The 109,557-nt window shown below is 63.4% G+C and carries 107 protein-coding genes and 1 pseudogene; 61 read left to right on the top strand and 47 right to left on the bottom strand.

Annotated features, from left to right (window positions below; all coding sequences use genetic code 11):
- Positions 1-45 precede the first annotated feature (45 nt).
- From AB7F49_RS06800 to AB7F49_RS06750, 11 genes are all read left to right on the top strand, one after another.
- Positions 46-1,185 (top strand): ABC transporter permease, encoded by a 1,140-nt coding sequence (locus AB7F49_RS06800; RefSeq protein WP_428521071.1) that lies wholly within the window; start codon positions 46-48, stop codon positions 1,183-1,185.
- Between the two features lie 9 nt (positions 1,186-1,194).
- Positions 1,195-2,028 (top strand): ABC transporter ATP-binding protein, encoded by an 834-nt coding sequence (locus AB7F49_RS06795; protein WP_428521070.1) that lies wholly within the window; start codon positions 1,195-1,197, stop codon positions 2,026-2,028.
- 23 nt (positions 2,029-2,051) lie between these two features.
- Positions 2,052-2,906 carry an MlaD family protein gene (locus AB7F49_RS06790; protein WP_428521069.1) on the top strand — a complete coding sequence of 285 codons (855 nt, stop codon included), beginning with the start codon at positions 2,052-2,054 and terminating at the stop codon, positions 2,904-2,906.
- A gap of 390 nt (positions 2,907-3,296) precedes the next feature.
- Positions 3,297-6,341 carry a hypothetical protein gene (locus tag AB7F49_RS06785; RefSeq protein WP_428521068.1) on the top strand — a complete coding sequence of 1,015 codons (3,045 nt, stop codon included), beginning with the start codon at positions 3,297-3,299 and terminating at the stop codon, positions 6,339-6,341.
- Between the two features lie 67 nt (positions 6,342-6,408).
- Complete coding sequence (gene gmd / locus AB7F49_RS06780) at positions 6,409-7,479, top strand: GDP-mannose 4,6-dehydratase (RefSeq protein WP_428521067.1); 1,071 nt, start codon at positions 6,409-6,411, stop codon at positions 7,477-7,479.
- Positions 7,472-8,455, top strand: a complete 984-nt coding sequence (gene fcl, locus AB7F49_RS06775; protein ID WP_428521066.1) for a GDP-L-fucose synthase — start codon at positions 7,472-7,474, stop codon at positions 8,453-8,455. Before gmd ends, fcl begins: the two co-directional genes overlap by 8 nt.
- 161 nt (positions 8,456-8,616) lie before the next feature.
- Positions 8,617-10,551, top strand: a complete 1,935-nt coding sequence (locus AB7F49_RS06770) for a glycosyltransferase (RefSeq protein WP_428521065.1) — start codon at positions 8,617-8,619, stop codon at positions 10,549-10,551.
- Complete coding sequence (locus AB7F49_RS06765; protein ID WP_428521064.1) at positions 10,548-11,243, top strand: hypothetical protein; 696 nt, start codon at positions 10,548-10,550, stop codon at positions 11,241-11,243. Before AB7F49_RS06770 ends, AB7F49_RS06765 begins: the two co-directional genes overlap by 4 nt.
- Before the next feature lie 10 nt (positions 11,244-11,253).
- The gene (locus AB7F49_RS06760) at positions 11,254-12,330 is read left to right on the top strand and encodes an exostosin domain-containing protein (RefSeq protein WP_428521063.1); all 1,077 of its coding nucleotides are present in this window, start codon (positions 11,254-11,256) and stop codon (positions 12,328-12,330) included.
- Positions 12,327-13,118 carry a hypothetical protein gene (locus AB7F49_RS06755; protein ID WP_428521062.1) on the top strand — a complete coding sequence of 264 codons (792 nt, stop codon included), beginning with the start codon at positions 12,327-12,329 and terminating at the stop codon, positions 13,116-13,118. The genes AB7F49_RS06760 and AB7F49_RS06755 overlap by 4 nt, the downstream gene beginning before the upstream one ends.
- Before the next feature lie 113 nt (positions 13,119-13,231).
- Positions 13,232-13,933 carry an FkbM family methyltransferase gene (locus AB7F49_RS06750; protein WP_428521061.1) on the top strand — a complete coding sequence of 234 codons (702 nt, stop codon included), beginning with the start codon at positions 13,232-13,234 and terminating at the stop codon, positions 13,931-13,933.
- A 266-nt stretch (positions 13,934-14,199) separates the two neighbouring features.
- Here the strand turns inward: AB7F49_RS06750 and AB7F49_RS06745 are convergent, their stop codons facing one another.
- Complete coding sequence (locus AB7F49_RS06745; RefSeq protein ID WP_428521060.1) at positions 14,200-20,097, bottom strand: hypothetical protein; 5,898 nt, start codon at positions 20,095-20,097, stop codon at positions 14,200-14,202.
- Between the two features lie 365 nt (positions 20,098-20,462).
- On the opposite strand from AB7F49_RS06745, the gene AB7F49_RS06740 reads away from it, so the two are divergent.
- From AB7F49_RS06740 to AB7F49_RS06710, 7 genes are all read left to right on the top strand, one after another.
- A complete protein-coding gene (locus AB7F49_RS06740) occupies positions 20,463-20,852 on the top strand; it encodes an Hpt domain-containing protein (RefSeq protein WP_428521059.1) in 390 nt (129 codons plus the stop codon).
- Between the two features lie 162 nt (positions 20,853-21,014).
- A complete protein-coding gene (locus AB7F49_RS06735) occupies positions 21,015-21,335 on the top strand; it encodes a 2Fe-2S iron-sulfur cluster-binding protein (RefSeq protein ID WP_428521058.1) in 321 nt (106 codons plus the stop codon).
- 167 nt (positions 21,336-21,502) lie between these two features.
- A complete protein-coding gene (locus AB7F49_RS06730) occupies positions 21,503-21,826 on the top strand; it encodes a 2Fe-2S iron-sulfur cluster-binding protein (protein WP_428521057.1) in 324 nt (107 codons plus the stop codon).
- Between the two features lie 3 nt (positions 21,827-21,829).
- Positions 21,830-22,867 carry an NAD(P)/FAD-dependent oxidoreductase gene (locus AB7F49_RS06725; RefSeq protein WP_428521056.1) on the top strand — a complete coding sequence of 346 codons (1,038 nt, stop codon included), beginning with the start codon at positions 21,830-21,832 and terminating at the stop codon, positions 22,865-22,867.
- Between the two features lie 57 nt (positions 22,868-22,924).
- A complete protein-coding gene (locus AB7F49_RS06720) occupies positions 22,925-23,539 on the top strand; it encodes a class I SAM-dependent methyltransferase (RefSeq protein WP_428521055.1) in 615 nt (204 codons plus the stop codon).
- A gap of 82 nt (positions 23,540-23,621) precedes the next feature.
- Positions 23,622-23,810, top strand: a complete 189-nt coding sequence (locus AB7F49_RS06715) for a hypothetical protein (protein WP_428521054.1) — start codon at positions 23,622-23,624, stop codon at positions 23,808-23,810.
- Between the two features lie 168 nt (positions 23,811-23,978).
- Entirely contained in the window at positions 23,979-26,246 is a 2,268-nt protein-coding gene (locus AB7F49_RS06710) for a hypothetical protein (RefSeq protein ID WP_428521053.1), read from the top strand.
- A gap of 21 nt (positions 26,247-26,267) precedes the next feature.
- Here the strand turns inward: AB7F49_RS06710 and AB7F49_RS06705 are convergent, their stop codons facing one another.
- Positions 26,268-28,262, bottom strand: a complete 1,995-nt coding sequence (locus AB7F49_RS06705; protein WP_428521052.1) for a hypothetical protein — start codon at positions 28,260-28,262, stop codon at positions 26,268-26,270.
- A gap of 63 nt (positions 28,263-28,325) precedes the next feature.
- Positions 28,326-29,387 (bottom strand): UPF0104 family protein, encoded by a 1,062-nt coding sequence (locus AB7F49_RS06700; RefSeq protein ID WP_428521051.1) that lies wholly within the window; start codon positions 29,385-29,387, stop codon positions 28,326-28,328.
- 175 nt (positions 29,388-29,562) lie between these two features.
- Between AB7F49_RS06700 and AB7F49_RS06695 the strand changes: the two genes are divergently transcribed.
- Positions 29,563-30,399: a UDP-2,3-diacylglucosamine diphosphatase gene (locus tag AB7F49_RS06695; protein ID WP_428521050.1), complete on the top strand. Its 837-nt coding sequence runs from the start codon at positions 29,563-29,565 to the stop codon at positions 30,397-30,399.
- Entirely contained in the window at positions 30,399-31,478 is a 1,080-nt protein-coding gene (locus tag AB7F49_RS06690; RefSeq protein ID WP_428521049.1) for a glycosyltransferase family 4 protein, read from the top strand. The genes AB7F49_RS06695 and AB7F49_RS06690 overlap by 1 nt, the downstream gene beginning before the upstream one ends.
- A gap of 13 nt (positions 31,479-31,491) precedes the next feature.
- On the opposite strand, the gene AB7F49_RS06685 is transcribed toward AB7F49_RS06690, so the two are convergent.
- On the bottom strand, positions 31,492-32,127 hold the full coding sequence (locus AB7F49_RS06685; RefSeq protein WP_428521048.1) for a PilZ domain-containing protein: 636 nt from the start codon (positions 32,125-32,127) through the stop codon (positions 31,492-31,494).
- Between the two features lie 193 nt (positions 32,128-32,320).
- Between AB7F49_RS06685 and AB7F49_RS06680 the strand changes: the two genes are divergently transcribed.
- The gene (locus AB7F49_RS06680; protein ID WP_428521047.1) at positions 32,321-33,493 is read left to right on the top strand and encodes a vWA domain-containing protein; all 1,173 of its coding nucleotides are present in this window, start codon (positions 32,321-32,323) and stop codon (positions 33,491-33,493) included.
- A gap of 88 nt (positions 33,494-33,581) precedes the next feature.
- Positions 33,582-34,397 carry a hypothetical protein gene (locus tag AB7F49_RS06675; protein ID WP_428521046.1) on the top strand — a complete coding sequence of 272 codons (816 nt, stop codon included), beginning with the start codon at positions 33,582-33,584 and terminating at the stop codon, positions 34,395-34,397.
- An 85-nt stretch (positions 34,398-34,482) separates the two neighbouring features.
- Here the strand turns inward: AB7F49_RS06675 and AB7F49_RS06670 are convergent, their stop codons facing one another.
- From AB7F49_RS06670 to AB7F49_RS06660, 3 genes are all read right to left on the bottom strand, one after another.
- A complete protein-coding gene (locus AB7F49_RS06670; RefSeq protein WP_428521045.1) occupies positions 34,483-35,481 on the bottom strand; it encodes a PDR/VanB family oxidoreductase in 999 nt (332 codons plus the stop codon).
- Positions 35,482-35,494: 13 nt separating this feature from the next.
- Positions 35,495-36,562: a Rieske 2Fe-2S domain-containing protein gene (locus tag AB7F49_RS06665; RefSeq protein WP_428521044.1), complete on the bottom strand. Its 1,068-nt coding sequence runs from the start codon at positions 36,560-36,562 to the stop codon at positions 35,495-35,497.
- A gap of 124 nt (positions 36,563-36,686) precedes the next feature.
- Entirely contained in the window at positions 36,687-37,769 is a 1,083-nt protein-coding gene (locus AB7F49_RS06660; RefSeq protein ID WP_428521043.1) for an acyltransferase family protein, read from the bottom strand.
- 252 nt (positions 37,770-38,021) lie between these two features.
- Here AB7F49_RS06660 and AB7F49_RS06655 point away from each other — a divergent pair, with 252 nt between their 5' ends.
- Together AB7F49_RS06655 and AB7F49_RS06650 are read left to right on the top strand one after the other, a co-directional pair.
- Positions 38,022-38,522 (top strand): YaiI/YqxD family protein, encoded by a 501-nt coding sequence (locus AB7F49_RS06655; protein ID WP_428521076.1) that lies wholly within the window; start codon positions 38,022-38,024, stop codon positions 38,520-38,522.
- Positions 38,523-38,629: 107 nt separating this feature from the next.
- On the top strand, positions 38,630-39,208 hold the full coding sequence (locus tag AB7F49_RS06650; RefSeq protein WP_428521042.1) for a hypothetical protein: 579 nt from the start codon (positions 38,630-38,632) through the stop codon (positions 39,206-39,208).
- 116 nt (positions 39,209-39,324) lie between these two features.
- On the opposite strand, the gene AB7F49_RS06645 is transcribed toward AB7F49_RS06650, so the two are convergent.
- The 4 genes from AB7F49_RS06645 to AB7F49_RS06630 form a co-directional block, all read right to left on the bottom strand.
- Complete coding sequence (locus AB7F49_RS06645) at positions 39,325-39,633, bottom strand: hypothetical protein (RefSeq protein WP_428521041.1); 309 nt, start codon at positions 39,631-39,633, stop codon at positions 39,325-39,327.
- The gene (locus AB7F49_RS06640) at positions 39,618-39,968 is read right to left on the bottom strand and encodes a hypothetical protein (RefSeq protein ID WP_428521040.1); all 351 of its coding nucleotides are present in this window, start codon (positions 39,966-39,968) and stop codon (positions 39,618-39,620) included. Before AB7F49_RS06640 ends, AB7F49_RS06645 begins: the two co-directional genes overlap by 16 nt.
- 105 nt (positions 39,969-40,073) lie before the next feature.
- On the bottom strand, positions 40,074-40,406 hold the full coding sequence (locus tag AB7F49_RS06635) for a hypothetical protein (RefSeq protein WP_428521039.1): 333 nt from the start codon (positions 40,404-40,406) through the stop codon (positions 40,074-40,076).
- 68 nt (positions 40,407-40,474) lie between these two features.
- Positions 40,475-40,645, bottom strand: coding sequence for a hypothetical protein (locus AB7F49_RS06630; RefSeq protein ID WP_428521038.1), 171 nt, complete (start codon positions 40,643-40,645; stop codon positions 40,475-40,477).
- A 214-nt stretch (positions 40,646-40,859) separates the two neighbouring features.
- Here AB7F49_RS06630 and AB7F49_RS06625 point away from each other — a divergent pair, with 214 nt between their 5' ends.
- On the top strand, positions 40,860-41,366 hold the full coding sequence (locus AB7F49_RS06625; RefSeq protein ID WP_428521037.1) for a ferritin-like domain-containing protein: 507 nt from the start codon (positions 40,860-40,862) through the stop codon (positions 41,364-41,366).
- A 65-nt stretch (positions 41,367-41,431) separates the two neighbouring features.
- Here the strand turns inward: AB7F49_RS06625 and AB7F49_RS06620 are convergent, their stop codons facing one another.
- The gene (locus AB7F49_RS06620; RefSeq protein WP_428521036.1) at positions 41,432-41,785 is read right to left on the bottom strand and encodes a hypothetical protein; all 354 of its coding nucleotides are present in this window, start codon (positions 41,783-41,785) and stop codon (positions 41,432-41,434) included.
- A gap of 127 nt (positions 41,786-41,912) precedes the next feature.
- Between AB7F49_RS06620 and AB7F49_RS06615 the strand changes: the two genes are divergently transcribed.
- Positions 41,913-42,536, top strand: coding sequence for a hypothetical protein (locus tag AB7F49_RS06615; protein ID WP_428521035.1), 624 nt, complete (start codon positions 41,913-41,915; stop codon positions 42,534-42,536).
- Here AB7F49_RS06615 and AB7F49_RS06610 read toward each other — a convergent pair.
- Positions 42,533-42,958 carry a universal stress protein gene (locus tag AB7F49_RS06610; protein WP_428521034.1) on the bottom strand — a complete coding sequence of 142 codons (426 nt, stop codon included), beginning with the start codon at positions 42,956-42,958 and terminating at the stop codon, positions 42,533-42,535. The two genes, AB7F49_RS06615 and AB7F49_RS06610, sit on opposite strands and share 4 nt — an antisense overlap.
- A 30-nt stretch (positions 42,959-42,988) precedes the next feature.
- Positions 42,989-43,546: a SixA phosphatase family protein gene (locus tag AB7F49_RS06605; protein ID WP_428521033.1), complete on the bottom strand. Its 558-nt coding sequence runs from the start codon at positions 43,544-43,546 to the stop codon at positions 42,989-42,991.
- A 46-nt stretch (positions 43,547-43,592) separates the two neighbouring features.
- Here AB7F49_RS06605 and AB7F49_RS06600 point away from each other — a divergent pair, with 46 nt between their 5' ends.
- Positions 43,593-45,545, top strand: a complete 1,953-nt coding sequence (locus tag AB7F49_RS06600) for an FAD-dependent oxidoreductase (protein WP_428521032.1) — start codon at positions 43,593-43,595, stop codon at positions 45,543-45,545.
- A gap of 32 nt (positions 45,546-45,577) precedes the next feature.
- Here the strand turns inward: AB7F49_RS06600 and AB7F49_RS06595 are convergent, their stop codons facing one another.
- Positions 45,578-46,423, bottom strand: a complete 846-nt coding sequence (locus AB7F49_RS06595; protein ID WP_428521031.1) for an AAA family ATPase — start codon at positions 46,421-46,423, stop codon at positions 45,578-45,580.
- 148 nt (positions 46,424-46,571) lie between these two features.
- Here AB7F49_RS06595 and msrB point away from each other — a divergent pair, with 148 nt between their 5' ends.
- Positions 46,572-47,072: a peptide-methionine (R)-S-oxide reductase MsrB gene (gene msrB, locus AB7F49_RS06590; RefSeq protein ID WP_428521030.1), complete on the top strand. Its 501-nt coding sequence runs from the start codon at positions 46,572-46,574 to the stop codon at positions 47,070-47,072.
- 32 nt (positions 47,073-47,104) lie between these two features.
- On the opposite strand, the gene AB7F49_RS06585 is transcribed toward msrB, so the two are convergent.
- Entirely contained in the window at positions 47,105-47,485 is a 381-nt protein-coding gene (locus tag AB7F49_RS06585) for a nuclear transport factor 2 family protein (RefSeq protein WP_428521029.1), read from the bottom strand.
- A 405-nt stretch (positions 47,486-47,890) separates the two neighbouring features.
- Between AB7F49_RS06585 and AB7F49_RS06580 the strand changes: the two genes are divergently transcribed.
- Genes AB7F49_RS06580 through AB7F49_RS06570 form a run of 3 tightly spaced genes read left to right on the top strand, consistent with a single transcriptional unit; the run spans position 47,891 to position 53,272 of the window.
- Positions 47,891-49,885 carry a flagellar hook-basal body complex protein gene (locus AB7F49_RS06580; protein WP_428521028.1) on the top strand — a complete coding sequence of 665 codons (1,995 nt, stop codon included), beginning with the start codon at positions 47,891-47,893 and terminating at the stop codon, positions 49,883-49,885.
- 29 nt (positions 49,886-49,914) lie between these two features.
- Positions 49,915-51,774, top strand: coding sequence for a flagellar hook-associated protein FlgK (gene flgK, locus AB7F49_RS06575; RefSeq protein ID WP_428521027.1), 1,860 nt, complete (start codon positions 49,915-49,917; stop codon positions 51,772-51,774).
- Positions 51,775-51,781: 7 nt separating this feature from the next.
- Positions 51,782-53,272, top strand: coding sequence for a flagellar biosynthesis protein FlgL (locus AB7F49_RS06570; protein ID WP_428521026.1), 1,491 nt, complete (start codon positions 51,782-51,784; stop codon positions 53,270-53,272).
- Between the two features lie 142 nt (positions 53,273-53,414).
- Here AB7F49_RS06570 and flaF read toward each other — a convergent pair whose 3' ends face one another.
- The 8 genes from flaF to AB7F49_RS06530 all read right to left on the bottom strand — a co-directional run bounded on the left by flaF (position 53,415) and on the right by AB7F49_RS06530 (position 59,373).
- Positions 53,415-53,780 (bottom strand): flagellar biosynthesis regulator FlaF, encoded by a 366-nt coding sequence (gene flaF / locus AB7F49_RS06565; protein ID WP_428521025.1) that lies wholly within the window; start codon positions 53,778-53,780, stop codon positions 53,415-53,417.
- Positions 53,722-54,156, bottom strand: coding sequence for a flagellar biosynthesis repressor FlbT (flbT, locus tag AB7F49_RS06560; RefSeq protein ID WP_428521024.1), 435 nt, complete (start codon positions 54,154-54,156; stop codon positions 53,722-53,724). The genes flaF and flbT overlap by 59 nt, the downstream gene beginning before the upstream one ends.
- A gap of 113 nt (positions 54,157-54,269) precedes the next feature.
- Positions 54,270-55,409, bottom strand: a complete 1,140-nt coding sequence (locus AB7F49_RS06555) for a flagellin (protein ID WP_428521023.1) — start codon at positions 55,407-55,409, stop codon at positions 54,270-54,272.
- Between the two features lie 202 nt (positions 55,410-55,611).
- Entirely contained in the window at positions 55,612-56,751 is a 1,140-nt protein-coding gene (locus AB7F49_RS06550; protein WP_428521022.1) for a flagellin, read from the bottom strand.
- Between the two features lie 246 nt (positions 56,752-56,997).
- Positions 56,998-57,330 (bottom strand): hypothetical protein, encoded by a 333-nt coding sequence (locus tag AB7F49_RS06545; protein ID WP_428521021.1) that lies wholly within the window; start codon positions 57,328-57,330, stop codon positions 56,998-57,000.
- 125 nt (positions 57,331-57,455) lie between these two features.
- The gene (locus AB7F49_RS06540) at positions 57,456-57,899 is read right to left on the bottom strand and encodes a hypothetical protein (RefSeq protein ID WP_428521020.1); all 444 of its coding nucleotides are present in this window, start codon (positions 57,897-57,899) and stop codon (positions 57,456-57,458) included.
- Positions 57,896-58,258, bottom strand: coding sequence for a flagellar assembly peptidoglycan hydrolase FlgJ (gene flgJ / locus AB7F49_RS06535; RefSeq protein ID WP_428521019.1), 363 nt, complete (start codon positions 58,256-58,258; stop codon positions 57,896-57,898). Before flgJ ends, AB7F49_RS06540 begins: the two co-directional genes overlap by 4 nt.
- Positions 58,258-59,373, bottom strand: a complete 1,116-nt coding sequence (locus AB7F49_RS06530) for a flagellar basal body P-ring protein FlgI (RefSeq protein WP_428521018.1) — start codon at positions 59,371-59,373, stop codon at positions 58,258-58,260. The genes flgJ and AB7F49_RS06530 overlap by 1 nt, the downstream gene beginning before the upstream one ends.
- 207 nt (positions 59,374-59,580) lie before the next feature.
- Here AB7F49_RS06530 and AB7F49_RS06525 point away from each other — a divergent pair, with 207 nt between their 5' ends.
- From AB7F49_RS06525 to AB7F49_RS06515, 3 genes are all read left to right on the top strand, one after another.
- Entirely contained in the window at positions 59,581-59,991 is a 411-nt protein-coding gene (locus AB7F49_RS06525) for a flagellar assembly protein FliX (protein WP_428521017.1), read from the top strand.
- Positions 59,992-60,155: 164 nt separating this feature from the next.
- The gene (gene dksA / locus AB7F49_RS06520; RefSeq protein WP_428521016.1) at positions 60,156-60,569 is read left to right on the top strand and encodes an RNA polymerase-binding protein DksA; all 414 of its coding nucleotides are present in this window, start codon (positions 60,156-60,158) and stop codon (positions 60,567-60,569) included.
- A 123-nt stretch (positions 60,570-60,692) separates the two neighbouring features.
- Positions 60,693-62,501: a monovalent cation:proton antiporter-2 (CPA2) family protein gene (locus tag AB7F49_RS06515; protein ID WP_428521015.1), complete on the top strand. Its 1,809-nt coding sequence runs from the start codon at positions 60,693-60,695 to the stop codon at positions 62,499-62,501.
- Between the two features lie 22 nt (positions 62,502-62,523).
- Here AB7F49_RS06515 and AB7F49_RS06510 read toward each other — a convergent pair whose 3' ends face one another.
- The 5 genes from AB7F49_RS06510 to flgF form a co-directional block, all read right to left on the bottom strand.
- Positions 62,524-62,772, bottom strand: coding sequence for a hypothetical protein (locus tag AB7F49_RS06510; RefSeq protein WP_428521014.1), 249 nt, complete (start codon positions 62,770-62,772; stop codon positions 62,524-62,526).
- 180 nt (positions 62,773-62,952) lie between these two features.
- Positions 62,953-63,702, bottom strand: coding sequence for a flagellar basal body L-ring protein FlgH (gene flgH, locus AB7F49_RS06505; protein ID WP_428521013.1), 750 nt, complete (start codon positions 63,700-63,702; stop codon positions 62,953-62,955).
- Positions 63,703-63,704: 2 nt separating this feature from the next.
- Complete coding sequence (gene flgA / locus AB7F49_RS06500) at positions 63,705-64,706, bottom strand: flagellar basal body P-ring formation chaperone FlgA (RefSeq protein ID WP_428521012.1); 1,002 nt, start codon at positions 64,704-64,706, stop codon at positions 63,705-63,707.
- Positions 64,707-64,718: 12 nt separating this feature from the next.
- Positions 64,719-65,507: a flagellar basal-body rod protein FlgG gene (gene flgG, locus AB7F49_RS06495; protein ID WP_428521011.1), complete on the bottom strand. Its 789-nt coding sequence runs from the start codon at positions 65,505-65,507 to the stop codon at positions 64,719-64,721.
- Positions 65,508-65,522: 15 nt separating this feature from the next.
- The gene (flgF, locus tag AB7F49_RS06490; RefSeq protein WP_428521010.1) at positions 65,523-66,269 is read right to left on the bottom strand and encodes a flagellar basal-body rod protein FlgF; all 747 of its coding nucleotides are present in this window, start codon (positions 66,267-66,269) and stop codon (positions 65,523-65,525) included.
- A 307-nt stretch (positions 66,270-66,576) separates the two neighbouring features.
- Between flgF and fliL the strand changes: the two genes are divergently transcribed.
- The 5 genes from fliL to AB7F49_RS06465 all read left to right on the top strand — a co-directional run bounded on the left by fliL (position 66,577) and on the right by AB7F49_RS06465 (position 73,332).
- A complete protein-coding gene (fliL, locus tag AB7F49_RS06485; protein ID WP_428521009.1) occupies positions 66,577-67,092 on the top strand; it encodes a flagellar basal body-associated protein FliL in 516 nt (171 codons plus the stop codon).
- 80 nt (positions 67,093-67,172) lie between these two features.
- Positions 67,173-68,294, top strand: coding sequence for a flagellar motor switch protein FliM (gene fliM, locus AB7F49_RS06480; RefSeq protein ID WP_428521075.1), 1,122 nt, complete (start codon positions 67,173-67,175; stop codon positions 68,292-68,294).
- The gene (locus AB7F49_RS06475) at positions 68,291-68,752 is read left to right on the top strand and encodes a DUF6468 domain-containing protein (RefSeq protein ID WP_428521008.1); all 462 of its coding nucleotides are present in this window, start codon (positions 68,291-68,293) and stop codon (positions 68,750-68,752) included. Before fliM ends, AB7F49_RS06475 begins: the two co-directional genes overlap by 4 nt.
- Positions 68,749-69,597, top strand: a complete 849-nt coding sequence (locus AB7F49_RS06470) for a MotE family protein (RefSeq protein ID WP_428521007.1) — start codon at positions 68,749-68,751, stop codon at positions 69,595-69,597. The genes AB7F49_RS06475 and AB7F49_RS06470 overlap by 4 nt, the downstream gene beginning before the upstream one ends.
- Before the next feature lie 78 nt (positions 69,598-69,675).
- Entirely contained in the window at positions 69,676-73,332 is a 3,657-nt protein-coding gene (locus AB7F49_RS06465; RefSeq protein WP_428521006.1) for a tetratricopeptide repeat protein, read from the top strand.
- Positions 73,333-73,429: 97 nt separating this feature from the next.
- Here AB7F49_RS06465 and AB7F49_RS06460 read toward each other — a convergent pair whose 3' ends face one another.
- Complete coding sequence (locus tag AB7F49_RS06460) at positions 73,430-75,001, bottom strand: arylsulfatase (protein WP_428521005.1); 1,572 nt, start codon at positions 74,999-75,001, stop codon at positions 73,430-73,432.
- A gap of 356 nt (positions 75,002-75,357) precedes the next feature.
- Between AB7F49_RS06460 and AB7F49_RS06455 the strand changes: the two genes are divergently transcribed.
- Positions 75,358-76,305 (top strand): helix-turn-helix domain-containing protein, encoded by a 948-nt coding sequence (locus tag AB7F49_RS06455; protein WP_428521004.1) that lies wholly within the window; start codon positions 75,358-75,360, stop codon positions 76,303-76,305.
- Here AB7F49_RS06455 and AB7F49_RS06450 read toward each other — a convergent pair whose 3' ends face one another.
- From AB7F49_RS06450 to AB7F49_RS06430, 5 genes and pseudogenes are all read right to left on the bottom strand, one after another.
- Positions 76,306-77,169 carry a bile acid:sodium symporter family protein gene (locus AB7F49_RS06450; protein ID WP_428521003.1) on the bottom strand — a complete coding sequence of 288 codons (864 nt, stop codon included), beginning with the start codon at positions 77,167-77,169 and terminating at the stop codon, positions 76,306-76,308.
- A gap of 51 nt (positions 77,170-77,220) precedes the next feature.
- Positions 77,221-77,346: pseudogene (locus AB7F49_RS06445) on the bottom strand (flagellar type III secretion system pore protein FliP); the annotation flags it as partial.
- 96 nt (positions 77,347-77,442) lie between these two features.
- Positions 77,443-78,426: a Bug family tripartite tricarboxylate transporter substrate binding protein gene (locus AB7F49_RS06440; RefSeq protein ID WP_428521002.1), complete on the bottom strand. Its 984-nt coding sequence runs from the start codon at positions 78,424-78,426 to the stop codon at positions 77,443-77,445.
- A gap of 63 nt (positions 78,427-78,489) precedes the next feature.
- The gene (locus tag AB7F49_RS06435) at positions 78,490-79,692 is read right to left on the bottom strand and encodes an acyl-CoA dehydrogenase family protein (protein WP_428521001.1); all 1,203 of its coding nucleotides are present in this window, start codon (positions 79,690-79,692) and stop codon (positions 78,490-78,492) included.
- A gap of 63 nt (positions 79,693-79,755) precedes the next feature.
- A complete protein-coding gene (locus AB7F49_RS06430) occupies positions 79,756-80,727 on the bottom strand; it encodes a dihydrodipicolinate synthase family protein (protein WP_428521000.1) in 972 nt (323 codons plus the stop codon).
- Positions 80,728-80,886: 159 nt separating this feature from the next.
- Between AB7F49_RS06430 and AB7F49_RS06425 the strand changes: the two genes are divergently transcribed.
- Positions 80,887-81,636 (top strand): IclR family transcriptional regulator, encoded by a 750-nt coding sequence (locus AB7F49_RS06425; RefSeq protein ID WP_428520999.1) that lies wholly within the window; start codon positions 80,887-80,889, stop codon positions 81,634-81,636.
- A gap of 42 nt (positions 81,637-81,678) precedes the next feature.
- Here AB7F49_RS06425 and fliP read toward each other — a convergent pair whose 3' ends face one another.
- Positions 81,679-82,404: a flagellar type III secretion system pore protein FliP gene (gene fliP, locus AB7F49_RS06420; RefSeq protein ID WP_428521074.1), complete on the bottom strand. Its 726-nt coding sequence runs from the start codon at positions 82,402-82,404 to the stop codon at positions 81,679-81,681.
- 26 nt (positions 82,405-82,430) lie between these two features.
- Positions 82,431-83,525 (bottom strand): flagellar biosynthetic protein FliO, encoded by a 1,095-nt coding sequence (locus tag AB7F49_RS06415; RefSeq protein WP_428520998.1) that lies wholly within the window; start codon positions 83,523-83,525, stop codon positions 82,431-82,433.
- A gap of 270 nt (positions 83,526-83,795) precedes the next feature.
- Here AB7F49_RS06415 and flgB point away from each other — a divergent pair, with 270 nt between their 5' ends.
- The 7 genes from flgB to cckA all read left to right on the top strand — a co-directional run bounded on the left by flgB (position 83,796) and on the right by cckA (position 89,952).
- On the top strand, positions 83,796-84,197 hold the full coding sequence (flgB, locus tag AB7F49_RS06410; protein WP_428521073.1) for a flagellar basal body rod protein FlgB: 402 nt from the start codon (positions 83,796-83,798) through the stop codon (positions 84,195-84,197).
- Between the two features lie 11 nt (positions 84,198-84,208).
- Positions 84,209-84,619, top strand: coding sequence for a flagellar basal body rod protein FlgC (gene flgC / locus AB7F49_RS06405; protein WP_428520997.1), 411 nt, complete (start codon positions 84,209-84,211; stop codon positions 84,617-84,619).
- A gap of 12 nt (positions 84,620-84,631) precedes the next feature.
- Positions 84,632-84,946 (top strand): flagellar hook-basal body complex protein FliE, encoded by a 315-nt coding sequence (gene fliE, locus AB7F49_RS06400; protein ID WP_428520996.1) that lies wholly within the window; start codon positions 84,632-84,634, stop codon positions 84,944-84,946.
- Between the two features lie 140 nt (positions 84,947-85,086).
- Positions 85,087-85,353, top strand: coding sequence for a flagellar biosynthesis protein FliQ (fliQ, locus tag AB7F49_RS06395; protein WP_428520995.1), 267 nt, complete (start codon positions 85,087-85,089; stop codon positions 85,351-85,353).
- Between the two features lie 49 nt (positions 85,354-85,402).
- On the top strand, positions 85,403-86,173 hold the full coding sequence (gene fliR / locus AB7F49_RS06390; protein WP_428520994.1) for a flagellar biosynthetic protein FliR: 771 nt from the start codon (positions 85,403-85,405) through the stop codon (positions 86,171-86,173).
- A 14-nt stretch (positions 86,174-86,187) separates the two neighbouring features.
- Positions 86,188-87,258 (top strand): flagellar biosynthesis protein FlhB, encoded by a 1,071-nt coding sequence (flhB, locus tag AB7F49_RS06385; protein WP_428520993.1) that lies wholly within the window; start codon positions 86,188-86,190, stop codon positions 87,256-87,258.
- Between the two features lie 162 nt (positions 87,259-87,420).
- Positions 87,421-89,952: a cell cycle histidine kinase CckA gene (gene cckA, locus AB7F49_RS06380; protein ID WP_428520992.1), complete on the top strand. Its 2,532-nt coding sequence runs from the start codon at positions 87,421-87,423 to the stop codon at positions 89,950-89,952.
- 42 nt (positions 89,953-89,994) lie between these two features.
- On the opposite strand, the gene AB7F49_RS06375 is transcribed toward cckA, so the two are convergent.
- A complete protein-coding gene (locus AB7F49_RS06375) occupies positions 89,995-90,279 on the bottom strand; it encodes a hypothetical protein (protein ID WP_428520991.1) in 285 nt (94 codons plus the stop codon).
- A gap of 170 nt (positions 90,280-90,449) precedes the next feature.
- On the opposite strand from AB7F49_RS06375, the gene AB7F49_RS06370 reads away from it, so the two are divergent.
- On the top strand, positions 90,450-91,427 hold the full coding sequence (locus AB7F49_RS06370; RefSeq protein ID WP_428520990.1) for a Tim44 domain-containing protein: 978 nt from the start codon (positions 90,450-90,452) through the stop codon (positions 91,425-91,427).
- 79 nt (positions 91,428-91,506) lie between these two features.
- Here AB7F49_RS06370 and AB7F49_RS06365 read toward each other — a convergent pair whose 3' ends face one another.
- The gene (locus AB7F49_RS06365; protein ID WP_428520989.1) at positions 91,507-91,776 is read right to left on the bottom strand and encodes a transglycosylase; all 270 of its coding nucleotides are present in this window, start codon (positions 91,774-91,776) and stop codon (positions 91,507-91,509) included.
- A 218-nt stretch (positions 91,777-91,994) separates the two neighbouring features.
- On the opposite strand from AB7F49_RS06365, the gene AB7F49_RS06360 reads away from it, so the two are divergent.
- Together AB7F49_RS06360 and AB7F49_RS06355 are read left to right on the top strand one after the other, a co-directional pair.
- Positions 91,995-93,047 carry a hypothetical protein gene (locus AB7F49_RS06360; RefSeq protein ID WP_428520988.1) on the top strand — a complete coding sequence of 351 codons (1,053 nt, stop codon included), beginning with the start codon at positions 91,995-91,997 and terminating at the stop codon, positions 93,045-93,047.
- A 110-nt stretch (positions 93,048-93,157) separates the two neighbouring features.
- Positions 93,158-94,009 (top strand): transglutaminase family protein, encoded by an 852-nt coding sequence (locus tag AB7F49_RS06355; protein WP_428520987.1) that lies wholly within the window; start codon positions 93,158-93,160, stop codon positions 94,007-94,009.
- Between the two features lie 32 nt (positions 94,010-94,041).
- On the opposite strand, the gene AB7F49_RS06350 is transcribed toward AB7F49_RS06355, so the two are convergent.
- Both AB7F49_RS06350 and AB7F49_RS06345 read right to left on the bottom strand, forming a co-directional pair.
- Entirely contained in the window at positions 94,042-95,304 is a 1,263-nt protein-coding gene (locus AB7F49_RS06350) for an FAD-dependent monooxygenase (RefSeq protein WP_428520986.1), read from the bottom strand.
- 246 nt (positions 95,305-95,550) lie between these two features.
- A complete protein-coding gene (locus AB7F49_RS06345) occupies positions 95,551-97,089 on the bottom strand; it encodes a hypothetical protein (protein ID WP_428520985.1) in 1,539 nt (512 codons plus the stop codon).
- A gap of 165 nt (positions 97,090-97,254) precedes the next feature.
- Here AB7F49_RS06345 and AB7F49_RS06340 point away from each other — a divergent pair, with 165 nt between their 5' ends.
- From AB7F49_RS06340 to AB7F49_RS06330, 3 genes are all read left to right on the top strand, one after another.
- On the top strand, positions 97,255-97,965 hold the full coding sequence (locus AB7F49_RS06340; protein WP_428521072.1) for a glutathione S-transferase: 711 nt from the start codon (positions 97,255-97,257) through the stop codon (positions 97,963-97,965).
- A 117-nt stretch (positions 97,966-98,082) separates the two neighbouring features.
- Positions 98,083-99,075, top strand: a complete 993-nt coding sequence (locus tag AB7F49_RS06335) for a fumarylacetoacetate hydrolase family protein (RefSeq protein WP_428520984.1) — start codon at positions 98,083-98,085, stop codon at positions 99,073-99,075.
- A gap of 54 nt (positions 99,076-99,129) precedes the next feature.
- Positions 99,130-99,933, top strand: a complete 804-nt coding sequence (locus AB7F49_RS06330; RefSeq protein ID WP_428520983.1) for a hypothetical protein — start codon at positions 99,130-99,132, stop codon at positions 99,931-99,933.
- 36 nt (positions 99,934-99,969) lie between these two features.
- On the opposite strand, the gene AB7F49_RS06325 is transcribed toward AB7F49_RS06330, so the two are convergent.
- From AB7F49_RS06325 to AB7F49_RS06310, 4 genes are all read right to left on the bottom strand, one after another.
- Positions 99,970-100,380 carry a hypothetical protein gene (locus AB7F49_RS06325; protein ID WP_428520982.1) on the bottom strand — a complete coding sequence of 137 codons (411 nt, stop codon included), beginning with the start codon at positions 100,378-100,380 and terminating at the stop codon, positions 99,970-99,972.
- A 222-nt stretch (positions 100,381-100,602) separates the two neighbouring features.
- Complete coding sequence (locus AB7F49_RS06320) at positions 100,603-100,959, bottom strand: sulfur globule protein precursor (RefSeq protein WP_428520981.1); 357 nt, start codon at positions 100,957-100,959, stop codon at positions 100,603-100,605.
- A 176-nt stretch (positions 100,960-101,135) separates the two neighbouring features.
- The gene (locus tag AB7F49_RS06315; RefSeq protein WP_428520980.1) at positions 101,136-101,681 is read right to left on the bottom strand and encodes a hypothetical protein; all 546 of its coding nucleotides are present in this window, start codon (positions 101,679-101,681) and stop codon (positions 101,136-101,138) included.
- A 15-nt stretch (positions 101,682-101,696) separates the two neighbouring features.
- Positions 101,697-101,873: a hypothetical protein gene (locus tag AB7F49_RS06310; RefSeq protein WP_428520979.1), complete on the bottom strand. Its 177-nt coding sequence runs from the start codon at positions 101,871-101,873 to the stop codon at positions 101,697-101,699.
- A gap of 177 nt (positions 101,874-102,050) precedes the next feature.
- Between AB7F49_RS06310 and AB7F49_RS06305 the strand changes: the two genes are divergently transcribed.
- From AB7F49_RS06305 to AB7F49_RS06285, 5 genes are all read left to right on the top strand, one after another.
- On the top strand, positions 102,051-102,500 hold the full coding sequence (locus tag AB7F49_RS06305; protein ID WP_428520978.1) for an ester cyclase: 450 nt from the start codon (positions 102,051-102,053) through the stop codon (positions 102,498-102,500).
- A 144-nt stretch (positions 102,501-102,644) separates the two neighbouring features.
- On the top strand, positions 102,645-103,094 hold the full coding sequence (locus AB7F49_RS06300) for a hypothetical protein (protein WP_428520977.1): 450 nt from the start codon (positions 102,645-102,647) through the stop codon (positions 103,092-103,094).
- 885 nt (positions 103,095-103,979) lie between these two features.
- Positions 103,980-104,123, top strand: a complete 144-nt coding sequence (locus AB7F49_RS06295) for a type II toxin-antitoxin system HicB family antitoxin (RefSeq protein ID WP_428520976.1) — start codon at positions 103,980-103,982, stop codon at positions 104,121-104,123.
- A gap of 82 nt (positions 104,124-104,205) precedes the next feature.
- Complete coding sequence (locus AB7F49_RS06290; protein ID WP_428520975.1) at positions 104,206-104,511, top strand: type II toxin-antitoxin system RelE/ParE family toxin; 306 nt, start codon at positions 104,206-104,208, stop codon at positions 104,509-104,511.
- Positions 104,508-104,813, top strand: coding sequence for a helix-turn-helix domain-containing protein (locus tag AB7F49_RS06285; protein WP_428520974.1), 306 nt, complete (start codon positions 104,508-104,510; stop codon positions 104,811-104,813). Before AB7F49_RS06290 ends, AB7F49_RS06285 begins: the two co-directional genes overlap by 4 nt.
- A gap of 60 nt (positions 104,814-104,873) precedes the next feature.
- Here the strand turns inward: AB7F49_RS06285 and AB7F49_RS06280 are convergent, their stop codons facing one another.
- Positions 104,874-106,115: a hypothetical protein gene (locus AB7F49_RS06280; protein WP_428520973.1), complete on the bottom strand. Its 1,242-nt coding sequence runs from the start codon at positions 106,113-106,115 to the stop codon at positions 104,874-104,876.
- Positions 106,116-106,195: 80 nt separating this feature from the next.
- On the opposite strand from AB7F49_RS06280, the gene AB7F49_RS06275 reads away from it, so the two are divergent.
- The gene (locus AB7F49_RS06275; protein WP_428520972.1) at positions 106,196-107,839 is read left to right on the top strand and encodes a fumarate hydratase; all 1,644 of its coding nucleotides are present in this window, start codon (positions 106,196-106,198) and stop codon (positions 107,837-107,839) included.
- 174 nt (positions 107,840-108,013) lie between these two features.
- Complete coding sequence (locus AB7F49_RS06270; protein ID WP_428520971.1) at positions 108,014-108,610, top strand: SET domain-containing protein; 597 nt, start codon at positions 108,014-108,016, stop codon at positions 108,608-108,610.
- A gap of 51 nt (positions 108,611-108,661) precedes the next feature.
- Here AB7F49_RS06270 and AB7F49_RS06265 read toward each other — a convergent pair.
- Positions 108,662-109,557: cyclic nucleotide-binding domain-containing protein (locus tag AB7F49_RS06265; RefSeq protein WP_428520970.1), on the bottom strand; the 896-nt coding region annotated here is incomplete at its 5' end.

Here is a 109,557-nt window from a genome sequence, read left to right as displayed (position 1 = left end):
GGCGCGCGCCTGGAACCGTCCGGGGCATGCGGGACGGGGAGTGGCATGAGTTCTGAAGCGTTGCTTGCCGCGACGGTAGACGGCGAGAGGCTCGAGCTTTTGGCGGCCGGCGACTGGACGGCCGATCGCGCCAATGATCTGGAGCGGCTGGTGATGGCCGTGGCGCTTCCGCCGCAGAGCCCGATCCGCGTCGTGCGGGTCGACATGGCGGGGGTCGCCAAGCTCGACACCTATGGTGCCTGGTTGCTGGAGCGGCTGCTGCGCGGCTCGCGCGAGCAGGGCGCGGCGGCCGACGTGATCAACCTGGCCGACCAGTTCCGCACCATCGTCGACACCGTCCACCAGACCACGGAGCTTCCCGACCCGGAGCGAATGCGGCGCAAGAGCGTGACCGACTGGCTTGCGACCGTTGGCGAGAATATCGCCGAAGTCGGCACCTCGGCCGCCCTTTTCGTGCAGATGCTCGGCGCCGTGACCTTCGCCTTCCTGCGCATCTTCTGGCGTCCGCGCAGCTTCCGGTTCACCTCGCTGGTGAACCAGATCGATCTGGTCGGCTGGCGCGCGGTGCCGATCATCCTTCTGATCACGTTCCTGATCGGCGCCATTCTGGCGCAGCAGGGCATCTTCCATTTCCGGCGGTTCGGCGCCGATATTTTCGTGGTCGACATGGTCGGTATTCTGGTGCTGCGCGAAGTCGGCGTGCTGATCGTCTGCATCATGGTGGCCGGCCGGTCGGGCTCTGCCTACACCGCCGAACTCGGTTCGATGAAGATGCGCGAGGAAATCGACGCGCTGCAGACCATGGGCTTCGACCCGATCAGCGTGCTGGTGCTGCCGCGCATCCTGGCGCTGGTGATCGCGGTGCCGATGCTGACCTTCCTTGGCGAGATGTCGGCTCTATACGGGGCCGGACTCGTCGCCTCGCTGTATGGCGGGATTCAGCCGGAAGTGTTCCTGCAGCGGCTGCGCGAGGTGATTTCCATCAATCATTTCATGGTCGGCATGATCAAGGCGCCCTGCATGGCGATGGTGATCGGCATCGTCGCCTGCGTCCGCGGGCTGGAGACCAAGGGTTCGGCGGAATCGCTCGGCGCCCAGACCACCGCCGCGGTCGTGCAGGCGATCTTTCTGGTGATCGTGCTGGACGGCATCTTCGCCGTGTTCTTCGCAGCGATCGACAAATAGGCGCCACGCATGTCGAACACCGATACTGGCTTCGATATCCTGTCGCTGTTTGATGACGGCCCCGAGCCGCAGCTCGACATTTCACAGGATATCGCGCTGCGGGTGCGCAACCTGCAGGTCAAGTTCCGGCGCCAGCATGTGCTCAAGGGGGTGAATTTCGACGTGAAGCGCGGCGAGGTGCTGGGCTTTGTGGGGGCGTCGGGTGCCGGCAAGTCGGTGCTGCTGCGGACCATGATCGGTCTCATTCAGCCGAGTTCGGGTACGATCGAGGTCTTCGGCCAGGAATTCTCCAGAGCCAAGGAGTTGCGCGAGCAATTGATCGAGCGGCACTGGGGGATTCTGTTCCAGCATGGCGCGCTGTTTTCGGCGCTCACCGTGCGGCAGAACGTGCAATTCCCGATGCGCGAATATCTCGATCTGTCGCCGCGCCTGCTCGACGAGGTCGCCGCCGCCAAGCTGAAAATGGTGGGGCTGCCGCCGGAGGCGCTGAACAAGATGCCCTCGGAACTGTCGGGCGGCATGATCAAGCGCGTGGCGCTGGCGCGGGCGCTGGCGCTCGATCCCGCGATCGTATTTCTCGACGAACCCACGTCCGGCCTCGATCCCATCAGCGCCGGCGAATTCGACAATCTCATCAGGACCTTGCAGCGGACTTTGGGGCTCACCGTTTTCATGGTAACGCATGACCTCGACTCCCTGCATTCCGTCTGCGACCGGATCGCTGTTCTGGCCGACGGCAAGGTGATCGCCGCAGGCCCGATGTCGACGATGCTGGCTTCGGAACATCCGTGGCTCAAGGCATATTTCCGCGGCAAGCGCGGCCGCGTCGGCGCAACGATGTGAGCGCAACAATGTGAGGTTGGCGTATGGAAACCAGGGCAAATTACATCCTGATCGGCTGCTTCACGCTGGCGGTGATTCTTGGCGCGTTCGGATTCGTGTACTGGTTCCACCATGTCGGCGGCACTGGCGAGCGCATGACCTATCGCATCCTGTTTCAGGGCCCGGTCGGCGGATTGCGCGCCGGCGCGTCGGTGAACTTCAACGGCATCCGGGTCGGTGAAGTCACCGAACTGTCGCTTGACCCGAAGGATCCAAGACACTCGATCGCCACCATTTCGGTCGACGCCACGACACCGGTACGCGCCGATACCGAGGTGAGCCTCGACTCGCAGGGGCTGACGGGAATTGCCGTGCTGGCTCTGCGCGGCGGCTCGTCGAGCGCCGGGCCGCTGACCGAAAAGAGTGGCGACATCCCGCTCCTGACCGCAGGCTCCAGTGCTTCGCAGGACATGATGGCAGCGGCCCGCGACGTGGCGCGGCGCATCGACGCGGTGCTGGTGGAGAACCAGAAGACGTTGAAGAACTCGCTGAAGAATATCGAGTCCTTCACCGAAATGCTGGCGAAGAATTCGGATTCGCTTTCGAAATCGGTGCGCAACATCGAGGCCTTTACCGATACGCTCGCGAAAAACTCCGAGAAGGTCGACCGCATCCTGGCGAGCGTCGACTCCCTGATGGGAGAGGAAAAGGGCGACGTGCCGGAAGCGATACGCGCCTACAAGACGCTCGCCGAAGGTCTCGACAAGAAGCTGGACGGCCTGATCGTGGATGGGCGCCGTACGCTCAACACCATCGACCGCGCGGTGCGCAATTTCGATGCGAATCCCTCGCGCATCATCTTCGGCGGCGGGCGTCCGGCCACCCAGCAGCGGCGGTAGCGGCGGGGTATGAGGGCTGAGGCGCGCAGGCGCCGCCGCGGGACGAACCCCGGGGACGGTGCGATTCCGATGCTGAGCGAGTGCGTGCGGCGATGGAAATGCTTTGAGCGTTCTGGCCATTCGGCGGAGCCCTAAGCAAGCTCGGCCATTTGAGGCGAGGGCCCGTGCGCCCGTTCTGGGCCGATCATCCACGGTGGCCGCAACCGGAATGGCTCACCATAGGCATGGGCGTCCGGCCGAGAGGCGCCGCATTTGCCATGATCTCAAGTAGTATTTCGTGGCCGGAGCCTGTTTCTGATATCAGGTAGCGAGGGCCGATGGTGACATTTATGGTTTTGAACCGGCGCGCTTCATTAGTCTGCATTGCTTTGCGATGGTGAGACTACGCGAATGCTAAGTGTCATCGTCTATGGCCGCAACGACAATTTTGGCTATAACTACCACAAGCGCGTCAGCCTCAGCCTGAATGCTTTCGCAGAGCACCTCGACAACGACAACGACGAACTGATTTTTGTCGACTACAATACCTCGGACGAGTTTCCGACTTTGCCCGAGGCGATCGCTGACACGCTGACGGCAAGAGTCAGGTCAAGGCTCCGCGTTCTGAGGGTTCGGGCGAACCTGCATCGCTTGCGTGCTGTCGGCGCGCATCTGGATGTGATTGAGCCGATAGCACGCAATGTCGGCCTGCGGCGATCAAATCCATCGAACCGATGGATACTCTCGACGAACGCGGACAACGTCCTCATTTCGCGCGGGGAACACAGCCTGTCGGCAATCTGTTCGTCGCTCGAGCCGGGTCATTACGGCCTGCCAAGATTCGAAATGCCGGAGGCGCTTTGGGAGCTTGCGGATCGAGCGAACCCGGAATCTGCAAGGATGAATTTCGAACGATGGGCCGCTGCCGCGCGCCTCGATGAGGTAGTTCACGCGGTAAGCGAAGTTGGTTTCGACAACCCTGGCGACTTTCAGCTCGCGCTAAGGACTGACCTGTTCGAAATTGACGGTTTTGACGAGCGGATGCAACTTGGCTGGCATGTGGATCACAATCTGGCCAGGCGTCTGGGTTTTCGGTATGGCGATCCTCGCAGCCTCGCGGGCCACTTCAAGCTTTATCATTGCTCGCACAATCGGCAGCAGACGGCCACTCATCGCGGCGACCGCACGCAGAACGATCCGGTTCGCTTCGTTCACGGGCTGGCCCATGCGGAACTGCCGCGACAGCGCGACACCTGGGGTTGTCCGGCGGATGACATCGAAGACGTGCGCCTGGATGACAAGCCGACATTCGGAACCGTTGTCGCGGATATGTTTCCAGAGCAGGATTCGGTTCCCGCCGCCGTCTTCAATTCCGCTTCCTACGGAAATTTCTACTACGCGTCCCCGCATGTGGTGCCATTCGTGCTGAGCGTTCTGAATACTCACGCGCGGACAACGACGATCGGCTATGCGGGAGTGCGGCGGGATACGTTTGATCATTTGCGCAGGGGGCTGACCGGACTTGGTTTTTCCCGCCGCATTCTGGTCCCGCAAGAGATGGCTGAACGCCTGATGGTCGTTGACGGACCAGGTGTTCAAGTCATCGACCGCGATGGCTTTGGCCGGATGCCGGATCTGCTGGTTTTTGAATTCGGCGTCATCCGCGACGAATTGGGAAAGGCGCGAGACGGTCAGGCAGCCGTGGCGCTGAGCCGGGATGAAGAAAGCGCTCTTGAGAACGTCTATGGCCTCTTTGTCTCTGCCACCGAACATGAGCGAGAAAGAATCGGCGCCCGGGATGTTTCCGCGCGTCAGTTTCTTGCCATCAACGCGGTTCACAACTGCTACCAGCCATTGATCGAAAAGGCGCTGTCGACCAGTGCTGCGCCGTTTACGACGCGCCTTCGGCACGGTTACGTCGTGCCGGGAGGAGCAAGCACCGCAGAAACATCTGTACTATCCGAAGCGTTGAGGCTTGAGCTCGATCGCGTCGATCGGGTTTCCGTGCCGGAATTGTCGAATGCCCACGAGATGGTTCTGGCCGTGATTCAGGGCGGGCAAGTTTCGGAGAAGGAGAGAGCGAGTTTCGTTGCTGCCGCGCCGCTGGTTCTCGCCTATCTGGATCAGCCGCGGGCGAGGGCGCTTTTTTCCGAAGACAAACTCAAGGCTGCCCGGGCATATTTTTCGACGTTGCTGACGGCGCAAACTCCAATCGCCGCGGGTGCCTCGATAGTCGAGGCGCGGCCGAAACCGAGCGAACGGCCCCTTAGTGGCCTGGCATGCTCGGCTGATTGGGACGACGAAGTCTGGCTAAAGGGCGCGCGTGACATTGTCGGTCACAATGATCCCGCTGCGCTAACCGCCCGGAATGGCTGGGTATGGGAACGCGCGCAAATACTGCATGCGATGGACCGTGAGGCGCTGGTCGGCCGCGAACTGCGGGCCCTTATTGTGTGCAAGCTTCCCGACCCGATCGTCGGGGCGGCCTCATTTCGTGTCGGCGCCCTTGATATCGCCGACGCGCATGGCTTTTTCGAAGCCGGGGCGGTTCCGGAACGGAACGTCGCTCACTGGGTCTCGGGATCGCGATACGATGCGGGTCGCGTGGCGGTTATTTCGCCGTCCCAATTCCGTTCCGATAGTGGACGTTACGATCTGGCCATCGTGCCGCATTCGGCTGCGTTCGACAAACGTGTCCCGGGCCTCGTACCCTTTCTCAGACGACTCACCACGAGGCTGAAGGACAATGCCACGATCATTGTCACAGGCGAGGTTGCGCTGAGGGGGCGGCTTGCCGAAATGAGGCCAACACTCCGGATGGCGGGCCATGAAGGACTGGGGCGCGTGCTCCGGGAGCACACGGGAATGCGTCTGTCGGGCGACGCCTTTGATGACTCGTTGGCAGGCGCCGATCTCAGGCTGGTTGGTGACCGGAATCAGATCGAGGCCGGGGCTCCTTGTCTCGGCTCCCTTCAATCGGGTGACGTGCTGTGGCCCGGCGTCTGGGTGATCAGGGTTGAACACCCCACCGAGGACTGGGATGCAGCGGAACTGGCCGTCAAGAAGCTTTATTTCGGAGAGCAGCTACCGATGCTGCGGATCGGACCCGCAGGCGAAGCCATCGACGGAGTGATCGCCGGCCGCGAAGGGCACGAGGGCACGGTGTTTTTTGGCCCGTATCTTGTATTGCCCAAAGGTGATTACCGGATCGAGATTTCTCTGCGTGGAATATCCGAGAACTGGCCACCCAGGAGTGCGCGGATTCGGGTCGAGGCCGCGCTCGGGTCGGCAATTCTGGCGACATCCGAAGTCCGGACCAGCCGAGCGACCGAAACGATCGCCATGAAAGTCCGTGCTGATCCGAAAGCCGACGATCAACTGTTTGAGATTCGTTGCTGGTCCGACGGACGAACCCGCGTTCTGTTTGAAAGAGTGGAATTGATGGAAATGTCTTAGGGATGTCAGGCGAACACATCGAACAACAACGGGTTCATTCGAAGCGCACAACGTCGAGCGGTGAATTATGACGAAGAAGATTGCTCTCATCACCGGTGTTACCGGACAGGACGGCTCCTATCTTGCAGAGCTTCTGCTATCCAAAGGATATGTTGTTCACGGCGTGAAGCGGCGCGCGTCGTCGTTCAACACCGAACGCGTTGACCATCTTTATCAGGATCCGCACGAAGGCGACTGCCGCTTCTTCCTTCACTATGGCGATCTGACCGATGCGACCAACCTGATCCGGTTGCTGCAGGAAGTCCAGCCGGACGAGGTCTACAATCTTGCAGCCCAGAGCCATGTCCAGGTCAGTTTCGACACGCCCGAATACACGGCGAATTCAGACGCGCTGGGAACGCTGCGCCTTTTGGAGGCCATTCGCATCCTCAAGCTGAAGGAGCGCACGCGCTTTTATCAGGCATCGACCTCCGAACTGTACGGCAAGGTTCAGGCCGTGCCGCAGAACGAGAGCACACCGTTCTATCCGCGCAGTCCTTACGCGGCCGCCAAGCTTTACGCGTACTGGATCACGGTCAACTATCGTGAGGCCTATGGCTTCTATGCGGCAAACGGAATCCTGTTCAACCACGAGAGTCCGCTGCGCGGCGAGACCTTCGTAACCCGCAAGGTAACGCGCGCGGCTGCCGCCATCGACCGCGGGTTGCAATCCGTTCTGTATCTCGGCAATCTGGACGCCAAGCGCGATTGGGGTCACGCGCGCGACTATGTTGAGGGCATGTGGCGAATTCTGCAGCAATCGGAGCCCGACGATTATGTTCTGGCAACCGGTGAAACGCATACCGTGCGCGAACTGGTCGAGGTGGCGTTCGAATGCGTCGGGCGCCGCATCGTTTGGAAGGGCGAAGGTGTCAACGAGGTTGGGCTTTGTGCTGAGAACGGAGCCGCTTTGGTTCGGGTCGATCCGCGCTACTTCCGACCGACCGAGGTCGACCTCCTGCTCGGTGACCCCTCGAAGGCACGTCAAAAGCTCGGTTGGAAGCATACCATCGGTTTTCGCGAGATGATTGTGGAGATGGTGCAGAGGGACCGTGAAAACGTGCTGCGCGAACGTGAGCGACGCGATCGCCATGGATGAGGCTGTCAAGGACAGGGCCGTTGCGCCGATAATTTACCCACTTTCGGGCAAACGGATATGGGTTTCAGGCCACCGCGGCATGGTGGGCTCTGCCGTGGTGCGGCGGCTGGCGTCGGAGGGTTGCGAGATACTCACCGTATCGCGCGCCGACACCGATCTGCGTCGGCAGGCGGAGGTCGAGGCGTGGATGGCGCGCGAGAAACCTCACGCGGTCGTGGTGGCCGCCGCCAAAGTGGGCGGAATTCTTGCCAACGACACGCAGCCGGCATCGTTTCTCTATGACAATCTGATGATCGAGGCGAATATCGTTCACGCCGCCCTGGAGACCGGAGTGGAGAAACTCTTGTTCCTCGGCTCGTCCTGCATCTATCCGAAACTTGCACCACAGCCGATGACCGAAGACGCGCTCCTTACGGGTCCGCTTGAGCCAACGAATGAGTGGTACGCAATTGCAAAGATCGCAGGCATCAAGTTGTGTCAGGCCTATCGCAAGCAGCATGGCAAGGACTTCATCTCCGCCATGCCGACAAATCTCTACGGTCCGGGCGACAATTATGATCTGCAGGGGAGTCATGTTCTGCCGGCGCTGCTGCGCAAGGCACATGAAGCGAAGCTGGCGCATCGGGATTGCGTGGATATATGGGGAAGCGGCATGCCGCGCCGCGAATTCATGCATGTCGACGATCTTGCGGACGCACTCGTTTTCTTGCTTCAACGCTATTCGGGTGCCGAGCACCTCAACGTGGGAACCGGTACCGATCTGACGATTCGCGAACTGGCCGAGTTGATCTGCGAAGTGGTCGGTTTCAAGGGCGATCTGAGGTTCGACAGTTCCAAGCCGGATGGTACGCCACGGAAGTTGTTGGACGTGTCACGGCTGGCTGCATTGGGATGGACGGCGCAGATCGGGCTGGAAGCAGGGGTGCGCGGAGTCTATGCTGGGTTTCTGGAGCGCGAATTCGTTTCCTTGTCATGATCACGGCTGTCGGGTCGCCGAGCGGATCTGGTCCACATCTTCACCCGGACGACTTAGGATTTCTGTCGGATGGTCGCACCGACGACTTGCGAATCAGGGGGCTGTCAAGACGACAGCGACGGACTTAGAGCCTATCGTGTCGGCGTGGGGTGCACTGGCCGTTGTTGCAGGGCTTTGATCTCGACGCGTCGATTGCAGCGTGCCACAATTTTCAAGGATCGCCTTTTCGGTTGCCCATGAAGCCGCCTGCCTTTTTCTCAATTGTCACCGTCGCTCGAAACGATGCCTGGTCGCTTGTGAAGACCATGCGCTCAGTTTTTGAGCAGAATTTCCGTGATTTCGAATATATCGTTATCGACGGTGCCTCAAAAGACGGCTCGCCGCATCTCCTGGAGTTCTGGCAGAGCCAGGGGCTGGTAACGCGAGGGGTGAGCGAGCCAGATTCCGGCGTCTATAACGCCATGAACAAGGGCGCTCGGATGGCCCGCGGCGAGTTCGTCTGCTTTCTCAACGCTGGCGATGTGTTTGCGTCCGGGGACGTTCTGGCTAGGGCTCATGCAGCCCTGACGAGCCGGCCTCTCGACGGGCTGCTCGGCTGGGGAGAGCTAAACGAACAGATCTGGGCCTCCTGGGCGGAGGGTGAGGCGTTCAAGATGGCCAGCCTCGGCTTCTGTCATCAGGCTTTCTATATCCGGCGCTCGCTCGTTCTCAAGGAGCCCTTTGACGAACGCCCTTTCAAGACTGACAGCGACACGCTGCAACTCGGACGGCTTTACGCCAGGGGCGCCCGTATCGCGATCCTGCCCGAGGTCCTTGCCGTGCGCGGAGGCGAGCCCGGAATATCATCCGACCTGCAACGGAGCGCTCGGTCCATCATCAATACTCTGACCGAGGAATATTCCGGCTTGAGTGCCGAGGTTGCGGAGCGGATACTCGCCTTCCGCCGCAAGTGCGCGGATCCCGAGACCATCCTGGCCTTGATGGACCTACCGGAGCCGCGTCTCGTCAGACATCTGGCCCGTATGGTCCTCGATACGCTGTTCCAGCGCCAGTCAACTGCGCTTGACGCGGGAATGTGCGAGCGTCTTGTTGACCGTTCGCTTGCCATTCTGAGTGCGGAAGAGGGTGGTGTGCGCGACGCCGAGCACCTGATCTTCGCTCAGGCGCGAAGGGCCGAACTGCTTGAGGACCGCAATGTCGCCCGGCGCGATCTCGACCGCGCCATCACGAAGTTCGAGGCCGAGGAGGAAAAGCGGATCGAGAAGGTGCAAGCCGCTGCCATGGTCAAATCCGAGACGCGCAGCTCGAATTTTATTGTCTCTCTGACCTCTTTCCCCGCCCGGCTGAAGTCCGTGAGCTTTGCCATCCGCTCGCTTTTTGAACAGTCTTGCCCACCAAGGGAAATCCATCTCTGGCTTGGTCGAGACGAAGTTCCAAACAAGAACTGGCTGCCGCGGCGTCTGCGCGTGCTGGAGGAGAGAGGCCTGCAAATTCATTTCGCGGATCGCACCTTTCACCAGTACGACAAGTTCCTCCACAACGCCGAACTGAACGCAGAATCCGCTTTCATCATCGTCGACGACGACGTTATCTACCCGCCGCGAGCGCTCGAACATCTGCTCGACGCCCACATCCGGCACCCGGGGGCCGTTGTTGCCAACCGCTGCCACAAGATCGCGATCGGCAAGGACGGGGTGATCGCGCCCTACCGTGCATGGGAGCGCGAGGTCCATTTGCCTACGCCCAGTTTCTTGCTGCTGCCGACCGGGGCAGGAGGGGTGCTTTATCCGCCAGGCTTCCTCACGGATCCGATGGTGACCAACATTGAGGATATCCTGGCTTACGCTCCGTACGCCGACGATATCTGGTTGAAGGTGTGCGCATTGGCCCGATCGGTGCCCACCGTGGCGACTCCGCTCAGCCACAAGTCGGACTGGTATCACCGCTATACGCCGACCATGCGGGCAGGAACGCTCATGGGGATCAATATCGACCGCGGACTCAACGATTTCCAGCTTGTGCGTTGCCTTGACTGGCTGGCGCGCGCCAGACCGAATTGGCGTGCCGACCTGCTCCTGGAGGAGGAGGTCGCATGACGTCCCGCCTCGTGATCCCCTTCCGCGCATTCTACCGCGCGGACGAAAAGCCGGCGGCCTTCCGAGATATTCTCCGCGGCTGTCTCGCCGGAGGAACGGCCATTTCGGCCGAGATCGGCGCGGAGACCGTCACCCTGGACCTCCAGTCCGGTGCGAATGCGTCTGCTGCGCTGCGCCTTGGGGGGCGTTGGTGCGCGCCCGATTTTCACGCGGGACCTTCGCACGAGGTGGGCATGAAGCTGATGCTGCCCCTTCTGTTTTGTGCGTCGCGCATTGTGCTGCCTTATGCTCATATTTACACGATTGGGCGTGACCATCGGTCGGTCGCTGATTTCTTTGCCAGAAATCTCTTTCTGGCGATGGGACGGAACGCGCCGGTCTCTCTGGAGGAGAGCGGTGACGGCGAGGCTTCCGCGAATGCCGTAGGCGATTTCCGTCGGCAGTATTTTTACATCGTGAAGGCGACGTTTTCGGAGAGCATCTTCCAGGAGCGCAGTGCCGCTGATATTTTTGACCTCATGCTGGCGAATAGCTATCTGCCAGTGATTCCCTTCAAGAACCCGCTTCTCCGACGTGGTGGGGAGGCTCTCAGAAATTCCGTTCGTGCTGTTGGTGCGGACCGTGATGTTGCCGCGCTGAAGCTTCGGTTGATGGACGCGCGGAAGACGATATTGGCGCATTACGGCTCTTGAGGGTGTCGACGTGGATTCGGATACAGCACCGCTGCTTCTGACGGACCACGTTGCGCGAATGGGGAGCCGCGCCCATGTCGCGGGAAGCGTGATCGGATATCCGCGTCACTGGCAGGTTCCGGCCGCCACGGAGAAATCGGCCTATGAGGCGCTCGCTCGCCGCCCGGGACTGCCGGATTTTGTGTATCTGGGCTTTCCTTGGGCCACGGTAATAGATGGTCTGCGCAACGATGCGGCGCCCACCCGTGAACTCCTGCGGGCGCTGGACGGCATTCACGGGAGCCTCGGAGCCATCCAGGCTCGCAGGCGGGTCACGGTCGCGCAACACATTCACGCGGACAAGTTCATAGAACTTTTCAGGGCCTGCGGGGTGACCGATCTGTTCTGGACGCACGCGCGGGCAGACCGCCCGGAAATCGGCGGTATTGCCGTCCACCCATTCCCGCTTTTTCCTGCCCAGACGCCGGACGGTCCGGAAAAAGGCGATCTGCATCGACCCCGCCGTTATCTGGCGAACTTCATCGGAGCCTACAATCCGAAGGTCTATCTGACAGACGTGCGCGAGCACGTCTTCCGCGACGCGGGCACGGCGCCCGATCTGCTGATCATCAGACGCGAGGCGTGGCATTTCGAACGCGCGGTCTATGCCGAACAAATGAAGGGCATCGCGCCGGACGCCGCACGGCTTGCGCTGGAAGCGCAGCACAAGGAGGAATATCTGCAGGCGATGCGGGATTCAACCTTCACGCTTTGCCCGTCGGGGTCGGGGCCCAATTCCATCCGGATCGGCGAGGCGCTGGCGCTCGGCTCGATCCCGATCATCCTGACGCGCGATCTGGCCTTGCCCGGAGACCTGGCGCTGTGGGAGGGGACCTGCCTGATCGAGGAGGATAGTGTCACGGGGTACCGGCAGGCGCTAGCACGCGCGCGAGCCATGCCTGACGCGGAAGTGAGGCAGCGCCAGCAGGCAACACTGGATCTGTTCGCCATGATCGGGCCCGGCGCCTATGGCGAACTCATTACGGCCCGAATCGCGAACACGATGGCTGCGAATTCGCGGCCTGTGATAGGAGAGCAAGGGCAGTGAGCAGCCGCGATTGTGGTGGCAGCAGCCTGTTGGGAGAAGCGATGGACCGTTCCAATTGCCAGGATTCAAGCCCGCATGCCGACCCCGGGGTGGTGTGCAAGGATTCCGAGATGTCCGCAACGATAACCTACATCAACCTGGAACATCGTATCGACCGCCGGGAGCATATGGAATCGACGCTCAGGAATTGCCCGTTTCCCTGGTCCCGCCTCAATGCGACTCGTTTCAAGTGTACCGATGTCGAGCTTGAGAAGGAACTTCAAAAGAAGGTTCCAAAAAATATTGCGGTTTCGTCGATATGGGACTCGCATCGGCGCGCGATGGAGTCGCTGTTGGCGTGTGACACCAAATATCGCATTGTACTGGAAGATGACCTTAACATACTGGAGGAGCATGTTGATATCCCTCTGGACGCGGGACAGACCAAGTCTGATTTCTGGAACGATTTCCTGAACTATCTGGAGACGCTGGATTTCGACTGGGACATGATACTTGTTTCGCCGCGATATCGTCCCAAGGATACGATCAGCAGCGGAAAGCTGGTATTCGTGCCGCCCCCGGACGGGTCCGGTCCAAACGACCTGATGCGAATACGCTCAACCCACTTGATCACTGGCGCGCATTTCTGCGTCTATCGAGGCGAAGGTGCCTTGCTGAGGGCGCTTGACGAACTCAAGAAAGCTCCGATCATCTACGACGTCGATCGCTTTCTTGTTGATCGCGTGAGAGCGTTCGGGGTTTCGGTGCACGGAGTGTTTGGGGGAGCCTTTGGATCCGATCATGTATAGAGCGTTCACGTTGATCTTTCATGTATGGTAACTTCTAGAGATTTCCCGGTCTTGGGAGCTTTCCGATTCGGCGTGATAAGTGCGCATCGAAATCAGCGTGTAGGATTGAGAAAGTGCTGAAAAAAAAGGTCCTCGGGGAAATTGTATATGCCTTTCACAAAGGAGAGGATATCCGCTTCTTTGTCACAAACAGGAATGACGTCATCCAGAGCCAGCACTCCAATGGAAATTTTTACGAGATGGAGGAGTTGGCAATAATCGCTTCTTATTTCGTCAAGGGCAGCGTCTTTGTTGATGCGGGCGCCAATGTCGGCAATCACACGTTATTTGTTTCAAAATTCCTGGGTCCATCCAGGGTTTATTGTTTCGAGCCTAATCCGCCTGTCGCCGAGCAATTGCGCATCAATGTATCCCTGAATGGCCTGAATTCGGTTGTGGACCTTTCATTCCTTTCTTTTGGTTTGAGTTCAACCTTTGGAGTTGCAGTTCCCTGGACGGGAAATCCAAACAATTCCGGCTCGACAAGGCTGATTGCCGGCGCCCAGGAGGGCGAGATGGTGCCTGTGGCGACGGGCGACAATTTTTTTCTCAACCGCAAATGCGATTTCATCAAAGTGGATGTTGAGGGAATGGAGTTGGACGTCCTGACGGGGTTCAAGGGGTGTCTGGAGAAGTGGAGGCCGCTATTGTTTGTTGAGGTCAGCGACTTGTTGAGAGACCAGGTCTCGGCGTTCCTGACCCAGGAGAAATACGAGATTAAGGACGTGTTTCGCCGGTATAGCACTAATGAGAACTGGATGTGCTGTCCTCTTTGAGCGGTCTTGTCCTGTAAGTACCGAGCGTACAGAGAGCGCGTCTGGCAGATATCCTTGATCCGCTGTTTCGAGGGCCGCCGGCAGGCCCGCCGGATCGAGACGTCCCCTTCACTGCAAACCAAATCGACCAGCTTGCGATTGCGGACACGCCTCGCATTTTTCGGCGGATGTCGTCCTGAGCATCTCCCAATCGTGCAACAGAAACGGGCGCGTCGGAAGACGCGCCCGCTCGGTGGTCTCTCCGGGGGCAGACCCGGTGCGCGGCTTCAGTCGAAGCGGCCGGCCGCATGGGCAAGCATGGTATAGACCTTGCCGGTTTCGGAAATCAGATAGGTGCGCACCATCGCCTGGCCGCCGCGCTCGTCTCGCGAGACGTCCTCGAGCAGCCGTTCGAATTCGGCGATATAGCGGTCGACTGTCGCCCTAAAATTCCGGTCGGCGCGGTAGCGGTTGCGGATGTCGTCATAGGCGCGCTGGCCGTTCATGGTGTAGAGCTGGCGCGTGAAGGCGCTGCGCTCGCCGCGATTGTAGCGGTCCCACATCTCGACCGCGGCATCATGCTCCACGAGGCGCGCGATGTCGGCGGACAAGGCGTCGAGCGAGTCGAGCGGCCGCTGCGGCGGGGGTGGGGGCGCCTGGCGCCCGTGCTGCGGCGGCTGCGGGACCTGGCCGTCATCCGCGCGTTGCAGCAGATCGGAAAGCCATCCGCTCTGGACCCCGCGCGGGGCCGGCGCGCCCTGCGGCGGGTAGGCTTCGCCGCGTGGCGGTTGTGGCGGGGATGGCGGCGCGGCCGGACGGCCGACCGGCATCTGCGGAAGATGCTCGGGATGGCGCGCCTGCGGACGTGCCGGCTCGGTGCGCCCGCCGCCGACCACCGTCAGCATCGGCTCGGCGGTTCGGCGCGGCTCCGCCGCTTCGATCGAGCGTCCGTGCCGGCTGACGATCCGGTTGAGCTCGGCCAATGCCTCGATCTGGTCGACGATGACGCGGCGCATCTGCGCGGCGTTCTCGGCGGTCTCCTGCGGCAATTCGAGAATGCCGCGCTTCAGTTCGGCACGGGTATGTTCGAGCTGCGCCTGCATTTCCGCAGCCATTTCCTTCATGCTCGCGAGTGTCTCGGCGAAGCGCTCCGACGATTGCCGGAAGATCGTGTCGGTCTCCCCGATCGATTGCTCGTAGATCGCACGCATGACGTCGCTCGTGCGCTTGCGTTCCTCTTCGGTGGTCTCGCGTACGAGTTCGAATTGCTCGGCAATCGTGCGGGTTCCGGTTGTCGCGGTGTCCGCGACAATGCGGGCGATGTCGCGCGCCCGCTCCTCGGCGCCGCCAAGCGACTGGTCGAGCAGGGCGGTGAAGCGTTGCAGCCGCTGCTCCAGATCCTCCGACTTCAGGTCGAGGGTGGCAACCAGGGTTTCCAGCGTGGCGCGGCGCTCGGCGACCGTCGCCTCGGCACGCTGATTGCTCTGATCGACCGCGTCAACCGCCTGCACAAGCGTGCGGCCATGCTGGCCGAACTGCACCGCAAGCTGCGAAAGATTTTCCAGGACGGCGACCGTGTCGGTGCGGAAGGCGTCGACATGGGCGTTGATCTGATCGCCCACCGCCCCGCTGCGGGCGGTCACGTCGTTCATCATGTTGGCGAATTCCGCGACCCTGGTCGTCAGCGAGGTTTCGATCGACGCCATGTTCTCGTGCGCGCCGGTCAGGACTTCGTGCAGGAGCACATTGGCTTCGCGCATGCGCTCGAACAATGTCGTGGATTCGCCGCGCAGGCGCGCATGCGTTTCCACGACCTGTGCGACGGAGTCGGCCGCGATCCGCTGGGATTGTTCGATCGCCTCGCGCGTGGTTTCGTGCATGCTGCGCACCGAATCCGTGGCGGTTCGCTGCGATTGCTCGATCGCGTCGCGCGTCGCCTCCTGCATGTTGCGCATGGTGTGGTTGACACGCCCCGTGGCGGATTCGCCCGCGTCGTTGATCAGACGCGCTAGTTCGTTGGAATTGTCGAGCATGGTGCGCGTGAAATCGAAGCCCTTGCTCTCGATCGCGCTCACCGCCGACTGGGTCGCGCGCTGGACCTCTCCGGTGAACTCCTGGCTCTTCGCCGACAGGGCTGCGAGCAGCGTCGAGGAGTTGGTGTCGAGAATCCGCGTCATTTCCGTGGCACGGGTCGAGACCGTCGCGGCAATTTCGTCGGCCTTGCCGACAAAGCCGCGTGCGACTTCGGCGCTGACGCCAAGCAGGGTGCGTTCGACATCGCTTGCATTCTGCTTCAGGGCATTGCCGATTCCGGCGGAGACAACCGTGAGCACGCGCTCGACCTCCGCGGCCGCGTTGCGCATGGATTCAGTCGACGTGCCGGCGAGCTGAGATAGCGATCGCTCGGCCTCTCCGGTATTCTGGCTCACCGACTGCGCCAGCAGTTCGAGCCGGGCGTTGAGTGAATCGGCAGCCGACTTGGTGCGCGATTCCACCTGGTTCGTGACGGTTTCGGAGCGGCTGACCAGCGCGTCGGTTGCCGCGTGGGTGCGGGACTCGATCTGCTGGGCGATTTTCTCGCCGCGGTCGGCCAGTGCGTCGGTGGCGACCCGGGCGCGGGTCTCGACCTGCTGCGCGACCTGCTCTGCGCGTTCTCCGATCGTCTCCGTGGCGGAGCGAGCACGGACTTCGATGTGGCTCGCGACCTGGTCCGCGCGGTCGGCCAGCACCTCGGTCGCGGTACGGGCGCGGCCTTCGATCTGGATGGCCGCCTGTTCGGCACTGGCTGTCAGGATCTCCGCCAGCGAGCGCGTGCTGCCCTCGACATGCGCCGCCGCGCTTTCGGCACGCTCGGTCAGGACATCGGCGACGGAGCGGGTGCGGCCCTCGATCTGGGCGGCGGCGCTTTCGGCACGTTCCGTGAGGACATCGGTCACGGCCCGCGTGCGGCCTTCGATCTGGGCGGCGGCGGTTTCGGCGCGTTCGATCAGAACATCGGTGACCGACCGGGCCCGGCCTTCGACCTGCGCGATGGTGCTTTCGGCGCGCTCGCTCAGCGCGTCGGTGGCGGCGCGGGCGCGGCTTTCGAACTGCGAGGCGGCCTGATCGGCGCGACCGGCCAGAATGTCGGTCGCCGATCGCGTGCGGCCTTCGATCTGGGCCGCCGCGCTCTCGGCGCGCTCGGTGAGCAATTCGGTGGCGCTGCGGGTGCGGCCTTCGACCTGAAGGGCGGCCTGCTCCGCCTTGACGGTCAGTTCCTCGGTAGCGGCACGGGTGCGCCCCTCGACCTGGAGGGCGGCCTGCTCGGCGCGCGTGGTCAGTTCGTCGGTCGCGGCGCGGGCACGGCCTTCGATCTGTGTGGCGGTCTGCTCAACGCGCTCGGCAAGCAACTCGGTCACGGCGCGTGAGCGGCCCTCGATCTGCGTGGCGGTCTGTTCGGCCCGCTCGGCCATCGTGTCGGTCGCGGCACGCGAGCGGCCTTCGATCTGCGCTGCCGCCTGCTCGGCGCGTTCGGCAACCGAGTCCGTCGCAGCACGGGAACGGCCCTCGATCTGCGCCGCCGCCTGTTCGGCACGTTCGGCAACCGAGTCCGTCGCGGCACGCGAGCGGCCTTCGATCTGTGCCGCCGCCTGTTCGGCGCGCGTCGTCAACTCGTCGGTGGCAACGCGGGTGCGAGTTTCGACCTGCGCGGAAATCTGCTCGGCGCGTTCCGCAAACGCATCGGCTGCTCCCCGGGTGCGCCCTTCGACGTGAACAACGGCCTTGTCGGTGCGCTCGATGAGCAGGTCACCTACGGTCTTGGTGCGGTTCTCAAGTTCGACGGACATTTTTTCCGTGCGGTCGGCCAGGAAGTCGGCCGCCAGCCGCGCCCGGGTCTCGACGGTCTGGACCGCGCCTTCGGAACGCTCGGCCAGCGCCTGCACCGCGCCGGAACTCCTCGTTTCGATCGACTGCACGGCCTGGGTCGCGCGCTCGGCGAGCGCGTCGGCGGCAGCACGGCCGCGCGTTTCGAGCTGTTGCGTTGCAGCTTCGGCGCGGCCGACCAGCAATTCCTCGAATGTGCCGATGCGGGTGTCGAGATTGTTGGCGATGTCCATCGCGCGGGTGCCGAGCACCGAGTCGATTTCCTGCGCCTTGGCGGCGATCACCTCGGATAGCTTGGTTCCCCGGCTGTCGATGGTGTTGGTTACCTCCGAAATGCGGGTCTCGAGGCTGGACACGACCTCCTTGCCGCCGTCGGCAAGTGTCTTTGCAATTTCCAGCACGCGGCCGCCGAGCGCGTCGTTGAGGGTCTGGGTGCGGCTGTCGAGCGCCTCCTGGAAGCGCACGAGGCGCAGGTCCAGCGCGTCGGTGATTTCGCCGGTCTTGCCCCCGATTCGCTGGTCGAAATTGTCGATGCAGGAGCGCATCGTGTCGGTGACCGATTGGGTGCGGTCTCCGAGCCGTTCAACCAGCTCGGCGCCGTGCAGCTTGACGGTACGATCGAATTCGCCGAGGTGCCGGGTGATCAGGTTGCCCAGAGTGGAGGAATCGTTGGCAATGCGCTCGGCGAGGGCGGCGCCGCCCTGCGTGAACATCTCCTCGAACGAGACCAGCCGCGCTCCCAGCATTTCCTTCAGCGCATCGCCATGCGTGCCGATGGTGCTTGCGATGCTGTCGGCGGAACCGCGGAAGGTTTCCATCACTTCGTCGCTGCGCGACAGGATGGTTTCGGTGATGGCGGAGCCGGTCTGTTCCAGCTTCTGGACGACATCGCCGCCGCGCAGACTGAGGTCGACCACGAGCGACTCGCCGGTTGCGCGCAGCGTGGAGCTGACCTCGTCGCTGCGCAACGTGATGTTTTCGGCGGCCTGCGCCGACACCTGCAACAGCCCGTCCGAGATTTCAGCCGCGCGCTCGTTCATCAGTTCGGTGATGGTGGTGGTGCGCTGGGAGAAGTCGTTGGTCACATTGGCGAGCCGCAACTGCATCATCTCGATGAGATTTTGCGCCAGCACGTCGAATTCCTCGGCGATATGCTCGGTCTTGAAGGCGAGGCTGGCATTCAGCCGCTCGGCCGCGCCGTCGATCGCGCTCGTGGTCGCAAAGCCCGAATTCTCGATCGAAGTGGACGCGGTCTGGCTGATCGCGTCGACCGCTTGCGCCGTCTCCTGCGCGGTCTGCTGCAGGCGTTCGAGGATTTCGCCGGCGCGCTCCCCGAGCTGTGCCAGCATCTCGTCGCTGATGCGGTTGAGCGTCGTCGTGATGTGGTCGCTCTTTTCCTGCAGGTCGCGGGTGATGCCTTCGGTGGCCGTCGAGACCTGCGAGGCGACCTGGTCGCTGATTCCGGTGATGTCCTGGTTCAGATCGAGATGAACGCCGGTGATGGCATTGCGGACCTGCTCGGCCTGGCCGATCAGGTTGTCGCGCTGGGTCGCAAGGTCATCGAGCAGGCTGCGGAGACGGACCTCGTTGTCATTATAGGCGCGCTCCAGCGCCGAAACCTCACCCTGTACCAGCGCCTCCAGTTCTGCGGCGCGCGCCAGCGCGCGTTCGACGCCGTCGCCCATGGCGGCGACCTCGCGGCGGATGGCCTGACCGACGGTCACGATCGACTCGCGTGCCAGCCCTTCCGGTTCCGACAGCCGCAGCGCGACCTCGGCCATCGATTGCGACAATGCGCGCATTTCGCGCGAGCGCGCGATCATGTGCGCGACCGAAAAGAAGAATCCGACCGGCGCCAGAAACGTAATCAGAAGGGCCAGCAGGGTCGGCGCGAAGTTTTCCTGCATCTGCGGCAGGAAAGGCGCGGTGAGGATCGCAGCGAAGATGATCCATGCCCCCGAGAGAACCGCGGCGGCGATGAAAAGCGGGCGCGACGACGGTATCCGCGTCGATTGCAGGATCTGTCCGACCGACTTCCAGTCGTCGTTGGCAGGCAAGCCGGGCTCGACATCGGCGGGGCTCTCTGCCGCGAATATTTCTTCGCGCGGCTGCATGGCCGGCTGCCGCGGACGGGGCTGTGGGGCCGCAGCCACGGGCTCCGGCATGCGGGTCTGCTCGGGTGCGGGCGCCGGCGGTGCAGCCGGGGGCTGAGCGGGGCGGGAAGGCGTATTCATCTCCGCGTCGCGGACCTTGAGGGCCTCCTGGATCGCTGCCATCGCAGCTTCGGTCGGATCCACAGCCTTCTTTGGGGTGTTCGACATGGTTCCCGCCTCACTAGACACAACTGACAGACAAGGCTTGGGCAGAGCCCCGAGACCTCCCGGTCCGGGGCCGGTCCCGCCGGCCGAAGCCTTGCCAAAAACAATCGCCGCAGTGCGCCATCCTACCGGCTTGGCAGTCCGAATAAAACTGTCGCCTTTAAGCCCTTCTTAATCATCGTTAATGCCGCCCCATTCACTGCTGTGTGATTTCGGCACAGGTGATGGAACCTGCGCAGACATCGCCCGTTAACGCTTCTGACGCTTGGCCGCGGAAAGGTTGTTTTTTGCGGCGCTTTTTTACCAAGCTTTGGCCCGTGGCCGGCCAAATTGTGCGGATAGGAGCCAAAGAGCTCCGGAGGCGTGCGATGATCGAATTGACCCAGACGGCGATGGACGCCGTGGCCTCCCCCCCGCTTGTCCCGGGGGACCGGCCGATCGACCTTGTTCACCTGTCACGGATGACGCTCGGCGACCGGTCGCTTGAGCGCGAGGTGCTGACACTGTTTGCGCGCCAGATGGCGCTGCTGATCGATCGGATCGAAACCGCCACGCCACCCATTGCCGCCGCGTCCGCCCACACGCTGCGGGGCTCCGCCAAGGGGATCGGGGCTTTCGCGCTCGCGAACGCTGCCGCGCGGCTGGAGGAGGCTGCGACGTCAGGGGATGCGCGGCGCCGACGCGAGAGCGTCGACGATCTGCGCGCAGCCTGTCGCGATGCCGGTGCCGAGATCGCGGAATTGCTGAGCCCGGCCTGAGCCGCTCCGTCGCTGATGGGCCGTAGCCGGCGTCCGCCGTTTCCGTGTTGCGCGCAAGCGCGCAAGGCAGCGCTGGCGCAAATCCTGCAATGCGTTATATAGCGCGTCGCTGGCCGGCCGGCCGGTGCTCCCGTTGCGGAAAGCAGAAGTTACCAGCCCCAGATGGCCAAGATCACGTTTATCGACCACGGAGGCGAGAGCCGCACCGTCGAGGCCGAGAATGGCTCCACGGTGATGGAGAACGCCATCAAGAACGGCATACCCGGTATCGAAGCGGAATGCGGCGGCGCCTGTGCCTGTGCGACCTGCCATGTCTATGTCGACGAGGCCTGGACCGAGGTGGTCGGTCCGCCGTCTCCCATGGAGGAGGACATGCTGGATTTCGGTTTCGACGTGAAGCCGAATTCGCGCCTGTCCTGCCAGATCAAGGTCTCCCCGGAGCTGGACGGCCTGATCGTGCGCACGCCCGAGCGTCAGGCCTGAACTCGCGCCTGGCGCGAGCCTCCTGCGCTGCGATTGTCACTTCGCGGGAAAGCGTGACCCGGAACCCTGCGTCCCATCGACACGGGGATGACGACGCGAAATGGTTTGGATACAAACCATTTCGTCCCAAGCCCACATTGCGTCCCAAGCCCACAACAGCCATTGCCATGCCGAAAATCACATTCATCGAACACGATGGCACCGTCCATGATGTCGAAGCCGAACCCGGCGAGACCGTCATGGAGGCCGCCATGCGCGGATCGGTAGCCGGCATTGTCGCGGAATGCGGCGGCTCGTGCACCTGCGCCACGTGCCACATCTATGTCGACGACGCCTGGATTTCGAAGACCGGGGAACGCTCGCTCGAAGAGGACGAGCAACTCGACAATGCCTATGATGTGCGGGCCAATTCGCGGCTGTCATGCCAGATCAAGATGAGCGACGAGCTCGACGGGCTCACCGTTCGAACGCCAAGCTATCAGGGCAGGTAGAACATGCTGGACACCACGAACGTGATCAAGACCGACGCGCTGATCATCGGCGCCGGCCCATGCGGGCTGTTCGCGGTGTTCGAGCTCGGTTTGCTCGATATCAAGGCGCATCTCGTCGACATTCTCGACAAACCCGGTGGGCAATGCGCCGAGCTTTATCCCGAGAAGCCGATCTACGACATTCCCGGCATTCCCATTGTCACCGGTGATGGTCTCACCAAGGCGCTGCTGGAACAGATCAAGCCGTTCGGCCCGCAATTTCATTTCTCGGAGATGGTGCAGACGATCGAGCGGATCGGCGATCCGGCGTTTCGCATCACCACCGACGCCGGCAAGGTATTCGAATGCAAGGTGGTGATCGTCGCGGCCGGTGGCGGCTCGTTCCAGCCGAAGCGCCCGCCGATTCCGGGCATCGAGGCCTACGAGGCAAAATCGGTATATTATGCGGTTCGGCAGATGGAGCAGTTTCGCGGCAAGCGCCTGCTGGTTGCCGGCGGCGGCGATTCCGCGCTCGACTGGACACTCAACCTCGCGCCTATTGCGAGTCACCTGACTCTTCTGCACCGCCGCCAGGAATTCCGTGCCGCGCCCGACAGCGTCAACAAGATGATGGCGCTGGTCGGCGAGGGAAAGATCGATTTCGTCCTAGGTCAGGTCACCTCGCTGGAAGGCGCGGATGGCCAGGTGAGCAAAGCGATCGTCAAGCGCAATGACGGGTCGAATTTCGAGATCGCCTGCGATGCGATCCTGCCGTTCTTCGGGCTGACCATGAAGCTCGGCCCGGTGGCGGACTGGGGTCTCAGGCTCGACGACGATCTGATCGATGTGAATACGGAGAATTTCGAAACGTCCGAGCCGGGCATTTTCGCCATCGGCGACATCAACACCTATCCCGGCAAGTTGAAGCTGATCCTGTGCGGCTTCCACGAGGGCGCGCTGGCGGCTCAAAAAATCCACCGCTACGTCTATCCGGATAAGAAGCTCACCTTCCAGTACACGACATCGTCGACGAGCCTGCAGAAGAAGCTCGGCGTGGCGTGAGCTTCGCCGCGGCGAACTGGCTGTGATCATGCCAGGCGGTGAAACGGGAACAAGACGATGGGTCTGTACCGCCGCTATGTCGGGCCGCGGCTCATCGCTCTTGCCTGCGCTCAGTCGCGAATCTCCGAGTTGCGCCGGTCGATCATTCCGCAGGCGCGTGGCATCGTCCTCGAAATCGGAATCGGGCCGGGATTCAACCTCGCATACTACGATCCGGACAAGGTGACCAAAGTCATCGGCGTCGATCCGGAACGGGCGTTCGTCGACCTCGCGCAAAACCAGGCGAGGGCGAGCCCGGTACCGGTCGAGATCGTCACAGCGCCGGGCGAGCGCATACCGCTGGCTGACAATACTGCGGATACGGCGGTGCTGACCTACACGTTATGTTCGGTCCAGGATCCATTGACGGTCTTGCGCGAAATCCGACGCGTCCTCAAATTCAACGGCCGCCTGCTGTTTCTGGAACACGGCCGCGCGGACGATGCGGCGGTTGCGGCCTGGCAGGATCGTCTCAATCCATTCTGGAACCTCATCTCGTGCGGCTGCCAGATCAATCGCGATACGCGTGAGCTGCTTCGCTCAGCCGGATTCGCGATCGAGGATGTCGATCATTTTTATTTGCCGGGCGCGCCGAAAATACTAGGCTTTCATTGTCGCGGTGTTGCGAGCTGAATGCGCGCACGAGGCTGCGTTGATGTCGGGCGCATGGCGCGACCGGATTGAAGATCGGGAAGATCAAACGGAGGCTGGTCCAATGCGATGGACATACATGGTGGTCATTGCGGCCGGGCTGGCATTCCTTGCCTCCGACGCAAACGCGCAAAGCAAGAAGACGAAGAGACCCGCTCAGCCGGCCTGCCTCAACGCGCTGGCCTGCGGCCCGCAACCGGTTCCGAAGATGCGCAAGCCGAAATCTGAAAGGTTCATGAAGTCGGCGAGCTAGGACGGTAAACTGCGCGCCGTGCGTCAGCGTTCGCCGTCGAAACCTTTTTTCGCGGAGATGCCGCGCTGACATCGGTCGCGCCGCATAACTCCCGTTGCGTTTGCCGCAGCCCGCAATAGTCTGCACCGCTGTTGAATCCGATCGCCTCGGGTTCCCTTCGGAGAAAACATGGCTACGAACATCCAGTGGCGGACCGGCGTTTCGGGCGACTGGTTCATCGCCGGCAACTGGGTTCCGGATACGGTACCGGTCACGGGGGACATCGCGACCATCGCCGATGGAATCGCGATCATCGATACGCCATCAAATCCGCTGGTCGGTATCGCCATCGTGCTGGCGGCAGACGATACGATCCTGAAAGCGATCGGCGCGACCTTTGAAGGAACCGTGCCCCCGCCCGGCACTGCCGAGATCAATGCGACGCTTACCGTGTCCGGCGCACTGGCGGACTCCACCGACGCCGTCTTCATCGTCGAAGGCGAAACATCCTTCGACGGTCAGATCTTCGTCGAGGCCATTGCCGGCAGCCTGACGATCCTCGTTCAAAACGACGCCAACGGTCATGCGAGTGTGTTCAAGCTGCTGAATACCGACCAGAAGGCCGCGGTGGTCGTCAGTCAGGAGAGCTTCCTCGATTTCGAGGGGCAGACGATCTTCAACCAAGGGCTGATCCAGATCGAGGGAAGTGTCGAGATTTCCGCCGGCATGACGGTTACCGGCACGGATAGCGGCGCATTCCTGCTCGAGAATGGCGGCAAACTGATCGTCGAGGGCAACGTCGGCGCCTCCCAGCAAGTGGTGTTTATAGACGGCACCGGCCTGCTCATGATGGAGAACGTCGCGGGTTTCGAGGGCGTCATTGCGTATGCGGAATTGCCGACGCCGTCCGGCCAGCCGCACCAGGGCGCCGCCGGCGGGCGGATCGATCTCGCCGGGATTGTGGCGCAGTCGCTGACCTACGTCCCGGGCAGCGGAACCGAGCCGGGCACGCTCAAGCTGTTTGCCGGCACCGATCCGGCCGGTACTCCGGTTGCAGAGCTGAGGATGCGGCTGGTCACCGACAACCTCTCGCTGACAAAAACGCAGATGACCAGCTCCGACTTCTTGCTGTCGAGCGACGGGCAAGGCGGAACCGTCGTCACCTATAATCCGGGAGGCGCGAGCTACCTGCTGGAATCGCTGCCCGCGCCCGTGATCGCGTCCGCGGGCGAAGTCGTATCGCTTGCCAGCATCCTCGAAGGCTCGTTCGGGACGTCGAAAATCCCGTTCAAGGGCATCTGGCTCTATCCGTCGCAACCGTTCGACAACACGTCAACCAATGTCGGTTACTGGGATACGCCGAACCAGACGCCGGAATGGTATATCAGTGGAAAGAAGGTCGAGACCGCCACCTTCGTGAAGGACATCGGCAAGGTCACGCTGCATGCCGGCAACCAGATCGACAGTCCCGCCAGCTTCCAGCTACGGCTGACCGAGGACAAGCGCGGTCCCGACGCCACGTTCGTCACCTACAATGTCTGGACCGTCGACCCGGCGGTGATTCAGGCCATGCAGATTGCCGGGCTCGTACCGGGCGCAGCCCCGACGCCGGAAACGATCATGAAGGCCGCCGAGGCGTTCCTGACGGTGTATGGCGATGGCGTGATCCCGAACACCAATCTGTGCAACTGGATCGCCGATAATGTCGCCGCGGCCGCGGGCGCACCGATGCCCGGGCTGAATGCGTCTCTCGATCCGTCCCTCAACCTGGAAGGCGGCTTCTGGCGCATCGTCTATGCGAGCGACATTCCGGATCCGGTCTCGGACTGGTCCGGTCTGGTCCAGCCGGGCGATATTGTTCGCATGGGCTGGTTCAAGCCCGAAGCGGGTCGAATATCGGGCCATTCGACGACCGTGCTCTCTTACGAGCAGGATGGAAAGATCGAATTCTACGATAACAACGACGGCCAGCATATCGGCCGTCACGAGGCCGCCTATTGGCTCGCCACCGATCCCGAAGACATCACGATCTACCGGCTCGATCCCAATCATCAGTATCTGATCACAGGCACCGACGCTGCGGAAACGATCCGCGGCAGCATCCATGACGATCTGATCCGCCCTGGCGGCGGCGCAGATATCATCAAGGCGAGGTTCGGCGACAACGAAATCGAGGGCACGGCGGCGCAGCTCAACGGCATCAAGGTGACGCACTTCGATCTCGGCGATTCATTTCATTTTTCCGACCTCGATCCGGAATCCACGTTCGTGGACCACCACGACGGCAAGCTGCGTGTCTTTGACGAAATCGAGAAGGTTGCCACCATCAAGGTTCCAAAGCCGGGTGGCGGACTTGAATTTGTCGTTACATCCGACATCGATGGCGGTGTGACCATCGAACTGGCGCAAGCGCCAGATCACCAGAACGGGCTTGGCCAGAGTTTTGATCTGCTCTGAGCCGCGCCCATCCCCGGGACGCTAGCGCGTCGCGGGAGGCGGCACCTGAAGCGGGGCGAGCGGCTCGGCGCGGACCTGCTGCGGCGTCGCAAGATCGAGCACCGCACGCAGGACCGGCATTGCGGCATCCGCCATCGCCGCGTGTCCCTCCGCGGTCGGATGCACCGCGCCGCCATAGACCGCGCTGGTCGCGCCCCAGGTCGCGTCGTGAAGATCGCTCGGCTGCAGCGCCGCGTTGATCCCTTCCGGGAAGGTCATGGCGGTGAAGTAGCTGTCGTTCGCGGTGCGAATCCAGCGCGCGCGGGGGCTATAGGGACGAAAGTCACGGGCCCGCAATCCGCAGCGCATCGGATCGGTCGCGGCATCGGAAGGATTGGTTTCGAAGCTGTCGCCGGTCTCGAGAAAGCATTCGCGGTCGAAAACGGGATCGCCCGGGGCGCGCGCGCAGAACCCGTGATGAGAGAATTCGGACTGGTGCTGGTCAACAAACGACATGCGTTCGGTCAGGGGATCGCGGCAGGCGCCCTTTGCCTCGCAGGTTGCAAGCGCGCGCAGGCGCGGCAGAAATTGCCTCTCCACGAAGTCGGAAGCCTCGCGAAGCCTTCCGGCATCCACGTTGAAAGCCGGATGCACGTCGAAGCCGGCGCGTCCCCCGGCGCAGACCTGGCCGCCATTGACCATGGCCGGGTTGCCATAGGTGACGAACACCACCCGTTGCAGATTGCCGCCGAGATAGGGCTTGATGGCGTTGCGCAGCTTCGCGAAATCGCGCGGGAAGTCCTCGAGATAGCCGCGCGCGTCGGAAACGTCGGCAATCAGGCCGCCGCGCCGGAACAGCGCGCGTTCGGTCGGAGCTTCGGTAATGACGTCGGCGACCAGGCCGGAGAACCAGATATCGTTCGCGCCGATCGTGAGCAGGATCGCGTCGAGCCGGCGCTCCTTGTCGGTCTTGTGCGCAAGGTCGAGTGCTTCCTTGAGCCGCACCATCTGCGCCACATTGGTGCTCGAACAGCCGCCGGTCGGCGGGCATTCACGAGCGCGCAGCGAATTGAAGAACCCGGCATCGATCGTCGAGCCGGAGCAAGCAAGCGGCAGGAAGGTGACCGCGATCTGCGGATTTTCGATCGCGAGCGCCAGTGCCGCGCGCAACTGATAGCCATAGAGCGAGCGGTGGCAGGCCGCACTCCACCAGCGTGCGTTCAGCTTCGACCAGTCCGCCGAGCTGTTGCCGCTGCTGCTCGACAGCGCGGGGTCGCACGCCTTGCTGCCCTTGAAGCCGGATCGGCCGGGGCGGAAATACTCGCTGGTGCTGCCGGCCAGGAAGCGCCGGAAGCAGAAGCCGCCATCGTCGAGCGCGATGGCACGATCCGGGTTGCCTTCGCCCGCCGCCACGGAATCTCCCATGCCGGCGATCAGCAGATCCTTCACCGTGATTTCGGCGATCACGCGCTGCGCAGTGCCGTCGGGCAATCCGACATCGACCGTCGCTATGGTGGTGCGCCCGCGTTTCACACGAATCCGGACCGGGTCGTCGCAGCGCGTGGTGGCCTGGCCCGGCTCGGACTGGCCGTCATCGAAGCTCCAGGCACAAAGCGCGTTCGGCGGCACGCCGCCTGCGGCCATCGCGGTGATCGGGTGATCGACGGGGCTGAGGTAGTTTTCCTTTTCGCCGTCGCGCTGACAGGTCTCCGGCAGCCGCCCGGTCTGGTCGACGCACAGGTTGTCGACCATGTCGCGCGCCCAGCCGCGGCCGTCGGTGGCACGCGCGAGCCGCTGTTCCGCCGCCAGAATGCCGTCCCCGCGATGGGCCGCGACATGACGGCGGAAATCCGCCTCGTTGCGGAACAGGCGAAAACGGTTGCGCACCTCCCATTCGATCCGGATCGGTCCGCCACCCGCGACCCCGCCGGGCGCATTCAACTGCAGCGGCGCAGGCGCACGAACCTGTGCCGCGGCCGGGAGGCTTACGGTGAGACCAATCAGGGCGGCAACGGCCGCAACAATCCGGGCGTACATGGAAAACCGAAAATCGAGATCAGCCCGTCGAATAGCATGAAGCTTTGGGCGGAAATATGGGTATCACGCGACCCGATCGTGTGCGGATTGCCGCTGTCTTGAGCAGGGAGCGTCGCGGGGGATCGGTGTTTTTTCCGGCAATACGGGGGCCATTCCAGCCCGGCGGGCCGCAAGGCAGATTTCCCGTGTCGCCATGACGATCAGGGCGAGCGAGAATGGCAGCATATAATAGATCGCGCGCCACACCAGCAGCGTCGCGAGCAACTCCTCCTTCGGATACTGGTACAGTGCAATCAGGATCGCGGCGTCGAACACTCCGAGGGCGCCGGGCGTGTGGCTGAGGAAGCCCAGCAGGGTCGCCAGCACGAAAATCACAACAAACGGCAGCAACTCCATGTCGGGGCTTGCCGGCAGCAATACGTACATACCGACCGCCGAGAGCCCGAGATCGGCAACCCCGATGAGGATCTGAACAAAGGTGAGGGGCGCATTCGGCAGCCGCACGGAAACGCCTTTGACGCCGACGATCCGCGCCCCGCATGCGAGCCAGAGCAGGTAGCCGCAAATCGCGGCAAGCCCCGCGATCCCGATGGCGCGATTGATCCAGGGCGGAAACTGGTCGATCGCGCTTGCCGCATGCGGCGCGATCGCCATTCCAAGACCCAGCACGAAGGCGTTACCAAGCCAGAATGTCAGTCCCGTGACAAAGGCGATCTTTGCGACGTCAATGAGAGAGAGACCGTAGGCGGAATAGATGCGAAATCGGATGGCCCCGCCGGTGAAGACGGTGGCCCCAAGATTGTGGCCGATCGAAAAGCTGGTGAACGCCGCCAGCGCCGCAATCCGGTACGGAACGTGCCGTGCACCGATCGTGCGCAGCGAGAAGAAGTCGTAGAAGGTGATGGTGAAATAGGCCGCGGCCACGAACCCGATCGAGATCGCGATATGGCTCGTCGGTATGGCTGCGATCGCGGTTAGGACGCGCTCCGGCTGGACATCGCGCAGCATCCTGTAGAGGGCGAGGCCGGCCAGGCACAGCACGATGAAGCTGGCGAGGAAGCCGAGTCTGTTCCAGCCGATCCGGTCGCGGATGAAGCCTGCAAGTCTGATCAGGGAATTCCGCATTCCGGGGTCCGGGGCGCGCGCTTCCGAAAGCGCGCAAGGGTGGGGATCGCGTCGCGGCGATCCTTCGATTCGCGATCCGCACATTCCGATTCATTCGCGACAGTTTTCTAACAAGTCCGAAATGTCCGGCGCCGCCCCGTCGTAAAACTGAGACATGCACGGCGCATCGTGGGGCATGCGATTCGACAAGGATTCTCCGGAAGCTGACGAAGTACAGGGCCGCGTGCGCCGCCATCCGGTTCGCGCACTGTTCCTGTCCGACGTTCATCTCGGCACGCGCGCAAGCAAGAGCGAGAAGCTCTACGACTTTCTGCGCCACCATGATGCGCGCACGATCTATCTGGTCGGCGACATCGTCGACGGCTGGCGCTTGCGCGCGCGCTGGCACTGGCCGCAGGCCCACAACGACGTGATCCGCGAATTGTTCGAAGCGGCGGCGCGCGGAACGAAGATCGTCTACCTGCCCGGCAACCACGACGCGTTCCTGCGTGATTATCCGGGTATTCATTTCGCCGGCGTCGAGGTGGCGGAGACCGCGACCCATGTCGCGGCCGATGGCCGTCGCTATGTGGTCGTGCATGGCGACCATTTCGATCGGGCCGCGCAGGTTCCGCACGGCATCGCAGCGATCGGCGGCCGGCTCAATGCGGCATTGTTCGCCCTCAGCGACCATTGGAATCGCCTGCGCATTCGTTTTGGATTGTCCGGCTGGTCGCTGTCGCAATGGGCGCGCCGCCGCGTCAAGGAGAGCATCGATTATCTCGGACAATTCGAGCGCGAAATCGCAGCGCTCGCGGCGGCACATCACGCCGACGGGGTGATCTGCGGACATGTCCATCATCCGGCGATGCATGACCGCCTTGGCGTTCGCTACATCAATTGCGGCGACTGGCTGGAAAGCTGCACCGCGGCGGTGGAACGCCTCGACGGCACCTTCGAAATCCGCTCATGGCCGGTCGCCGCCGGCGCGACGCAAACCCGGCCGCCGCTCGGCGGCCTGCAGGAGGCTTGATGCGCGTCCTCGTCGCAACCGACGCTTGGCATCCGCAGGTCAACGGCGTGGTGCGCACGCTGTCGACGCTCGCGACCACGGCGCCCCGGCACGGCGCCGAAATCGCATTCCTCACGCATGAGGGTTTCCGCTCGTTTCCGCTCCCGACCTATCCCGGGATCCGCTGCGCGCTCACCACTCCGTGGGCGATCACACGGCGTATCGATTCGCTTAATCCCGATGCGATCCATATCGCGACCGAGGGCACGATCGGGCATGCCGTGCGGCGCTATTGCCTCCGGCGCGGCCTCGCATTCACGACGAGCTTCCATACCCGGCTGCCGGAATATGTCGCAGCGCGGGCGCCGATTCCGGAGCGCTTCGTGTGGCGCTGGCTTCGGCGCTTCCACGGCGGCGCCGAGCGGGTGATGGTATCGACGCGATCTCTTATTACGGAATTGTCGGGACGCGGCTTCCGCAACCCGGTGCTGTGGCCGCGCGGCGTGGATGGCGAGGTCTTCGCGCCGCGAAGGCCCGCGCTCGGCCTCTTGCCGCTCGATCTGCCGCGTCCGATCTTCCTCACGGTCGGGCGTGTTGCTGTCGAGAAGAATATCGAGGCCTTCCTGTCGCTCGATCTGCCGGGCACCAAGGTCGTGGTCGGTGACGGACCGATGCGAAGCGAATTGATGCAGCGATTTCCGCAGGCGGTGTTCCTTGGCGAGCGCCAGCGCGACGAGCTTGCGGCGATATACAGCGCGGCCGACGTGTTCGTGTTTCCGAGCCGGACCGATACCTTTGGTCTTGTGATGCTCGAAGCCCTGTCCTGCGGAATCCCGGTCGCGGCCTATCCGGTTCCGGGCCCGCTCGATGTGATCGGGGACGCGCCGGTCGGCGCGCTGGACGACGATTTGCGGGCGGCCTGCCTGCGGGCGCTCGGCATCGATCGAACCGTCTGCCGGGCGTTCGCGAGCCGCATGACATGGGACCGATGCGCGCGGATGTTTCTCGACAATCTCGCAATCCTGCGACAGGGAGCGACGATCGGAGATCAAGCGCCGATGCCGTCGGCGGGCGCGCGCATGGTCGCGCATTCACGCTGAGCCCGCGGCTGCGTCACGGCCGGATCAGCCGGTGTTCCAGCAGGCCCGGGTCCTGCAACTGCATGAAGCGCAAGGCAAAGCCTTCCGGGAACAGCCGGACCACCCGGCCGATGACGCTGCCGACCGCCAGCACATCACCAAGTTGCGGGGTGATCTCGGTGGAGACCGCGGCCCCCGCCACCGACATGTCGATCACGAAACAGCCGCTGGTCGTGCCGTCCGCGAGCAGCAAGGTGGAGTGCGGCTTTTCGGGTACGATGCGCTTGTGGGTCCGGTCGTCCGGCAGGTTGTGAAATTCGTGCTTGTCGAGCCAGTCGATCTTTGCGGCAAGCCAGGCGCGTCCGGAATCGGGTAGCACCAGCCGGATCACAAATCCGGTTTCAAAGACCCGGATGATGCGGCCATCGAGTTTTCCGAGTTCCTCGAACTGCGCAATGACGCGCTCGCCGACCGGGCCGGTGACCGGCCCGATCAGCGCAACATAGTCCGCCGAGATGTCGACCGTCCGGCATGCGAATTCGCGCCGCTCGCCGCGGGCGTTCCGCCTGCCAGCGAGCGAATAGCGGCCGGCTACACTGACGCTCGTCCGCGCCGAACGACGTCGGTCTACAATTTCGATGTCCTGTGGATTTCCTGCAGGTTCTGCCATCCTGGCCCCCGCTTGATGTTCCAGCGGGTAGGATGACACCAAAATACCAAGAATATCCTGCGGGAATTGCTTAAAATGCGATCATGGATTTTTCCAATCCGTATCAGGATGCGATGCGCGGTATTAACGGCTTGCAAAGCAAGAGCGCGCGGATGCCGCTCGAAAACAGCCGAAGTGAAGGGTCTGCCGGATAATGTTGATTAGCTTTTTCGCCGAGTTGAAATCCGCCGGACTGCCGGTCACGCTGCGCGAATATCTGACGCTGATGGAGGCGATGGACGCCGACCTCGCCTCGCGGAAGGTCGAGGATTTCTACTATCTGTCGCGCGCGGTGCTGGTGAAGGACGAGCGCAATCTCGACAAGTTCGACCGCGTGTTCGGACACGTCTTCAAGGGCCTCTCGCTGATGGAGGAGGCGCTGACCGCCGACATCCCCGAGGAATGGCTGAAGTCGCTCGCGGAGAAGTATCTTACCGAGGAGGAAAAGAAGCAGATCGAGGCGATGGGCGGGCTCGACAAGCTGCTCGAGACGCTGAAGAAACGGCTGGAGGAGCAGAAGGGCCGCCACCAGGGAGGCTCAAAATGGATCGGAACGGGGGGCACCTCGCCGTTCGGCAATTCCGGCTACAATCCGGAGGGCATCCGCATCGGCGGCGAAAGCAAGCATCGCCGCGCCGTGAAGGTGTGGGACAAACGCGAGTTCAAGGATTTCGACGACGAGGTCGAGATCGGCACCCGCAACATCAAAATCGCGCTGCGGCGGCTGCGCAAGTTCGCACGCACCGGCTCGGCCGACGAACTCGATCTCGACGGCACCATCAAGGGTACCGCGCACAAGGGCTATCTCGACATCCACATGCGCCCGGAGCGGCACAATGCGGTGAAGGTGCTGCTGTTCTTCGATGTCGGCGGCTCGATGGACTGGCACATCAAGGTGACGGAGGAACTGTTTTCCGCCGCGCGCGCCGAGTTCAAGCACATGGAGCATTTCTACTTCCACAATTGCCTGTACGAGCGGGTGTGGAAGGAGAACCGGCGGCGCTTCACCGACACCACGCCGACCTTCGACGTGATGCATAAATATCCGCACGACTACAAGGTGATCTTCATAGGCGACGCGTCGATGTCGCCATACGAGATCGCGATGCCGGGCGGCTCGGTCGAGCACATGAACGAGGAGCCGGGGCAGATCTGGATGGAACGCATCACGCGCACCTATCCCGCCGCGGTGTGGCTCAATCCGGTGCCGGAAGCGGAATGGGACTATACGCAGTCGATCCGCATGATGAAGCAATTGATGGGCGGACGGATGTATCCCTTGACGCTGGAGGGGCTGGACCGGGCGATGCGGGAACTGGTGCGGTAGCGCCGGCCAGGCTGCGCGACAGCCGGATCGATCCGGCATATGCGAGGCGGGAATGCAATTCCGTCGCGTCTGGCATCAGGAGCCAAACATGGAACGTGATCTTTTCACACGATTTCAGCCGGATGCCGATGCCCTGGTAGCGCGCCTCTCTCGAAATATCGATGATGCCATGCTGGAGCATATCGCGCTGAACGATCCCGTCGGCTCATTTGTTGCTGTCTATCTGGAGGAACTTCGCGAGATTCGCGACGATGGCATCGCTCCGAAATGGCCATGGGAATCAATGGAGGCGGTGGAGTTCGCCACCTACGAAGATCCGGATAGCGTGACGGGTGCATGGCACGGCGTCCGCGGACATTGGGCGCGAGCCTTCGCGGCTGCGCTATTGCTGCGGGCTTATGGAGACGACGAGATCGCATCCACATGCACAGGTGTCTATTACCCGCGGCTCATGACCTTGCTCGAAAGCCTTCGAAGTCTTGACGCCGGGCTCGAAATCGAAGCAATGGCGTCTCTGGCGTGGCTTGTTTTGCGCATCCACGAAAGAGATAGCGAGGATAGCGAGCGGATTTACTTCGGGCTTGGCATTCTGGACCTGGCGGTGAGATGCCGGAATTTCGATTGCGATGCCTCGATCGTCGCGCTCTGCGAATGGCTGGTAACGGAAGAGAAGCGGCTCTTTCAGTACAGGCACCGATACCGAGGCGAAAGCTATCGCGAATGTTCGCAGAACTGGCTCTTGAGGGCCGATGACCCACTGAATTCGGAAAGGTGGGTTCGGCTTGGCGCGCGACTTGCCGCATCGACGCGGACCGGTCGTTCGGGCGATGCCGCCCGCTCGATCGGCCGGCTGTTGTCCGGAGAAGCCAGGCCGAATGCCGACGCAGGCTCCAACGTTGTTTGAGCAACGGGCACGAAAGCTCTCACGAATTCGGTTGTGCGATGCGCGAACCGGCACGGCGTCACGACCGCCAAACCAGAGCTTGTCTTCACGGCCGCGACGGGTCGGGCCGCAGCATGGGATCGATGGTGAGCGTGCCGATCGCCCGCGACACGCAGGCGCAGAGCTTCTTGTTCTCGTGCTTCTGGTGATCGCTGAAAAACACATCGCGGTGGTCGACCTGTCCGTCGATCGCGACGATGTTGAGCGCGCAGACGCCGCATTCGCCGCGCCGGCAATCCGAAATCACGCCGATGCCGGCGTCTTCCAGCGCGTCCAGAATCGTTTGCGTTTCCGGGACCACGATTTCCTGGCCGCTCTGCGCGATCCGCAGGCGGAACGGTTCGGTGGCGAACGTGCCGCTCGAACCGAAAGTCTCGAAGCGCAAATCCGCATGCGGCCGGCCGAGTTCCCGCCAGACGCGCCGTGCCTCGTCGAGCAGGGGCAGCGGCCCGCAGACCGCGGCGATGCCGCCCGGCCCCAGCGCCGTGAGTTCTGCTTTGACATCGAGCCGCTGGCCCTCTCTTGACACGAATGTCTGCAGCCGCTCGCCGAGCCGCGCGCGCAGATCGTCGGCAAAGGCCAGTTCATCCCTGCTGCGCGCGCAATAGGCCATGCGCAGCGACGCGCCGCTGCGCGCGGCCTCGTGCGCCAGCGCATGCGCCATTCCGACCAGTGGCGTAATGCCGATGCCGCCCGCGATCACGAGATAATCCGGACGGCCGAAGTCGATTTCGAAATGGCTGCGCGGGCTGGAGACCGTGATCTGCGCGCCCTCGCGCAGCGACCACATATAGGCCGAGCCGCCGCGGCTTTCGGGCGTGCGCTTCACGGCGATGCGATAGGCGTCGGGCAGCGCCGGGCCGATCAGCGAATAGGAGCGGGTATCGGCGCGGTCGCCGATCATCACGGTGACGTTGAGGTGCCCGCCGAGCGGAATCTGCGCCGGGCTCCCTGCGGCCGGCACCAGTTCGAACAGACGAATCGTCGGCGTGATATTGCGCGCCGCGCGCACATGCGCCGCCGTCCAGGTCTCGATCACGCGCATGACCGGCGCCTCTCTACTCGGCTGCGCGGAGTGCGGCGGTCGTTTCGTCGCGGATCATTTGCTCCTGGATGCGGCGTGCCCACATCGCACCGCCATCGATATTGAGATTGTAGAACACCGCGTCCGGGTTTTCTTCCATCGCAACCTGCTGAGCCTCCAGCACCGCCTCGTCCTCGGCGATGATTGCAGCGTTGCGCTCGCGCGTTTCGGTGGTGAGACGCTGGTCGTTGAGCTTGAAATTCCTTCGCACGACCCAGAAGAAATGGCAGCGCCGCTCGGTCTCCGGCGTGATGAAGTGACAGACGCGCAGGTTCACGCCCTGCGAGCGGTCGCCCTGCGGTGCGCCGGTGCCCGCGATCGCGACGCCGACATCGAGCACGATCGCGGCGGGCGCCTCGAAATTGATGTATTGCCAGCGATCGACCTTCACCGGGCCGGTGGCACCGAGCTGGAACGCCCAGAATGGCGGCGGATCGATATCCAGCATCCAGCGCGTCAGATGCGCGGTGCGTTCGCCATGTGTGACCTCGAATGGCGCTTCGGCCACCGCCGCATTGCCGATCGACGTGCGGTGCACGAAGGACTCGTGCGTCAGGTCCATCAGGTTGTCGCAGACCAGCCGGTAGTTGCAGGCGAGCGGCGTCAGCTTGCCTTCACCGGCCCAGGAGGGATCGTCCACCCAATGCATGTCGGGGATCGTTGCGGGATCGGCGAGTGCCGGGTTGCCCATCCATATCCAGGCGAACCGATATTTTTCGACGACCGGAAATTTCCGCACGCAGGCCGACGGATTGATCGTCTCCTGCGACGGCATGAAGGTGCAGCGCCCGTTCGGATCGAACTTCAGGCCGTGATAGCCGCACACCACCTCGTCGCCATCGAGCCAGCCCTTCGAGAGCGGCACGAGACGATGCCAGCAGGCGTCCTCCAGTGCGGCAATCTGTCCGGATGCGGTGCGGTACATCACGATCTTCCTGCCGCAGATCGTACGAGGCATCAGCGTGCGCTTTACTTCGTAGTCCCACGCGGCGACGTACCAGGCGTTGTAGGGGAACGAGCGATCGGATTGGGACATCGGCATGTTTCCTCACCCGAGCCTGAGGCGTTTTTTTTGGCGGTCCCGTCTGATGCGGCGGCTCGCAGGCTGGAATTGTAACAGCGCGAGGTCGGGACTGCCAATGGCGCGAAACGCGCGTGGCGCCGGGTTACGCTGGTCGAGCGGGATCACGCGGCACGGGAGCCGGTGCTATGGCTCTGGTCGTTGACCCTTCGAGTGATGATCGATTCCGGCCGGACAGCCCTCGCCACAATCGCTGATATGGATATTCCGCGAGCCAGGCCGCGGCAAAGACCAGCGGGATGGCCAGGGTAACGCGCAGCCAGGGGGGTGTGTGACCCCAATAGTCCGTCGTGATGATCGGAAAATGCAGGACGTAAAGTCCATAGGAAATGCTGCCGAGCACGACCACGAGTCGTCGCGTCCGTGCGCCGATTTCCCATTTGCGGTTCCAGAGCGCGCGGGCTGCGCCGAGAAACAGGAGACACGCGGCAGCATGCCGTAGCTCCAGCAGCGGATGAATCCCGGGACCATGGGTGTGGCGCTGCGCGAGCGCCGTCACCACGGGTATGGCAAAAGCCAGCGTCATCAACAGCATCGACAGGAGGACGCCGCGCGGAAATTCCTCCTCGTTGACATAGGCGCGGCCGAGTTCGGCGCCCGCCCACCAGATCGGGAAATAGGCCAGGAAGAGCAGCGGCTGGAAGAAACCGATCATGTTGTAGGCGCCGGCTGCCATCAGTCCGCCGCAGGTCACGACCGCGCATTGACGGCGGCGCGGCACCAGCGAATAGACCGGAAAGAACATCAGGTAGAACCACCATTCGTAGGACAGCGACCAGAGCGCCGCGTTGCCGGCGAAGGTGTCGAACAGGACGCCGGGCTTGCCGCCTGCGAAATCCTGCAGCATCAGCAGATTTCCGAGAGAATCCTTCCAGTCGAAATGAAATCCGGCCAGTGCGCCGCTCAGCACCAGTGCCAGCAGGAAGATCGGATAGATCCGCAGCAACCGGTGCCGAAGATAGTCGCGGAACGACAGGTCGCCGCGGCCGACCGAGAGCGCGATCACGAAGCCCGAAACGATGAAGAACACGATCACCGCTTCCTGGCCGAAGAACAGCGGGAACACGGCCGGTGATTTGATTCCCAGTCCGGCGATGACGAGATGGCTCAGAAACACGTAAATCGAGCAGGCGGCACGCAGGCCCTCGATGGCGATGACCTTCTCCATGCGCAAGGCTCGACAACCTTTGAACTGAATCCGGAATGGGATCAGGCTGGAGACGTGACACTTCGCCGGGCGGATGCAAAGAGAGCCGTCAGCACGATGGCGGTTTACCTTAACGCCGCCAGGGCGCGGCGCTTCCCGCCGGCGCACCAGAGCATCGTTCCGCGAACGGGCTTGCCCCGGCTAGTCAGGGGCGAATAGGAAGAGGATGATATCCATGCGCGTGGCGCGGTCCCGAACCGGTGAAACCCGATGATGGCGCCGGACGGGGGTGAGGCCGGCGCGCGCGGCCCGATCGTCATCCTGGTCGACGCCGATGCGTGCCCGGTGAAGGCGGAAATCTACAAGGTCGCGGAGCGACACGGGCTCCGGGTATTCGTGGTTGCGAATGCACCGATCGCAATACCTCGGGACGCATTGATCGAGCGGGTGGTGGTACCGGGCGGCATGGACAAGGCCGATGACTGGATCGCCGAGCGGGCGGGCCCCGGCACGATCGTCGTAACCGCGGACATTCCACTGGCGAGTCGCGGCATCAAGGCCGGTGCTGTCGTGATTGCCCCCGACGGCCGCACCTTCACTGACGACTCGATCGGCATGACGCTTGCCACCCGCAATCTGATGGACGAACTGCGGTCTGCAGGGGCTTCGACGCGCGGACCGGCACCGTTTTCCCGACAGGCCCGATCCGCATTCGTCTCCGCGCTCGATCTTGCGGTCGTCCGCCTGAAGCGCGCAGGTTTTGCCGCAACGTGAGCGCATCGCGGCAACTGGTTGATGCAGCGGCTTCATCCGCGTGTTCTCCCCGCAACACATGGGAAAAACGCACGATTCTGCCTCGACTTCGGCACCTCAATGCCATCATGATGCGAATCTGGCTGGCGGCGCATGTCACCGGCTTTCGGCGGCTGACCGGCAATCTCCAAAATGTCCGGCAGGCAAGGGGGTGTCCTATGCGAAAAATCGGATTTGTGCTGGCGGCATTGGCTGCCGCGCTGTTGCTTTCGGGCGGAACCGCCGAGGCGCAGCGGCGCGCCAGAGTGGTCGTGACGCCGGCGCCCTGGTATGCGCCGTGGTGGGGCTTCTGGTCGACAATGCCGTGGACCGTTCGGGATCCGAGGCTGGCGCGTTCGAATTTCTGGGTCGGCGCCGGCGCGACCGGCGCCTATTTCGCGCTACGTTCCGGCCACCGTTACGGCGACTGGTGGAAGGCCAAAGGCGGTCACGGCATCCACAGTGCGGGCGGCGCCTATGTCGCCACCAGCGCGGCCTGCGCCGCCGTCTCTCCGATCGTCGGAACCATCCTGACGCAGCGCGAACTGACGCAGCGCGAAGTGTTTGTCTCCACTGCCAATTGTTTCGTGCCGATCCTCGGCGGCATGTGGATGAATTACTGGTTCGACTATTACGGCTGGGACAGGCCGAAGGGCAAGCGCCGGTAGACAAGCGCCGGTAGGGGGCGGCGAGCCGGTATCGATCCGGAGAAAAGCCGGCCTGCGCGGCCGGCATTCCGCCTTTCGGTTGTGAAGCTTGACCGCATATTACAAGCGCCCGCTTGTCACCAGCGGGCGTTGTCGCAGGACGTCCAGCGTCCGTAACCGAGATCGATCGGGCAGGACAATCCGGGCGGTGGACGGTAGGGGCGCCCATGCTGGTCGAAGGACGGGTCCGCCGGCCGCCAGCGATAAACCGGCGGATGCACGCGCTTGACGCGGACCGGCCTGTCAGCCGACTTGTGAGCGGATTTCCGCGCAGATGATGCATCGAGGCCGGCGGTTGCCGGGGCGGGACCGGCAGTGGCTGTGAATAGCGCCGCGGACAGCGCGAGCATCGCGAAACGCCCGCGCGCGATCACCATGACGGACACGCGGCCCAGCGCCCGTAACCGAGGTCCTCGACACACTGACCGATGGATTTGCGCCAGGCATATTCGCCGGCATATCCCGGCGGTCCGATATAGCCAAAGGACGGAGCGATTCCCGGCCTGCGGTAATACGGCGAGCGCGAGTCGATAACGGCGGCCCTGCGCCGAATGATAACGACCGGTTTCCGGGCCGCGCGTTTCCGGGTCACGTTTTGTGAGAGGCGGCCGTCGGAACGCGCGACCTGCGCCTCTTTGACGGCGCCAGCGTCGGCGCTGGCGCCCAACAGCATGATCGCCCCCATGAGTGTCACGATGCCGCCGGCGCACAGGATCTTCATTGCCGCTTTGCCTTTGCCGCCCGCCTTGATGAGCAACGCATCATGGCTGATCCGCCAGATGCGAGGCGAGGTCAGGGCGATGCATGCACTTGCCCGCGCAAGCGATCAACCGGCTCGTCGCGCGGCGCTCTTGCGCTTTCGGCGGCCACCGCCGGTGCGTTTGGCCGCGCTTCGTGATGCTGCGGTGGTGTGCCGGCCGGAGGCATTTCCGTTTCCGTCAAACAGGCCGAAGGTCGGAATACTCGCGGCGATGGCACCCGGCGCTGCCGCCATCTTGCGGCCGATTCCCTTTAGGGCACCGGAGCTCTGCATAACCTGGCCCAGCATGACACCCATCTGGAAGGCGGCCGCAGCGCTGAGCTGGGGATGGCTTGCAATCGTGTCGCTGAGGCGGCCAATCAGGTCTTGCGAGCCGGTCGGTTTCGCGGTGCGCGCCATGATGATCTCCTTTGCGGGAACCTGGTGTCACAAGTCGGCGTGACCGGAATGGGTTCCAGCGGCGGCCGCTATTGGCCGTTGCCGTCCACCACCCACCAGTCCCGGTATGGCGGGTCCTCGTCGGTCGTGCGCGGAATATTGTTGAGTTCCGAGGTGTCGAATGGCGCACGCCGCTCGCTGGTCTCGTTCATTTCTCGGCGCTGCTCCTGCAGGTTATTTGGCGTGTCTGGATCCGTCATGGCATCTCATTCCCACGGTTGTGGGCGGCAACTGCTCCTAAGTTACGCGGCGAAAGAATTCGTCATTCGCGAAGAAAATCGCGGACGGCGGCTGGGGTTCCATCATCCCCGGCTCACGAGTTCGTCAGGAACATCACGGCTTCTCTCACGTTGGCCCGGCGGGATGTCCGACCCGTCCCGCAACCACACCCTCATTCAAAAAAGGATGCCGCAAATGGGCCTGTTTTCCGCTGACATCAAGACCATGAACGACCTCTACGTTCACCAGCTTCAGGATATCTACTACGCCGAGAAGCAGATTCTCAAATCCCTGCCTGACATGATCGGGAAGGCAACCGACCGTGACCTGAAAGCCGGGCTGCAGAAGCATCTGCAGGAGACCGAAAATCATGTCGCCCGGCTGGAGCAGGTATTCAAGCTCCACAACATGAAGCCGAAGGCTGTCGACTGCCCGGCGATCGACGGCATTATCGAGGAAGCCAAGGACGTCTCCGGCGAGGTTGACGACAAGGAAGTTCTTGACGCCGCGATCATCGCCTCGGCGCAGGCGGTGGAGCATTACGAGATCACGCGCTACGGGACTCTGGTCGCCTGGGCGCACCAGCTTGGCCGCGATGACTCAGCGGCAATCCTGCAGAAGACGCTTGAAGAAGAAAAGGCGGCCGACAAGAAGCTCACCACGGTTGCCGAAAGCAAGGTCAACCGCAAGGCCGCAAGCTGACGGCCTTCAGGCTACGGAAAAAAGCGCCGGCATTGACCGGCGCTTTTTTTGTGCGGCAGGCAAGTCTAACAGCCGGTGCCGGTACACGGGGAAGTGCCCGGCTGCGTAATGATGGGCGAGCCGCCGATATTGGGGACGCTCGGTCGCGACGCGGCGTTGGGATTGCCGGGACTGACTGCACCCGGAATGCCGTTTTGATTGGCCGACGGGGCGCTTCCGGTTCGGGGCACCGAAGGACCCGATCCGGTTGTTCCCGATGGCGCGGGTGTTGCCGGCGCGATGCCGGGTGCGGGCGCCCCGCCTGGCTGTGTCGGCGCGGTTCCAGTCCCCGTCGGCGAATTTCCCACCTGGGCATGGGCGGAGACCGCCAGAATACCGGCAAGTCCTGCCGCCAGCACGATCTTGGGGATGCATGTCATGATTTTCTCTCCGGCAAGGCGATGGTTGTCCCCTCGCAACGTGCAGGCGTACGGCAGTGTTCCGTCACGGCGATTGTCATTCTCCCCGGCGGCTTCGTGCTAAGAGATCGTCCGCAGGGGGATCATCATGGACGCGCCGGACGAAGGCTCATCCGACATTGCCTATGCCTACAAGCCGTCGCTGCTGGGAGCCGTGTGGATGTTCCGGCTTGCGCCCGACGCGCTCGAATGGAGCATGGGGCCGCTGTCCGGGCGGGTGCCTTACGCGGATATCCGGCGGATCAGGCTCGCCTTTCGTCCGGTCACGATGCAGTCCTATCGCTTCCTCGCGGAAATCTGGTCGGAGCGAAGTCCGAAAATTCCGATCGCCTCCGCGTCATGGAAATCGCTGATGGAACAGGAACGGCTTGACGCAGGCTATGCCCGGTTCATCAGGGCGTTGCACGAGCGCATCGAGGCATCCGGCGGAAAACCGCGCCTGCAGGCCGGCGCCATCCCGTTTCTCTACTGGCCCGGCCTTGCGATCTTCCTCGGCATTTGCGCTGCAATGGTCGGGTTGATCGTGCGTGCGATCCAGCAAGGCGAAAACGCCGCGATGCTGTTTCTGTTCGGGTTTTTCGTGCTGCTGCTGTGGCAACTCGGCCAGTTCTTCAAGCGCAACCTGCCGCGGCGTTACACGCTCGACAGCATTCCGGCGGACATTTTGCCGAAAGTGCCGGTCGCCGCGCGTCCAGGCCCCGGCGCAGCCTAATCCCGCAACACCAGCACCGAGCAATTCGCATAACGCACCACATGCCCCGCATTCGAACCGAGAAAATAGCTGCGCATATCCGGCCGATGCGAGGTCATGACGATGAGGTCGGCATTCATCGCCTTGGCCTCCTCGATGACCTCGTGGTAGATGCCGCCCTGTCGAACGATGCCGGAGGCGCGGTCGGGACCGAGCCCGCATTCCGCGGTCAGCTTCTGCATTCCCTCTTCCGCGGATTTGCGTTGCTGAGCGTCGAAATCGGGCGGCACATATTCCGCAAGCATGACCGGCGTCATCGGCAGCACATGCACGATGCGGATCGAGCCTTCGGTATTGCGCGCCATCGTGCAGGCGGTTTCGATTGCCGGACGCGCCAGGTCCGGCTCGGCCAGATCCACAGGCACCAGGATCCGTTTGAACATGATCGGTTCCTCCCCAATTTTGCGGCCAGTCTAGTCGCTTGTGCGGTCGATCGCACGCGGTGTGACGAACCGCTCGAGCCGGCCGCTCCCGCGCCCGATCGCCCGCCAGTCGTCGATATCGAGATCAATCACCGCGAGCGCCGCGGTCGGAAATTTTTCAGACAGGCATTCGCGCATCCGGCGGTCCCCCGAACCCACCAGGAGATTTGCGGTTTCGTGAAATCCGGGATTATGTCCAACGACCAGCAGCGTTTGCGCGGAGGCTGGTGCCCGCGCAATGGCGGCCAGGATTTCGCGTGGCGAGGCTTCATAGATGCGGTCTTCGAAATCGGCTGGCGGCGAGCGGGGGAACATGTCGGAGACGAGCTGCCAGGTGGCGCGGGTTCGCGCCGCCGTGGAGACGATGGCGTGATCCGGTATCATGTCGTGTTCTGCCATGTAGCGCCCCATCAGCGGAGCGGCCTTGCGGCCGCGCGAGGCCAGCGCGCGCTCGTGGTCGCTCTGTCCCGGCAGCGACCAGTCGGACTTGGCATGGCGGAGCAGCATCAGTCGGCGCATGGCATATGGATCGCGGGGCGGGGGGCTCATCTTGCAACAGCCTAACACGACCCCGGCGACAGACGAGCCGCAACCGGTGGCTGCGACAGCCGCGACACGGACGGACCCCGCTTATGGCGATAGCTGGTTTTCGGCGACCGGGGTCGCCGCCCGATCGCATCCGGCCCTGACCCATGACCTCGATGTCGATGTCTGCGTGATCGGCGGCGGCCTCGCCGGATTGACGGCAGCGCGCGAGGTGGCGCGCAGGGGCTGGTCGGTCGCGCTGCTCGAGGGGCGGCGCGTGGCCTGGAACGCCTCGAGCCGCAACACCGGTTTCGTGCTCCCGGGTTTCGCGCAGGACGCGCCGACGCTTATCGAGCGGGTCGGTGCGGACCGGGCGGGTGAATTGTGGACGCTGTCGCAGGCTGGCGCTGATTATGTCCGCGGCGCGATCAAGGACGGCCGCATGCGCGATGTGCTTCAGAGCGAGGGCTGGCTGCATGTGTCCAAGACGGACCGCGCGGCCGAGCTCGCAGGCGAAGCCGAAACACTGCGCGCGCTCGGCGCCGATATCGAGGTCTGGCCGTCGGCGCTTGTGCGCGCGAAGATCAAGTCACCCTATTACTTTCAGGCGATCCATTTTCCGACCGCCTTCAATATCCATTCGTACAATTACGCGCTTGGACTTGCGCGGATGGCCGAAGACGCGGGCGTGCGGATTTTCGAAAACACGGCCGCGATCTCCATCGATCCAGCGGGCGTGCGCAAGCGCGTCGTCACCCCGAACGGCCGTGTACGCGCAGCGCATATCGTGTTTGCCGGGAACGTGCATCTCGGCAACCTAATGTCGGAGGTGTCGCAGACGCTGATCCCGATCCATACTTTCGTGATGGTGACGAAGCCGCTCGGCGACAGGCTTGCGACCGCGATCGAATATCCCGGCGCGGTGAGCGATACGGATTTCGCCGATCATCATTATCGCATCGTCGGCGGCGACCGGCTGATGTTCGCCGGCCGTATCGCGGTTCGCGAGTCCAATCCGCAGCGTCATGCGCGCGGCTTGCGGTTTGATTTGCTGCGGCGCTTTCCACAACTCGCCCCGATCGAAATCGAGCACGCATGGGGCGGGGTGATCGGGGTCACCGTGCATCGCATGCCGCAAATCGGCGAGATTACCCCCGGCGTCTGGCTTGCGAGCGGCTTCGGCCCCCATGGCATCAATACCACCGCAATGGCAGGCAGCCTGGTTGCGGGGGCCATCGTGGAAGGCGATGACCGGTTCCGGCTGTTCGAGCCTTTCGAACTGGTATGGGCCGGCGGACGCGTCGGACGTTTTGCGGTCAAGCGATTCTACACGGCGAACAGGATTTACGAGACCTGGGCCTCGCGCCGGTCGCGCAGGACGGAATTGTGGCGGATCAGCAACGAGCCGCGCCTGAAGCGGGAAGCGGAGCAGGCCGCCGAGCGCGCCCGCCTCCGCGAGGAGCAGCAGGCGGCGGCCGAGGCGGCGCGGCTCGAGCGCGAAAAGGCCGAGGCCGAGAACGCGGAGGCGCGCCGGCTCGAGCGCGACCGGATCGCGGCCGAGAAGGCGGAGGCGAAGCGGCTTCGCGCCGAACAGCGCGCAACCGAAAAGGCGCAAGCTGCGCGGCTGAAGGAGGAGCAGCGCGCGGCCGCGCGCGCGGAACGGGAGCGGGCCGCCGCCGAGAAAGCCGAAGCGGGTCGGCTTGCGGCTGAACAGAAGGCTGCCGAGCGCGTCGAACCCGGGCCGATCGAAGCGGAACGGATCGAGCCGGAGCGTCCGGCTACCCGGCCGACGGACGCCGGGCGCTTCGAGGCTGCGCAACGGCAGGCGGAACTCGTGGGCGAGCACGCGGCGAGGCTGGCCGCGGAGGCGCAGCGGGCCGGCGGCGGCAGGTCCGAAACCCAGGCTCGGGCAGAAGCTGCTTCGATGGCGAAATCAGACGCGCCGACAAGCGAACCGGACGGGGACATGAAGCCGTCGCGCGACCCGAAGCCGCGGCGGCGTGGGATCTGGCGGCGAGGCTAGACGAGACATCGCGCTTCGCTTCAGCCCGCCCGTCAGCGGCCGTCCCGTCTCGCCATGAACGCCAGCCGCTCGAACAGATGCACGTCCTGCTCGTTCTTCAGGAGCGCGCCGTGCAGCGGCGGGATCAGCTTCTTGGGATCACGCTCGCGCAATGTCTCCGGCCCGATATCCTCGACCATCAAGAGCTTCAGCCAGTCGAGCAATTCCGAGGTTGACGGCTTCTTCTTCATGCCGGGGACCTCGCGGATTTCGTAGAACAGTTTCAGCGCTTCCGCGACCAGCCGTTGCTTGATACCGGGGAAATGCACATCGACGATCGCGCGCATCGTGTCGGCATCGGGAAAGCGGATATAGTGAAAGAAACACCGGCGCAGAAATGCGTCCGGCAGCTCCTTCTCGTTGTTGGAGGTGATGATCACGATCGGGCGCTGGTTCGCCTTCACCGTTTCGCCGGTCTCGTAGACGAAGAACTCCATCCGATCGAGTTCCTGCAGGAGGTCGTTCGGGAATTCGATATCCGCCTTGTCGATCTCGTCGATCAGCAGCACCGGACGCGCATCGCGCGCGAACGCCTCCCACAGCTTGCCACGCTTGATGTAGTTGCGGATGTCCTTGACGCGCTCGTCGCCGAGCTGGCTGTCGCGCAGGCGGGATACCGCGTCGTATTCGTACAGGCCCTGCTGCGCCTTGGTGGTGGATTTGACATGCCATTCGAGCAGATCGGCGCCGACGGCTCTTGCGATTTCCTGGGCCAGCACGGTCTTGCCGGTGCCCGGCTCGCCCTTGACCAGTAACGGGCGCTGGAGGGTGATCGCCGCATTTACCGCGACCTTGAGATCGTCGGTTGCGACGTAGCCTTTGGTGCCTTCGAAACGCATCGTATTCCTTTGAATTGCCCTTCGGATCAACACTAGACGCGGGATTTCACCGCGGCAACCTCGCGCGAATGTGAGGGCTCGTACGGATAAAGCAGGTAACACGGTGCGTTGTTCTGCCGAAAATACGGGCAGGCCAACGGAGGTGCCCATGCAGAACCGCAGGACGCTGTTCGGAGTAATCGCGGCTGGTCTTGCCGCCGTTTTCGGCTGGCGCATCTGGCACCAAAACGATGCGGAAGCGGCGCCAGCATCGTTTGCCGTCCGCAAGAGCGCCGACGAATGGAAGCGCACGCTGTCGCCGGACCAGTATCACGTTCTGCGCCGACACGGTACCGAGCGGCCAGGCTCTTCGCCGCTCAATCGGGAAAAGCGAACGGGAGTCTTCGTTTGCGCCGGCTGCGACCTGCCGTTGTTCTCGTCCGAGGCAAAGTATGAAAGCGGCACCGGCTGGCCGAGCTTCTGGAAGCCGCTTCCCGACGCGGTCGGCACGCAATCCGATTATTCGCTCCTGCTGCCGCGCACCGAGGTGCATTGCAGCCGCTGTGGTGGCCATCTCGGGCACATGTTCAAGGACGGGCCGCGCCCGACAGGACTTCGCTATTGCATGAATGGGGTGGCGATGCGGTTTGTCCCGGCCTCGGACGCGTAAGCCTGAACTTCGTCGACGGCAGGCCGTCTCGCTCAGGCCGATCGAAGGTCGAAGTGAAACACCTTGGACATGATCTGCCAGCGATCGTCGAGTTTGACCATGGTCAGGAGGTCGGTGAAATGCTTCGGGCCGATCGCGCATTCCGCTCGCACGAACGCCGTGACCGGTCCCGCGAATTCGATCGACACGATCCGGTCCGCCCGTGGTTCGCCGCGGCTGGCCGGGGAGGGGCGTGCGTCGACCAGTGGAAAGTAATGTTCCATGGTCAGATGCGTCAGCGTGCCCTCTGTGGCGCAGGCATAGATCGCCTGGGGATGAAAGATGCGGGCAAGCCGGGAGGTGTCGCTGTGATACAGCCCGTCGAAATAGTCTCCCAGCGCTGCGGTGATGTCGGCATAGGTTCTGTCCATCATTGATCCCATCGAAGAGAGGCGCCGCTCGCGGCTTCAGTTGAGGCCTTCAGCTTGGATCGCTGCCTGAACCGCCGGACGCGCGGCCACGCGATCGGAATGTGCGCGCGGGTGCGGCCATTGCTCGAGACCGATGCCGGTGAGTGCGACGCGGCCGCTTTCTTCTCGGATTCTACGGCCCTGTCGTTGAAAAGTGAAAGAGTTGTGCAACTCGGAGGACGAGAGCGAAAATATCCCGGCAAATCTTGCCGCCTGCCGGCAATTTGCCGCCGGTGGGAGCCGGAGGCTTTCGACTTAGCGCGTTGATTTCATAAGAAAAAATCCGTGGCACGCCGCTTGCGACGATGGTTGCGCAAGTTTGCGGCCGCGTGTCCTGACGGCCGCCACGCCGTCCTGGAGGATCACGTAATGGGTATCTTCGGCGCCCTGACCACTGCCGTCACCGGCATGCGCGCACAGAGCTACGCGCTCGAAAACGTGTCGGGCAATATCGCCAATTCGCAGACCACCGCCTTCAAGCGGATCGACACCAGCTTCCAGGACCTGATCCCGGACAACATCCCCTCCAAGCAGCTCGCCGGCGGCGTGATCGCGAGCGCGCGCGCGACCAATACGGTGCAGGGCGACATCCAGAGCGCCTCGGTCGGCACCTTCATGGCAATCAACGGCGACGGCTTCTTCGTCGTGCAGAAGCCGACCTCGGTCCAGGACAATGCGCCGGTATTCGGTGGCTCGGACTATTACACCCGCCGCGGCGACTTCCAGCCCGACAAGAACGGCTACCTGGTCAACGGCGCCGGCTATTATCTCATGGGCCTGCCGATCGATCCCGCGACGGGCAATACCACCGGCAGCGTTCCGCAATTGCTGCAATTCCAGAACGATTTTCTGCCCGCGCAGCAGACCACGTCGGTCGAGTATCGCGCCAACCTTGCATCGTATCCCCTGACCAACAACCACGACATCGACATTCCGCGCTCGGAATTGCTGAACCCGGCGAACTTCTCCGCCAATCCGATTTACGGGCCGCCTTCCCCCGCACGCGTGCTTGGCTCGGGCGCGACGCTGTCGCCGGACGCAGTCGCGACCGGTACCGGCAGCGTGGATATCTCCGCACTCGCCTCGGCCGGCGGCACGCTGGAAATCAACGGCACCGCGATCGCCATTACTGCCGGGGCCGACGAGGTCGCGGTCCTGGCCGCGATCAACGCGCAGACCGGCACGACAGGCGTGACCGCTTCCCTCAACGGCACCGGCCGGCTGGTACTGAACAGCGCCGATGCCGATACCAATATCTCGATCGGAGGCGCCTCGACGCTCTCGGTCCTGTCCGAGCTCGGCCTGAATGTCGGCACCACCAATGCCACCAACCTGCTGACGCAGAATGCGGTCGGGGCGGGCCAGACCATGGTGATCCAGGTCGGCGGCAATCCCGCGCTCACCGTCACGTTCGGCACCGGGCCGGGACAGGTCTCGACCCTCGCCGAACTCTCGACCGCGCTTGGCGCCGTCACCGGCGGAACCGGTACGGTCGATACGACGAACGGCAACGTCACGATCAACGCCGCCAACATGACCGACACGATCTCGATCGACGGGACCATTGCGCACACCGTCTTCGGCATGCGGACGCTCAGCGCGCAGCCCTCGAACGGCAGCGTGATCGGGAACGATCTGCCGGCCTTCATCAATTCCTCGATCGGGGGCGGAGCCGTCACGGCCTATGACGTGTCCGGATCGCCGGTGAACATTCAGTTGCGCTGGGCCAAGGTCGATTCCCAGCTCTATGGCGGGCAGGACACCTGGAACCTGTTCTATCAGGTCAATTCCAATGCGACCGGTACCCAGGCCGCCTGGCTCAATGCCGGAACCAGCTACACATTCGGTGCCAACGGACAGATGAACCCCCAGGTCCCGACGCTGCAGCTCAGCAACGTCACGATCGACGGCGTCAATCTCGGCGATATCCAGATCGCCCATGGCGCGGGCGGTATCACCCAGTTCGCCGATCCGAACGGCAATGCGCAGGTCAATCTGCTGAAGCAGAACGGTTTCCCGGCCGGCGAATTGCAGACCGTCGCGATCAGCGAAAAGGGCCGCATCGTCGGCTCCTATTCGAACGGCCGCACCATCGACCTCGCGGAAATCACGCTCGCGAATTTCAACGGCGCGAATTTCCTCAAGCGCATCGATGGCGGAGCCTTCGAAGTGACCGACGAATCCGGGACGCCAACCTATGGCGCGAGCGGGACAATCATCGGCTCGTCGCTTGAGGGATCAAACACCGACATCGCCGACGAATTCACCAAGCTCATCGTGACCCAGCAGGCCTATTCCGCCAATACCCGCGTGATCTCCACAACCAACGACATGGTGCAGGACCTCCTGAACATGATTCGGTGAGCGATGGCGGCATTCACTAGGACAATGGCATGAGCCTCTCGCAGGCCCTCAGCACCTCCACCGCCGGCTTGCGCACCGTGCAGGCCGGGCTCTCTCTGATCGCCTCCAATGTGGCGAATGCGGAAACAGCCGGCTATGTCCGCAAGAGTCTGGTTCAGACGTCGACCTCTGCGGGCGGAAACGGCGTCAGCGTGCGCGCCGCGGCGGTCAATCGCGAGCTCGACATCTACCTGCAACGGCAATTGCGCACCGAAGCGGCAGGCGGCAGCTATGCCGGTCTGCGGGCGGAATTCTATTCGCGCCTCCAGCACATCTATGGCGAACCGGGCACCGACGCGACGCTTGAGGCGGCATTCAACGACTTCACGTCCGCGGTGCAGACACTGGGAACTTCGCCGGAATCGTCCACCGCGCGCGCCGCTGTCATCAGCGCAGCGCAGGTGCTGACCCAGCAGCTCAACGGGATGACGAGGGACATCCAGGCGCTGCGGGGTGATGCCGAACTCGGGATTCATGACTCGGTCGCCCGCGCCAATCACGCGATGCAGCAGATCGCCGACGTCAATCGGCAGCTTGCGCTCAACAATGCTCCGGACGCGGCCACGGCGACGCTCCTCGATCAGCGCGACATGCATATCGACGAACTGTCGCAGCTGATGGACATTCGCGTGATCGCGACCGATCACAACCAGATCAATGTGTTTACCAATTCGGGCATCCAGCTGGTCGGCGCCGATGCCGCGCGGCTCGCCTTCGAGCCTCAGGGCACGATGGCCCCGGCCGCGCAATGGACCTCCGACCCCGCAACCCGCACGGTCGGCACCATCACCATGGTTACGCCGACCGGAGGCCGCATCGATCTTCTCGCCGCCAATGCGATTCGCTCGGGAGAGATCGCGGCCTATTTCGAGATGCGCGACTATATCCTGCCGGAGGCGCAGGTGCAGCTTGATGCGATCGCCGCGGCGATGGCTTCGAGCCTGTCCGACGTGACGATTGCGGGCAACGCGGTGACCGCGGGCGCGCAGCAGGGATATGACATCGATACCGCTGGGCTGCTGGCGGGAAACCGCATCAATGTCACCTGGTCGGACCATTCGGGACAGCAGCATCGCGTGACGATCGTGCGGGTCGACGACCCGGCCGCGCTGCCGCTGTCGAATGACGTGACCGCGGCGACCGGCGACACGGTCATCGGCATCGATTTCTCGGCAGGTCTGGCCTCCGTCGCGGCGCAGCTTAACAGCCATTTCAACGGCAGAGTCGTCTTCTCCAATCCGTCCGGCTCGACCCTGCGCATCCTTGACGATGGCGCTGCCAACAATGCGAGCATTGATGCGGCGAGCGTGACGGTCACACGTACCGGATTTGGTGGCGGCAGCACCCATCTTCCCTTCTTCACGGATGCGGCGGCAATCTATACCGGCGCCATCACCGGGGCCGGTCCGCAAGGCGCGGGACTCGCAGGGCGCATTGTGGTCAACGCACAACTCGCCGCCGATCCCTCGAAGCTTGTGGTGTTTCAGCCCGAAACCCCGGCCGGGGATTCCACGCGGCCGAGTTTCATACTCGGACAGTTGCTCGATTCTTCCGTCACGTTTTCCGCCAAGACCGGAATCGGATCGGAATCGTCACCATTCTCCGGATCGCTGTCGCGGTTTCTGCGACAGGTGATCGGTGCACAAGGCGAGAACGCTGCAAATGCGGCGAGCCTCGCGGCCGGCCAGGAGGTCGTGGTCAATGCGCTGAAGGCGCGGGTCGCCGAAGGATCGGCGGTGAATATCGACGTCGAAATGGCAAACCTTCTGTCCCTTCAAAGTGCCTATGGCGCCAATGCGCGCGTCATGTCGGTGGTGAAGGACATGATGGATCAGCTGATGAGAATCTGAGGCTTGAATGAGCATCGGCGGTATTGGAACGCGATCCCTGCTGTTGACGCAGTCGCTGGTCGACATGCGTACGCAGCTTGGCGACTTGCAGCAGCAGCTTGCCAGCGGAAAGCGCGCCGACAGCTATGCCGGCATCGGGATCCAGCGCGGCCTGACGGTCGGACTGCGATCGCATCTTTCGGCGATCGGGGCCTATGGCGACACCATCACGAGCGTCGGTGTCCGGCTCGATCTGGCGCAGTCTGCGCTGACTCGCATCGCCGATATCGGGCGCGAGACCAAGGCTGTTGCAGCGCAGATGACGTCCGGAGACGGCCCCGCTGCTGCCCAGGCGAGCGCGAATTCGGCGCTCGGAGAGATTCTCGGTCTGCTGAATACCCGCGCCGGCGACCGCTACCTGTTCTCGGGTGCATCCAGCGACCAGCCCGCGGTGCCGTCGCTGTCGCAGATCCTCGATGGCGATGCGGGCCGCGCCGGCTTCAGGCAGATTGTGACGGAGCGCTTGCAGGCCGACATGGGTTCGGCCGGGCTGGGGCGCCTTCTGGTGACGGCACCAATGCCGACCGCGGTTGCCGTGAGCGAGGAGGCAACAGCGTTCGGCTTCAAGCTTGCCGCCATGGATTCTTCGCTGGCGGGATCGATCGTCGCGGGTCCGGCCGGCGCGCCGCCGCAGGTCTCGGTCGATCTCGGCTCCGTCAATCCGAATGCCGGCGAGGTCCTGCGGCTTACACTCGATCTGCCGGATGGATCGACCGAGACGATCACACTCACTGCGACTGCCTCGGCAACGCCGGCTGCCGGCGAATTTTCCATCGGCGCGGATTCGACGGCGACCGCGGCCAATCTCCGGACCGCACTTGGTGCCGAAATCGCAAGCCTCGCCCGAACGGCACTCTCGGCAGCCTCGGCGCTGGCCGCGGCCGACGATTTTTTCAACGTCGACGCATCCCATCCACCGCGGCGGGTCGCAGGTCCTCCATTCGACGCGGCCACGGGGCTTGTTGCGGGGACCGCCGCCGACACGGTGTTCTGGTACGTCGGTGAAGCCGGCAGCCAGCCGTCCCGCTCGACCGCGACGGCGCGGATCGACCAGTCGATCACCGTGCAATACGGCCTGCGCGCGAACGAGGAGGGTCTTCGCTGGCAATTGCAGAATATCGCAGCGCTTGCGGCCATCGCGCTTCCCGGTGGCGACCCGGACGGCGAGGAGCGCTCGGCGGCAATGAGCGGGCGGCTGCGCCAGGCGCTGGACGTGCCGCCGGGCATGCAAAGTGTCGAGGCGATCCAGGCCGAGATGGCCGGTGCGCAGATATCGCTCGCGGCGGCGCGCGACCGGCACCAGCAAACCGGGGCAACCGTCAGCGACCTGCTGCAGGAGATCGAGGGCATCAGCAACGAACAGGTCGCGGCAAAAATCCTCGCGCTGCAGACAAGCCTGCAGGCCTCGCTGCAGACCACTGCCAATCTCTTCCAGATGAGTATTGTGAATTACCTGTAGCAACGGCGAGGCTGTCTTCCGGCAAATCGCTCATGCGGCGCCCTGCGTCCGCGGGCGTCGACGGCTTTTGGGTCGATGCTGGAAGAAAAAAGACGGCGGGGCGATCCCGCAGCAACAAATGAGAACGGTGGCCGTCGAAACGCTACGCCTTGCCGCCCAGTCCGGCGGCCAGCTGGCGATTGATGTTGATCAGGCTGCGCAGCCGTTCCGGTTGCGGATTGCCCATCACATTCAGCGTATGGTTGATGACGAAAATGCCGATATTGGCGATGTTCTGGCGAACCTCAGCCGGCAGCGGGTTGGTGCTGTTGGTGGCCGATGTGAGAAAAACCGTCCAGAGCTTTCGATTGAACAGCAGCGCATGGTCGAGCGTTGCGCGCTGGCTGTCCCAGTGGTCGTGGACGCTTTGCAGTCTGGACGCGGCTCGGAGCAAGAGCTGGGCTTCGAGGTTACGCGGACTTGCGGTCTGCTGGGCCACCGTTCCGTAGGCTTTGGCCGCGTGTTGCATGCGTTAGCAGCTCCTGCTCGTACTCGATCAGTTTCTTGGCGGATTTCAATGCCTTATACAGATCGCCCGTTAAGATTTGATTGTTGATATCGGCAATGTGTCGCCACGCGCTGGGCGCCGCCTGCACGATGTCCTGCATCAGCGCGAAATACACTTCGTGCTGCCTGGAAGGATCGCCGCCGATATACATCAGCTGCACCGCGAGATAGATGCGTTTGGCCGGCGTATCGGCGCGGTCCGCAGTCATGATGTCGCGCTCGCGCAGGATTGGCGCGGTGCCTTCGACCAGAAAGCGGGTGCGCTGGTCGCCGTTGGAAATCACGCTGTCGCCGATCAGGATACGTTCGCCGGGCTTCAGTTCGACCTTGAGCGCCATGACCTGGATCTCCGAAAGATTCGATCCAATGGTCGGCCGTTCATGGTTAACGGCGCGTAAACAAAAACGGCGGGGCTTTGCCCCGCCGCGGAAAATCCGGGACGTCCGGTGGATCAGCCGAACAGCCGCAGCACGGCCTGGTCGGCCTGCGCGGACAGCGACAGGGCGGTGGTGGAGAGCTGCTGGCGGGTCTGCAGCGCCAGCATGTTGGCGCCTTCCTCATTGGTATCGGCGAGCACGAGGTTGTCGGCGCCGGTCTCCAGCGTGCGGACCAGGTTCTTGGTGAAGTCCTGCCTGATCTGCACGGTGCTGAGCTTCGAGCCGAAAGCCGAAGCCTGCGCGCGCAAGGTCCGCAATGCCTGGTCGACATTCACCAGCACCGCATCGGTGGTCAGGTTGGTCTGGAATTCGTCGCCGCTCAGCGCAGTGAGGCCGAGCCCGGCGGTGTCGAAGTCGACACCGTTGATCTCGAGAGAACTGCTGCCGTCCTCGTTGAACACCACCTTCAAGCCGTCGCCGCCCAGCAGGTTCACGCCGTTATAGGAGGCATCGCGCGCCAGCGAGTCGATCTGCACCAGAATTTCGTTGAACTGGCTCTGCAGGTTCGCGCGAACGCTGTTTGGCGACGCAACGCTGGCCGTCGGCGTATGGACGCCAACCGAGGCGGCACCGACCAGGGCGGCCGCGTCGCTGCCGCCGATCGTGACGATGTCGGATGTCGTGGAGGTGATCGAGATCTGGTTGGAGCCATTGACCGTGGCGGTGACACCGGTCAGGCCGCCCAGCGCCGTTGTCAGGTCGGCGACGCTGGTGAGGCCGGTGAGATTGATGGTTTGCACCGCCCCCGATCCGACCTGCACGGTCAGGGTACCGGTGAGGCCGTTGACCAGAGGATCGGTGAGGGTGACGCTGCCGGTTACGCCCAGTGCGTAGGTCGCGTCCGGCTCCGCGGTCTGCTGCGCCTGCTTGGCGATCGACTTGGCGGACTCGACCAGTTTGGTGATCGCCGTGATTCCGTGGTCGGCGGCCTCGATGGTCTTTTGTGCCTGACCGATCGAATCCAGCAGCGAGTTCAGATCGCCCGCCCGGTAGCTCAATGCCTGCGATGTGAAGAAGTTGCTCGGATTGTCGAGTGCCGAATTGACCCGCTTTCCCGTGGCAAGACGGTTTTGGGTCGTCGCCATCAGCTCTGCCGTACTCTGCAAGGACAGCAGATTCTGCCGAACGCCGGCGGAAAGCACGATGTCGCCCATGACGAAATTCCCTTTTTCCAAATCACAGTCGCACCGCAAACGCGGGCTGCTGGGACCTGATAATGATCCGGTAACCCTAATGAGCCGTAAATAATGTTTAAACGAACGGTAAATCCGTCGAGTCTTTGGCGAAGCGAACTCACAAAAGAAAAGCGGCGGGGACCTGCCCCGCCGCTTCGGCATTCGGAATGGCTGGACGAGATCAGAACAGCCGCAGCACCGCCTGATCGGCCTGCGCGGACAGCGACAGGGCCGTGGTGGAAAGCTGCTGACGGGTCTGCAGGGCGAGAAGGTTGGCACCTTCCTCGTTGGTGTCGGCCAGCACCAGATTGTCGGCACCGGTCTGCAGGGTGTTGACCATGTTCTTGGTGAAGTCCTGGCGGATCTGCACCGTGGTCAGGTTGGAGCCGAATTGAGCAGCCTGCGAACGCAGCGAGTTGAGCGCTGCATCGAGGTCGCCGATCACCGTGTCGATATCGCCGTTGGTCTGGAACTCGTCGCCGCTCAGGTTCGCCAGAGACAGACCGGCAGCGGTGAAATCCACGCCCGAGATGCTCTGGGAGCTCGAGCCATCCTCGTTGAACACCACTTTCAGGTCGTCGCCGTTCAGAAGGTTGATGCCGTTGTAGGAAGCGTCCGCCGCCAGCGCATCGATCTGCGAGAGGATGTCGTTGTACTGATCCTGCAGGCTCTCGCGGCTCGTGCTCGGCGTTGCAATCGTCACGGTCGGGGTTTCCACGCCGACATTGGCGGCGCCGACAAGCGCTGCGGCGTCGGTGCCGCCGATGGTGACGGTGTCCGACGTGTTGGACGTGATCGAGACGTTGCCGCCGCTGAGCGTCGCAGTGACGCCGGTCAGACCTTCCAACGCGCTCTGAAATCCTGCGGCGGTGGTGAGGCCCGACAGATCGATCGACTGAACCGCGCCGGAGCCGACCTGCACGGTGAACGTGCCGGACAGGCCGTTGACCAGGGTGTCGTCCACGGTGGGCGTGCCGGTGATGGCGAGAGCGTAGGTAGCGTCCGGCGCCGCGCTCTGCTGCGCCTGCTTGGCGATCGACTTCGCCGATTCCACAAGCTTGGTGAGCGAGGTGATGCCGTTATCGGCGGCCTTCAGGGTCTGCTGGGCCTGGCCGATCGAGTCGAGGAGCGAGTTCAGGTCGCTGGCGCGATTGTTGAGGGCCTGCGAGGTGAAGAAGTTGCCCGGATTGTCGAGCGCCGAGTTCACCTTCTTGCCGGTCGCGAGCCGGTTCTGCGTCGTGCTCATCAGGTCTGCAGTGTTCTGCAGCGAGAGGAGGTTCTGACGGACCGACGCCGACAGGGTGATATTGTTGGAAGCCATCGTGACTCAACCTTTCTGGTTTGATTACCGCATGCGATCCCGTCCGGATCGCCGGCGGTGATGCCACGGCTCTTTTCAAAACCGCGTAAAAAAGCATGGTTAACGAGTTGAGAGCGCGTGAATGGCGGGCCCGGCCTTTCAAACGCCGGCTTCATGTCTTGGTAACGATGGCACGGCGCGAGGTCGGAAGCTGCGCAACACGACCGCGTCTCGGTCGCGCTTGCACCGGAGCCGGGAGAAATCCGGCTATACCTGAAAATCCGCATGCTGAGCGTCGTCTTGCGGTGCTTCCTGCGGCTCCGGATTGCGGCCATAAGCCCTCTGCCGGAGCAGCGCTTCGTCCTTGCGTGAACGGCGGCGATCGCGTTCCTCGCGCTCGCGGTCGAGTACGGCCTGGCATCGCGGGTCGATCACGGGCTCGCGCGTAGCGGTCTCGGTCGGCTCGTAATGCGCGACGGATGCCTGTTGCGCGGCATTGACGCTTTGTGACGGCGACAGTTCGGTGCGAACGATATTGCTGCGACCGGCAACCGTCCGCGCGATGTTTTCCCGCGGCTTGACGGTGAGGTTTGAGTCCATGGTCACCCTCCCGCGCTCTCGCGCGCTTCCGGGAATGACGGGGACGCAACACTACGACAGCGGCATTAACCGGCTGTCAGGAAACTAGGTAAACCTGCACCGATTCGTGCTGGACCGGCGAAGGCTTACAGCACGCGACTGACCGCGAGCGGCTGCGCGGCGCTGGCACGCGGCGCGTTGGTCCGTCCGGTCGCCCCATAGGTGGAGGGCGCCGCTTTGCGGGCCAGTTCATCGGACACCCCGCGCATGATGCCTTCCGACACCGCGTGCGCGGTCGCCAGCACGGTGAGATTGGTCTGCAAGAGCGCGCGAAATTCTTCGTGCTTGCGCTTCATTGCGGCCAGGGCTTGCGGGTGCGTGGACGCCAGGTCAGGAAGTATCGTTCTGATGTGGCTCGCGCCGGCGTAATAGAGGTTCGCAAGCTCGGTCTTTTCCGCCTGGAGCCTGGCGGCGTCGGAAAGACGGCCGGCGCGCACCAACGCGGTCTCCTGCTCGATGAGGTGCAGGATCGCATCCATCGCCGTTGCGAGTTCGGCCATCACTTCGAGGGGTGGCAGGGCTTCTTTCATGGTGTCGTCTCCGCGGCCGGCGCGGCGCCGCGATCTTCCTGCTGCGCCATCAGCGTGCGATAAACATCCGACGCGATACCGATGCCGCCGCTCTTGGCAAACGACTTCGCGTAGGCGTCGGTCAGGAAGGAGCGCCAGACGCCGAGCGCCTTGCCGCCGCCGAATGGGCCGTCGCCGTCGATGGCGGTGAACATCTGGCTGAACATGGTGTTGAGATACACCGCCTCGAAATCTTCCGAGGCCTGGCGCGCTTTCGCCGTGCTGGCGGATTTTGCTCCCGCAAGCTGCTGCTGGGCGGTGAGGGCGGCATAGGCGGATTTCACGCTCGATGCCGCCTTCAGATCGAATGCCGCGGCCATCACATCACCTCGATATCGGCCTGGATCGCGCCGGCGGCCTTGATCGCCTGGAGGATCGCGATCAGGTCGCGCGGGGACAGACCGAGCGCGTTCAGGCCGTCGACGAGTTGTTGCAGCGACACGCCGTCACGAACGATCGCAAGCTTCCTGCCGTCTTCCTGCACGCCGACCTGCGTGCGGGGCACGACCACGGTCTCGCCCTGGGAGAATGGCGCTGGCTGGCTGACCTGCGGCGCCTCCGAAATCGTGACGGTGAGGTTGCCTTGCGCCACCGCGACCGTCGAAACCCGTACGTCGCGGCCCATCACGATCACGCCGGAGCGCTCGTCGATCACGATCTTGGCGGCGAGATCGGGCTCGATCTGCAATTGCTCGATCTCGGTCAGCAGCGCAACCATGTTGGTGTCGCTCTTTCCGGGCAGGGTGAGCTGCACGGTCGACTGATCGAGCGGCTCGGCGGTCGCGGAGCCCATGAAGTCGTTGATCGCGGCTGCGATCCGCTTGGCGGTGGTGAAATCGGCGTTGCGCAGCGCAAGGCGTACCTTGTTCAGCCGGTTGAGCTGGAAATCGATCTCGCGCTCGATGATCGCGCCATTGGCGATGCGGCCGACCGTCGGCACGCCGCGCACGATCTTGGCGGCTTCGCCCTCGGCCTGGAAACCGGCGATTGCAACCGAGCCCTGTGCCACGGCATAGACATTGCCGTCGGCGCCGAGCAGGGGGGTCACCAGCACCGTTCCGCCCTGCAAACTCTTGGCATCGCCCAGCGCAGACACGGTCACGTCGATCCGCGTGCCTTGCGTACCGAACGGCGGCAGGTTGGCGGTCACCATTACCGCGGCGACGTTGCCGGTGCGCAATTGCTGACCGCGGACGTTGACGCCGAGCCGCTCCAGCATCGCCTGCAGCGACTGGCGCGTGAACGGGATGTTGTTGAGCGTGTCGCCGGTGCCATTGAGGCCCACGACCAGCCCGTAGCCGATCAGCTGGTTCTGGCGCACGCCCTCGACATTGGCCAGATCCTTGATGCGGGACGTGGCCTCAGCCGTCCCCGCGCCAACGATCAGCGCCAAAGCCGCAAGCACGGCGCGCGCAACTTCGAACGTCCTCGACATCATGCTCCCCATGAAGGCCGGACCTTGGAGAGCATGATGCGAGCGCTGTGCCAGTTCTGGCTTTCGCCTCAAGGCTCTGATCTTCCGAACTTTTTTCGAACGCCGAGCCGGCGGACGGTCCGGGCGGGCGGCATCGCCTGCCGCCGCCCCGGCAGCTTTTGCCGGTGTCTTTACGCTCGGTTAACCACAAGACCGCAAGCTCGCTCCATGCGAATAGCGGCAACCTCAGGCAATGCGGCGGTGCGGGATGCGCCAGCCCCCCGGCGCTCCGGAAGCGGCGGCTTTTCTCTGGCCGAGGGTGCCAATTCATCGAGCCGTGCCGGGACCGGATCGCTACAGGCGATTGCCGGGATCGACGTCCTGGTTGCCCTGCAGGGGGTCGAGGACAAGGCCGAGCGGCGCCGGCGGGCGGTGCGGGGAGGGCGCGCGGCGCTGGATGCGCTGGACGCACTCAAACTCGGGCTCCTGTCGGATTCGCTCGATCAACCGGCGCTCAACCGGCTGAAGTCCGCGGCGGGCGGATTGACAGCGGAAACCGGGGACCGGGCTCTGGATCAGGTGCTGGCCGAAATCGATCTGCGGGTCCAGGTCGAGATCGCCAAATTGTCCCGTCGATGAGGCCTTTCCGGCCCGGGGCGTCGCGCAAAGTCAAGCGATTCCAAGTACATATTATGACATTCCGGAAAGGTCGGCGAATAAATCGCTGTTGTCGGCCCAACCCTGCCCCGTTATAAGCTCGCCGCCGCGAGGGGGTGACTCGCGGACCGCGGGAGTGATCAGGAATGCCGGCCAAACTGAAGGATTACCGGCCCACCGAAAAAGAGCCGTTCATGAATGAGAAGCAGCGGGAGTATTTCCGCGACAAGCTTCTGGCCTGGAAGGATGATATTCTGAAAGAGGCGCGGGAGACGCTTCAGCATTTGCAGGACGAGAACCAGAATCACCCCGATCTTGCCGATCGTGCCTCCTCCGAGACCGATCGTGCCATCGAACTGCGGGCGCGTGACCGTCAGCGCAAGCTGATCGCCAAGATCGACGCGGCGCTCGCGCGCATCGATGAAGGCACCTACGGTTATTGCGAGGAAACCGGCGAGCCGATCTCGCTGCGCCGGCTGGAAGCCCGTCCGATCGCAACGCTGTCGATCGAGGCGCAGGAGCGTCACGAGCGGCGGGAACGGGTCTACCGCGACGATTGAGGGCTTGCAGCGCCCGGTCCGGCGAATGTCGGCGGATCAGTCCGACCTGCGAGCCGCCGATTGACAATCCCTGCCGCCTGCGCGCACCTCTTCCGCAGGTGTCGCGAACGAGATCGGCAGGGCATGGCGTCGGCTGAAGCCAATACCGAACTGATCCAGGTCGTCGCGCTGCTCGGCGCCGGCGTGGTGGCCGCGCCCGTCTTTATGCGGCTTGGCCTCGGCTCGGTGCTCGGCTACCTCGCTGCGGGCGTCGTGATCGGGCCGTTCGGCCTCAAGCTCTTCACCAACCCGCAGGCCATACTTCACGTCGCCGAACTCGGCGTGGTGATGTTCCTGTTCGTGATCGGGCTGGAAATGCAGCCGTCGCGCCTTTGGGGATTGCGGCGTGAAATCTTCGGTCTTGGCGCCGCGCAGGTTGCCATATGCGGCCTGCTCCTGACCGGCGTCGGCATGTTCTACGGCCTGTCGCCGAAGGTTGCGCTCTTCGCCGCCATGGGATTCGTGCTGACCTCGACCGCGGTGGTCGCGCAGGTTCTCAACGAGCGCGGCGATACCGGGACCCCGGAAGGCCAGCGCATGATCTCGATCCTGCTGCTGGAAGATCTGGCGATCGTGCCGCTGCTGGCGCTTGTTGCATTGCTGGCTCCCGGAGGCGCGGAAACCAGCGAGCCGGCCTGGCTCGCGGTGCTGATCGCGATCGCGGCGGTGGTGGCGCTGCTCGCCGCCGGCCGCTGGCTGCTCAATCCGTTCTTCGGACTGCTCGCGGCCGCGCGTGCGCGCGAAGTGATGACCGCGGCGGCGCTGCTCGTTGTGCTCGGCTCCGCGCTCATCATGCAGCTTGCGGGTCTGTCGATGGCGATGGGTGCATTCGTTGCGGGTGTCATGCTGTCGGAATCCACGTTCCGCCACCAGCTCGAAGCCGACATCGAACCGTTTCGCGGCATCCTGCTTGGATTGTTCTTCATCGGCGTCGGAATGGCGCTCGACCTCTCGGTGCTGATGACCGACTGGCGGTTCATGATTGCCGGCGTGCTGTCCTACATGATCGTCAAGTCGATCGGCATCTATGCCGTGGCACGGCTGTTCAAGGCGCCGCACCACGAGGCCATTTACCGCGCGGCGCTGTTCTCGCAGGGCGGCGAATTCGCCTTCGTGCTGTATTCGGCGGCGGCAGCGGCGGGCATCTTCACTGCTCGGGTCAACGCGATCATGACCACCGTGGTGATCATTTCGATGGCGCTCACGCCGCTGGCGGTCATCGCGCTGCGATGGCTGACGCCCAAGCGGGAGCAATCGCTCGACGGCGTGGAAGCGCCGCAGGATCTATCCGCCAGCGTGCTGATCGTCGGCTTTGGCCGGTTCGGTCAGGTCGCGAGCCAGTCGCTGCTCGCGCGCGGCTATGATGTGACGATCATCGACAACGATACCGAAATGATTCGCAGTGCCGCGGATTTCGGGTTCAAGATCTATTATGGCGATGGCTCGCGGCTCGATCTGCTCGAGGCGTCTGGCGCGCGCAAGGCCAGACTGATCGCGGTCTGTGTCGACAGCCGCTACACCGCGACCCGCATCGCCGAGATCGTGATGGACGATTTTCCGCAGGCGAAGCTGATGGTCCGCTCCTTCGATCGGGAGCACGCGCTGGAGCTCGTACACAATGGCGTCGAGACCCAGATACGCGAGACGTTCGAGTCGGCGATGAGGTTCGGCGAACTGGCGTTGCGCGAACTCGGCGTTCCGGACCGCGAGGCTTCCGAGATCGTGGAGGAGCTTCGCCGGCGCGACGCCGAGCGCTTCGCGCTGGAAGTGGCCGGCGGGTTCGGCGCCGGCCGCGATCTCATGCACGGCAACGTCCCGAAGCCGACCCCGTTCACCAAACCGAAGCAGGCCGGCCGCGTGATGGGCGAACAGCCTCCGGCGGACGAGGTCTGACCACGGCGCGGCTTCCGGCCGCTCAGCCGCGATACATCAGCCACCACGCAAGCGCTGCGGGGATACCGAAGATCGGAAGGAACGCGGCGATCTCGTTGATCAGCGGAATGCCGACGCGCAGATGACCGTAGATTCCATTGGCGATCGAAATCACCAGCCACAGCCAGATGAAATACCAGGCCCCATTGAATGCAAGGCCGGCAGCGCGGGGGCCGAAATGCATGACGGCGAGCATCGCCACGCCGAGGCCGACCAACATCAGGATGTGCATGAAGAACTCCCACGCGCGATGCCGCCACTATAACAGGCGGCCCTCCGGAATCGAGCGCGGCCTCCGGCAGGGGAGCTTGCCGGAGGCCGCGTCGCGTCGCCGTCCGGTGCGCGCCCCGGTGCGGCGTGGGAGTTCTGCTCCTCGCCTCGTGAAAAGCAGGAGAGGACTTTGAAGTGAAACTCAGAACGGCAGAAGGATGTCCATCACCTGTTGTCCGTAGCGCGGCTGCTGCATGTCGGTGAGCTGGCCGCGTCCGCCATAGGCGATGCGGGCCTGCGCGATCTTGGTCGATTCGATGGTGTTGTCGCTCTCGATGTCCTCCGGACGCACGACACCCGCCACGATCAGCTCCCGCACTTCGAAATTGACGCGCATTTCCTGCCGCCCCTCGATCACGAGGTTGCCGTTCGGAAGCACCTGGGTGACCACGCCGGCGATGTTGGTGAACACTTCGTCCTTGCGGTCGGTGGTGCCTTTGCCTTCGGTCGCGGTCAGCGAGTCGGCGCCGATCAGGGTGCTCGGCACTTGCGCCTTGATTAGCCCCGGCAAGACCTGCTTGCCAAGGAACTTGCTCACTCCGGCGTCTTCGTTGGCCTTGCGCCGTCGCGCAGTCTCGTTTTCGACCGACGCCTTGTCGTCGATTTTCACCTTCACGGTCAGGATGTCGCCGACCTGATGCGCGCGCTGATCCTTGAAGAAGGCGCGCGAGCCGTTGCGCCACAGCGAGTTCGGATTGTAGGAGGCAGGCTGCGGCATCGGCATCGGCATCTGAACCGGCTTGTAGCCCGGGGCGGTGGTCGGATTGTTGATCGGCGACAGCGGCGGCGCTTCACCGATCGTGCGCAGCCGATCGATGGAAGAGCAGCCTCCGAGCCATGCCGCGACCAGGAGAATGCAGATATGCCGGATCGATGACGGTACGAGGGACATGGTTACTCTGCCTTGGTGAGGGCGGTACGGGCGTTGGCGATCCGGTTGGCGTCGCGGTTCTGGGCCGCGCTTACGATCCGCGGCGTCAGCGCGGTCACGGTGACCTGACCGGGGCCGGACACGACGCCCTGGATGACGCGCTTCGACTGCACGTTCAGCACATTGACGGTGTCGTCGAGCGAGCCGGAATCCTCCATCTTGCCGCGGACGGTGAGCGTGATGCCGGGAACCTCGTAGACGATGATGACCGGCTCGCCGCGCTTGACCAGCTGCGGTCGCACGAGGTCGTGGCTGCGGATCACCTGGCCGGGACGCAGCGTCTGCTGCAGCGCCATGCCGACCGCCGCGGCCGTGTCGCGGACCGCGTCCGCCTGGACTTCCGCTTTCGGCCGCTTCTCGAGGGCGACATCGTCTTCGCGCAGCACATCGCCGCGCGCCACCGCGCGACGCAGCACCACGGCGTCGTGGATCTCTTGTGCCGTGCCGGTGACGCGCAGGTGCGACGCACCGGTGCGGAAGACAAGTTCGAAACGGCCGCCGCGTGGCTCGAACAGCGCGCGGACCGGGATCAGAGGACCGGTTTCGGCGGGGTCGAGATGAAGGGTCGGCGCAGGGCCGTCCAGCGTGACGGCGATGCTCGCCGTGTCCGAAAGCCGCAGACGTTCTGCGGCGATCGTGGCAACGCGATCCTTGATCTCGATGGCGCCGATCATGCGGCTCGCGCGGGTGACCGACACCTCGGTCAGGCCGCTTGCCTCGACCGCCACATCATGCGGGCGCAGCGCCTCGATCACCGCGGCGGTTCGCACGCTGCCGGTCTGGCCGAGGTCGGGCGCACGGAACACGGCGATGTCGGCCTTCTCCGGGGCGACGTCCGCGACCAGGTCCCCGATCCGGACGAGGTCGCCGGCGACCAGGACGGTCGGACGCAGCGAAGGCCGGTCCTGTGCGCCGACCGTGGTCATGGTGGCAAGGAGCAACATTGCGGCGGCAATTCGTGTCATCGGTCCTGCTCCCTATCGCATCATGCCGGATGTCGATTGCAGCATCTGGTCCGCGGCGGAGACCACCTTCGCGTTCATCTCGTAGGCGCGTTGTGCCGCGATGAGGTCGGAAATCTCGCTGACCGCCTCGACATTGGCCTGCTCCAGAGAGCTCTGCAGCAGGCTGCCATAGCCGAGCGTGCTCGGAGTTCCGAGCTGCGCGTTGCCGGAGGCCGGTGTTTCCAGGAACAGATTGTCGCCGATGCCCTGCAGGCCGGACTTGTTCACGAAGATCGCGACCTGGATCTGACCGGCCTGCGTCGGCGTGGTCGATCCGGCCGGCGTGACCATCACCTGCCCCTGCGCGTTGATGGTAAGGCCGGTTGCGTTGGCCGGGATCGTGATGGTCGGCTGCACGACGTTGCCGTTCGCGGTGACGAGGCGCCCGGTGGCGTCGAGTGCAAATGAACCATCGCGCGTATAGGCGGTGCGGCCGTCCGGCATTGTGATCGGGAAAAAGCCTTCGCCGCGGATTGCGACGTCGGTCTCCTTGCCGGTGGTCAGGATCGCCCCCTGGGTCATCAACCGCGGCGTGCCGACGGTCTTGACGCCGGAGCCGAGTTCGACGCCGGCTGGCAGCAGGTTGCCCTGCTCGGAGGTCTGGGTGCCGACGCGGCGCACATGCTCGTAGAGCAGATCCTGAAATTCGGCGCGCTGCCGCTTGTACCCGGTCGTGCGCATATTCGCGATGTTGTTGGAGATGACCTGGACGTTGAGTTCCTGGGCCATCATTCCCGTCGCTGCGGTGTGAAGCGCTCGCATCACCGTTCCTCGTTGTTACGCCGGCACATCAGCCAGGCGTTCGATTGCCGAACGCCGCATGTCGCCATGCTGCTGCAGCAGCGAGGCGACCTGCGTATAGCTGCGCGTCACCTCGATCATTCGCGTCATTTCGACCACCGCCTTGACGTTGGACTGCTCGATCGCGCCCTGAATCACGTGCGGGTATTCGGCGGGCCTCGCCTGCACGCCTTCCGGGGCGTTGAATGTCGACGCTCCGTCTTTCTGCAGCCGCTGACCGTTTTCGAACGTGACCAGCCGGAGCCTGCCGCGCACGCCATCGGGCACCGCCACGGTGCCGTCGCGGCTGATGGTGATGTCCTTGTCCTCGGCCTGGAACTGGATCGGACCGGCTTCGCCCATCACCCGGTATCCTTCCGTGGTGACGAGTTCCCCGGCCGGGTTCATCTGCAGCGAGCCGTTGCGGGTGTAGCGCTCGCCGCGCGGGGTCTGCACCACCAGGAACGCCTTGCCATCGATCGCAACATCCAGCGCGTTGCCGGTCTGGCGAAGCGGTCCCTGGCTGAGGTCGTGCCAGGTGGAACGATCCTGGACGAAGGACAGTTTGCCGCTGCTGCGGCCGAAATCGTTGTGGCTCGCACCCGGCATCAGGAATTCTTCGAACACCGCGGTGTCGCCCTTGAAGCCGGTCGTGTTCAGATTGGCGATATTGTTCGACACCACCTCGAGTTCGCGCCGCAGCGACATCTGCCGCGACAACCCGATCAGAAGGGCATTCTCCATCCCGATCTCCCCACGCTGACGGCCGCGCCCTCCCGAGGCTTGAACCGCACCGCCCGCGCCTCTCCCAAGCCGCGGACAGCCAATGCTCTGCAGCGGTCATGCCAACGTCGGAAATCCATATGTTTCAATATGTTAGGTCGAACGCGTCATTCGGCTTTGCGGTCCTTCGGGCAAATGTCGCCCGGCGCACCCGGCAAAAAGTTCCTGCCTGGCCTCCGGCGGAAAGTTTTCGTTAACCATCGTGACCGTAACGTCCGGTCGGTGGCGCCGGCTTCGCAGCAAGCTGCGCCGGACGGGGGCTCATGGCATGGCCGACAAGAACAAGCGCGCGGAATCCGACAGCGACAGGGAGGGCGAGGGCGCCGCAAAGCCGGCGCCGGCCAAATCCAGATCCGCGATCAAGCTGATTGCGATTGCTTCAGTGGCCGTCCTCCTGCTTGGCGGCGGCGGTGTCGCTGCCTTCTTCATGTTCAAGGGCAAGCCCGCCGCGGCCGTCGCGGCTCCGGCGGCGAAACCGCCCGCCTTCCTCGATCTGCCGGACACGCTCGTCAATCTCGCCAATGCCGGCGGCGACCGGCCGCAATATCTCAAGGTCAAGATCGTCCTCGAACTGCCGGACTCCGCCCTGATCCAGCAGGTTCAGCCGGTGATGCCGCGGGTAATGGATTCCTTCCAGACCTATCTGCGCGAGTTGCGACCGACCGACCTGGACGGTTCCGCTGGCCTCTACCGCCTGAAGGAAGAGCTGACGCGGCGCGTGAATTACGCCATTGCGCCCAATCGCGTGAATGCCGTGCTGTTCAAGGAAATCGTGGTCCAGTGACGACGCTTCTCGATCAGGAGGCGCCGGGGGCTGATCGGGGGCATGGCGCCGATGCGCGCGCCGAGCCGCCCGTCATCACGATGCCGGATCGTCCGGACGGGACCGCAGATGCCGGTACCTCGCCTGCGATCAGCGGCCAGTGGGCGGCGATGGTCGATGAAAGCAAGCTCGGACAGAAGAGCGCCGCCGAGCGGGTCCTCAATCAGGAGGAGATCGACGGGCTGCTCGGTTTCAGCCTCGCCGACGTCAACTTCAATGACAATTCCGGCATTCGTGCCATCATCGATTCGGCGATGGTGTCCTACGAGCGTCTGCCGATGCTCGAGATCGTCTTCGACCGTCTGGTGCGGCTGCTGACGACGTCCTTGCGCAATTTCACTTCGGACAATGTCGAGGTCTCGCTCGACCGCATCACCTCGGTGCGATTTGGCGACTATATCAATTCGATCCCCTTGCCGGCGATCCTGGCGGTGTTCAAGGCCGAGGAATGGGACAATCTCGGATTGGTCACGGTCAATTCGAGCCTGATCTACTCGATGATCGACGTGCTGCTTGGTGGTCGCCGCGGATCGGCGGTCATGCGGGTGGAGGGACGCCCCTACACCACGATCGAGACCAGTCTCGTCAAGCGCATGGTCGAGGTGATCCTCGCCGATGCCGAGCTTGCCTTCAAGCCGCTGTCACCGGTGCAGTTCAACATCGACCGCATCGAAAGCAACCCGCGTTTCGCCGCGATCACGCGGCCTGCCAATGCGGCGATTCTGGTGCGGCTGCGCATCGACATGGAGGATCGCGGCGGCACCGCCGAACTGCTGCTGCCCTATGCAACCATCGAACCGATCCGCGGCGTGCTGCTGCAGATGTTCATGGGCGAGAAATTCGGCCGGGACCAGATCTGGGAAGAGCATCTGGCTACCGAGATCGGCCTTGCCGAGGTGAATGTCGATGCGGTGCTCTACGAGGCGCGGCTGCCGCTGCGACAGATGATGGCGCTGAAGGTCGGCGACACCCTGCCGCTCGAAATCCGTTCGGACGCCATGATCACGCTTCGCTGCGGCGATGTCTCGCTCACCGAGGGCCGCATGGGCCGGGTCGGCGATCGTGTTTCGGTGCGGGTGGCCAAACAGCTGCGCAAGCCGAAAATGACCTACGCAATGTTCGAGAATGCCGACGACTCGAAGAAGCCCATGGAGGCATCGTGAGCTACGGATTCGGACTGACGATCGAATCGCTGGTGGCGATCCTTCTGCTGCTGACGATTCTGTATTGCGCGCGCCTCAACAAGCAGATCGAGAAGCTGAAGGGCGACGAGAAGCTCATGAAGGCGAGCGTCGCCGAGCTTGTGATGGCGACGGAACGCGCCGAGCGGGCGATCGCCGGGCTCAGGATGACCGCAACCGAGGCCGAGGACACGCTCGGCGCGCGGCTGCGCGAGTCGGAAGTCTATTGCAAGGCCATGGCATCCAGTCTTCAGGCCGGCGAGGACCTGCTCGGTCGTCTGCGCAAGATCGCCTATGCCAACAGTCTTCTCGGCGGCGAATCCGAGCCTGTAGCCGAGTTCGCCCCCGAGACCGTCGCCACCGACGCGAGGGCGGTCGCCGCCGCGGCGCAGGCCGTTGCGGAGAGGGCGCGCGCCCGCGCGCGCGGTCGAGCGGCATGAGCTTCCTGTTTCATCGCATGCGCCTCGTTCCGATCGTGCTGTTTGCGGCTGCGGGCCTGTTCCTGCTCAAGGTGGCGGGGATTGTCATCGACGGCGGCTATACGCTCGGGGCCGGCCACCAGGCGAAGAATGACCGGGCACTTCACGAACAGGCGGCGGTGACCACACGTCCGGCGCAGAGCGCCAAGCACCAGGAGCCCGTGCGCAAGTTGTCATGGGCCCAGGAAATGTTCGGCTATCCCGAAGTGACCGGGTCTGTTGGCGCGCCGAAGCCTGCCGATGCGGCCGCGCCGGACAAGCCGGCGGGGCCGAAAAACATTGCAAAGTCTCCGCCCAAGGCCGCGCCGATGGGGACCAGGATCGCCCTTGACGCACCGCAGATTTCGCCCGCGGAGCGCGCGTTGCTCGAACGGCTGTCGGAGCGCCGCAAGGAGCTGGAGCAGCGCCAAAGCGAACTCGAGATGCGCGACACCTTGCTCAAGGCTGCCGAAAAAAAGCTGGAAGAGCGGCTGGGCGAACTAAAGCAGGCCGAGGCCCGCATCGTCGCCGCGACCCAGCAGAAGGACGAGGTGGAATTGCACCGGCTCAAGAATCTCGTCACCATGTACGAGAGCATGAAGGCCAAGGACGCAGCCAGGATTTTCGACCGGCTCGACCTCAAGCTCGCAACGGAGGTTGCGCGCATGATCCAGCCCCGCCGCATGTCTGAAATTCTGGCGCAGATGTCGCCGGAGGCGGCGCAACGGCTGACGGTGGAACTGGCCAGCCAGGCAAAAAGCGATTCCGGTTCGGGACCTCGCGCGCAGGACTTGCCGAAGATCCAGGGCAATCCGAACGGTTCCTGACCCTCACGGTTAACGCTGATTTAATTCCCGCTCGGTTAGGGTCGCGCCTGCATGTGCCGACCAGTGGCGTGAGCGTAGATGACGATGCACGATGCGATCTGCCGATGGGCGCGGATCGGGCAACGATGCCTGATGCGCGCGGCGCTTGTCTGCGCCGCGATCGGCATCGGCGCGCCTGGAGTGGCCCATGGCCAGCCGGTCCATGGCGACGTCCAGGTCGAGACCTCGCAAGGCTTTGCACGCATTCTCCTGCATTTGTCGGAAGAGGTCGAATCCGAGGTCAAGCTTGCGGGTGGCATCGTGGTGGTCCACTTCCGGCGGCCGGTCGAGGTCGGCATCGAGAAGCTGTCGCACGCGGTGCCGTCCTATATCGGCGCCGCGCGCCGCGATCCCGACGGCCGGGGCATTCGTATCGCGCTCAACCGCAAGGTGACGGTCAATTCGATGGCGGCCGGCGAGCGGCTCTATATCGATCTGCTGCCCGATCACTGGAAGGGCCTTGCGCCCGGATTGCCGAAAGAGGTGATCGAGGAATTGTCGCGGCGTGCGAGGGAAGCGGAGCGGAACGTGCGCGCGCAGCGCCTGCTTGCCAGGCGCAACGACAGACCGGCAAGGGTGCGGGTGGCGACGCAGCCGACCTTTACCCGCTATGTGTTCGAACTGCCCGACATCATTCCGGTTGCGACCGACCGTGGCGCCGACGACGTCACGCTGACCTTTTCGGCGCCGCTCACGTTCGATTTCGGCGACCTGAAGGCGACGCTGCCGAAGACGGTGAAGGCGGTCGAGAGCTTCGAGCAGCGCGATGCAGTTGCTGTGCGTTTCGCGCTGAGCGGCAAGGCCGACATCCGTACTTTTCGCGAGGACCAGAACTTCGTCCTTGATGTCGGCAGCGCTGACGTGAAGGAAGCGGTGGCGCCCGCGCGCCCCGATGACATTTCGCGGCTGGTGAACGAGATTGCCCCGAAAACCGGTCCGCTTGCCGGCGTCGAGGCGCCGCAAACCGTTCCGGCGGCAAACGCAAGCGCTCCGCAACCGCAACAGTCGGTTCCGCGACCCGCGGCGACACCGCCGGCCGCGCCTCAACCCGCGATCCCGGCGGCCCAGCCCGCAGCCGCCACCTCGCCACCGATGCCGGCAGCTTCCGCCGCCGCGCCTGCGAGCCCGACGCCATCACCCGGCAGCGGGAAAGACCGGCCGCCTGCGGTCGCTGTGCCGGTACCCTCCGTGGCGGCCAACAAGGACGGGTCGGCCGTGGTCCCCGCGCTCGGTGTCGTGCCGCGCAATCCCGACAGTGTCACGACCGCCGAAATCCGCCGCCAGGGGGACCGCGTACGCCTGAGTTTCCCGTTTCCGGCGGCGACGCCCGCAGCCATCTTCCGGCGCGCCGGCACGTTGTGGATGGTGTTCGACACCCGTGGCAAGATCGCGCTTCCGGATATCGTGTCGGATTCCGGCGGCATGATCCGCCACGCACTCGGCACCGCGTTGCCCGATGGCTATGTGGTGCGACTGATGCTCGACCGGCCCCGCCTGGTCGGCGCCGTCGCGGAGGCAGGAAACTGGACGGTCACCATCGGCGACAATATTGCCGATCCGAGCGCGCCGCTTTCGGTTGATCGCAGCATGGCGAATGCCGCGCGGCCGAGCATTTCCATCCCGTTCGAGCAGGCCCGCGAGCTGCATCGGATCGCCGACCCCGACATGGGCGATACGCTGCTCGTCGTCACCGCGCCAGGGCCCGCGCGCGGCTTCATCCGGCCGCAGGACTTCGTCGAGTTTCGCGCGCTCGCCTCGAGCCACGGGATTGCCGTTCAGCCGCTGGCGGACGATGTGCAGGTCGAACTCGCCCCGGACAATGTGATCGTGGCGCGTCCCGGCGGTCTGACATTGTCCGGTCCGGGCGCCGCTGCGCGCTCCGCATCCGCCTACCGGCCGATGATTTTCGACCCGCAATTGTGGGGCTATGACCGCCAGTCGGGTCTTACCGAGCGTCAATACAAGCTGGTTGCGGCAGCCGCCGATGCCGGCGAGACCAAGCGCAGCACGCCCCGGCTTGAACTCGCGCGCTTCTATCTCGCGCGCGAGATGTATCCGGAGGCCAAGGGCGTGCTCGATGTCGCACTGGCCGAAGACCGGCCGACCGCCGACGACCCTTCCGGGATCGTGCTTCGGGCGATCGCCTCGCTGATGCTCAACCGTCCGGACGAAGCGCTGAAGGAACTCGGCCATCCCCTGCTTGGCGATCAGCTCGACGCGCCGCTCTGGCGCGCCTTTGCCCAGGCGCGGCTCGGCCGATGGGAGGATGCGCGCCGCGGTTTCAAGAATGCCGGAGCCGCAATCGTCATGCTGCCGGCGGATTTGCAGCGCATCGCGCTGAAGGAATCCCTGCGCACCGCCATCGAGGTGGGCGACTACGAGACCGCGCAGAACCTGTTCAGCGAATTTCAGACCATCGGCACGCCGCCGCAAATGCAGCCGGCGCTGTCGGTGCTGCAAGGACGGCTTGCCCAGGGGCTCGGCAAGAACGCGGAGGCCCTTCGCAATTATCGCCAGGCGGCTGAATCCGACGAGCGTCCGTCGTCCGCCCAGGGGCAGCTGCGAAGCCTTTCGCTGCGCTACGAGACCGGCGACCTGAAGCGCGCCGATCTGATTGCCGAACTCGAAACGCTGACCACCGTCTGGCGGGGCGACGAGACGGAGACGGAAGCGCTGCACAAGCTCGCGCGTCTGTATACCGAGGAGCAGCGGTTTCGCGATGCGTTCTATGTGATGCGCTCCGCTCTCAAGGCGCACCCGAATGCGGAGGCGAGCCGTCGAATTCATGACGAGGCGGCGGTCACCTTCGACTCGCTGTTCCTTGCCGGCAAGGGCGACGCCTTGCCTGCGATCGAGGCGCTCAGCCTGTTCTACGATTTTCGCGAACTGACTCCGATCGGACGCCGCGGCGACGAGATGATCCGCAGACTTGCCGACCGTCTCGTATCGGTCGACCTGCTGCCGCAGGCGGCCGAATTGCTGCAGCACCAGATCGATAATCGTCTGCAGGGTGCGGCGCGGGCGCATGTCGCGACGCGGCTTGCGGTGATCTATCTGATGGACAGCAAGCCCGAACGCGCACAGGCGGTTCTGCGCACGACCCGTTCGCCCGAACTCAACACCGACCTGCGGCATCTGAGGCTTCTGCTTGAGGCGCGCGCGCTGTCGGATATCGGCCGCCACGACCTTGCGCTCGAGGTCATCGCCAGCATCGAGAATCGCGAAGCCATCCGGCTGCGCGCCGATATCCTGTGGGCGGCGAAACGCTTCGGCGAGTCGGCCGAGCAGATCGAACGCATGCATGGCGAGCGCTGGCGCGATTTCGCGCCGCTGTCGGATATGGAACGTGCCGATCTGCTGCGGGCGGCGATCGGCTATTCGCTTGGCAGCGATGGCATCGGCATCGGCCGGCTGAAGGAGCGATACCAGGCCAAGATGGTCGAAGGCCCGGACAAGCGCGCTTTCGAAATCGCGACCGCACCCCATGATGCGAGCGGGGAGGAGTTCCGCGATCTTGCAAGGGCGGTCACGGCCTTCACTTCGCTGGATGCGTTCCTGCGCGACATGCGCGGGCGCTATCCGGAAATCGGCACGCTGTCGCCCGGCGAAACGCAGCAGCAGATTCAGAATAACACCAGCCGGCCCGGGGATTCGAGCCCAACGGCGTCGGTGCAGGAACGTCGCGCCGGTCGCTGAACCGCCTGAGCCTCATTCGGGGCGGCGCCGATGAGACGGCACAGCAACAGGAAACGGCCCCGCCGAAGGTGGCGGGGCCTTTGCGTCGAATGTCGGCTCAGCGCCCGACCGCCGCGTTCTTCAGTTGCTCTTCGATCTTCGTCAGGTTGAATGAGCCGGGCGACTGGCTCGGCGGAAATTCCTTCATCGAACTGAGGAACTGTGCCGCCAGCCCCTGGATCGGGACCAGCACGAACACGCGTTCCAGGAACCAGTCGTTGTAGGTGTTCGAGTTGTGCTGCGCCTTCTCGAACGGGTCACGCCGCAGGTTGAAGAGAAGCGGGACCCGCAATTCGGTGAAGGGCTCGCGCCATACGCCGAAGGCCTGTCCGCGGTTCTCGAGGAACACCACCTTCCAGTCCTGCCAGCGCGCGGCGACGACCTGCCCGTCGTCGTTCACGTACCAGAACTCGTTGCGCGGCGAGTCCTTCGCCTTGCCGGTGATGTAGTCGGTCTGGTTGTAGCCGTCGATATAGTTCTTGTAGGTGCGGCCGTTGAGCGAGGCGCCGCCCTTGCGCAGACGCTCCTTGATGTCCGGTGCCCCGGCAATGGCGGCGAAGGTCGGCAGCCAGTCTTCGTGCGACACGATTCCGTTCAGCGTCGTGCCGGCGGGGATGCGGCCGGGCCATTTCACGAAACACGGAACGCGATAGGCGCCTTCCCAGTTCGAGTTCTTCTCGCTGCGGAACGGCGTCGTTCCGGCATCCGGCCAGCTGTTGTAGTGCGGGCCGTTGTCGGTCGAGTACATCACCACGGTGTTGTCGGCGACGCCGAGATCGGCGAGCAGCTTGAGCAGTTCGCCGACATGCATGTCGTGTTCGACCATGCCGTCGCTGTATTCGTCCTGCCCGGACTTGCCGCGATGTTCCGCCTTCACATGGGTGCGGAAATGCATCCGCGACCCGTTCCACCAGACGAAGAACGGCGTGCCAGCCTTGACCTGCCGGGTGATGAAGTCCTTCGCTGCGGCGATGGTCTCGTCGTCGATCGTCTCCATCCGCTTCTTGGTGAGAGGCCCTGTATCCTGGATGGTCTGGCCGCCCTTGCCATCGGCTTTCGCATGCAGCACGCCGCGCGGTCCGAACTTCTTGCGGAACGCGGGATCCTTTGGATAGTCGGGATGTTCAGGCTCCTCTTCCGCGTTGAGATGGTAGAGATTGCCGAGGAATTCGTCGAAGCCATGCATCGTCGGCAGATGCTCATCGAGGTCGCCCTGGTGGTTCTTGCCGAACTGGCCGGTGGCGTAACCCTGCGACTTCATGACCGTCGCCATCGTGACATCGGTTTTCTGCCAGCCTTCCTTCGCGCCCGGCAGGCCGACCTTGGTCATGCCGGTGCGGACCGGCACGTTTCCGCCGATGAAGGCGGCGCGTCCTGCCGTGCAGCTTTGCTGCGCGTAATAGTCGGTGAACGCCACTCCATCGCGCGCGATGCTGTCGATGTTCGGTGTGCGGTAGCCCATCATGCCGCGATTGTTGTGGCTGATGTTCCAGGTGCCGATATCATCGCCCCAGATCACGAGAACATTCGGCTTCTTGACGTCCTGTGCTTCGACGGGTGTCGGTAGTGCAGCAAGCGAGGCAGCAGTGCTGACCCCGATTGCGATGGCGGCAAGCCAGTGATGTTTCATGACGACCTCCCGAAAGTGTTGTTGCTGTCGGCAATTCGAGTGCAGTCAGGCTCCTGTGCGAATACGATCGTATATGCGCCGAGAAAGGCGATGACGCCGCAGGCCGCGGCCAGGCCGCGGAATGCGCGCGTCAAGCGTTCTTCGTTTTGCATTGTGGTCGCTTGCTCCCATTGTTTTTTTGCAGGGAACGGGGCGATACGCTCTATGCGAAATCGGCAACGTGACGGGGTGGCGGGTGGACGCAGCGCATGGCCACCCTTGTTGTCGGGAGGAAGCCTTTGTAATCTTTAGTGGATTTTCGTTCTTACAGTTCGTCGCGATTTTATGCGAAGGTGGCGCCTCGCGCGGATGTGATAATGCCAACGAATGTCTTTGCCGGTCTGTTTGACGATCCCGAGCCCTTTCAGAACGCCATTCGCCGGGGGCACATCGAGATCCTGCCGACCGCGCGCGGTGACTTTCGATCCGAACTGGTCAGGGTGGATTTCGAAACCGTCTGGATGCAGCGGGCAAACGAGAATTTGCCGCTGATTCGTCACGGCGCGGTCAGTGCCGATCGTGTCATCATCCTTTTCCTGCCGGAGCGGGATCAGGCGGCGCTGCGCTATTGCGGCCTCGAACTGAGCGGAAACGACATCGCGGTTATGGGTTCGGAGCTGCTGACGGTTTCGTCCAGCGCTCCGACTGGGTGGGCGTCGATGTCTCTCGAACCACAAACGTTCGCCGCTGCGGCCGAGGCCGTAACAGGCCGTGAAATTTTGCGGCCATCGAAGTCGCATCTGGTTCGTCCGGCGCCTGAGATTCTGCGCCGGCTGTCCGCGCTGCACCGGTCCGCGGCCGCGCTGGCGAAGTCCGATCCGTGGCTGCTGGCCAAGCCGGAGGTGGCTTATGCCTTCGAGAGCCAGCTCACTGAATTGATGGTGCGGAGCGTTGCAGAGGGAGCGCCTGCTCGGCTCACCACGGGGACCGTACGTCAGCGCGCCATCATTGCCCGCTTCGAGGAATTCCTGCAGATGCGGCGCGAGCAGCCGGTCTATCTGATCGATATCTGCAAGGCGGTGGGTGTGTCGGAGCGCACCTTGCGCGCGGCTTGCCAGGAGCAGTTCGGATTGAGTCCCACGCGCTATCTCTGGCTCCGGCGCATGTACCTGGCGCGCCGCCGTCTCGCCGCGGCGGAAGTCCAGGCGACCAGCGTCACCGAGGTGGCGATGGCCAACGGCTTCTGGGAATTGGGCCGGTTCGCGACCGAATACCGGTCGCTGTTCGGCGAGACGCCGTCGACCACACTACGCCGGGCATCGTGACTATGCGTGCGGTCTGATCCGCAGAATATGGGCGTAGACGAGCATGATTGCGACCTCGATGATGAAGTAGCCGGTCAGCAATCCGCCGAAAGTGCCGAAGTCGGTATCGTTGAAGAGAATGCGGCCGATAAGCGCCGCTATTCCGACATTGCGCACCGCACTTTCGATCACGAGAACCGGTGCATCGCGCGGGGGCAGCCCGTAGGCCAGCAACCATCCGAGCAGCATCGCGCCCAGGATGAACAGGGTTGCCGATAGCGCGATGCGTACGGCAAGCGCATGGAGATCGTCGCGCACACTCCATGTCGCGGCCAGAAGGATTACAAATACGATCACAAGCGAGGCCCAGCGCAGATGGCGGCCCATCCGCAGGATCAGGACCGGCCAGCGCCGGCGAGCCGCTGCGCCGAGTGCGAGGGGTAGCACCATCAGGAACAGAAGTTGCGAAAGGATTCGCAGCGTCGGCACGGTCACGATCTCATGGCCGAACGGCATCCAGCGGGCGACGACCGCGAGCCAGAGCGGGATCGAGATGAGGGAACAAAGCGTGCCGGCTGTGGTGATCGTCGCGGCGAGCGAGACATTGCAGCGGGCGAGATAGGAATAGGTATTTGATATCGCGCCGCCGGGACACAATGAGAGGAGCAACAGCGATGTCGTGAGAAAGTGATCGAGTCCGATCAGCGCGGCAATGAGCAGTACAAGGGGAGGCAGGACAAGCAGTTGCCCGGCAACGCCCGACAATACCGCACGCGGTTGCAGCGCGGCGCGCCGCAGGTCCTCCCGCACCAACTCGGTGCCGACGATCGTCATCAGTACGAACAGACTGAAGGGAACGCCGTAATCGATCACCAGTTCGCGCATGAACGCCGTGAGGGGAGGTGGTGGCCGGACGATGGGCGCGGAGAATGAATGCTATGTCCCGTAACTCTGGATCAGGCTGCCCGCCACCAGCGTCCAGCCATCGACCAGCACGAAGAAGATCAGCTTGAACGGCAGCGATACCACCACCGGTGGCAGCATCATCATCGAAGCAGCGACCGCCTCGATTGGCGCAGGGCGGTAGCGGTTGCACGCAATCCGGTTCACCGGGGATGGACCGGTCTGACCGCATGATTGTACGTCATGGGCGTTTCGTCAAATCCGTTGCAGCTTCAAATCGGTCACCAGCTTGTGCCACAGCACAACTTCGTCCGAAACCATCCCTGTAAATGTGGCGAGCGACACCGGTGGATTGAGATAGCGCGCTTCGCAATAAGCTTTGAACTCCGGCATCTCGACGACGGCGGCAACCTTCGAACGCAATTCGCCCGCTGCAGAATCCGAAATGCCAAGCGGTGCGAACAGGCCGTACCAAGTCCGCATGTCGATCCCTGGCAACGTTTCCTCGAATACGCCGACATCAGGGAGCTTCGGCAGCCGCTTCGGCGCTCCGATCGCAATAGGCCAAACTGTGCCGGATTCGATGTGTGGAATGATCTCTTGCAGCACGGTGAGGATCGTGTCCACTTCACCGGCGATGAGCGCCTGGAGGGCAAGTGCGCCGCCACGATACGGAATTGTATTCAGATCCATTTTCGCAGCAGCTTTGAGATATGCGACGAGAGGTGGAGCGATCGACCCGCAGCTCACCTTGTTGGGGTTGGCCCTGGCGAATGTGGCGAGTTCCGGGAGTGTCTTGGCCGGGAAAGACGGCCGAGACACCAGCGCAATGTTCATCGATGTGAGATGGGCGATTGGCGTAAAATCCTGCGTCAGGCTGAAGCCGGGGTCGGTCATCACCGCCTCGGCATAGGCCATGGTCGAATTGAACATGCCGAGGGTAAAGCCATCCGGCGGCGCCGTCTTGACCCCGAGCGCGGCGAGTTTGCCAACCGCTCCGGCGCGGTTCTCGACCACCATCGTATCGCCAAAGCGCTGGTTCAACAGGCCGGCGATCAGCCGAGTCAGCACATCCTGAGGGCCGCCGGGCGCTGCCGGCACCAGGATGCGGCGCGGACGCGCGGTGTCCTGCGCCAATGCCGCAGGACCGCTCGCGCTCACCGCAATCGATGCCAGCGCGCCAAGCGTCAAATCGCGGCGAGAGAGCCTGGGTCCCTTTTCGATCTTGCGGCCGGACATGGTGCTTTCTCCCTGTGTTTACGCCCGGCGTTAATCGCCTTTCGGGCTTGATTGTTGGCGGAACTATCTGCGGAATCCCGCCAGCATCTCCGCGACCTTCATCCTTGCGACGTCGTTGGTCTGTTCTGAATGCATGAAGATAAATGCGTCACGGACATATTTTTGCATCGGCAAATCGCGCATCACGCCCATGCCGCCGAACATTTCTGCCGCCTGCATCGCAACGCGCATCACTACCTCGGAGGTCGTTACTTTCGCGATGGTCTGCAGCGGAAGATCGGGCAGGCTGCCGTCTTCATAGGCCTCCGGATGCTCCGAGCCCCATGCTGCTTTCCAGATCAAAGCCCGCGCGCCTTCGAGGGCGATGGCCATATTGGCTAGTTGCAGCCCCACCGACTGATGTTCGATGATCGGCCGTCCGCCCTGAACGCGCATTCGTGCGAATTCAAGCGCATCTTCGTAGGCCGCGCGGCCGATGCCGAGATTGAGGGCTTGAAAGCGCGGAATGCTGCGGCCGCTCGCAAGGTTCTCGCCTTTTTTCTCAAGCAGGTTGTTGCCCGGGACGCGGACATTGTCGAATACCAGTTCTCCATTGGAGCCGAGGCGCCGGCCCACCTTGTCATGCTCGCGGATCGTCAGTCCTGGCGTATCCGTGGGAACAAGAATGCTGCGGACGCCGGCCAACCCGCCCGATTTCGGCTCCACCTGACACCAGACGCTGATCAGCTTCGCAATCGGCGCATTGGTGATGAAGTTCTTGATTCCATTGATGAGCCAGTTGCCTTGTTCGTCGAGGACCGCCGTTGTCTTGTAACCCGTCCCGGCGATTGTCGGACGATGGTAGCACCATCCCAGATCGGTATCGGGCTCATGAGTCGCGATGGCGAGATGATACGCATCGTCCGAGAGGAACGCAGGGAGAAAACGCGCGCGCTGTTCGTCCGTCATCGACAGATCGAAATACTCGCGCGCCAGTGACGAAGTCTGGTTTAAGGTCGCGGCAAGACCGACATCGCCGACCGCCATTTCTTCGGCGACGATGCACGACGTGATCGCATCGGCACCGCCGCCGCCATGCTTCTCCGAAAGTGCGAGCGTTCGCAATCCGAGCTTCGACGCATTGATCACGACATCCCGCGGAAACCGCCTGTCGAATTCTTCGATCGGGTCGCGCTGAAGGGCGATCGGCTTGATTTCGCGCTTGACGAAATCACGGACCGTGCGGCGGATTTCCTGCTGCTCGAAGGTTAGATGGAGGGAGTACATCAACGCTTCCGGTTTCTATCGTTTCTGACCATGAAGTGTCGTGGAGAACGAGCGCGGTCGCGCTCATTCGGCAGCAGCGCGCACCTCTCCGAGGCCGACGGCTTCGAGGTCGCGCCGAAGTTCGCTCTCCTGGTCGTGCGTCATGCGACTCATCGGCGCTCGAACCGACCCGCCGGTTAGCCCTATATGTTCGGAGATGAACTTGATGACGGGTATCGAGCTGTCGAAGCCGCCAGCCATCAGCCATTTGTGAAGCACCCTGCGTTTCGTATCCAGTGATGCGGACAGGCGGCGGGCGCCGTCATGGTCTCCGGCCCAGGCCTTGGCCGCATAATCGCGGATCGAAAGCTGGCCCGTCGACTGCAGCAGGAAGGGATACGGGCTCGACATGAAGCACTGGTCCCCGTGCGCGATGATATTCTCGCAAAGGCGGTCCTCCACCGGGTCGAACACCTGAATCCGGTCGCCCGCCAGCCGTCGGGTTTCGCTCAGTTGATCGAGAGTCGCCTCCTTCACCGAGACAATATTTTCGATGTCCGCGAGGCGCGCTATGGTTTCCGATGATAGCGAATAGCCGGCGATGGAGTTGTTGAACAGTGACACGCCGAGGTCGACTTCCCGGCACAATGTCTTGAAAAAGCTGATCGAGATTTCGGGCCTGGACGGATTGCAGGGCGGGTTGACACATACCGCGAATGTCGATCCGTGCTCCTGCGCGTGCTGTGTCAGCGCGACGGTATCGCGCAGGCTGGTGCATGCAGTGTGTGCGATCGACATGCAACCGTCGCCCAACTCGTCCAGGACAATCTCGTGGAGGCGCTTCCGCTCCTCGAAGGTCAGCGCCCAGAATTCGCCCACGACGCCGCCGAAAAACAGACCGTCGATGTGCAAGACATCGACGTAGTGCCGGAGGTCACGGCGCAGAGCCCGTTCGTCGATCTCGTCGTTGTGGTCGAACGGGGTCGGGATAGCTGCCCAAATGCCACGGAAATGCTTTCGCGCGAAGTCCTTGGCTGTCGACCGCGAGTATTGCATTGATATCTCCCAGCGGCCTCTGGCGCGGCGCCGCAAACGGCTGCTTGCCCCAGAACGCCAAATGTTTTTCGTTATTGGACTCTAGGGTTAGTCGTTGCTCGCTACCAGCCGTCGGCTACGATGAGCGCACGATATTGCATATGCAATGCGAGGGGAGTCATGACGCGGCTAGTCAAGTCCGCAGTGCGCACGATCGAAATCCTGGAGTATTTTGCCGCGCAGCAGTCGCCGGCGTGCGTGACGGAGATTGCGGAAAATCTCCGCTATCCACAAAGCTCGACCACGTTCCTGCTCAATACGCTGCTCGATCTTGGCTACGTCGAATATGACATCGCCACCCGGCGGTACCGCGCGTCGGAGCGCCTGATGTTACTTGGGCTTGGGATATTTTCCGAGCTCACAGCCGATCGTGGCGTGGTGCCTGTGATGATGGAGCTTGCCGAGCAAACCGGCCTCATCGTGCTGATCGGCACTCGTCGCGGCATCGACGTTGAATATCTTCGTATCGTGCAGCCGTCCAGCAACGGCGTGCCTTACAACACAAGGGCGCGCCGGCGGCGGCTGACGCATTCGGCGCTTGGAAAGACTCTATTGGCGACGCTCACGGATCAGGAGATCGGGCGTATCGCGCGTCGCATCAACGCCGAGACGGCCGACCCCGGAGCGAGGATACCGGTTACAAAAGTCATGGACGAGATAAGACGCGTTCGCGCGGTTGGATACGCGACCAGTGAGACTCTCATCGACAATTATACGTCTCTCGCGATGCAGCTGCCGGGCGTGAGGCCAGAGCGGCCAATTGCATTGGGCCTGAGTATACCGACCAGAGAGCTTCCGTCTCGTGAATTGCATTATGTCAGGCTGTTACGAAAAAAGATTGGCGCAATCGTGCGGCGCCAGAATTCCTGAATCTTGTCTGTCTTGATCGAAAAAGATTCTGCATTGCCGGGTCTATGTCCCGTAACTCTGGATCAGGCTGCCCGCGACCAGCGTCCAGCCGTCGACCAGCACGAAGAAGATCAGCTTGAACGGCAGCGATACCACCACCGGTGGCAGCATCATCATGCCCATCGACATCAGGACCGAAGCGACCACAAGATCGATGATCAGGAACGGCAGAAACAGCAGGAAGCCGATCTCGAAAGCACGTTTGAGTTCGGAAATCATGAAGGCCGGGATCAGGATGCGGAGCGATATGTCTTCCGGTGTCGCGGGCTTGGCTTCGCGCGACATGTCGATGAACAGCGCGAGATCCTTCTCGCGCACATTCTTCAGCATGAAGGTCTTGAACGGTCCGGACGAACGCTCGAAGGCCTGCTCGGTCGTGATCTCGTTGGCGAGCAGCGGCCGGATGCCGACGTCATAGGCATTCTGGAAAGCCGGCCCCATCACGAAGGCGGTGAGGAACAGCGCGAGCGCCACGATCACCGCATTCGGCGGCGCGGTGCCGGTGCCGAGCGCGGTTCGAAGCAGCGACAGCACCACCACGATCCGCGTGAATGAGGTCATCATCACCAGAATCGAGGGTGCAAGCGACAGCACGGTGATCAGCGCGACGAGCTGGATCACGCGTTCGGTCAGCCCGGCGCCCTGTCCGAAATTGATGCTGACATCCTGCCCGAAGGCGGGACTGGCGAGAGCCGAACATACTGCGAGGACCGCGGCTCCCGTCGACAGACGGACGCAAACCGCGCCTGGTCTCGTCAGGAAGGTTTCCCCGACGGCCGGCCGAGCAGGTTGGCCATTTCTTCCTCGATCGAGCCGAACACATTGTCGACGGGGGCCGGCTTCTCCGCGGCGGGCTTCGCCTCAGGCTCCACGGCAACCATGGGAGCGGTCGCCGGTGCCGGTGCCTGGGCCGGTTCCTGGGCGACCGGGGCGGCGGGCGGTGCCACCGGCGGTGCGACAGGTGGTGCCACCGGTGCTGCCTGCGGAGCAATCGGCGGCGCCGCCTGTGGGGCGATCGGCGGTGCCGCTTGCGGAGCGATCGGTGGTGCCGCCTGCGGAGCGACACGCGGTGCCTCGGCGGCAGGTTTTGCTGCCGGCCGCGGCGCGGGCGGAGGCGCCGGTGCGGGGGCCGGACGACGAAGCGCGGCTTCGAGACGCGATGCCATGTCGGCGAGATTCTGATCGGGTGCGGTTGACGCGGCGGCCGCGGGGGCGGGGGCGGGCGCCGGCTTGGCGCGCGGCATCTCGAGCGCGGGGGCCGGCCGCGACGCCGGTGCGGCTGCGGTATCCGATGGCCGTACCGACAATTCGGCGGCAAGGCCGGCAAGCGTTTCGGCCGAGCGCGAGCGCTTCTGTGCGGCGACCGGCGGAACCGGCGCGGCGGGCTCGGGCGGCAGCGCCCAGTGAGCGGCGTCGTCAAGCGACGCGGGCCGCGCCGCACGCGCCGCCCGCGGCGTCGCCTCGGGCTGCAGCGGCCAGGCGGTCTCTTCGGCCGCCAAGGTGCGCGGCAGGCCTTCGCCGGCCGAGGATCCGCGCGACGTCGCGCTGTCGCGGCTGTTCTGGCCCCTGACGATGTTGGCTTCTACGACGATGTCGGTGGGCCCCCCGATCATGATCAGGTGCTCGATATTGTCTCTTCGGATCAGAACAAGCTTTCTTCGGCCGTCCACGGCGCCGGCCTCGATCACCGCCAGCCGCGGCGCGCGCCCGCGTGCGCCGGTGCCGCCGAGCGCCGCGGACCCGAAGCGGCGGATCAGCCATGCCGTAACGCCGATCAGTGCGAACACCACCACGAATGCGATGAAAAAGCGGACGGGAAGCGATGTTCCTTCGCCGAAAAGGCTATCCATCGGACCAACCGGCCTCCGTGCTGCAGAGTGGAACCGGAAAGCTCCACCCCATTCGGTTAAGGTCTCGGCAATACTTGCCGCCCCGGACGCTAATAAAGTCTTAACACGCCCGGCGTGCCTTTATACCGATTCTAGTCGTGTTCCGGTGCGCGAGTTCACGAATTGGTAAACCGGGCATCCAAGGCCAAAGGATGGCGCGACGGCTTAACCAGACATTAACCATACACCCGGCAAAGTTTGCCGGACCTTGTCATGCTCGAAGAAGCCGCCATGCCCATTTCCGGATTGCCGATCCTCGACATGCTCCGAACCAAGATGCAATGGCATCAGGAGCGGCAGCGGCTGCTGGCTGAAAACATCGCCAATGCCGACACCCCGAATTTTCGCCCCTTCGATCTGACCCCGCCGAATTTCGACCGGCCGGCAATGACGGCTCCGAATGTCGCGCTGCAGCGCACCAGCGGCGCCCATATGGCGGGCGGCAACAGCACCGGCGCGGGGGCGTTCCAGACCGCGTCTCCGCGCGGCTCGGAGACACGCCCGGGCGGGAACGCCGTCAGCCTTGAAGACGAAATGCTGAATGTTGCGCAGAACCAGATGGACTTTCAGGCGGCAGCCGGCCTCTACGCAAAAAGCCTCGGCCTTGTGAAGAGCGCGCTCGGCAAGCGCTAGGGGAGGAACGCTTGGACTTCATCAAGTCGATCGCGATCGCGGCATCCGGACTGCGCGCCCAGGCCGGACGCATGCGGGTCATCGCCGAGAATCTCGCGAACGCGGATTCGACCTCGCACAACGCGGGCTCCGAACCCTACCGCCGCAAGATTCCGACCTTCCGCTCCGAATTCGACCGTTCGCTGGAAGCCCGCATGGTTTCGCTTGGGCGCTTGCACACCGATCAGACCGCATTCCAGACCAAGCATCAGCCTGGCCACCCGGCCGCGGATGGCACCGGTCATGTCAAATACCCGAACGTCAATCCGCTCGTGGAGGTGACCGACATGCGCGAGGCGCAGCGATCCTACGAAGCCAACATCAACGTCATCGGCGCGACACGCCGCATGCTTCAACGCACGATCGACATTCTCAAGGCCTGAGGAGACGCCATCATGCAAACGGCAGCGGGTGCGGCCAAGGCCTATGCGAGTCTTGCGAAACTCGCCGATCCCGGCGCGGCTGCGGCCAAGCTCCAGGACGGCGCCGGCGGGCAGAATTTCGGCGCGGTGCTGAAGGACGCGATGGGCGCCGTCACTCAGGGCGCGCGCGCCGCCGACACCCAGGCCCAAGCGCTCGCGACCGGCAAGGCCAATGTCGTCGATGTCGTGACCGCGGTCGCCGAGTCCGAGACGGCGGTCGAAACACTGGTCGCGGTGCGCGACCGCGTGATCGCGGCCTACGAGGAAATCATGCGGATGCCGATCTGAGGGAAGTGTTTTTGCGAACTCCCGTTTCCGAGCGCCGCGTTTCGAGAACCGGGACCACAATCAGGAATGTCTGAGGTTCCGCGGTTTGCGGAAATCAGCGAAGTGTCGGGAACCGGTCGCGCGACAGCAGAAAGCAGAAGATGACAGGCCCTGAAGTTCTCGATGTTGCGCGCGATGCGATTATCACGCTGGTGCTGGTGGCAAGTCCGCTGATGCTGATCGGGCTTGCGGTTGGCGTCGCGATCTCCCTGTTTCAGGCGCTCACGCAGATTCAGGAAATGACGCTCGTCTTCGTTCCAAAAATTCTCGCTATCTTCATCGCCATGCTGATTGCGCTCCCATTCATGGCCGATTCGCTGCAGGCTCACATGATGCGGATTTCGGCGCGCATTGTGAGCGGGGGATGACGGGCGCGGCGCGAAGGCAGAGCGCCTTGCCGCGGGCGCGGGGATAGCCATGCGGGTCGATATCTCCCTGCTGCCCGTTCTCGCCGCAACCTTCATGCTGATGTTCGCGCGCATCGGCACAATGGTGATGCTGCTGCCGGGGCTCGGCGAAATGAGCATGCCGGTGCGCGTGCGCCTCACCGTGGCTCTCGCCTTGAGCGCGATGTTCATGCCGCTGCATCGCAATGCCTACAACATCGATCTGCGCGACTTTGGTCCGGTCTTGCTGATGCTCGGGCATGAAATATTGATCGGCGCCATTCTCGGTCTCGTTGCGCGACTTTCGATTTCGGCCCTGCAGGTCGCAGGGGCTGTGATTGCCCAGCAGATGGGGCTTGGCTTCGTGACCGCGATTGATCCGTCGCAGGGTCAGCAGAATGTCATCGTTGCGAATTTTCTCGCCATGCTCGGGCTGACACTGATTTTTGCGACCGATCTCCACTATCTCTTCATTGCCGCGCTGAATGACAGCTATCGCATATTCGCGCCCGGTGCCGCGATCATGGTCGGAGATATGGCGAAGCTGATGACCGACACCGTTGCCGGTGCCTTCAAGGTCGGCGTGCAACTCTCGGCGCCGTTTCTGATCTTCGGGCTGTTGTTCAATCTCGGGCTAGGTGTGCTCTCGCGGCTGATGCCTCAGATGCAGGTATTTTTCGTCGGGCTGCCGCTTTCGATCCTGCTCGGATTCCTGATCCTTCTCGTGGTTGTCGGAGCGATGATGGGCAGCTTCCTCGAATTTCTCGGCGCGGTCCTGCGCCAGATCGCTCCGTATTCGTAAGCGAGAGGCGATGGATGGCCGAGCAAAGCGAGGAAAATGAAAAATCAGAAGACCCAACCCAGAAACGGTTGGACGAGGCGCTCGATCGCGGTGACGTAGCCAAAAGCCAGGAGGTTTCGACCTGGTTCGTGCTGGCAGGCGGCACGCTGGTGCTGATGGCCTTCGCCGGCTCGATGGGAACAAGCCTCAGGGCGTCGCTGGCCGGACTGCTTGCGAATGCGCACCTCATTTCCGCTGACGGCGCAGGCCTCACGCGCCTGTCCGGGCGTCTGGGTGGAGAGGTGATCGCGGCGATTGCGATCCCGATCCTGCTGATCGCGCTGTTCGCGGTCGCGGGCAACATGATCCAGCATCGCCTCGTGTGGTCGGCCGAAAGCCTGAAACCCAAGCTGTCGAAGATATCGCCGGCCGCCGGCTTGAAGCGGTTGTTCTCGAAAGTCGCCCTGGTGAATTTCGCCAAGGGTATCGCCAAGCTCGCGCTGCTTGGCACGGTCATGACAATGCTGCTGTGGCCAGAGCGGGACCGGCTTGAAGCCCTGGTCACGCTGGATATTGCAGCCATCCTGCCGTTCACGTCGGTCTTCGCGCTGAAAATGCTCGGCTTCGTCGTCGTCATCATGGCTTTCATCGCCGCCGCGGATTTCTTCTTTCAGTACCGGCAATGGTACGAGCGGCAGAAAATGTCGCAGCGCGAGATCAGGGAGGAATTCAAGCAGACCGAAGGCGACCCCATGATCAAGGCGCGCATCAGAAGGCTGCGCGAGACCCGAATGCGCAAGCGCATGATGGCGGCGGTTCCGGAAGCTTCGGTCGTGATCATGAACCCGACTCACTACGCGGTCGCGCTGAAATATGAGCGCGGGGACAATGCGCCGCTTTGCGTGGCCAAGGGCATCGATTCGATCGCTCTCAAGATCAGGGAGGTGGCGCAGGCGCACGCCGTGCCGGTGGTCGAGAATGCCCCGCTCGCCCGGGCGCTTCACGCCACCGTCGAGGTCGATCAGGAGATACCGGTCGAGCATTATCGGGCGGTTGCGGAAGTCATCGGCTACGTGATGGGAATGCGAAGGGGACTGAGGAATTGAGTGGGGCCGCCGGTTGTTTCCAGACGCGCGGGAGGCGCGGAACCGGCATCCTTATCCTCATCCCCACCGGCTGCTTTCAATTTCGGGTTCGCGGGCCTTGTCCGCGCCCGGGAACGACGAATGGACCTTGCGGATCACCTTGCGCTTGAGGCATCTGGAATCATGGCATCCACTGATTTGGGCGAGATGAAGCTCCACCGGCCGCAGCGCGGAGGCAGTATCGGGCTCGTCCTTCTGATCGCCGTTGTGCTGGTCGGCGCCGCGGTCGGTCTGTTGCAGGTCGGGCGCGGAAATACCTCGCTCTATATCCTCATCCTGCTTGCGATCCTTGGCACGGTCGGGGTGTTTTCCTTGTTCGCGCTGGCGGCTGGTATCTTGCGCTTTGCGGGGCAGGAGACCGACGATTCCGCCATCCGCGGGATCGTGGACGGCGCCTTCGACGGCATCCTGGTGACCGACGGCGGCGGCCGGGTCCTCTATGCCAATGATGCCTATCTCAACCTGATCGGGGCCGCGGGCGTCAAGGATGTGCGCCCGATCGAACGGGTTTTCCTCGGCGATCCTGATGTGTCCGAGGCGGTCTACCGGCTCCTGAAGGCCGCCCGGGAGGGCCGGCGCCTGCAGGAGGAGGTGCGGGTCGGCGGCGCGCGGGGCGAGCCTGGGCGCTGGCTGCGATTGCGGGTGCGGCCGGGGGTTGACGGCCGCAAGGCGCGGACCACGATCTGGAGCGTGGCGGACGTCACCCGCGACCGCGAGAAGCAGGAGAACGTATTCCAGGAATTGCAGCACGCGATCGACTACCTCGACCATGCACCGGCAGGCTTCTTCTCCGCGGACTCTGCCGGCAACATCGTCTATCTGAACGCGACGCTCGCAAGCTGGCTCGACCAGGATCTCGCCGAAGTCGGCTCCGGCGGCCTCAAGCTCTCGGATATCGTCCCCGGAGAAGGCGCTTCGATGCTCTTGATTCCCCCGGTGCCGGGGGAAGTGAAGACCGAAGTGCTCGATCTCGACTTCAAGACCAGTGGCGGCCGGTCGATCCCGGTCCGGCTGTTCCACAAGGTTGCCTTCGGCGCCGACGGCGCGGCCGGACCGTCGCGCACGCTGGTGCTCAACCGGGCGCGGGGGGAGGGCGAGGACGCGCAGCGCGCCGCCGAAGTGCGCTTCATGCGCTTCTTCAACAATACCCCGATGGCGATTGCCACGGTGGACCGGTCGGGCCGCATCGTGCGCTCGAACGCGCTGTTCGCCCGGATGTTCCGGGGCGCGGGGGACGGCGATCGAAGCATCCTTGCGACCGTGGCGGAACGCGAGCGCAGCGGGCTCGAACAGGCGATCACGCAGGCAAGTGAGGGGCAGGGCGATATCCAGCCGGTCGAAGCCGCGCTTTCGGACGGCGCGGAGCGCTTTGCGACCTTCTTTGTCACCGCGATCGACGACGACGGCGAGCGCGATTCGGAATCCGCGATCATCTACGCGCTGGACAATACCGAGCGTCGCGCGCTGGAAAACCAGATCAAGCAGCAGCAGAAAATGGACACCGTCGGCCAGCTTGCCGGCGGCATCGCCCACGATTTCAACAATGTGCTGTCGGCGATCATGATGGCGACGGATTTCCTGCTCGGCGCGCACAAGCCGACCGATCCGTCCTTTGCCGACATCATGCAGATCAAGCAGAACGCCAATCGCGCGGCCTCGCTGGTGCGTCAGCTGCTTGCTTTCTCGCGAAGGCAGACGCTGCGCCCGCAGGTGCTCGATCTCGGCGAGTCGCTGTCCGACCTGACCATCCTGTTGCGTCGGCTGATCGGCGAGAAGGTCAAGCTCGATGTTGTGCATGGCCGAGACCTGTGGCCGGTCAAGGCCGACCTGTCGCAATTCGAACAGGTGATCGTCAATCTCGCGGTCAATGCGCGTGACGCGATGCCGGACGGTGGCAAGCTCACCGTGCGGACCGCAAATGTGCTCGGCGATGATCCGCGGATCCAGGCCTACAAGGGCCTGCCGCGCAGCGACTATGTTCTGGTCGAAGTGAGCGATAGCGGCACCGGCATGTCGTCGGAAATCATGACGCAGATTTTCGAGCCGTTCTTCTCGACCAAGGAGGTTGGCAAGGGCACCGGGCTCGGGCTGTCGACGGTCTATGGAATCGTCAAACAGACCGGTGGCTTCATCTATGTGGATTCCGAACTCGGCAAGGGCACGACGTTCCGCATCTTCCTGCCGCGCCACATCGCCGAAAAGGATGAGGCGGGCTCGATCGACAAGCCGGCAATTGCGCTTGCGGCCGCGGGTACGCTTGCCGACGTCGCGCAGGCCGATCTGACCGGGCGCGGTACGGTATTGCTGGTCGAGGACGAGGAGGGATTGCGCGCACTCAATGCCCGTGGCCTCGCCTCGCGCGGCTATACCGTCCTGACCGCCTCAAACGGCGTCGAGGCGCTGGAGGAACTCGAGCGCAGCGAAGGCAAGGTCGACATCGTCGTCTCGGACGTCGTGATGCCCGAGATGGACGGGCCGACGCTGCTCAGGGAAATGCGGAAAACGAATCCGGCACTGAAGATGATTTTCGTGTCCGGTTATGCCGAGGATGCATTCCAGAAAAACCTGCCTCCCGGCGGGCAGTTCGCGTTTCTGCCGAAGCCGTTCACGCTGAAGCAACTGGTCGAGCAGGTGAAGCAGACTCTTGCGACGTGATAGAGCCGCGGACGGGTGTGGCGCAGCGGGCGGGTGGCCGCCTCACCAGCCATTATAGGCCGGACCCCAGCGGCCCGCCCTGCGGCAGACGAAGCCGATATAGTCGCCGTACCAGGGATGGACGCTCGTGATCACGGCATACTTGCCGTATTGCATGCAATGGCTGCCGGCGAGCTGCAGCGCATGTTCGTCCGCGCCCGGCCGGTAGGGGATAATGCCGCCGGTGTCGTTGCCCTTCACACCGTATCCGCCCCAGAAGAACACCTGAAACACGATCCCCGCCGCGAGCGCGCGGAACGCGGGCCGGTTCAATCGCGGCATCTGCATCGGTAGTTCCCCCATTGCGGGCGACCGTCGCATCGCCCATGCCCAGTACGCACATTATGTCAGGGCGGCGCGCGCGGCTCCAGTGCCCGGGCGCCACGGCGCGGGACTTATCTTAACCCGCCGGGTTTCCTATATACGCGCTGACAATTCTTGGTCTGGGAGGACCTTCGATGCCGGTTCTGTGGAAATTTCGCTATATCCTGAGCGGCCTTGCCGCCATAGCGTTGCTGGCGGTGACGGTGATCGACGCCGATGCCGCGCGCCGCGGCGGGTTCGGTGGATTTGGCAGCCGGGGCAGCAAGACCTATCAGGCACCGCCTCCGACGCAGACCGCCCCGAATAACGCGGCTCCGATCAATCGTTCGGTGACACAGCCTCAGGCGCAGCGCCCGGGCAGCGTCGGCCAAGCCGGCGCCGCGCAGGCGGGCGGCATGTTCAGCCGCGGTGGCTTCATGGGCGGCCTGATGGCGGGCTTCCTGGGTGCAGGCCTGCTCGGCCTGCTCTTTGGCAGTGGCCTGTTCGGCGGCCTATCCGGCCTTGCGGGATTCCTCGGCCTGCTGATCCAGGTCGTCCTGGTGGTTGTGGTCGCGCGCCTGCTTTGGGCCTGGTGGCAGCGCCGTCAGCAGCCGGGCTATGCCACGGCTTCCGGCCCGTCCATGCGTGACAACGCGGCCTATGAACGCCAGCCGGCCTCGCAGCCGGCTTACGGTGGCGGCAGCGGCGCGCCGATGCTCGCCGGCAGCGACAATCTCGAACTCACCGAGGCCGATTTCAACGCATTCGAGAAGCGGCTTTCCGAGGTTCAGGCTGCCTATTCGGCCGAGGACCTCAACGCGCTGCGGTTGCTCGCGACGCCGGAAATTGTCGGTTACTTCGCCGAGGAGCTGGCCGATAATGCCGGCAAGGGCCTAGTCAACACGGTGACCGACATCAAGTTGCTGCAGGGCGACCTTGCGGAAGCCTGGAATGAAGGCGGCACCGACTACGCCACCGTCGCGATGCGCTATGCCTCGACGGACTACACCACGCAGCGCGCCACCGGACAGGTGGTCGAGGGCGACAAGGAGCCGTTCGAGCGCACCGAATTGTGGACGTTCCGCCGTTCGCGCGGCGGCGACTGGATGCTGTCGGCGATCCAGGAAGCCTGATCACCCGACCCACGAACAACAGAAAAGCCTTGAGCCCGGCGCAACCCGCCGGGCTTTTTGTTGGCCGGAGCGGCGCCTATCAGCGCATCATGCGCCAGACCCAGAGCACCAGCGCGGCGCCGACGATGGCGCCGGCAAACGGTGCATATCCTGCGGCGGCGAGTGCCACCAGATGATAGCCGATGAAGGCGCCGGCAATGCCGACCAGGGAACTCGTCACCATGCCTCGCGTCGAGCCGGCGATCTGGCGCGTGAGCCAGCCGGGGCCGGCAATGCGGTCGAAGATCAGACCGGCGACGATGCCAATGGCAAGGATGATGACGAGCGTCAGAGTCGGGTCGATGCGCATGGCGAAACTCCGGCTTCGGCTGACGGCAGCCTACGACGTTCGCCAACGTCCTGCCCGGGTCATGCCGCGGCGTCCCCGCCTTTATTTTCCGGTGCATGACGGACCGCCGGCCGAACCGGCTTGCGGCGTGATTGGGGCAATGGGCCGAAATCCGACCAAGGCTGCGACATCAAATCGGCGAATCCGCCCGTTCTCCTTCCATGGTCCGGGGGAGGGATATGCGTTCGCGATTTGCCGCCTTCGTATTGATGTGCACGTTCCTGATCGGGCTCGAACCTGGCGCGCGCGCCCTTGCCGCGCCGCAGCGCCCGGCCGGGTTCCTGTCGTCCGACGCGGTACTCACCTTCATCAACGGCTATCGCCACAAGCCGGAGCCGTACCGGTTGCCGCTGGCGGTGCAGGCAACGAGCCGGTACGGCGGACTGCGCGATCCCGAGAGCGCCGGCGTATTCGTCGGGTTCATTGCGGGCGTGATCGGCGCCAATCCTGATCTCGCCGGCGATCTGATCGCGAAGAGCTTCCCGATCAACCCGGAGGACGACTGGGCGATCGTGCGCGCAATCGCGCATTCCGGTCTGCCGGACTGGAAACATCTGCTCGCCGAGCATGCCTTCCGGATGCCATCGCGTCGGGTGATGATCGAAAAATTCATCGACGGCTCGCTGCCCACTCTCGGAGCGACGGTTGCTCGGAAGCCGCCATCGACAACCGAACGGATCAAGCGGCTGTTCTCCGGAGAGAAGGCGCAGGGACCGGTGGTCGAATGGGCGCTCGACGCCTCCCCGGAGGTGCTCGACATGCTGTGGGGGCGCTTTTTCGCGACCGGCGATTACGGCCCGGTCCTGCGCATCGTCGGCATGTTGCCCTGGTCGAAGGATCGCGATCATGTCGACCGGCTTACGATTGGTGCGATGGCGAAATACACGCTCGCCAGCAATTCCGCGCGCGACCCGAAGCTTCTTGCCATGCTCAAGCGCAGCGCCCGGCATCAGCCGAAGGAGACAGCGGAAATCGTCACGGAGATTACCGAAGCGGCCGATACCATGCAGCTTTCGGCGATCCGCAAGGAAGCGATCGGCGCGATCGAGGACCTCAAGCGCAAAGGCCCGGGCTCGAAGCGCGACATGCTGACGGCGGGCCGGATCGGCGAAAGCGCGATTGCGCTGGGCTGCATCGGAGCTGCCGCCACCGGCAATGTGGCGCTTGGTCTGCCATGCGTCGTGGGTGGTGCCGTCACCTCAGCGGCGCTTCGGACCTGGTCCGCGCAATAGCGGCAACCGGCTCGATTCTGGCATCGCTCGTCTGCGGGTATGGGCGACGACGTTATTGACCCGGCGCAGCCGCGATGGTCTGGTTTCCATCCACACCAGAGCGGGATCGCGTGAAACGTCTGCGGATCATCCACAATACCCAATACAGTTACCATGAGCCGGTCTCGTTCGGGCCGCATCGCGTCATGATGCGACCGCGCGAGGGGCACGATGTGCGCATTGTGGACGGACGCATTGAGGTCGAGCCCGAGGCGACCGTGCGCTGGCTGCGCGACATCTACAACAATTCAATCGCCATTCTGACCTTTGCCGAACCTGCGCGAACGCTGCGCATTCTGGGAGAGGCCGATATCGACTATCTGCGCGACAATCCGATCGAATGCCTGATCGAGCCGGGCGCGCAATTCTTCCCGTTCCAGTACGCACCGGAAGAGCAAATCGAACTCGTGCAATATCGTCTCCCGAGCTATCCGTATGACGGCTCCAAACTGCGCGACTGGCTGCAGGCGCTGTACCGCCCCGGCCAGTCGATCGAGACTTTTGATCTGCTGAACGATCTCAACACGCATATCTTCAGGTCGCTGACATACAGTCATCGCGAAGAGGCAGGCGTGCAAACCCCGTGCGATACGCTGGCGCGCGGCACCGGCTCGTGCCGCGATTATGCCGTCCTGATGATGGAGGCCGCCCGCCACTGGGGTTTTGGCGCGCGCTTCGTCAGCGGCTATATCCAGATGGCCGAGGGGCAGCACGGCGCGACCCATGCATGGACCGAGATCTATATCCCGGGCGCCGGCTGGCACGGCTTCGACCCAACCAACAACAAGATGGCGGGCAGCGAGCACATCGCAGTCGCCGTGTCACGAGAACAGGAAAAGGCATCGCCGATCTCCGGGACCTGGGCCGGCCCAGCGAACGTGTTCAGCCACATGAACGTTTCCGTGCAGGTGGTCGCGCTCTGATTTCCCTGTCGCCGTCCGGGATATGGCGACGATTACATTCCTCCTGCCGATGGCATGGTCACGGAACCGCGCGGCGTGGCCGGCGTCCAGGGCCCGATCGGAACCCTTGCGGGGTCGTATTCGAACACCCAGTCGTAGCGCTGCTTGACCTTGGCTTCCTGCCACTCGGTGTCGACATACTGGGCGGCGCCTTCCGCATTGCCGAGCGCTGGATTGTGGAAGCGGCTGGCGTTGTCGTTGGCCGCGCGCACAAGCCGCGAGGTGCGCTCGCGCCGCGCAGCCTCGTAGGCACGCAATGCCGCCGGCATGTCGTCACAGGCTTCGATACAGCGTGCCAGCACGACACCGTCCTCGATCGACATGTTGGCCCCCTGTGCCATCATCGGCAGGGTCGGATGCGCGGCATCGCCAAGCAGCGTGACGCGGCCGATTGTCCATCGGTCCAGCGGCTCGCGGCCGAGCAGCGCCCATTTGAACGGCGTCTCGATATTGCCGATCAGGGTCTGCACATCCTCGTGCCAGCCGCGGAAGTCGTGCAGCGCTTCGTCGGTGGTGCCGCGCTCGGTCCAGCTTTCGACCTGCCAATCGTCGCGCTCGGTGGTGCCGACGAAGTTCATCAATGTGCCGCCGCGCAGTGGATAATGCACCACGTGCCCGCCGGGCCCGACCCAATTGGTGCCAACCTGACGCCGCAGCCGCTCGGGAAGCCGCTTCATCGGGATCAGCCCGCGCCAGGCCAGGAGTCCGGTAAAGCGTGCCGGCATCTCGCCGAACAATGCGCTGCGGATGCGGGAATGCACGCCATCGGCGCCGATGAGGGCATCGCCTGGCATGCGTCTGCCGGACTCGCAGAGCAAGACCACGCCGCTCCCGTCCTGCTCAAATCCGGTGGCGCGGGCACCCAGCGTGATCGCGTCCGGCGCAGCAGCCTTCACCGCGTCGAGCAAGATGCGGTGCAAGTCGGCCCGGTGGATCATGAAATAGGGCGCGCCATACCGCTCGCGCGACACGGCGCCGAGATCGAACAGTTTCCAGGTCTCTCCCGTGCTCCAGAGCCGGATTTCCTTCCCGGCGGGCTCGCACCAGACTTCGCGCAGCGCCGGTTCGAGTCCGAGCGAAAACAGCGCATGCGCGCCGTTTGCCGAAATCTGCACACCGGCGCCGATCTCTGCGAGTTCACGCGCCTGCTCGATCACGGAAACGGAAAATCCACGCCGAAGCAGCGCAAGCGCTGCCGTCAGTCCGCCGATGCCGGCGCCGGCAATCAGGATACGGGGACGTGTTGTGTTCGCCATGGAGTGCGGCCTCGATTGCGGACGCAGTCTCAGGCGGCGACCTTGCCGGCGCAAGCCGAAACCGCAGCGTGGCTTGGTTCGCTAATGGTCCGATTCTAACATTCGCATCCCTTCCCGGCAGGCTGTTTTGCGAATGTTAGAATCAGAGGACCACTAGCAAATATTGGATTCTAGTGGAGCTTTGGATTTGACATTCGCTTGGCCGCGCCCGCGGGTGGATGGGTAGCGAATGTCAAATCCGCTGCACTAGCCTGTTGTGGTCACGAGCGGCGCGTAGGTTTCACGCAGGCGCTGGTTAGGCCCGTCAGGACGCGATTCGATGCGCTGGGTAGCTTCGTCGCTTTCTTTCCAGCCTCGCGTAGCATGACCCTCGGCCGGAAACTGCGCTTGCGGGATTGCGGGCGGCAACAGCCGGGTCGGGGCCGGCACGACGTCAAGCGGTGCAAGTCGGGTTGGCGCGGCGTCCTGAGGCGCTGGCCGCTTTTCGGACTTTGTCGCAGCGACCTCGGCGAGCCCGCGTCTTGTTTCGGACTGGACCGAGGCTATGCGGGCAGGCGGTAGCGGAACGAGGTCGACCGATTGAGAACGATTCGCGCTGCTTTCCGGTTGCGGATATAGCAACAGCGTTGTGAGCGCGGCAATCTCCGCCCGGATCGCCGCGATTTCCCGTTCCGCGCGGGTCAGGGCGGTGTCCTTGCCCGATAGCTCGCTTCTCAAGGCGGCAAGCTCACGCTGTGTTTCAAGCATGCCGGCTTCCCGTTCGGCCAGTTCGCTTCGCAGCGCGGCAATGTTCCGCTCGGCCTCCTGCAACGCGGTCTTGCCGGCGGCCAGTTCGCGTCGCGTGGCGGCGATTTCACCTTGGGCCGTGCCAAGAGTCGCGTCCCGGTCGGAAAAGTGGCGGAGCGCTTCTCGCAATTCGTCTCGTGCGGTTTGCTCGCGCATCTTGCTGTCGGCGAGTTCGGCTCCGATCGACGCAAGCCGACTTTCGGCTGCGCTCAACGCAGCCTCTTTCGCTGCGGACGAGGCCCGCAACGCGCTGGCGTCGCGCTCTGCTTCCGTCAGGGCTTCGTTCCTGGCGGCAAGCTCGCGCCGGACCGCCGCGATCTCGCCTTCGGCTGTACCGAGCGCAGCGTCCCGGTCGGCGAACTTGCGCCGGGCTTCGCGCAGTTCCTCGCGCGTTTCGTGCTCGCGCGCCTTGCTGTCGCGCAACTCCGCTTCGAGCGCTGCAAGCTGCCTTTCGGCCGCGTTCAGCGCAACCTCCTTTTCGGAAAGCGCGCCGCGCATCGCCGCGGCATCGCGCTCGGCAGCCTGCAGTGTCGCGTCCCTGCTGGCGAGTTCCCGCCGCGCGACCGTGATCTCGCCTTCGGCCGCGCCGAGTGTCACATCCTTGTCTGCGAAGCCGCGTTTGGCCTCGCGCAATTCGTCTCGCGCCGACTGCTCGCGGGACTCGCTTTCGCGCAACGCCGCCGTGACGGTATCGATTTCCTGCTTTAGCCGCTCGACAAGCTGGTTCCGTTTCGCGAGATCGGTCGCGTGCGCGGCGGTTTTTTCCCTGAGCTTTTCGATCCTGATCTCAAGTTCGCGCGTGGCGGTGGCGAATCCAGCGCGGATCGTATCCTTCTCGGCGCGGATTTCCTGAATCGACAGCGGCACATCCTCGTAGCGCTGGCGTGCCAGCCGCATTGCGCGATGATGCACCGCCGGCATCGCCATCAAGGCGGTGAGCCAGGCGAGGCAAAAACCGATTCCGATGAACATCAGATATTCGAGGGGAATGCCAAGCATAGACGCGTCCGCTACGATACTTGGCCACAGCCGTCGCACGAGGGCACGCCTGCTTCAAGCTACGCCCTGCATTAACCTGAATACCGAAACCGGAAGCCTGACCGCTTGTTGCCCGAACTGGCTATGGTGAGACATTCCGGGAACTACCGCAAGAAAGGCGAAGTCATGCGCTACGAGCTCTATTACTGGCCGCAGATTCAGGGACGGGGCGAATTTGTGCGGCTCGCGCTGGAAGAGGCGGGTGCGGATTATGTCGATGTCGCTCGCCAACCAGGCGGCGAGGATCGAATGATGCGGCTGATGCAGGCGGCGGGTCCGAAGACGCCCCCCTTCGCGCCGCCGATCCTGAAAGCCGGCAGGCTCGTGATCGCGCAGACCGCCAATATCATGCTCTATCTCGGTGACCATCTTGCGCTTGCGCCCAGGTCGGAAGCGGGCCGGCTCTGGGCGCACCAGCTTCAGCTGACGATTGCCGACCTCGTCGTGGAGATTCACGACACCCATCATCCGATTGGCTCCGGATTGTACTACGAGGAACAGAAGCCGGAATCCGCGCGCCGCGCCGATGACTTCCGCGTCCATCGGGCGCCGAAATTCTTCGACTATTTCGAGCGCGTGCTCGCGGTTTCCGGCGGTCCCTATCTGACCGGCCGGCGTGCGACCTATGCCGACCTGTCGCTGTTCCAGGTGATCGACGGCCTGCGCTACGCATTTCCGAAGTTGAGCGGGCGACTCGGGAGAAAACATCCGCACGTCGTCGACTTGCATGCCCGCGTCTCCGCGCGTCCGCGGATTGCGGCCTATCTGAAGAGCGAACGGCGGATTCCGTTCAACGAGATGGGGATTTTCCGCGCCTACGAAGAACTCGATGGGTAACGGTGCTTTCGCTCCGCGATGTCGGCGATGGGCGAGGGTGGGCAGCGGCATTCTTGACTCGGTGCGGATGCTCCAACATTGTCCGCGCCGCATCCCCGGCGAATGTGGATCACGACATTGAAACTCCTTAGCTTCCACTGGAAAGATCGCGACCGCATCGGATTTGCCATCGACGACGAGCGCGTCGCCGACCTTGGTGACATCGCAGCGGCGCTCGGCCGAGAATCCTATCCGGACATGCTGGCCCTGATCGAGGCCGGGGAATCCGGGCTGACGTTCTTGCGCGACGCCGAGGTTTTCGCCAAGGATCAGCCCGGCAGGCTGACTGTGATCCCGGCGAGCGAGATCGTCTATCATCCGCCGGTGCGGCGGCCTTCGAAAATCTGCGGTGTCGCGCTCAACAATTCGGCCAGCAATGAGCGCAAGATAAGTGCACCCGACCATCCGCTGTTCTTTCTCAAGCCCGCGTCGTCGCTGGTCGGCCACAATCAGCCTATCGAGGTGTTCGATTATTACGGATCGGTCCATCCGGAGCCGGAACTGGCGGTGATCATCGGCAAGACCTGCCGCCACGTCGATGCGAAGGACGCATTCGATGTCGTCTACGGCTATTCGATCCTCAACGACATGACCGGAAATTTCATGCGCTCGCAGGACATGGTGCATTACTACGCGCTCTATCCCTCGAAGGAAGACCCGACCAAGGTCGAGCGGCGCGAGCAGCACCTGTCCTATACCGCGCGCTACAAGGGCTCCGACACCTTCGGTCCGTTCGGACCCTATCTCGTCACCAAGGACGAGGTGCCGGATCCGCACAAGCTCGAGGTGCTGGCCTGGCACAAGGACGAACTGATCGCGGAGGATTCGACCGCCTTCTACACCTATGGGGTGCCGGACGTGATCGCCTATATCAGCCGCTACCATTCTCTGTGGCCGGGCGACGTGATTTCGATGGGTACCGCCTTCCGCCCTGGCGTCGCCAAGCGCAGCCTGCACACCGCCAACATTACCGCCTACGGCGGACCGGTCAGCGTGTCGATCACCGGCCTCGGCAAGCTCGTCAATCCGGTGCGCAAGATGGACGATATCGCAGTCCACGCGGCCGAGTAAGCGGTCACCCGCAGACGCATTTTGCGGACGGCGTGGAGGCGTTATAGTCCGCGCATGTCTGACACGCCGCTCCTGGACTGGCTGCACAGTCTGCCCTTTGCTGCCGGCCTGTTGCTGGTTTGCGCCGCCTTCGTGGCGCCGACATTGCTCGGATCGTATCTGCTGCAGCCCAGGGTCGCGAAGCTGTTCCGGGGCGAACGCGACATCAATACCGTGCTCGGGTTTCTGCTCAACGCTTTCGCGCTCTATTTCGGCGTACTGCTGGCGCTGTTGTCGATCGCGGTATTCGAAAACCATAACAAGGCCGAAGACGCGGTGGTGCGCGAGGCGGCCGCAATCATCAAGCTGTATCGCGACATCCACAGTTATCCCGAGGATGCGCGTCCCGAACTTCTCGGCGTGCTTGACCGGTATGTCGATGAGGTGATCGGACCGGGATGGAAGATCCAGCAGCGCGGCGAGGTCAACCCGAAGGAAATCGCCATCCTCGGCAGCCTGCACATGGTCCTTGGCAAGTTCCGGCCTTCCGGGTTGGGCGAGAGCGTCCGCTATGCGGAGACGCTGCGGGTCATGGATGATTTCGTCGAGGCGCGGCGGCTGCGGATTTCCGCGGGCTCGAGTTCGATCCCGCGGATCATGTGGTTCGTGGTGCTGGTCGGCGTCGTCATGAACACGATCCTGATCTGGATGTTCGACATGCGTCCGTTCACGCATGCGATCATCGGCGGGACGCTGTCGATGTTCATCGCCCTGGTGATCTACATGATCGCGGTGCTCGACGCGCCGTTCAGGGGCGATTATGGCGTCAGGCCGGACGCGATCGCTGCGATCCACAGCCAGAGCGCGATGCATCGCTGATGGGGGCGCCGGCCGGCGCCCCCCTGGTCACCGCCATCATTCGCAGACGTCGACCGTCTGCCATTGCGGGCCGTAAGGCGTCATCACACGGACGGTCTGGTAGCAGCCGTCGCCGTAATAGCCGTAGCCGTAGGGTGCCGTGTAATAGGCCGCTGCCGCACCCGCAGCGACGGCGGCGGGCACGCCATAATAGCCGTAGCCGCGCCAGTTATTGCCGTACCACTTCCCGCCATTCCACTTGCCGGCATGCCACTTGCCGCCATTCCATTTGCCGCCATGCCATTTGCCCCCGCCGTGCCAGCGGCCGCCGCCCCGGCCCCCGCCGAAATTCTTGCCGCCGCCGCCGTGGAAGCCGTGCCCGCCGCCGCGCTTGGCCTGCGCCGAATCCGGAACCACCATCGCGCCTGCGGCCAGCAGCGCGGCGCCCATTACAATTGCTTTCAACATTGGATCACCCTCCCGTCCGGGAAAAACGTCAGCCCCGCTTTTCGTCCGCAATGCAAGATGATGACGGTTTGTGCCGCGGAAAGATGGCGGCGGGGCGGATATGCAAAAAAATGTATGAAAATGAACGTTATGACAGCGATGTATCGTCAGGCCGGGCGCGATCAATCCGGCGCCGGTGGACGCATGAGGGCGCGATCCGCGCCCTCATGCATTCGGTCTTCGTCAGCAGACGTTGACGGTCCGCCATTGCGGGCCGTACGGCGTCTTGATCTTGACGTTCCGGTAGCAGCCGCCGGTGGCGTAATAAGGCGCTGCATAGGCTGCAGCCGCCGCACCGGCCGCGACCGCCGCGGGCACGCCGTAATAGCCCCAGCCGCCGCCATACCATTTGCCGCCGCGCCAATAACCGTGCTTCCATCCGCCGCCATGCCAGTTGCCGCCATGCCAGCCGCCGCCGTGCCAGCCACCGCCATGCCAACCGCCGCCATGCCAGCCGCCGCCGCGCGCGTGACCCTGTTCCGGCGCCGCAAGCGCCGCCGCGGCGACGATGGCCGCGCCCATGATGATCTTTTTCAGCATTACCGTCTCCCTGCCGGGACGGATGATCGCCCCGCTTGACGGCCGCATGGTCGGCAAAAAAAGGTAATTGTTTCTGCAACCGCGCCGGTCCTGCGGCAGCGGAGCCGCAATTCCTGCGGTTGCGATGAACGCCGTGTGAATGTGCGCCCGCGGTTTGTCTGCAACGGGCCGGCCCGTCATCCCGCCTGCGAGAGCATGCGCACCGCCTCGATGCAGATGTCGTGCGCGCCGGTGTCGGCGGCGATCCGGTGATGCAGCACCGGCCGCTCAATCGTCGTGAGTTCGCCGGCAAAATCCGGCGCCGCCTGCAGCCGCCCGTGCCCGATCGGGTTCAGCCAGTTGGTCGAGCGGAAGCAGATGGCGCGGCGCACGTTGCCGCCGAGCGGCGGACAGCGGAACGCGCCGAGCGAATTGTAGCCGGGTGCCGGCTCGAACGCGATCATGAGGTCCCAGGTGATCCCGGGCGTGCGGGCCGCAAGCCGTGTGATCGCGTAGACGCCCATCGAATGCCCGATGCAGACCTTGCGCGCGGCGGGATGCGCGCCCGCGTCATACATGGCGTCGCGCTGTGACATCCAGTTCGCGCGTGCCGGCAGCACCACCGTGCCCGCAATGGCGGCGAGCTCTTCGCCCAGCACATCGAGGCCGCGCGAATAGCCCACGCCGCGCGGGAAGGGCGCGCCGATATTGCCGTACCAGGAATAGACGCGGATAGAAGGCATGGTGACCGGCTGTGCTCACTCCGTCCGTTTCGCGTCGCCCCGGGTGAGCGCGAGCACCGCCACGATGAAGACGATGACGAACAGCGCGATGATCGACTGCACCAGCCCGAAATTCGGCTGGTCCTTGCCGACAAACCATCCGGCGATGACGCCGGCCGGGACGAGGATGATGCGAAGGAGCCAGGAGATCATGCGTCAGAATTCATGCGTGGTAAGGGGGCGGCGTATGCCGGGCGTTCCGAAATGTCCCTGTTGCGGGCGCGCATGCGCGCGCGGACAGGAAGGTGGACTATAGTCCTAATGTTGTCAACGGGCAAAGGACCATCCGGCCCCGATTGCGCCTGCCGCCCTGCGCGTTACGCTCGCCCCATGACGGACAGCCCGCAGATTCTCGCCGACAGCGCGCCCGCCATTCTCAACGCACATGTGGTCGTGCGCTTCTTCACCGAAGTGCTCGCTACCGGCGACGCCGCCCGTGCGGCTGCCTTGCTCGCAGGCGATTTCGTCGATCACGACGCTGATCCGGGCTCGCCCGCGGACGCGGAGGGCGTGATCCGCAAACTCGCAGCGCTGTGGCAGGCGTTTCCCGACGGGCGCTTTGCGCTCGAAAGCGTGATCGCGGCGGGCGACCGCGTGGCGGCGCGCTCGACCTTCACCGGCACGCAGCGGGGATATTTCGGTCCACTGCCGCCGACGGGACGCAGCGTGAGCGTGAGTTTCTCCGACTGGTACCGCATCGCGGACGGACGAATAGCCGAACACTGGCACGATTTCGACGAGGCCGGCCTGATGCGGCAGCTCGGCGCGAACCGCCAGTGACGAGTGGTGACGTTGCCTCGCTTGCTCGACAACAAGGCCGATCGCGATTACCATGCCAGGCATCTCCGGCGACAGAGACGCGGCGCGACGGCGCACCGCGCACGGCCGGTCCGGTTTCATCAATGGCGAGCCATACGACAAAGAATGAGAGCCTTCGCCATCGCGATCCTGCTGCTTTCGGCGATTGTTCCGCACACCCGTGCATTCGCTGAAACCGACAAGCTTCAGCAGGCCATCACCTACGTCTTCACCGGCAGCATCGAGCCGCAGAGCCATATCCAGATCGCCGGTTTCAAGCCCTGTGTGGTGGTCGTGTCGGAGCCGGACATCAGGCGCGCGACGCGCTATCATCTGAGCCGGTTCAAGCCGGAGCGCTTCCGGTTCGAGAAGCGGTATGTCGGGCGAACGCCGACCTATCAGCTTTATGTCGAGGGCGACGACGACGTGGTCGAGTTCCTGAACCCCGACATGACGGTGTCGCATGGCCACCGCACCGCGCGCTTTGCGCTGCCGGGCGACATCGAGACGACCAGAAGGGCGCTGCAGCTGATTGGCGAGGAATGCAAGCCGGAGAAGCAGAAGCCGTTGTTCTGACGATGCGGCGGCTGCACCGGGCGCGCGCCATCGCCCCTGTTGTTTGCGGCGCGGGGACGCCGGCCTGCGAGTGACGCATGGGGGGCAGGCCCGACATGCGTGCGAAGAAGCGGTGAGGGGAATGATGCGCCGTGAAGCGCAGGGCATTCCGGGGCCGCAGGCTCTTGCGAGCGCACGGCCATCGCCTCACGGCGCATCACCCGCCAGGCTTGCGCCGTGCGGGCTTCATTTGGCGGCGTTCTGGCGCGACGCGTGAAGCATCGCACTGACCCCGGACCGCGTTTGCGCACCGCAGGCGAACCGCGCCTGCGGCCGTTCAGCGAGGCTCCTCGCGCACGGGTCGTGGTGCCCGTAGAGCGGGGTTCCGAGGCCTCCCGGGAGCACGGCTGACGAAGCCCTGCCCGCAGGCGCCGCACCCCGCTCCATCAACCGGCGTCACCGGTTGACGCCCCTCGTTGAACGGGGTGAAGGCGATATAGACTATATTCCTAGAAATGTCAAGGGGGAATTTCTCGCGTCCCGGGCGCAGCGCACGATGAAGTCGTGCGCTGCAGAACCGGACCATACCCATGGCAGGTGCAAAAAATGGGTCCCGGCTCTGCGGTGCACCGCTCCGCTGTCGCTGCGCGCTGCACCGCGTCCGGGACACGAGAGTTTCGCTTTCGTGACGAATCCCTCAAATCCGCTCGTCCCCGCGGAAGCGGGGACCCAGCGCCGCTGTCAGCCTCCGCGGCGCTGGCTTTTCTGGATTCCCGCTTTCGCGGGAATGAGCGGAGTATGTCATGCTGAGCCATGATAAAAATGGACCAGCGCACTTTCGCTGTCGTGCTCGAACCCGAGGAAGAAGGCGGCTTTACCGTGCGCGTACCCGCCTTTCCGTAGATCGTGACATACGGCAAGGATGAGCGCGAGGCGCTGGCCATGGCCGAAGACGCCATCCGTCTGGTGATCGAGGATGCTACCGCGCGCGGCGAACCGATACCCGGAAGTGAGCCGCCACGTATCCGGCAGGTGACACTGGCTGCGTGAGTTCACATTGTCGGTTCCAATGGCTAGCCTTGAATAGCAATACCATTTTTGCTATATAGCAAAAATGCGCTGGACCGTCCTGTTGCTGAATTCCGCAGTGGCGGCGGAGGTCGAAGCGCTTCCGGACGACATGAGAGCGCGCTTGGGCCGCTTCTTCAACGTCATCCAGGAACATGGATTTGAGGGGCTGCCGCGGGATGCTGTGAAGCATCTCGAAGACAAGCTGTGGGAAATTCGGATCAGCGGCCGGGATGGGATTTCGCGGGCGATCGATGTCACGGCCAGCGGCCGCCGTGTCGTCGTCCTTCGGGCCTTCGTCAAGAAGACGCAGAAGACACCCGCGCGGGAGCTTGAAATTGCGCGACAACGCGCCAAGGAGGTCAAATGATCAGGTTCGACGACCTGCACAAGAAGTGGATGAAGGAGCCGGGCTATCGAAAGGAATACGAGGCTCTGGAAGAGGACTTTGCGCTCATCGGCGAACTGGCCAAGGCGCGCGCCCGCGCGGGTCTCAGTCAGGCGCAACTCGCCAAGCGCATGAAGACGACGCAGAGCGCCATCGCGCGGCTGGAAAGCGGCCGCGGGCGGCCATCGACCACGACGCTGTCGCGCTTCGCCAAGGCGACGGGACACAGGCTGAAGATCAGCTTCGAGCCGGTGCGGGGAGGGAAGAAGCGGAAAGCGGGATGACGTAACCCGCATGAAGCGGAGCGATATGCGGGTGGAATAAATCCTCGGACGTCGCTTCCGCTAAATGGTTGTTTCAGGGTCAAATCGCGAAACCAGTGATGTCATGTCATAAGCGGGGCCTTGATTGGAAATCATTTCTGATACGCCACTCAGCATTAATTTAGAAGTGGCGCGCCTAAGTTCTTGGGAGTCCGAACTAAGTCGCAGTTTGCATACATGACTGCGCAGTTCATTTTGAAAGACATAATTGCCAAATGCTATGAATGCATTCCGAACGCCTGCTTGCGCTTCCTCTCTTAGAGAAACGAATGCAGGCTCATCTAAGCCAAGAAAATGGACCCAGACTACTGCAGCTTTCGATTGACTGAATTGCTGGCTTGCCGACTTGAGCCTCCTCATTATGCCTTTCACCAAGTAGGTGGGGCGATTGCCGGTTACGCAAAGTAGTACAGCCTTGCCCTTTCCGACCACAATCACCGCATGGGGATTTGATCTTTCCTGCTCGTTATCGATTTCTTGTCTGATCGGCGTGAAGTTCCCGAGGGCGATATTTTCTCTCCAACTATCGCGCTTTTCAAAGGTCAAAGATCCTTCCGACGTCTCCGCTTCGCGAGCGCCCTTGGACAAGAAGGATCTTAGTATAGAGGCAAAATTTTCCCGGATATTCGGTGTGCTCGGCCGCTTTTTGATGGCGTATCTTAGTATCCCGCTTTCATTGAAATCGGGCGTGCTGTTGATGGCATCCTTAAATGCCAAAAGCATTTGAATGCTAGTTTCGGTGGAGACAAGATTGCCAATGTCTTCGCTTACAGTCTTTGCCTCGACTTCGAAAGTGGTGTTGCGATAAGTCACATCGAAATCGTGATTTCCCCTTCCCTCAAGGTCTACAAAGGAGACCTTGCAGTGCTGCTGCTTGTAGTGAACGTAGACTCGCAGTTCATGCTGAAGCTCTCGGATGTCTCGATCTGGGCTTAGGCCATCCAACAATTTTGATCTGAGGCGCTGCCGGCCTTGCTCACTTAAGTTCGATGCGGCATCTCGTATTGCAGCCATGAAAGAAATTGGTTCGTTGTTTTCGAAACTGTCCGTCGAAATTTTTTGATGCAGTCGGTTTCGTTGAACGATGCGCTTGTAATTCAAATGGAAAAAATACCGCCGATTCAGGATCGGCGAAGCAAAGTCTAGATCGCGGAGTTTCGCCTCAGCCCGTTCGACGCGGCTCCAAATTTCTCGAAAGCCAACAAACGAGTTGAACCAAGTAATTGTTGCTGGAATCTCTCGGGCAAAAAGATCAATAGGCATATTATATCGAATCTAAATTGTTCGTGACCTTACCTTCAAACCCCATTATTAGGGCAGAAATCTTGGAGATGCTCTGCCCCATGAACGCCCCCGTCACCCCGCCGATCCCCGCCTATCGCCACACGCCCTTATTTCCGCTCGGCAAGGACCAGACCCCGTACCGTAAGCTCGATGTCTCCGGGGTGCGGGTCGATAAGGTGCTGGGCCGCGACGTGCTGGTGGTGCCGGCGCACGCGCTGAAGGCGCTGGCGGAGGAAGCCTACAGCGACATCAACCATTATCTGCGGCCGGGGCATCTGCAGCAGCTGCGCAACATCCTCGATGACGCCGAGGCCTCCGACAACGACAGGTTCGTCGCCTTCGACTTCCTGAAGAACGCCAATATCGCGGCCGGCGGCACGCTGCCGATGTGCCAGGACACCGGCACCTGCATCATCATGGGCAAGCGCGGCCGCAACGTGTTTGTCGAGGGTGACGACGAGGCGGCGCTCGCCGAAGGCGCGCGCGACGCCTACCTGAAGAAGAACCTGCGCTACTCGCAGCTGGCGCCACTGTCGATGTTCGAGGAGACCAACACCAAATCGAACATGCCGGCGCAGGTCGAGCTCTATGCCGACGGTGACGACGAGTACAAGTTCCTGTTCATCGCCAAGGGCGGCGGATCGGCCAACAAGACCTTCCTGTTCCAGGCGACGCCCTCGATCCTGACGCGTGACCGGCTGCTGGCCTTCCTGAAGGAGAAGGTGCTGACGCTCGGCACCGCGGCATGCCCGCCCTATCATCTGGCGATCGTGATCGGCGGCACCTCGGCCGAACTGAACCTGAAGACGGTGAAGCTCGCCTCCTGCCGCTATTACGACAATCTGCCGACCAGGGGCTCGGAAGACGGCCACGCCTTCCGTGATCTGGAGATGGAGCAGGAAGTGCTGAAGATGACGCAGTCGCTTGGCGTCGGCGCGCAGTTCGGCGGCAAATATTTCTGCCATGACGTGCGGGTGATAAGGCTGCCGCGCCATGGCGCCTCGCTGCCGATCGGGCTCGGCGTTTCATGCTCGGCGGACCGGCAGGCTACGGCCAAGATCACGCGCGACGGCGTGTTCCTGGAGCAGCTGGAGCACAATCCGGCGCAATATCTGCCGGATATCGATGAATCCACGCTCGGCGGGCCGGTGGTGCAGATCGACCTGAACCGGCCGATGAAGGAAGTGCTGGCGACCCTGTCGCAATATCCGATCAAGACGCGGCTGTCGCTCACCGGCACCATGGTGGTGGCGCGCGACCTCGCGCATGGCAAGCTGCGCGAGCGCCTGGAGCAGGGCAGGGGCCTGCCCGATTATTTCAAGAACCATCCGGTCTATTACGCGGGGCCGGCGAAAACGCCGGCGGGCTATGCGTCGGGATCGTTCGGGCCGACCACGGCCGGGCGGATGGACAGCTATATCGACCAGTTCCAGGCGGCTGGCGGCTCGCTCGTCACCGTGGCCAAGGGCAACCGCTCGGCCGCGGTGCGCGAAGCCTGCAAGAAACACGGCGGCTTCTATCTCGGCTCGATCGGCGGGGCGGCGGCGAACCTCGCCGAGCATTGCATCAGGAAGGTCGAGACCATCGAGTTCCACGAACTCGGCATGGAAGCGATCTGGCGGATCGAAGTCGAGAACTTCCCGGCCTTCATCATCATCGACGACAAGGGCAACGATTTCTTCCAGGCGCTGAATCTGGGGTAGTTCGCGAGCACCAAACTCAATCGGCCTCATCCTGAGGAGCAAGCGAAGCTTGCGTCTCGAAGGATGGGGCCGCCCTCGTCCTTCGAGACGCCCTCGCTTCGCTCAGGCTCCTCAGGATGAGGGCGGAAGAGGCATTGCGCTTGTGGAGCTTCCATCCACCCGATTGAAATTGGCTTGGCTTTTGCTTATGCATTTGTTGCAACGAGCAACATCGATTCTGTCGACATCATGCCACGCGCACGCAAACCCTTCCGACGTTCCTATCGCATCGGCCGCGCCCGTACCGGGCTTGGCTGCTTCGCCACCAAGGAGATCGAGAAGAACCAGCTGATCGACACCTATCGCGGCCAGCTGCTCAACAACGAAGAAGCCGAGAAGCGGGACAACCGCTACATGTTCGAGGTCAATTCGCGCTGGACCATCGACGGCTCGAACCGGCGCAACCTGGCGCGCTATTTCAACCATTCCTGCCGGCCCAATGCCGAGAGCGACGTCAAGGGTCATCGGGTCATCATCACCGCGCGCAAGAAGATCAAGCCGGGCGAGGAGATCACCTACGATTACGGCAAGGATTATTTCGATATTTTCCTCAAGCCTGTCGGCTGCAAATGCGACAAATGCCGGGAAAAGCGGGCGGCGGCGCGGGCTGAAGCGCGCGCCAGGCGGCTGCGCGCGGAGCGGCGCGCCGCGGCGGCGGGCAAGAAGCCGCAGGTCAAGCGCGGCAAGGTCGGCGCCGGCAAGGCGAAGGCCAGGGCGAAGAAGCGGAAATAGCTGTCGCGGCTCATCAGGATGAGGGCAGGGGAAGCATTTCCTCGGATCCCCTCAGTTCGCGCTCAACAGGTCGATCTTGGTGTTGGCCTGCAGCAGGCGGTGCGCCAGAAGCTGCGCCAGATTGCGCACGATGATTTCGGCCGCGGCCGGACAGCGCGACCGGAAATCGTCGAAGGCGGCAAGCGGGATGCGCCGGCACAGCACCGAATTGTCGGCGAAAACGTCGGCACTGCGCGGCCCGCCGATCAGCGCCAGTTCGCCAAACGCGGTGCCAGGGACGAGGGTGGCGAGCCGGACCCCGTCCGCGAGCTTCACGCTCACCATGCCCCGCTGCAGGAAGAATACCGAATCCGCCGGGTCGCCCATGGCGATGATGCGTTCGCCGGGATGGTATTTCGTTGTCTCGCACAAGGTTTCGAGATCGGCGACATCCGCGGGCGAAAGCCCCTTCAGCAATTCCTGTTCGCCGAGCGCGACATCGGCGACCTGGCTGAAGCCGCCGAACCGGAAGATGACCTGATCCTCGGCCCACTCGATCGCCTCGTCGAGCAGCGAAAAGGTCCGGGCCGCGCCGCTGTCGCCGAGAAAGCTCTGCAATTGCCGGAAGCGGCGGGACTCGCGCTCGATGCCGGCAAGCACCGGGCGGGTGCCGTGCGCGGCGAGGTCCTCGAACAGGTCCGACAGCATCTTGCCGGCAGCGCTCGTGACCAGCGGTACGCGGCGCATGTCGAGCACCGTGAACAGGCCGGTATCGCCCGACAGCACGCGGCGGGCGATGTAATCCACATTCGAGAAGGTCAGGGTGCCGGTCAGTTCCAGAACGCGGATCGCGGAGGTGCGGTCATCGAGCAGCCGCTGCTCGTGCGGCTGGCGGCCGCGGCGCTGCAGGCGGCCGACGTCGTAATCGGCGACGATGCAGGTGCGCACGTCGTTCGCCCGGTTGAGGA

The organism is Pseudorhodoplanes sp. (assembly GCF_050250235.1).
GTDB lineage: Bacteria > Pseudomonadota > Alphaproteobacteria > Rhizobiales > Xanthobacteraceae > Pseudorhodoplanes.
This window is presented reverse-complemented; position numbering and strand designations above follow the sequence as displayed.

Coding starts and splice junctions, on each gene's coding strand:
- AB7F49_RS06800 (WP_428521071.1), top strand. CDS start 46: ATGAGTTCTGAAGCGTTGCTTGCCGCGACGGTAGACGGCGAGAGGCTC.
- AB7F49_RS06795 (WP_428521070.1), top strand. CDS start 1,195: ATGTCGAACACCGATACTGGCTTCGATATCCTGTCGCTGTTTGATGAC.
- AB7F49_RS06790 (WP_428521069.1), top strand. CDS start 2,052: ATGGAAACCAGGGCAAATTACATCCTGATCGGCTGCTTCACGCTGGCG.
- AB7F49_RS06785 (WP_428521068.1), top strand. CDS start 3,297: ATGCTAAGTGTCATCGTCTATGGCCGCAACGACAATTTTGGCTATAAC.
- gmd (WP_428521067.1), top strand. CDS start 6,409: ATGACGAAGAAGATTGCTCTCATCACCGGTGTTACCGGACAGGACGGC.
- fcl (WP_428521066.1), top strand. CDS start 7,472: ATGGATGAGGCTGTCAAGGACAGGGCCGTTGCGCCGATAATTTACCCA.
- AB7F49_RS06765 (WP_428521064.1), top strand. CDS start 10,548: ATGACGTCCCGCCTCGTGATCCCCTTCCGCGCATTCTACCGCGCGGAC.
- AB7F49_RS06745 (WP_428521060.1), bottom strand. CDS start 20,097: ATGTCGAACACCCCAAAGAAGGCTGTGGATCCGACCGAAGCTGCGATG.
- AB7F49_RS06740 (WP_428521059.1), top strand. CDS start 20,463: ATGATCGAATTGACCCAGACGGCGATGGACGCCGTGGCCTCCCCCCCG.
- AB7F49_RS06735 (WP_428521058.1), top strand. CDS start 21,015: ATGGCCAAGATCACGTTTATCGACCACGGAGGCGAGAGCCGCACCGTC.
- AB7F49_RS06730 (WP_428521057.1), top strand. CDS start 21,503: ATGCCGAAAATCACATTCATCGAACACGATGGCACCGTCCATGATGTC.
- AB7F49_RS06725 (WP_428521056.1), top strand. CDS start 21,830: ATGCTGGACACCACGAACGTGATCAAGACCGACGCGCTGATCATCGGC.
- AB7F49_RS06720 (WP_428521055.1), top strand. CDS start 22,925: ATGGGTCTGTACCGCCGCTATGTCGGGCCGCGGCTCATCGCTCTTGCC.
- AB7F49_RS06715 (WP_428521054.1), top strand. CDS start 23,622: ATGCGATGGACATACATGGTGGTCATTGCGGCCGGGCTGGCATTCCTT.
- AB7F49_RS06710 (WP_428521053.1), top strand. CDS start 23,979: ATGGCTACGAACATCCAGTGGCGGACCGGCGTTTCGGGCGACTGGTTC.
- AB7F49_RS06705 (WP_428521052.1), bottom strand. CDS start 28,262: ATGTACGCCCGGATTGTTGCGGCCGTTGCCGCCCTGATTGGTCTCACC.
- AB7F49_RS06700 (WP_428521051.1), bottom strand. CDS start 29,387: ATGCGGAATTCCCTGATCAGACTTGCAGGCTTCATCCGCGACCGGATC.
- AB7F49_RS06695 (WP_428521050.1), top strand. CDS start 29,563: ATGCGATTCGACAAGGATTCTCCGGAAGCTGACGAAGTACAGGGCCGC.
- AB7F49_RS06690 (WP_428521049.1), top strand. CDS start 30,399: ATGCGCGTCCTCGTCGCAACCGACGCTTGGCATCCGCAGGTCAACGGC.
- AB7F49_RS06685 (WP_428521048.1), bottom strand. CDS start 32,127: ATGGCAGAACCTGCAGGAAATCCACAGGACATCGAAATTGTAGACCGA.
- AB7F49_RS06680 (WP_428521047.1), top strand. CDS start 32,321: ATGTTGATTAGCTTTTTCGCCGAGTTGAAATCCGCCGGACTGCCGGTC.
- AB7F49_RS06675 (WP_428521046.1), top strand. CDS start 33,582: ATGGAACGTGATCTTTTCACACGATTTCAGCCGGATGCCGATGCCCTG.
- AB7F49_RS06670 (WP_428521045.1), bottom strand. CDS start 35,481: ATGCGCGTGATCGAGACCTGGACGGCGGCGCATGTGCGCGCGGCGCGC.
- AB7F49_RS06665 (WP_428521044.1), bottom strand. CDS start 36,562: ATGCCGATGTCCCAATCCGATCGCTCGTTCCCCTACAACGCCTGGTAC.
- AB7F49_RS06660 (WP_428521043.1), bottom strand. CDS start 37,769: ATGGAGAAGGTCATCGCCATCGAGGGCCTGCGTGCCGCCTGCTCGATT.
- AB7F49_RS06655 (WP_428521076.1), top strand. CDS start 38,022: ATGGCGCCGGACGGGGGTGAGGCCGGCGCGCGCGGCCCGATCGTCATC.
- AB7F49_RS06650 (WP_428521042.1), top strand. CDS start 38,630: ATGATGCGAATCTGGCTGGCGGCGCATGTCACCGGCTTTCGGCGGCTG.
- AB7F49_RS06640 (WP_428521040.1), bottom strand. CDS start 39,968: ATGAAGATCCTGTGCGCCGGCGGCATCGTGACACTCATGGGGGCGATC.
- AB7F49_RS06635 (WP_428521039.1), bottom strand. CDS start 40,406: ATGGCGCGCACCGCGAAACCGACCGGCTCGCAAGACCTGATTGGCCGC.
- AB7F49_RS06630 (WP_428521038.1), bottom strand. CDS start 40,645: ATGACGGATCCAGACACGCCAAATAACCTGCAGGAGCAGCGCCGAGAA.
- AB7F49_RS06625 (WP_428521037.1), top strand. CDS start 40,860: ATGGGCCTGTTTTCCGCTGACATCAAGACCATGAACGACCTCTACGTT.
- AB7F49_RS06620 (WP_428521036.1), bottom strand. CDS start 41,785: ATGACATGCATCCCCAAGATCGTGCTGGCGGCAGGACTTGCCGGTATT.
- AB7F49_RS06615 (WP_428521035.1), top strand. CDS start 41,913: ATGGACGCGCCGGACGAAGGCTCATCCGACATTGCCTATGCCTACAAG.
- AB7F49_RS06610 (WP_428521034.1), bottom strand. CDS start 42,958: ATGTTCAAACGGATCCTGGTGCCTGTGGATCTGGCCGAGCCGGACCTG.
- AB7F49_RS06605 (WP_428521033.1), bottom strand. CDS start 43,546: ATGAGCCCCCCGCCCCGCGATCCATATGCCATGCGCCGACTGATGCTG.
- AB7F49_RS06595 (WP_428521031.1), bottom strand. CDS start 46,423: ATGCGTTTCGAAGGCACCAAAGGCTACGTCGCAACCGACGATCTCAAG.
- msrB (WP_428521030.1), top strand. CDS start 46,572: ATGCAGAACCGCAGGACGCTGTTCGGAGTAATCGCGGCTGGTCTTGCC.
- AB7F49_RS06585 (WP_428521029.1), bottom strand. CDS start 47,485: ATGATGGACAGAACCTATGCCGACATCACCGCAGCGCTGGGAGACTAT.
- AB7F49_RS06580 (WP_428521028.1), top strand. CDS start 47,891: ATGGGTATCTTCGGCGCCCTGACCACTGCCGTCACCGGCATGCGCGCA.
- flgK (WP_428521027.1), top strand. CDS start 49,915: ATGAGCCTCTCGCAGGCCCTCAGCACCTCCACCGCCGGCTTGCGCACC.
- AB7F49_RS06570 (WP_428521026.1), top strand. CDS start 51,782: ATGAGCATCGGCGGTATTGGAACGCGATCCCTGCTGTTGACGCAGTCG.
- flaF (WP_428521025.1), bottom strand. CDS start 53,780: ATGCAACACGCGGCCAAAGCCTACGGAACGGTGGCCCAGCAGACCGCA.
- flbT (WP_428521024.1), bottom strand. CDS start 54,156: ATGGCGCTCAAGGTCGAACTGAAGCCCGGCGAACGTATCCTGATCGGC.
- AB7F49_RS06555 (WP_428521023.1), bottom strand. CDS start 55,409: ATGGGCGACATCGTGCTTTCCGCCGGCGTTCGGCAGAATCTGCTGTCC.
- AB7F49_RS06550 (WP_428521022.1), bottom strand. CDS start 56,751: ATGGCTTCCAACAATATCACCCTGTCGGCGTCGGTCCGTCAGAACCTC.
- AB7F49_RS06545 (WP_428521021.1), bottom strand. CDS start 57,330: ATGGACTCAAACCTCACCGTCAAGCCGCGGGAAAACATCGCGCGGACG.
- AB7F49_RS06540 (WP_428521020.1), bottom strand. CDS start 57,899: ATGAAAGAAGCCCTGCCACCCCTCGAAGTGATGGCCGAACTCGCAACG.
- flgJ (WP_428521019.1), bottom strand. CDS start 58,258: ATGGCCGCGGCATTCGATCTGAAGGCGGCATCGAGCGTGAAATCCGCC.
- AB7F49_RS06530 (WP_428521018.1), bottom strand. CDS start 59,373: ATGTCGAGGACGTTCGAAGTTGCGCGCGCCGTGCTTGCGGCTTTGGCG.
- AB7F49_RS06525 (WP_428521017.1), top strand. CDS start 59,581: ATGCGAATAGCGGCAACCTCAGGCAATGCGGCGGTGCGGGATGCGCCA.
- dksA (WP_428521016.1), top strand. CDS start 60,156: ATGCCGGCCAAACTGAAGGATTACCGGCCCACCGAAAAAGAGCCGTTC.
- AB7F49_RS06515 (WP_428521015.1), top strand. CDS start 60,693: ATGGCGTCGGCTGAAGCCAATACCGAACTGATCCAGGTCGTCGCGCTG.
- AB7F49_RS06510 (WP_428521014.1), bottom strand. CDS start 62,772: ATGCACATCCTGATGTTGGTCGGCCTCGGCGTGGCGATGCTCGCCGTC.
- flgH (WP_428521013.1), bottom strand. CDS start 63,702: ATGTCCCTCGTACCGTCATCGATCCGGCATATCTGCATTCTCCTGGTC.
- flgA (WP_428521012.1), bottom strand. CDS start 64,706: ATGACACGAATTGCCGCCGCAATGTTGCTCCTTGCCACCATGACCACG.
- flgG (WP_428521011.1), bottom strand. CDS start 65,507: ATGCGAGCGCTTCACACCGCAGCGACGGGAATGATGGCCCAGGAACTC.
- flgF (WP_428521010.1), bottom strand. CDS start 66,269: ATGGAGAATGCCCTTCTGATCGGGTTGTCGCGGCAGATGTCGCTGCGG.
- fliL (WP_428521009.1), top strand. CDS start 66,577: ATGGCCGACAAGAACAAGCGCGCGGAATCCGACAGCGACAGGGAGGGC.
- fliM (WP_428521075.1), top strand. CDS start 67,173: ATGCCGGATCGTCCGGACGGGACCGCAGATGCCGGTACCTCGCCTGCG.
- AB7F49_RS06470 (WP_428521007.1), top strand. CDS start 68,749: ATGAGCTTCCTGTTTCATCGCATGCGCCTCGTTCCGATCGTGCTGTTT.
- AB7F49_RS06465 (WP_428521006.1), top strand. CDS start 69,676: ATGACGATGCACGATGCGATCTGCCGATGGGCGCGGATCGGGCAACGA.
- AB7F49_RS06460 (WP_428521005.1), bottom strand. CDS start 75,001: ATGAAACATCACTGGCTTGCCGCCATCGCAATCGGGGTCAGCACTGCT.
- AB7F49_RS06455 (WP_428521004.1), top strand. CDS start 75,358: ATGCCAACGAATGTCTTTGCCGGTCTGTTTGACGATCCCGAGCCCTTT.
- AB7F49_RS06450 (WP_428521003.1), bottom strand. CDS start 77,169: ATGCGCGAACTGGTGATCGATTACGGCGTTCCCTTCAGTCTGTTCGTA.
- AB7F49_RS06440 (WP_428521002.1), bottom strand. CDS start 78,426: ATGTCCGGCCGCAAGATCGAAAAGGGACCCAGGCTCTCTCGCCGCGAT.
- AB7F49_RS06435 (WP_428521001.1), bottom strand. CDS start 79,692: ATGTACTCCCTCCATCTAACCTTCGAGCAGCAGGAAATCCGCCGCACG.
- AB7F49_RS06430 (WP_428521000.1), bottom strand. CDS start 80,727: ATGCAATACTCGCGGTCGACAGCCAAGGACTTCGCGCGAAAGCATTTC.
- AB7F49_RS06425 (WP_428520999.1), top strand. CDS start 80,887: ATGACGCGGCTAGTCAAGTCCGCAGTGCGCACGATCGAAATCCTGGAG.
- AB7F49_RS06415 (WP_428520998.1), bottom strand. CDS start 83,525: ATGGATAGCCTTTTCGGCGAAGGAACATCGCTTCCCGTCCGCTTTTTC.
- flgB (WP_428521073.1), top strand. CDS start 83,796: ATGCCCATTTCCGGATTGCCGATCCTCGACATGCTCCGAACCAAGATG.
- fliE (WP_428520996.1), top strand. CDS start 84,632: ATGCAAACGGCAGCGGGTGCGGCCAAGGCCTATGCGAGTCTTGCGAAA.
- fliQ (WP_428520995.1), top strand. CDS start 85,087: ATGACAGGCCCTGAAGTTCTCGATGTTGCGCGCGATGCGATTATCACG.
- fliR (WP_428520994.1), top strand. CDS start 85,403: ATGCGGGTCGATATCTCCCTGCTGCCCGTTCTCGCCGCAACCTTCATG.
- flhB (WP_428520993.1), top strand. CDS start 86,188: ATGGCCGAGCAAAGCGAGGAAAATGAAAAATCAGAAGACCCAACCCAG.
- cckA (WP_428520992.1), top strand. CDS start 87,421: ATGGCATCCACTGATTTGGGCGAGATGAAGCTCCACCGGCCGCAGCGC.
- AB7F49_RS06375 (WP_428520991.1), bottom strand. CDS start 90,279: ATGCAGATGCCGCGATTGAACCGGCCCGCGTTCCGCGCGCTCGCGGCG.
- AB7F49_RS06370 (WP_428520990.1), top strand. CDS start 90,450: ATGCCGGTTCTGTGGAAATTTCGCTATATCCTGAGCGGCCTTGCCGCC.
- AB7F49_RS06365 (WP_428520989.1), bottom strand. CDS start 91,776: ATGCGCATCGACCCGACTCTGACGCTCGTCATCATCCTTGCCATTGGC.
- AB7F49_RS06360 (WP_428520988.1), top strand. CDS start 91,995: ATGCGTTCGCGATTTGCCGCCTTCGTATTGATGTGCACGTTCCTGATC.
- AB7F49_RS06350 (WP_428520986.1), bottom strand. CDS start 95,304: ATGGCGAACACAACACGTCCCCGTATCCTGATTGCCGGCGCCGGCATC.
- AB7F49_RS06345 (WP_428520985.1), bottom strand. CDS start 97,089: ATGCTTGGCATTCCCCTCGAATATCTGATGTTCATCGGAATCGGTTTT.
- AB7F49_RS06340 (WP_428521072.1), top strand. CDS start 97,255: ATGCGCTACGAGCTCTATTACTGGCCGCAGATTCAGGGACGGGGCGAA.
- AB7F49_RS06330 (WP_428520983.1), top strand. CDS start 99,130: ATGTCTGACACGCCGCTCCTGGACTGGCTGCACAGTCTGCCCTTTGCT.
- AB7F49_RS06325 (WP_428520982.1), bottom strand. CDS start 100,380: ATGTTGAAAGCAATTGTAATGGGCGCCGCGCTGCTGGCCGCAGGCGCG.
- AB7F49_RS06320 (WP_428520981.1), bottom strand. CDS start 100,959: ATGCTGAAAAAGATCATCATGGGCGCGGCCATCGTCGCCGCGGCGGCG.
- AB7F49_RS06315 (WP_428520980.1), bottom strand. CDS start 101,681: ATGCCTTCTATCCGCGTCTATTCCTGGTACGGCAATATCGGCGCGCCC.
- AB7F49_RS06310 (WP_428520979.1), bottom strand. CDS start 101,873: ATGATCTCCTGGCTCCTTCGCATCATCCTCGTCCCGGCCGGCGTCATC.
- AB7F49_RS06305 (WP_428520978.1), top strand. CDS start 102,051: ATGACGGACAGCCCGCAGATTCTCGCCGACAGCGCGCCCGCCATTCTC.
- AB7F49_RS06300 (WP_428520977.1), top strand. CDS start 102,645: ATGAGAGCCTTCGCCATCGCGATCCTGCTGCTTTCGGCGATTGTTCCG.
- AB7F49_RS06285 (WP_428520974.1), top strand. CDS start 104,508: ATGATCAGGTTCGACGACCTGCACAAGAAGTGGATGAAGGAGCCGGGC.
- AB7F49_RS06280 (WP_428520973.1), bottom strand. CDS start 106,115: ATGCCTATTGATCTTTTTGCCCGAGAGATTCCAGCAACAATTACTTGG.
- AB7F49_RS06275 (WP_428520972.1), top strand. CDS start 106,196: ATGAACGCCCCCGTCACCCCGCCGATCCCCGCCTATCGCCACACGCCC.